This is a genomic window from Sphingomonas sp. LY29, assembly GCF_035593985.1.
Lineage (GTDB): Bacteria > Pseudomonadota > Alphaproteobacteria > Sphingomonadales > Sphingomonadaceae > Sphingomicrobium.
Window position 1 is genome coordinate 623,897 of record NZ_CP141587.1, and the last position, 110,103, is coordinate 733,999.

Here is a 110,103-nt window from a genome sequence, read left to right on the forward strand (position 1 = left end):
CCTCGGGCATCTCTTCGCGCGTCAGCACCGCTTTCCGAAAATTCCAGTTCTTCATGTCTTGCCCCCGCTTCGTTGCGCGGAGCCTAGCGCGACGTCAGCGCGGCGCAACGCTCAATAGTCTCTCGACACCCGAACGTTGGCGCTGGTCCGTCCGATCGTCGAAATGCTCGACAGCAGCGAGAGCCAGCGCGTGACCTGATATTCCACCCGGGTGGCCGAATAGCCCTGCCCGTCGGTGATCACTTCGACGAACAGGCGGCGGCCGATATATTTGCCCGCCGAAATCGCCGTCTTCTGCCCGGTCGCGACGTCGGCCGGCAGAATGCGCAGCCGGTCGAGCCCGATCGCACGCCGCACAGCGTTGATCGGATCGAGATTGCCCGATCCCGACTGCAGCGCAGCGATCGCCGACGCCAGTTGCAGCGCCTCGGGCGCGGAAAGGTTGGTGATTGAGGTGCCGAACAGGATCCGCGACAGCAATTCGTCCTCGGGCAGCTGCGGGACCGACGCGAAGCGGATTTCGGGACGAAGCCCACTTCCCGTGACGATGACGCTGGCGTCGAGCCCCTGCACCTGCGCCTCGGCACGGATGTCGAGCAGCGGATCGGGCGGGCTTTCGCCGCGGAAGCGAATGATCCCGCGCTCCAGCCTGAAACCGCGTCCGGCAAACTCATACTCACCGCGAATGAGGTCGGCGCGGCCGGTCATGCGCGGCGCATTGACCGCCCCGCCGATGGTCAGGTCGGTGCGCCAGCGGCTGTCGATGCCGAGCCCGCGAACCTCGATCGGCCCGCCCGACACCTTGAGGTCAAGGCGCCACGGCGTGAGCTCGGCAACGTCGATATCGGTCTCGACCTCGCGTCCGACATGACGAACCTGCAACTGCGGAACCGATGCCGCGGCGCTGGCCTGCCCCAGCGTGAATCGTCCGCCGACCAGTCGGAGGTCGCCGCTGATCGTCCCGCCGGTCCCGTCGGAGCGGACGCGGATCGGCCCGGTCACCGTTGCGGCAATGTCGCCCCGGTCGAGCACCCTCGCGCGGGTCGCGGCGAAGTCGAGCGACAGCGCGGTCGCGCCCCCGCCGAAGTCGACCGTCCCGCCACCCGTCAGCGTGCCGCCGCCGGGCGTCGTGCCGCTCACCCCCGAGAGCACCAGCCGCGACCCGTTGAAGCGACCGTTTGCGGTGAGCCCCTCGATCACCGTGCCCGTGACCGCGCTTTCCAGCCGCGCGCCTTGCGCGCGGATCGAACCGCGAATCTGCGGATCGACCAGTCGCCCGCTGATGTCCGCGCCGACCGCAATCGGTCCCGACAGGTCGAAGATCTCGATCCCTGACAATCGCCACAGCGTATCGGCCGGCCCCGCATAGCGAAGCTGCAACTGCATCGGCGCATTTATCAGTTCGGCGACGATCGGGCCACGGCCCAGCGGTGCGACCCGTGCCTGCGCGCGGCCGATCGTCTTGCCGTCGCTGACCGCTACCGCGCGCATCGACGCGCGCCCGTTGGCAAGCACGGCGTTGATGCCGACGTCGATCGGCTTCGACGCCAAGACCAGGCCCGCCCGAGTGAGCCCGCGGACACGAATGTTCGCGCTGCCGGCAGGCTGCCCATTCTCCCAGCGATACTCGACGCGCCCGCTGGCGATGCCGCCCAGACCGGCGCGCGGCACGAACACTTCAAGCAGGTCGAGCGGCATTGACTGGATGTCCGCACGAAGCGCCGGACTGTCGCCGGTGCGACCCGACAGGACGCCGCGTCCGCTTCCGAAGCGGACGCGCGTCGGCGCCACTTCCCATCCGCCCGCCACGCGCGTGATAATCGCTGGGCTGTCGAGCGTCAGCGGCCGCCGAGCAACCTGCCCGCGTGCGGTGACGCGGATCTGGTCCGGCGTGATGTCGGCAAATCCGGTCAGGTTGAACGGCGTCCCGCGCGACCCCTGCACCGCGCCGCGCACCTGCCCACTGCCGTTCACCAGCCGCGCGTTGGCGGTCAGCCGCGCCAGCGTGAATCCGCCCGTCGTCAGGCCTTGCGCGCTGACCACGCCGTCGAGCGTCGTCCGCCCGGGCGCAAGCAGGATCGACCCATCGATCCGCCCCTGCCGAACGCTGAGCGCCGGTGGGCCCGCCGTGCTGAAATTGGTCGCGGTCAAATGCGCTTCGATTTTCTGGCTACCCGCGACCGGCATGAAGCCGAGCGTTCCGTCGAGCCCCCCGCCGGCCAGTCTCAGCAAGCCGCTGAATCCGCCCGGATCGCTGCGCATCGTCCCACGCGCCGTCGTCCCCGCCACGTTCAGCGCGGCAATGGCGATCGACGCGCGCCCGCCGCGGGGAAGCAAGATCTGCCCGTTGGTCGTAAACGGTCCCAGCCGCGACTGGCCGTTGGCTCGGAAATCGAAGTTCGATCCCGCCGGCGCCAGGAACAGCCGAACGTCGCGCAAGCCAAGCGAGTCCATTGGTCGGTCGAGGAATAGCTCGACCTTCGGGCGATCGATCTGACCGTCGAGCCGAAGCCGAAGCGGCCCATATTCCGACTGGCGACCGCGCATCTCGACCAGGAAGGTGCCGTCACGCCGACGCATCCCCTGCCCCGACAAGCGCAGCTTCGGTGCGACGATTTGCAGGTTGGTGAAGCGGATCACCCCGTCCGCGCCGCGCTCAAGGTTAGTGGTTAAACGCGGCAATCCGCCGGCCAGGCTGGCGAAGAAGCTGTTGTCGAGGCGGCGCACCTGCGCGACCGCGTTGCCGACGATCCGCGATCCCTTTCCGCCCGGCCCGGGCACCACGCGGAATACGGTTTCGACATCGACGATCCCAAGGCCCGGCACGAGATAGCGCTTGAGCCCGCCCGACAACGCAAGGTCGAACCGGCCGGTCTTGAGGTCGAGCAGCACGCTGACGAGCCCATTGAGCTTGTCGCTGCGCAGCTTGAGCTTGTCCCCGCGAATGAGGTCGGGCGTGATTGCCAGCATGCCGTCGATGCTGAGGTTGCCGAGAATACCCCCGGCGACGTCGCCAACCCCGGTGATCGCACCGGCCTTCAGCAGCAGCGGCACGCGCATCGGCCACGGCGATAGGCGGCCGCGACCTTCCGCGCGAACGTTGCGGAAGCCGGTCGTGTCGATCGCGACCTGTGGGCTGGTCAGGCGATAGGCGAAATCGGCGCGCTCCATCGCCCCGTCGAGCGTGAGCAACAGCCGCACGTTGCGCCCGGACATGGTCGGATAAAGCGCTGACGGCTTGAGCAGGTCGACACCGAGCCGCACCTGTCGATACTCGCTCGCGGCCAGGTCGACCCCACCGCGTGCGACCGCGCGCAGCGCCGACGATGCCAGCGTCAGTTGCCCGTCCAGAACACTGTCGGCGAAGGTCGCAGCGCCATCGACCTTGACCGATGTCGCGATCAGCGGTCGCAGGCCGGGACCGACGAACGGCCGCCCGTCGAGCACACCCGACAAGCGATACCGTCCCGAATCCGCCGCCAGCGCCAGCGTCGCGGACTGCCTGCGATCGACCAGCAGCTGCGCCGCCCCGCGCCAACGCGTCCAACTCCCGTCGCCACCGATTGTGAGATCGATCGGGCGCTTGAGGCCCGTGAGCGTCGGGATCAGCCCGTCGGCAGGGGCGATCGCGCGAACGTCGAGGTCGAAGCGATTGCGATCGGGCTCGGCGTCGAGCCGCGCCGCCACCCGGTCGCCGTCGAGCATCGCCAGTTGCAGCCCGACCATCGCCCGCCCTGCGCGGATCGTCGCTTCACCGCGAACGCTGCCGGTTCGTGCAGTGCCGGTGACTCCCCTCGCCAGCTCCAACCGGTCGATCTTCAGCTGGCCGATATGGATGTCGAACGAAGGCAGCAGCGCTGCCTTCTTCCCCGACGGTTTCAGCCGCGGCAGCCGCTCCAGGCGCACCAGCCTCGATTCGAGCCTGTCGATATGCAGGCTATTGTAGAGCCAGGCGCCCGGCGCCCAGTCGAGCGTGATTTCCGGGCTGGTCAGGAACACCCCGGTCGGATCGCTGACCGTCACGCCCCGCAACCGGGCTTCGCCGTAGATCGACCCGTCGATCCGCGCGACCTTGATGTTGAGGCCTGTCGCCGTCTCGAAACGCGACAGGCGATCGACGATGAAGCGATGCCCCGGCGCGGTGTCGAGCATGATGAGCGCGCCCGCCGCGAGACCCAGCAGGACCAGCAGAAGAACGCCGAATTCCTTGGCAAGCTGCCGCCCCCACCGCCGTCGCCGCGACACGACGATGCGTTCGCCATTGTTCGCGTCCTCGACGGTGGTCGTCGTCATCAGAAGGCCTGACCCAGGCTGACCGTGACCGCGATCCGGCTGTCATTCTCCTGCCGGTTGAGCGGCGTTCCCACGTCGATGCGGATCGGGCCGAAGCTGGAGTAATAACGAAGGCCGATGCCCGCGCCGAACTGCCAATTGCCCATGTCAGGAACCGGCTTGGTCGACAGCGTGCCCCCATCGATGAACGGAACGATCCCGAAATTGCCGCCGAAGCTGCTCAGGCGGATGCGCGCTTCCAGGCTGAATTCGGCCAAGCTGCGCCCGCCGATCGGATCGCCATTGAGATCCTGCGGGCCAAGCCGCTGGTAGCCGTAACCGCGCACCGATCCGCCACCGCCCGCGTAGAACCGCCGCGACGGCGCGACGTCGTCGCGGGTCGCCCCGACGATGGTGCCCAGCCTGACGCGTCCGGCCGCGACCACCCGCTCACTGACCGAGCGGTAGGCGCTCGCGTCGAACTGCGCACGTGCATAGGGAAAGGTGCCGCCCTGGAAGCTCAGCTCGGGCGAAACCCGGCCGAGCAGGCGGAAGCCCTTGGTTGGGTCGAGCAGGTCGTCGGTGCCGTCATAGCCAAGGCTCCCCGGCAACGCGGCGATGAAGAAGGTCCGGCGCCGCTCCTCGCCCGTCGCTTCGATCGTATCTCGCTCCTTGGTGGCGATCAGCTCGGCGCCGAGGCTCCACGTCCATTTCTTCTGCCAGATGAAGTTGCTCTGGCGCTCGAAGCCACCCGACAGCGAGATCGTCCGCGCCTCATAGGCGTCGCGATCGACATGACTCGCGAGCGCCTGGGCGCTGAGCACTTGGTCGCGCCGTCGCCAGTTGGCGCGGCGAAGCGACACCGACGCCAGTTGCTCCTGCGTCCCCGCGACGCCACGAAGCGTCAGCGCGCCCTCAGGATTGAAGAAGTTGCGATGCTGCCAGCTCGCTTCGGCGCGGAAGCCTTCGCCCGTGCCGAAACCGACCTCGCCCGCGATCGTCCGCGCCGGCGCCGGGTCGAGCTTTACCGCCAGGTCGATCACCCGGCCCTCGTCGCGCGGCACCTGCGTCACCTCGACCGAGGCCACCAGTCCGGTCGCAATCAGCGCACGGCGAAGGTCGTCGACCTCGCTCTGTTCGAACCGATCGCCCGGGCGGAAACGCGCGATCAGCCCGACGTGACGCGCCGAGAATGGCGGCTCGCCAGTGACGGTGATCTGGCCGAACTTGCCGACCGGTCCGGGCGCCACCGGCAGGACGAGCCGGGCGACCTGCTGTTCATGATCGACGACGATATCCTGCTCGCCAACCTTGGCCGTGGCGAAGCCGCGCTCGCCAAGCGCGACCTGCAGCGCGATGCCGGCATCGATCACCTGTTGCGCCACGACCGGATCGCCCGCCTTGACCGCGAACGCCTCGCGCAAACGCGTCGCCTCGGCGCCGGCGGCCTGATCGAGTCCGGGGAGCTCGACCGTCTGGAACGTGTATCGAGCGCCCGGCACCGCCGCGAGCTCGACCGACACGTCGCCGCCGCTCGGCTGGATGAGCGTTTCGACCGTCGCGTCGTAATAGCCCTGGCTGCGCAGGATCTCGGCCAGCAGTTCGGCATCGGCACGCGCACGGCGGTCGATCTGCGCGGCGTTGGTGTCGTCCTTGCGCTCCGCTTCCAGCACCGACCTCTTGTCGAATTCCTCGCGGACGGTCGCCGCCAATTCCGGATCGAGCGCCTGCAATCCGCTCAGCGACCAGCGGCTGTCGAGCGACGCACTGGCATCGCTGACCTGCTCGGCGGCTTCCTCGACCGCCTCCTCGGCAGTGTCCGGCGCAACGCCTTCGACCGTCGGCGGAAGCTCCGGGTCGGGCGTGTTCAAATCGGGCCAGTCGACGCCAAGGTCAGGCATCGGGTCAAGCGGCGCCGACGGATCGAGTTCACCCGGCTCGACCGGCGGCAGCGGCGGCGCCGTCTGCGCACGCGCGGGCGCGGCCCCGATCGCGATGACGGCGCAGCCTGCCCATAAAATGTCGGCGGCTGTTCGCCCCGCGCCCCGCTTACTCATAAGCGATATGCCTAGGGCGGCCCTCGACGCTGCGCTACTGCCTTCGCGCAACAGCGTTGAAAAAAAACGACTTAGTGAACCGTCCCGGTGACCGCCCGATCGCTGAGCGTGACGATGACCCGCTCGATCTGCCGCCAGTGGCAAAAGCGGATGACATTGCCCTTGTCGCGGCTGCTTTCGGCGCGGGCTGCGGCCTCGAATCCCGCATCGTCGCCATAGGCATCGATCAGCATGGCGGCATCGGTCAGCGCGGCGCGACCGGAGATGAAAAGCGTGGGGTTTTCGACGTCCATCACCCCCATTAACCCGCGCCCTGTTTCGGATCGGGTGACGGACGCGGTCAACGAAGCGTCAACCATGTCCTTGCTTGCTCCGCAGCGGGATGGTGGGCATGGACGGGCCATGGCCAAGCGCACCCCCGCCGCAGGCGGAATCTTTCTCTTTCTGACGCCGGTCCTCGGCGCGCTGTATGGCGCCGGTCGCGGCGAGCCGATCCAGTGGATGCTGGTCGGCTTCGCGGTCGGAGTCGTGATCGCGCTGATCGTCTGGCTTATCGATCACCGTCGGGGCTGATGTCGAAATGAAGGACGCTCTCTCGCACGCCTAATTTGTCGTAGAGCGCGACCGCTGGCTCATCGGGCGGATCGGCCTGCACGAAGATCATCCAGGCGCGCATTTCGCGAGCGATCGGCTTCAGCGCCTCGATCAACGCCGTCCCGACACCGACGCGGCGGTGCTCGGCGCGGACCGCTAGATCGTAGATGTACACCTCCCGCCGCGCCTGCTCGAACTTGGGCAGTCCGTAAGCGGCAAGCGCGCCGACAATGTCGTCAGCCTGGAATGCGGCCAGCATGATGAAGTCCGGATTGGCCAGCAATTCGGTGAGATAATCATCGTCTGGCGGCGCCGACAGATAGCTTTCCGGATCTTCGAACACCTGCGCGAAGAGTATGTTGGCCGCGCGCATCGATGGCAGGTCGTCGCGTCCGAGGCGTCGGATTTCGACGCCAGCGCTCACGCGATCCGCCGCCCCGACCAGATGACGCGGCCGATGCAGTCGATCTCGTCGAGTCCACAATCGGGAAGGTCGCCATAAGCCGGATTGTCCGACTGGACCGTCACCCTCCTTCCAACCGGATGAAGCGCCAGCCGCTTGACGAGCAAGGTGCCGTCCACCCGCAAGACCCAGATTCCGTCGCGCAGATGGTCGTGGCACGCCGCCAGGTCGACCAGGATATCGTCGCCCGCATTCAATGTCGGTGCCATCGAATCGCCCTCGACCCGGATCACCGACAGGCTCGACGCCGGTGACGACGTCAGTGCGCGCAGCCACTTTGCGTCGAACGCGAAATAGGGACGGCTCCGCTCTTCCCCCGGAATCGCGCCCGGACCCGCTGACGCGCGCACGTCGCTCCGGGTCACGGCGATCAGCGTGTCGGGGGTCGCGAGTGTTTCGCCCGGCGGGCCGCCAAGCATCGATTCGGGAATGTCGAAATATCGCGCCAGCGTGCGCCGCTCCGATTCGCCCAGACGGCGCGGCGTTCCTTTCCTCAGGAACTGCTGAATATAGGCGTCGTTGCGCCCGACCAGCCGAGACAAGGCCGCAAAATTTTCGCCGCGCTCACTGCACAGCCGTTCCAAAGTGGCCCGAGCGTCCTCTGTCATGAACGCGATCCTAACTATAAGTTTTTTCCTAGACAAGTAGGAAATGGATTGGAATTTACACACACGCCGAGTCGATCCGAACGGGAAGACAAAACGTGAATATCATTCGTGACGTGGAAAACTTTTTGAAGCAACGCAACATCGCACCGACCCGATTCGGACGCGACGCCATGGGCGACCCCCGCTTCGTATCCGACCTTCGCAACAGGAGGGAGCCCAGCCCCCGGACGGTGAAGCGCCTGCAGGCCTATCTGAAGAATGCACGATGATGAAACTGGCCCTGTCCCCCGCCGCGGCCGGCCTCCTTCGCGCCTTGCTTGCCCGCGCCGGCATCGATCGCGATAGGATTTTGCTTACCGAGTTCCGATCGGTCGATTGGCAATCGCTAACCTTCGTTGGCGAGCGTCACCAGATCCATGTGCGTATCCCCTCCCCCGGCGCCGAAGAGGTCACCCATCGCCTCCTCGACGGACTGGCGGATGCAGAATTTCACGTGCCCGGGCAGATCGTCGCCGACATCGCGCTGGAACATGAGCCGACGAGCAACGCCGACGGCTCGATCTTACTTCAACTGGAAGCGCTAACCCTGTTCGAATGATCGACTAACGGAGCGAGGTCCGGATGTTGGCCAGCGCGGCATAAAGCGCTTCGCTGGCATCGACGACCGCGGCCTCGCCCACCACCGGCGCTGGCGCGGCGCGTTCGCCGAGGAAATCGGAAATCCGCACGACAAGGTCGCCCGGACTGGCCCCGTTCGCGTCGAACAGGCGAACGACCCTTGAGCTATTCTCGACCGGGACGAGCGGATCATCGAGTAGCAGCGGCTCTTCCTCCACGCACTCGTCGAAACTCTCCACCTCAAATCGCTGGAGAAGCAGGTGGTCGTCCGATGCGAACGTCTTCCACACCGCAAACGCCGCCAACAGCGACGCGAGCGCAACCGCACCCACTACCGGAATCGGCTCCGCACTAAGCCGCCACGCCGCCCATGCGGTGGCGGCGACCAGCAACAGCGCGGCTCCGATCAGTATCGGCAGTTCGGCGGGATGGGTTCGATAATCATTCTTCACCCCGCCGATCTAGCCGACAATCCTTGCCAGCCGGTTTAGACCGGACCCGTCATCGCGCCTCGATCGCCGCGATCAGCGCGTCGGTGAACGCCGGGACGTCGTCGGGATTGCGGCTGGTGACGAGATTGCCGTCGGTCACCGCTTCCTTGTCGACGACATTGGCACCGGCATTGCGCAGGTCGGTGCGGATCGACGGCCAACTGGTTGCCGTTCGCCCGCGCAGAATGTCGGCCTCGGCAAGAAGCCACGGCCCATGGCAGATCGCCGCGACCGGCTTCCCCGCCTGATCGAACGCCTTCACCAACGCGATCGCGCCGTCTTCCATCCGCAACCGATCGGGATTGCCCACTCCGCCGGGCAGCAGCAGCGCGTCATAGTCGTCCGCATTGACGTCGGCGATGGTCAGGTCGGGCTTGATCGTCTTGCCCGGTTCGTCGTGGACCGTCCCCATGATTTCCTCGGTATCGGGCGACGCGAGCGTGACCTTCGCACCCTTGTCCAATAGGCGCTCGCGCGGGCCGAACAGCTCGCTCTCCTCGAAGCGGTTGGTGGCCATGATCAGCACCTTGGCATCGGCAATTTTCGGCATCGAATTTCCTTGTCTCGTTGGGGTCGCGGAACAACAGGGCGGTTCCGCCGCTATGAGGTCAACTAACGAAGGACGGCCGATCAATGTTGCGTCATTCATCCGACAGCGAACCCGGTTTCACTCGAAAGAAGCAGGGCCGTGCCTGGGCCTATTTCGACGTCGACGGAAAGCGGATTACCGACCGCGACGAGATCGACCGCCTCAACGCGATCGCCCTTCCCCCCGCCTACACCGACGCCTGGTACTGCAAGGATGCCAACGGCCATATCCAGGCGACCGGCAAGGACGCACGCGGCCGCAAGCAATATCGCTACCACACCGACTTCCGCGCGAAAAAGGATGCGTCGAAATACGACAACTGCCGCGAGTTCGGCGAAGCGCTGCCAAAGCTTCGCAAGCAGGTCGAAAAGGACCTTAGGAAACGCAGTCTCGAGCGCGACACCGTCGTCGCCGCGGTCATCCGCCTGCTCGATCGCGAACATATCCGCGTCGGCAATGAGCAATATGCCAAGGCCAACAAGAGCTTCGGCGCCACCACGCTCCGCTCGCGCCACCTCAAGCGCAGCGGCGCCAAGCTGAAGATGCGCTTCACCGGCAAGCACGGCATCGTTCGCGAAGTCAGTGTGACCGACGCCAATTTGAAACGCATCGTCAAGAAGTGCGAGGATTTGCCGGGCCAGATGCTGTTCCAATACGTCAACGGGGACGGAGAACCGCATCCGGTGACCAGCTCCGACGTCAACGACTACATCCGCGACGCGACCGGCGGGGCGTTCACCGCCAAGCATTTCCGCACTTGGGGCGCGAGCGTCATCTTCTTCGATCAGCTGCTCAGCTCGGCCGAGGGCGAGCGGCAGACGCTGAAGACCGTTCTGGAGCCAGTCGCCGAGGCGCTTGGCAACACCCCGACGATGAGCCGCAAATCCTATGTTCATCCCTGCCTTATCGAGGCCCTGCAGGAGGATCCGCGCGATCCGCTCAACGGCATGAAACGGCCCCGGGCGCGGCGGCGGCTGACCACGGCAGAGACCGGCTTCCTCAAATTCCTGAAGAAGAAGCCCCGTCGCGCACGGCGCCGGAAGGCCGCCTGACCGCACAAAGGTTGATCGACCCGCCCGCGAACGCCAAAAGCCCGCAATGCCCAATTTCAGCCAGCTTCTAGCCGTTCTACCGGCCCGCGTTCCGCAACTCGACCGGCCGGTGACCGGCACCTTCGACTGGATCGCCGCCAACCAGTCGGGCCTTGCCGTCGGTGCGGTGGTGGCGGCCGGCATTGTCGCCGCGATGCTGGTGCTGCGGCGGTTCGGCACCTCGCTCATCGCTCGCGACCCGCCCGTGACCGGCTGGAAGCTGGTCGCCGGCCACGTCCTGTCGCGCACCAGCATCGCGTTCATGGTCGTTGCCGCGGTCGAAATCGTCGCCAACTACACCGACATCCCCGGCCCGCTCGAGCGCGGGGCGGACATCGCCTTCCTGGTCGTCGGGGCGTTTCAGGCGGCGATCTGGGCGCGTGAACTGATCCTCGGGCTTGTCCGTGCCAAGGCCGGCGACGATCCGGGAGCGACCACGCTCGGCAATGCCATGTCGCTGATCCGCGTCCTGGTTAGCGTCGCCGCCTTCGCCATCGCCGCGATCGTCGTGCTCGACAATCTGGGCGTCAACGTCACCGCGCTCGTCGCCGGCCTCGGAATCGGCGGCATCGCCATCGGCCTTGCCGCGCAGGGCATTTTCTCCGACCTGTTCGCCGCGCTGGCGATCGTGTTCGACCGACCGTTCCGCCGCGGCGACACGATCCGCTTCGACAAGGCGGTCGGCACTGTCGAGCGCATCGGCCTCAAGACCACCCGTATCCGCTCGCTCACCGGCGAGCAGATCATCATGGCCAACACCAAGCTGCTCGAGCGCGAGTTGCACAACCTCGCCGACGGCCGCGTTAGGCGAACGACCTTGCTGTTCGGCCTGACCTACCAGACCCCGCCGGAAAAGCTGGCTCAGATCGACGCGATCGCTCGCGAAGTCGTCGAAGGCTGCAAGGGTTGCCGCTTCATCCGCTGCGCAATGACGACCTTCGGCGCGTCGAGCCTCGACCATGAGCTCGTCTTCGAGAATCGCACCCTCGACGCCGACCGCCTCGCGCATGACCGCGGCGCGATCATGATCGCGCTGATCACGCGTTTCGCGTCGGAGGGAATCGAGTTCGCATATCCTACTCAGGTGTCCTACACGGCGGCACCCGACGGGTCGCTCGTGCTCCCCTACACCGAGCAGGTGATCACGGAACGCGCCCTTCCGTAGCGTCGCCGTCGCGGGGGTTGTCAGCGGCCTTTGGCGGGGCCTAGACCCGTCGCCGATGCCCATCGCTTTCCTCGACGAAATCCGCAGCCGCATCGGCTCCGCCATCGGCACGTCCGATTGGATCGAGGTCGCACAGGACCGCATCGACGCCTTCGCCGACGCGACCGAGGATCGGCAGTTCATCCACGTCGATCCTGCCGCCGCCGCGCAGACGCCGTTCGGCGGGACGATCGCGCACGGTTTCCTGTCGCTGTCCCTGCTCAGCCGCATGGCCGCCGACGTCATGCTCGTGCCCGACACGACGAAGATGGCGGTCAATTACGGACTCGATCGCGTCCGCTTCATCGCCCCCGTTCGCGCCGGAAAGCGCGTCCGTGGCCACTTCACGCTCGATGCCGTCGACGACAAGGCGCCGGGCCAGCTTCTTTGCCGCCACACCGTCACGGTCGAGATCGAGGGCGAGAAAAAGCCTGCCCTCACCGCCCAGTGGCTCGGCCTGATTTTCACCTAAGGAGAATATCCCATGTCCGCTCGCGACGCCGTCATCGTCTCCACCGCTCGCACCCCGATCGGCCGCGCCTACAAGGGCGCGTTCAACGCGACCCCCGGCGCCACGCTCGGCGCGCTCAGCCTCGCCCCAGCGATCGAACGCGCCGGCATCGAGGCGGGCGAAATCGACGACGTCGTGTGGGGCGCGGTGCTGACCCAGGGGACGCAGGCCGGCAACATCGGCCGCCAGGTCGCGCTTCGCGCCGGCTGCCCGGTCGGCGTCAGCGCGCAGACCATCGACCGCCAGTGCGCGTCGGGCCTGATGGCGATCGCCACCGCCGCCAAGCAGGTCATCATCGACCGCATGGATATCGTCGCTGCCGGCGGGCAGGACTCGATCTCGATGGTGCAGACGCCCGAAATGCGCGTGTCGGGCGATCCGTCCCTGATCGCGATGCACAAAAACGTCTACATGCCGATGCTCGGCACCGCGGAAACCGTCGCCCAGCGCTACGGCATCAGCCGCGAGGCGCAGGACGAATATGCCCTTCGCTCGCAGCAGCGCACCGCCGCCGCACAAGCCGAAGGCCGCCTTGCTGCCGAAATCGTCCCCGTCACCGCGACCATGGCCGTCAAGGACAAGGAAAGCGGCGAGATCTCGATGCACGAGGTCACGATCGACAAGGACGAGGGCAACCGCCCCGACACGAAGATCGAGGGCCTGTCCGCACTCAACCCCGTGCTTGGCCCCAACACCAGCATCACGGCGGGCAATGCCAGCCAGCTCAGCGACGGCTCGTCTGCCTGCATCCTGATGGACGCTGACCTCGCCCAGAAGCGCGGGATCGAGCCACTCGGCCGCTATGTCGGCATGGCCGTCGCGGGCACTGAGCCTGACGAGATGGGCATTGGCCCGGTCTTCGCGGTTCCCAAGCTGCTCGAGCGCTTCGGGCTCAAGATGGACGACATCGGCCTGTGGGAGCTCAACGAGGCGTTCGCCGTGCAGGTGCTCTATTGCCGCGACAAGCTCGGCATCCCCGACGAATTGCTCAACGTCGACGGCGGCGCGATCTCGATCGGCCACCCCTACGGCATGAGCGGCGCGCGCCTGACCGGCCACGCGCTCATCGAAGGCAAGCGCCGCGGTGCCCGCTATGTCGTCACGACGATGTGCATCGGCGGCGGCATGGGCGCAGCGGGTCTTTTCGAAGTCCTGTAAGAACCGGATCGACGTCACGGGATTCACCTCCCGTGACGCCCGCTTGGCCAACGAGGTTGTGAACTCAGGGCGTTTCTGACAGCTTCCGCCCATGACCCCACTCGAACTCGTCGCGCTCGCGGCCTCGACCTCGCTCCTCGCCGGCTGGCGGCTCTACCTGGTCACGCTGATAACCGGGCTCGGCATGAAGTTCGGCTGGGTCGCGCTTCCCGACCAGTTGCAGGCCCTCGACGTGCTCGCCAACAATTGGGTGCTCGCCGCCGCCGCGGTCGGGACCTTTGCCGAATTTTTCGCCGACAAAATCGCCTGGGTCGACAGTGCCTGGGACGCGATCCACTCGTTCATCCGCCCGCTCGGCGGCGCGCTGCTCAGCCTCGCCATCATCGATAGCGGTGACACCGGCTGGCAGATCGCCAGCTTCCTGCTCGGCGGCGGTGCGGCCGCGGTCGCGCATGCGGGCAAGGCCGGCGCGCGCACGTTGGTCAACGCCAGCCCCGAGCCGTTCAGCAACATGATGGTCTCGACCGCCGAGGACGTCGCCACCGGCGGCCTGCTGGCACTTGCGATCGCCAACCCGATCGCTGCCGCGCTGATTGCCTTGATCCTCGTGGTGCTGTCGCTGTGGCTGGTGGTCGCCGCCCGCCGCGCGCTCAAGGGCTTCATCAACCGGATCAATCCACCGCGAACCCCCGCCGCTTGACGAAAGCCCGACACGACCCTCGCTGGACGCTTGCCGCCTGCGTCCTCGCGTCGAGCTTGTCGTTCGTCGAGGGCAGCGTCCTCAACGTCGCGCTCCCCGCCATCCGCGCCAGCTATGCCGCAGGCGCCGCCGAGGTTCAGTGGGTCGTCAACGCCTATCTGCTACCGCTGTCGGCGTTGCTGCTGCTCGGCGGCGCTCTCGGTGACCACTACGGCCGACGTCGCCTGCTGGTCATCGGCACCGGCCTGTTCGCGCTCGCCAGCCTTGCCTGCGCTCTCGCGCCAAGCCTCGACCTGCTGCTCGCCGCGCGCGGGGTGCAGGGAATCGGCGCGGCGCTGCTCCTGCCCAACAGCCTCGCGCTGCTCAATGCCGCTTACGAAGGCGAAGGCCGTGGCCGCGCGGTTGGGATCTGGGCCGCGGCGGGCGCAGCCTCGGCCGCCGTCGCGCCGCTGATCGGCGGCTGGTTGGTCGACCATGTCGGCTGGCCCTCGATCTTCTACATCAACCTGCCCCTCGCCGGCGGTGCGATCCTGCTCGCGCTGAAGTTCGTCAGCGAAAGCCAGGACGGCGGCGCCGCGCGCACCGATTATGCCGGCGCGCTGCTCGCGACCGCCGGGCTCGGCGGCACCACCTACGGCCTGACCCGCTGGTCATCCTCCGCCGCACTCGATGCGACCGCAATCGTGGCGATCGTCGCCGGACTGGCGATGCTCATCGCCTTCCTGTGGGTCGAGAAGCGGCGCGGCGACGCGGCGATGATGCCGCTGTCGATGTTCGGCGATCCCTGTTTCGCCGGACTCAACCTGCTCACCTTCCTGCTCTACGGAGCATTCGGCGCGGCGATGCTGCTGATCCCCTATGTGTTGATCGAGGCGGGCGGATATTCCCCGGTCCAGGCAGGTCTTGCGATGCTGCCGCTGCCGATCCTGCTCACGCTAGCCTCTCCACCGATGGGCAGCCTCGCCGCACGGATCGGGCCGCGCTGGCCGCTGACGCTTGGACCGCTGGTCGTTGCTGCCGGGATGATCGTCGGCCTGCGGATCGAGGCCGGCGCAAGTTACTGGACGACGGTCTTCCCGGCGATGGCGGTGATGGCCGCCGGCATGGCGATCGCGGTCGCGCCGTTGACCGCGTCGGTGCTTGGCTCGGTCGACGAAAAGCATGTCGGCACCGCGTCGGGCTTCAACAGCGCGGTCGCGCGCACTGGCGGACTGATCGCCACCGCATTGCTTGGCGTCGTGCTGTCACGCGAAGGCGATGCGCTCGTCGGCGGCTTCCACCTGTCGCTGATCGGCGCCGCCATCGCGTCGGTTGCCGCCAGCGCAGCCGCCCTCTTCCTGGTCGGCGACGTCAGTATGCGGAACGGTTAGGCGCAGCCGATCAGTTGTGGGCAGCGATGAACTTCTCGACCGTCGGGGCGATATTCTCGCGCCACTTGCGGCCGTTGAAGATCCCATAGTGGCCGACATCCTTGGCCAGCAGATACTGCTTCTTCCCCGCCGCCAGCTTGGTCGCCAGGTCGAGCGCCGCGCGGGTCTGTCCGACGCCCGAGATATCGTCTCGCTCGCCTTCGATCGCCAGCAGCGCGGTATCCTTGATCGCCGCCGGGTCGACCCGCTTGCCCCGGTGCAGATATTCGCCCTTCGGCAGCAGGTGGCGCTGAAACACCACGTCGACCGTTTGCAGGTAGAATTCGGCGGTCATGTCGCACACCGACAGATATTCGTCGTAGAAGTCGCGGGTCGCGTCTGCGCTTTCCTCGTCGCCGACGACGAGGTGCTTGAACATTTCCCAATGGCTCATCAGGTGGTTGCCAAGGTTCATGGTCATGAATCCCGCCAGCTGCAGGAAGCCCGGATAGACCTTTCGCCCCGCACCCGCGTGGATCATCGGCACGGTCGCGATCGCGTTCTGCTGGAACCACGCATGCGGCCGCTGGGTCGCCAGCGTGTTGACCGCGGTCGGCGCCTGGCGCGTATCGACCGGACCGCCCATCATCGTCAGCGACAGGGGTCGCGCCGGATGCTTGTCGGCGTTCATGATGGCGGTCGCGGCATAGGCGGGCACCGACGGCTGGCACACTGCCAGCACGTGCGGGCGCTTGCCGGTCGTCTCCAGCACCGTCGCACAGAAATTGACGAGGTAATCGACATAGTCGTCGAGGTCGAACTTGCCGTCCTCGGTCGGCACCTGCTTGGCATCGCGCCAGTCGGTGATGAACACGTCCTGCTTGGGCAACAGCCGCTCGACCGTCCCGCGCAGCAGCGTCGCATAATGCCCCGACATCGGTGCGACGATCAGCAGCGGCGCCTGCCCCTTCGGCCCGCCGACCTTCACGAAATGCTTGAGCTGCCCGAACGGCTTGCGCGCCAGGATTCCTTCTTCGACCGCGAGAACCGACTTGCCGACCGTCACTTCTTCAATCCCGAAGTCGGGCTTGCCGCGTGGGGCGGAGGCATGGGCGAACACGCCAAGCCCGGCGGCGACCAGCGGCCCCATCGATGAATAGCCAAAAGGATTGGCGGGATTGTTGAGCCATCCGGCGCCGAGGCCTGCCATCCTGCTCGCCCCCGACAGCAGCGAGCGTTGCACCTCATAGGCGTCGTAAAGCATTCAATTTCCTCGTTCCGTTTCGCCGATCGACAACAGTCTTGGAACCGCTTTGCTCCCGCTGCAAGCGACACGTCGCCGCACCTGCAGCATTGCGCCGATTGAGGCGGTGGGGACACACTGCTAGGGCGCCAGTCATGGCAAGCAATCCGGTACGGCCCAAGGGCAAATCGCTGTCCGACCTCGGCATGGTGTGGCGGTTCGCGAAAGCATATCCGGCACAGCTCGCCGCCTCGGCGCTGGCCCTCCTTGTCGCAGCCGGCGCCACGGTCGGCGTGCCCTACGCCTTTCGCCTGATCATCGATCGCGGGTTCACCGGCAACGGCGACATCGCACGCTGGTTCGAATATCTGCTGATGTTGGTCGTCGTGATGGCGCTCGCGACCGCCGTCCGCTTTTATTTCGTCAGCTGGATCGGCGAGCGCGTGGTTGCCGACATCCGCCTCGCGGTGCACCGCAACCTGCTTCGGCTCGCACCCGGTTTCTTCGAGGAGAACCGCCCGGCCGAGATCACCAGTCGCATCACGGTGGATACGACCATCATCGAGCAGGTCGTGGGCAGCAGCATTTCGGTCGCGCTGCGCAACCTCGTGATGGGGGTCGGTTGCGCGATCATCATCGTCTTTCTCGCGCCCAAGCTGGCCGGCATGATCCTGCTCGGCCTCCCACTAATCGTGCTTCCGATCGTCCTGCTCGGCCGCCGCGTGCGCGCCGTCTCGACCAAGAGCCAGGATCGCATTGCCGACGTCGGCACGGTCACCAGCGAAGTGCTCGGCGCGATGAAGATTGTTCAGGCGTTCGGCCAGCAGGCGCGCGAGGCCGAGCGCTTTACCGCCGCGACCGAAACCGTCTTCGCCACCGCCAAGAAGCGCATCCTGCTGCGCGCCACGATGACATTTATCGTCATCGCGCTGATGTTCACCGCGATTACCTTCGTCATCTGGCAGGGGGCGATCGACGTCGCTGCGGGCCGCATCACCGGCGGCACCATTGCTGCCTTCGTGCTCTACGGCGGCCTCCTCGCCGGCGCGTTTGGCGCGCTGTCCGAAGTCTATGGCGACCTCCTGCGGGCCGCCGGTGCGTCGCAGCGGCTCAACGAACTGCTCGTCGCCGAACCGACCATCCGCGCGCCCGACAGCCCGACCAAGCTCCCCCTCCCCGCGCAGGGCCGCCTCGCGTTCGAGGACGTCGTCTTCCACTATCCGACCCGACCCGACGTCTCCGCACTCGAAGGCTTCAGCCTCGCCGTCCGTCCCAACGAGCGGCTCGCGGTCGTCGGCCCGTCGGGCGCCGGCAAGACCACGCTCTTCCAATTGGCGCAGCGTTTTTACGATCCGCAGGGCGGCCGGGTCCTGCTCGACGGCGTCGACCTTCACGACGCCGACCCCGCCGACGTTCGGCAACGCATCGCAATGGTCCCACAGGACGTCGTCATGTTCGCCGCCTCCGCGCGCGACAACCTCCGCTACGGCAATTGGACCGCAAGCGAGGACGAGATCTGGCAGGCGGCGCGCGACGCCAATGCCGAGACCTTCCTGCGCGCCCTCCCCCACGGTCTCGACACGTTCATGGGCGAAGGCGGCGCGCGCCTGTCGGGCGGTCAGCGCCAACGCATCGCCATCGCCCGCGCCCTGCTCCGCCGCGACGCGCCGCTGCTGCTGCTCGACGAGGCCACCAGCGCACTCGACGCCGAAAGCGAACGGCTGGTGCAGGATGCGCTCGACCGCCTGATGGCGGCGCGGACGACGATCGTCATCGCCCATCGTCTTGCCACCGTCCGCGCCGCCGACCGCATCATCGTCATGGACCACGGCCGCATCGTCGAGGAAGGGACGCACGCCAATCTGATCGCGAAGGACGGCCTGTACGCCCGCCTCGCCCGCCTCCAGTTCGACGGCGCCGCCTGAAACCTTTTCGCGCGCCGGATCGAAGCTGTTCAGGTTCGACCCGTTAGTGCAGCGATCAAAGGAGTTTCGTGATGACCGACCGCTTCGATCGTCGACTATTTCTCGGCCTGACCGGCGCTGGCATCGTCAGCGGCGCGCTGGCGTTCGTCGGGACGACGCCTGCCGCCGCGCAATCCTTCGCCGTCCGCCGTTCACTCGCCGACTGGCGCAAGCGGCTCGGCGAAGCGCGCTACAACATCCTGCGCGAAGGCGGCACCGAGCGCCCCTACAGCAGCCCGCTCAATAACGAGAAGCGCAAAGGCGTGTTCGCCTGCGCCGGGTGCGGCCTGCCGCTGTTCCTGTCCTCGACCAAGTTCGACAGCGGCACTGGCTGGCCCAGCTTCTGGGCCGCGCGCGACAATGCCGTCATCTACCGCAAGGACTCGACGCTCGGCATGAGCCGCACCGAGGAAGTCTGCCGTCGCTGCGGCGGGCACTTGGGCCACGTGTTTGACGACGGCCCCAAGCCGACCGGCAAGCGCCACTGCATCAACGGCTTGGCGCTCCGCTTCATCCCCGCCTAGGCAGCCAGCGACACCGCATCGTCGCGGTCGGCTTCCTCGCGCCAGCGCTGCCGCCGCTTCTGCGCCAATGCCTGCTGCAGCGCATAGAAATGCTGCGCGGGATTGGCGCGGAAGGCCGCCGGCAATGAGGGATCCACTCGCAACCGTCGTTCGGCCTGCGGCCATCCCCGCCGGAGGCGACGGGTAACCTCGCGCTCGATCGATGCGTCGGCCAGCGGGGGCCGCGCCGCACGCGCCAAACGCGTTTTGGCCATCTCGTTCCACTCGGTCACCGGCCCATCGAGTGAACCGACCGACATAGCGCAAAGCGTTTCGAACGCGCTGAGTTCAGATCCGGCCATAGAGACGCCGACGCGCCGGGCGGCATGGCAAGCATCGTGCGCCTTCAGCAAATCGGCAGCCAGGACGCCTTCGGCCTCGACGCGGAGCGCTGCCGATGCTGTCAGGCGGTAAGCCCGGTACATCTCATACGTGCGCCGGCACGACGTCTGACCGATCGCATTTCGGAGCGCCTCGAACGCCTCACGAGCATGCAATCGCTGCCCCGATGTCCACGCCCAACCCGACAGCCGTCGCTCGACCGCCGCAATCCGCTCGGCCGTCACCAACGACCGAACCGCTTCGGCCAATGCCCAACGGTGTCCGCCAAGCGAATGGTCATAGAGGTGGTGCAGCACCATCGCCCGTTGCGCATAATCACCCGGCCGCCCCGCAAGCGCGACCGCGTCGGCGTCTAGCGCCGCGACCAGTCCGTCACGGTGGGAGGCAATGATGTCCATTGCCCCCTCGTACGGAACAGCGGTTGCCAAGCGGTTACCCGCCAATCAGAAACTCGTGCGATACGCCTCGTTGCCGACGAAGCCGAGTTTCGCCACGCCACGTTGCTTCGCCATCGCCAGTACTTCGTCGACGCGTTCGTAGCGAGCCTGCGCAGCGGGCTTGAAGTGCACCTCGGGCTGAGTCGGCGCTTTGGCCACCGCGCCAAGCAGGGCGCCAAGCGCTTGGTCGTCGACGACCTGCCCGTTCCAGCGCGTGACCCCGGCGGGATCGATATCGAGGCGGTTGCGAAGCGGATTGACCTCGACCGGCGTCGGCCTTCCGGTGGGCAGGTCTAGTTGTACCGAATGGTTTTGCGGTGGAATGGTGATGATCAGCATCACCAGCAGGACGAGCATCACGTCGATCAACGGTGTGGTGTTCAGATCCATCATCACCCGCGGCTCATCCGGTATAAACTGCCGAAGCCGTGAGCCTCGGGATGCCGCGACGAGAGAGGAAGCCATCATCAACTCCTGCGTGAGGGACGTCGATGGTATAACGTATCACTCGCGATGCAAGTTCAACTTGTTCTTCACTGCTATCCCATGTCCGCGCGCCTTCAGCGACCGAGGGCGATCACCGTGCGTTTCTTCTCCAGCAACGAAAAAGGGCGGCCCCCGTAGGAACCGCCCTCAATCACGTAAGATCGAAAGAACGCCGATCAGAAGGCCGTCATATAGGCTTCGTTACCGACGAACCCCATCTTCGAAACCTTTGCCTGCTTCGTCACGGCCAACACTTCGTCGACCAGTTCGTAGCGAGCTTCCGGTTCCGGCTGCATGTGCAGTTCGGGGACCGGGTTCATCTGCTGCGTCACGTCGAGGAACTGGCGGAGCTGAACCAGGTTCACCGGCGCCCCATTCCACAGCACCACGCCCGGCTGCGTCACGACGATCTTGTTCTTGACCGGGTCGATCGGCGGCGGCGTGTCGTTCGGGTTGTTCTGCGGCAGGTCCAGCTTCACGGCATGGGTCTGCGGCGGGATCGTGATGATCAGCATGATGAGAAGGACCAGCATGACGTCGATGAGCGGCGTCGTGTTGATCTCCATCATCGGCTCACCTTCGGCATTGGAGCCAGTGGTTTGCATCGCCATGGGGCTAGTTCCTCAATTACTCTGCCGCAGCGCCGACAGGCGGCTGCGAGATGAAGCCGACGCGGGCGAAACCGGCGCGCTGCATCGTGAACACCGTACCACCAATGCACTTGTACGGCGTGTTAATGTCGCCGCGGATATGCACTTCGGGCATATTCTCTTCGTTGACGTTCTCGACACCGCCAACGGCGGCAATTTGCGTCTCGAGCGCCTTGACCCCGCGGTCGAGCAGCGTCTGGCTGTCGATCGGAGTCAGGTTCCAGTAAACCTCGCAACCGCCACCCGGCGCGCCACGAACGGTCAGCGAGACGTTTTCTTTCTTCGTCTCGGTGATTTCGTTGCGAACCCGCGGAAGCTCGATCGGAATGCTCTGGATCGCCACCGGAATGGCGATGAGGAAGATGATGAGAAGCACCAGCATCACGTCGACCAGCGGCGTGGTGTTGATGTCCGACATCGGGACGTCTTCGTCGCCGTCCGAATTGCCTACGCTCATGGCCATAAAAGGCTGTTCCTTTTTCCGACTTCACTTTGTCCGGGCCGGCGACGCTGCCGCCGGCCCGAACGATACTCGTTTAGCGAACCGTCGGGTCGGCCTGCGCACCGGTGCCGGTCATGCCCGGACGAACCGGCTCGGCGCCACGCTGCGTCGGGGCTGCCGACGTCTTGGTCTGCGCGGTCGCCTTGACCGGGCCACCCAGGTTCGGCTTCACCGCGCCGCCCGACATCAGGTAGCCGTGCACGTCGTTGGTGAACGCAGCGAGGTCTTCCATGATCGACTTGTTGCGACGGATCAGCCAGTTGTAGGCGAGAACGGCGGGAACCGCGACGACCAGACCGAGGGCGGTCATGATCAGCGCTTCACCGACCGGGCCGGCGACGGTGGCGATCGACGCGTCACCTGCCGCACCGATCTTGATCAGCGCGCGGTAGATGCCGACGACGGTGCCGAACAGGCCGATGAACGGCGAGGTCGAACCGACGGTCGCGAGGAAGGCAAGGCCTTCACCGAGACGGGCGCCGATGCTGCCCTGCGAGCGCGCCAGGCTGTTCGCCATCCAGTCGTGCTGGTCGACCGGATCGGTCAGCTTGCCGTGCTGGTCCTGTGCGAGGAGAGCGTCGTCGACGATCGCGCGGTAGGCGCTCTTGCCTTCCAGCTTGGTCGACGCGTCGCGGAGGTTCGGAGAGTTCCAGAAACTCGCTCGGACCTTGTTGCTCTGGTTGATGATCTTCTGCTGCTGGAGCAGCTTCGTGAACAGGATGTAGAACGAACCGATCGACATGATGATCAGGATGATGAACACTGACCAGCTGATGACGCCGCCTTCGTTCAGTGCATTCCAGATGCCGAAATCGCCGGCTGCGGAGTGTCCGGGAGCTGCCATAATCTTGACTTTCCTCTTGAAATCTCAGGTTTATTCGAAAGTGAGTTAAAGCTTATTCGTCTGGGAGCACCCAACGGATGCGGCCCGTGTCGGTACCCTCGATCGGGGCGCCGTTCTGGTCCTTTGCAGGCGTATAGCGAGCCCGGCTGCGAATGACGCTGCAGGTTGCAGAATCAAGCGAGCGCGAACCCGAAGAACCCGTGACGTCACAGCCACTGACGCGTCCGTTGGTACCGATGGTCAGCCGGACGGTCGTCGTCCCCTGCTCTTCGGCGCGGATCGCGGCCTGCGGATAGTCGTCGGTCGAGAACAGCGACGTCAGGCTGCCTCGTGCCGTTGCCGCTTGCGAAATGCGCGGCGGCGGCGGCGGAGCTGGAGGTGCCGGGGGCGCCGGCGGTGCCGGGCGCACGATCGGCACGATCGGCGGATTGGGGTTGATGACCGGCGTCGTCTGAATCGGCGGCGGCGGCGTATCAATGCGAACCAGCGGCGGCGGAGCGGACACCTGCGGGGGTGGCGGCTCGACCGTTTCTTCTGGCGGGGGCGGCGGTTCTTCCGGCGGGGGCGGCGGTTCGTCTTCGACGTCGAAAGTCTTCAGATCTTCCGCCGCCTTCTTGACGACATTGTAGGCAAGGCCCGTCACCAAGGCATAACCGAGCACGACGTGGATGAGCGCGACGATGATGATTGCCACCGTCCTGTTGGAGCCCATCTGCTTCTTATTGGCGTAGGACATTAAGCCACAAATCTCCCAGACATGGCCACTCTCCATATCCCCTTCGGATCACGAACATTCGCGGGCCGTAGCGGACAGGGAAGCCGTCGATGTATCAACATATCATCGGCGAATACGCGCCACCCTTAATCAAGCGATAATGGCCGCGCAACGAATTTTGTTCCGATTGTGGCGGCCATGCGGACGATTCAGGGCAAACTCGGCGTCATTCACCGCAAATCAGCCATTCTTCGCCTCTTGCGACGAGATCTCCACGCCGACCCCCTTCGCGTCGCCATAGATGTCCGGCTTGACGCTTTTCACGCGCAGCGCAGCGACCCCTCGCTGAGAGGCAATCCGCTGGAAAATAGCGTGAACCAGCGTCTCTTGCAGGTTGTAGCGGCCGCTCGTCGCGAGCGCCCTCACCTCGTTGCGAAGCAGGTCGTAATTCCATGCGCGCGCCGGATCGTCGCCTTCGGGCGGCAAATGATCGTCGAGCCACAATTCCACGCTGATCATCAGGCGTTGCGGCACGCCGACCTCGAAGTCGTGGAAGCCGATGTCGGTTTCCACCTCGAGCGAATCGAGCAGGATTCGCGTTTGCCGGACCTTGAGGTGCGCAGGCACCATTCCGTCCAGCCTGATGGCCTCGTCCATCGGTCAATCCTCCAGAAATTGCACGTCACGCGGAAGCGCCCAATATCGCTGCCCGCCATCAATCGCGATCGTCTGTCCGGTAATGCCGGGCGAGGCAATCAGGAAGCGGAGCGCGGCGACGAGTTCGGACACCTCCACGCCATGTTTGAGCGGATTATGCGCGTGGACCTTGGCGAAGTTCGCCTCGTCCTGCTCCCCCGACGGCAGCATCAGCGCCGGCGCGATCGCGTTGACGCGGATCCCTTGCGGCGCAAGCGCCCTCGCCGCGACCTCGCCCAGGCCCGCAAGAGCATATTTCGACACGGTGTAGCTCAGGAAGTCAGGATTGGGCGCCGCGAGCTTCGCGTCCAGAATATTGACCACGAGCGCACTGCCGTCGCGATGCTGCCTCGCCAGTTCGTCGATCAACAACATCGGCGCGCGCGCATTGACCGCCATGTGCGCGTCGAACTCCCCGGCGCTCGCCCTGCCGAGCTTATCCTCGGCGAACCGCGCCGCGCAATTGACCAGCAGCCGCACCGGCCCGCCCGCCGCGTCAAACAGACGTTCCGCACAATCCGCTTCCGCAAGATCGGCGACTGCCCTGATCGCGCCGTCGGGCACCGGATCGTCAGGATGATGAACGTGCGCGACCACGCGCCAGCCGTCGTCGAGCAGCGCCCGGACGATCGTCGCCCCGACGCGCTTGCCACCGCCGGTCACAATCGCGGTTCCTTTTGTCGTCTCCATGGCCTTCGCCCCTATCATCGCCGCAAGCGCGCGACTACATCGACCCCGATGCCCGAGAGCCGCCCACCGATCGACGACAGCGCCACCTCGCTAACCGAGCTCGCCGCCGCGATCGATGCGCGCGGCGGTTCGCCCCCGGTGGACCAGTGGAACCCCGACCAATGCGGCGATTCCGGAATGAAGATCGCACGCGACGGCACTTGGTTTCACGACGGCACGCCGATCGCCCGCCCGGCGATGGTCCGCCTCTTCTCGACCGTCCTCCGCCGCGAGGCGGACGGAAGCCACGTGCTCGTCACGCCGGTCGAAAAGCTGGCGATCGAGGTCGAATCGACCGCGTTCCGCGCGATCCGCATGACCCACGAGGGATCGGGCGAACAACGGCGCATCGGCCTCACGCTCGACAGCGGCGACGCGCTGATCGTCGGCCGCGACCATCCGCTGACCGTTGTCGAGACGCCCGACGGCCCCAGCCCCCGCGTCGCGGTCCGCTTCGGGCTGGAGGCCGAGCTTGCCCGCCCGCTCTATTACGAACTGGCCGACCTCGCGATCGCCGAGGCGCACGACCCGCCCGGGATCTGGTCCGACGGCATCTTCTTCCCACTGGTGGCATGAGCGAGAATCCTTCGTCGCTCGTCGCGCGGATCGAGCGAGCGCTTGCCACACCCCACACCGCCGATCTGCTTTCCGGCGACCTCATCGAAGACGAATCCGCCCTTCTCCGTGACGCCGCGGTCCTCGTGGCGATCACCGACCGCCCTCGCCCCGGCCTGATCCTCACCGTCCGGCGCGCGGACATGCGCACCCACGCCGGGCAGGTCGCCTTCCCCGGCGGCCGCGTCGACGCGGGCGAAACCTTTGCCCAAGCTGCGCTGCGCGAGGCGCAGGAGGAACTGGCGATCGACCCCGCGCAAGTGCGCCTGCTCGGCCAGGCAAGCGCCTACCGGACCGTCACCAACTATTCGGTCACCCCCGTCGTCGGCCTCGTCCCGCCCGATCTCGACCTGTCGCCAGAGCCTGCCGAAGTCGCCGACTGGTTCGAAGCGCCGCTTGATTTTGTGCTCGATCCCGCCAACCAGCGTCGAATGACCGCGCAATTCCGGGGCGCCGAGCGCTCCTTTTATCAAATCGACTGGAACGACCGCCCGATCTGGGGCGCGACCGCGGCGATGCTCGTCAACCTGTCGCGGCAGCTGGCATGACCGTCGACCCCGCCGATTGGCTCGACCGTCCCGGCGTTCGCCGCCTGCTGCTCGCGCTCGACGCCGAGCATGGCCATGCGCGCTTCGTCGGCGGGGCGGTCCGCGATCTGCTGTCGGGCGAGCATCCGGTCGACCTCGACCTCGCCACCACGCACCAGCCGGACGAGGTCGTGGCGCGGCTCCAGGCGGCCGGGATCAAGGCCATCCCGACCGGGATTGCGCACGGCACCGTCACCGCGGTCTCGTCGGGCACGATGGTCGAGGTGACGACGCTTCGCGCCGACCTCACCACGGACGGGCGCCGCGCGACGGTCGCCTTCACCGACGATTGGAAGGCCGACGCCGCGCGGCGCGACTTCACCATCAACGCGCTCTACGCCGATCCGCTGACCGGCGAGCTGTTCGACTATTGGGGCGGGCTCGACGATCTGTCGGCACGCCGCGTCCGCTTCATCGGCGAGCCGCTGCAGCGCATCGCCGAGGATCATTTGCGCATCCTCCGCTACTTCCGCTTCCACGCGCGCTACGGCAGCGGATCGCCCGATCCCGCCGCACTCGCCGCCTGCGTCGCGCGCGCCAACGACCTCATGGCCCTGTCGCGCGAGCGGATCGCCGACGAACTGCTGAAACTGCTGTCGCTCCCCGATCCCGAGCCCACGGTCCGTCTGATGCACCAGTCGGGACTGTTCGAGCCCGTCCTTCCCGAGATTTCCACCGTCGAACGGCTCGCGCATCTGATCGCCGCCGAGAATGAAGCCGGAATCGCGCGCGACCCGCTCCGCCGCCTTGCGGCGCTGCTTCCCGCCGATCCCGATCTGGCCGACCGCGTCGCGGCGCGGCTCAAGCTGTCGAACAAGGCGCGCAAGCGCTTGTCGCTTGCCGCCGATCGTTTGGAAAAGTTGGCGCCACGTCCGATGGCGTATCGCCTTGGGACCGAAGCCGCGGTCGATCGCCTGTTGCTGACCGACCAGCCTTCAGAGGCTGCGCAGATCGTCGGATGGACCCTGCCCCGCTTGCCGATCAGCGGCGGTCAGCTGATCGCGCGTGGGGTGGCGCAGGGTCCCGACGTTGCCCGGACGCTCCGCCAAATCGAAGACGCATGGGAAGACTCCGGCTTCCCCGACGGCGCCGCCTTCGAGGCGATCGTGCTCGCCGCGCTGTCGAACGACTGACGAAAAACGGCCCCGCGCCACAGGAAAAACGCGGGGCCGCTCCATTCGTCCCGGCCGCAAGGAAGGAAAGGCCGGGCGAAAGTCGGTCGATTATGCGGGCATCAGCACCGTATCGACGACGTGGACCACGCCGTTCGACTGCATGACATCGCCCTGCGTGACCGTGGACTTGCCGCCCTTGGCGTCGGTCAGCGTGATCGTGCCGCCGGCTTCGGTCGCGGTCAGTTCGCCGCCCGCAACGGTCTTCAGCTTGGCGCTACCGCCACCCGCCTGGATCGCCGAAGTCAGGTCGGCCGCCGTCATGCGGCCCGGGACGACGTGATAGGTCAGGATCCCGGTCAGCGTTTCCTTGCTTTCCGGCTTCACCAGCGTGTCGACGGTACCGGCAGGAAGCTTTCCGAAGGCCGCGTTTGTCGGCGCGAACACCGTGAACGGACCCGGGCCCGACAACGTCTCGGCGAGACCCGCCGCCTTGACCGCGGTAACCAGCGTCGTGTGATCCGCCGATGCCGAGGCATTCTCGACGATCGTCTTGGTCGGCAGCATTTCGGCGCCGCCCACCATTACCGGCGTCGTCGCAGCCATGCCGGCGTCGGCCATCCCGGCGTTGCCCATCATGTCATTGGCCATCATCGCCTCGTCGACATTGTCGACCGAATTAGCTGGCTCGGCCTGCTGGCAGCCGGCAAGCCCGATCAGGGCGATCGAACCGGCGAGCGAAAATTCCAGGGTTTTCGTCATGACTATCTCTCCTCACGCACATCGCGTCAGCAGAGCTACGTCGTGAAAAACCGGTTGGATGCCTCCAAGACACATTAAGTCGGATAACCGACAAAAGCGTCGCTCGAACGAAACTAATCCGTCATGGCATCGGTTGAGCGACTATCACAGGCAACCTCGGGCTCGCCGGTGCTGAGAGCCTTTGTGCTCCCGCTCCAGGGAGAAACCATGCTCGAAAAGAAACAGATACTGGTGGTGGAGGACAACAGCTTCGTCGCCTACGACATCGCGCAGGCGATCGAGCATTGCGCCGCGCACGTCATCGGCCCGGTCGCAACGGTCGCCGAAGCCATCCTTTTGCTCGATTCCGAAACCGTCGAGGGTGCCGTGCTCGATTGTCAGCTTGCCGACCGCGACATTTCGCCGGTCGCGCTGACGCTGCTCGATCGCAACATTCCGTTCGTCGTGCATAGCGGCACCGGGCTGCCCGAAGGCCTGCTCCACCGCGCCGATGAGATTATCTTGGTTCCCAAGCCGCTCGCGCCCGAGGTGGTGATTTCGGCGCTAGACCTGCTGTGCCCGGGTCCCGACAACGACGCTTCTCCGGCCCCTGAGTCGATCATGCCCGACGCCGACGCTGTTAAGCTTAGTTGAACCGTCGCTCGGCGCTGCGTGGCCGGTCGCGGCGGCTGGCCCAATAATCCAGCGCCGCACTCGCCTCCAACGGCTTGGCGAAATAATATCCCTGCCCCGACGAGCAGCCGAGCGTCGCCAGCGTCGTCGCCAGTTCGACCGTCTCGATGCCTTCCGCCGTCGTTTTCATCCCCAGCGCATCGGCCAGGCTCAGCACCGCGCGCACAATCGCGACCGCATCGGGATCGCGCATCATTCCGGTCACGAAGCTGCGGTCGATTTTCAGAACGTCGATCGGCAGCCGCTGCAGGTAGGCAAGGCTTGAATAGCCCGTCCCGAAATCGTCCATGGCGACCGTGGCATCGAGGCCCTTGAGGGCTTCGAACACCCGCGTCGCGCGCGACGGATCCTGGACGATCGAGCTTTCGGTCAGCTCCAGCGTCAGCCGCTCGCCGCGCAGCCCGCTCGACCGAAGCGCCGAAGCAACCACGTCGGCAATGTCGTCACGCGCCACCTGGATCGCGCTCAAATTGACCCCGACGTAGAGCGGCAACTCGCAGCCCATTTCTTTGTCCCACGACGCCATCGTCGTCGCGGCCTTGTCCATCGCCCAGCGACCGAGTTGCAGGATCAGCCCGCTTTCCTCGGCGACCGGGATGAATTCGCTTGGGCTGATCTCGCCGCGATCGTCATGGGTCCAGCGCGCCAGCGCCTCGAACCCCGACACCTCGCCCGATTTCAGATCGATCAGCGGCTGGTAGAACAGCTTGAGCTGGTCTTTTTCCAGCGCGCGGCGAAGCTCGGTCTCGATCGAGAAGCGCCGCCGAGCCGCGCTCGCTTCCTTTGGTTCGTAGACCTGCGGCTTGCCCGCGCCCTTGGCCTGCTTCACCGCGAATTGCGCGTTGCGGAACAGCTCCTCGGCGTCATTACCCTCGTGCATCAGCGCGATGCCGATCGCGCACTCGACCCGAATTTCCAGGTCGTTGAGCCGGAATGGCGCCGACAAAACTTGCTGGATCCGGTCCGCGGCCGCGAGCGCGTCGGCCACGCCGCGCTTCAGCCCGACCAGGACACCGAACTCATTGCCCCCCGTACGCGCCAGCACGTCGCCGCTGCGCAACGCCGAGATCAGCCGCCGCGCAAAGGTGATCAGCAATTCGTCGCCGGCCAGGCTGCCCATCGATTCGTTGATGCGGCTGAAGCGCAGCATGTCGACCACCAGCACCGCGTGCCCCGCACCCGTCTGCAGCGTCCCGCCGCGCGCCTCGATCGTCTCCGCGAACGACAGGCGATTGGGCAGTCCGGTCAGGCTGTCGCGCAGCATCTCGGCGCGCATCGTCCGTTCGGCCTGCACCTCGACCGTCCGCTCCAGCAGCGTCACCAGGCAGCGTGGTCGCCCGATCTCGCGCTGCATCGGCAACGGCGCCAGCTTGATCCGCCAGTGCCGCGCCGCGAATCCCTCCCCGTCGGTGAAGTCCAGCTCGTCGCGTGCATTGAAGTCGGCGAGATAGCCCGCCATCAGCTCGGCCACCGCGATGTGCGTGCACGAGCGGAAGTCGAGCCCCGACACCCCGACATCCGCCGAGGTCGCCATTACTTCGTCGAACAAGCGGTTATGCTCGAGCAGCTTGAGCACGCCCTTGCTGGTCACCGACACCACCGCCGCCGCGATCGGCAGCGCGTTGAGCAAGGCGAGTTCGTCCGTGCCCGAGGGGACGTCGTTCCTCACCCTGTCGCGGTCGGCGCGCACGCCCAAAGGCGCCGCCGAGCGCGTTGCTCCAGCCTGCATGGACGCAAGCGTTAAACGCGACAGGTTAACGGAACGTCATTACGGGTTCGGTTTCGCCACCGGTTCGAAGCGGTTCGACCGCGGGAAACCGTTCGGCGCGATCCGCCCGCTTGCTCCGCGGATCGCGCGCCACGGCGTCAGATCCTCCTCGGTCCGCACCCGCCCGGTCTCCCCGCCCAGCGGCCAGCTGATCCCCTCCGCCATCGCGAACGCGATCAGGTCGCTCAGCCCGCCGTCGCGATACCGCTGCAGCTGAACCCCCGACCCGCGCGCCAGCTCGGGCAGCTCGTCCAGCCGGAACACCAGCATCTTGCGGTTCTCGCCGATCACCGCGACCGCGTCGGCGCTTGCCGGCACCTTCTTCACCAGCGCGACGTTTGCCCCGCTGCGCAGGTTCATCAGCTGCTTGCCCTTGCGCGTCTCTGCCAGTACCGCTTCCCCGCTCGTCACGAAGCCGCGCCCGTCGCTCGACGCCGCCACCAGCCGCGTGTCGGGCTTGACCACCATCATCGCCACGATCTCGCGCTCGGCCTCCAGGTCGATCGTCAGCCGCACCGGCTCGCCGAAGCCGCGCCCCCCGGGCAGCTTGTCCCCGCCCAGCGTGAACACCCGCCCATTGTCCGCCGCGATCAGGATGCGGTCGGTGGTCTGCGCATGGATCGGCTTGCCCCACAGCTCGTCGCCCTCGCGGAACTTGAGCGTCTCATACTCGGCCGCGGCGAGATGCCCCTTCATCGCCCGGATCCAACCGCGCTGCGACAGGATCACCGTGATCGGCTCCTTCTCGATCATCTGGCTCCAGTCGAGCTCGCGCGCCGGCCCGCTTTCTTTCAGCGCCGTCCGCCGCTCGTCGTCGGCATAGGCCGCGCTCAGTCCCTCCAGGTCCTTCTTTAACCGGTTGCGCTGCTTGCGCGGGCTCTCCAGCAACGCCGCCAGCCCCTCGCGCTCCTTCGCGAGGCTCGCGCGCTCCTTGCCGATCTCAAACTCTTCCAGCCGCCGCAGCGAGCGCAGCCGCATGTTCAGGATCGCCTCCGCCTGCCGGTCGGTCAGCTTGAACTCGGCGATCATCACCGCTTTCGGCTCATCCTCGGTGCGGATGATCTCGATCACCCGGTCCAGGTTGAGGAACGCGACCAGAAACCCGTCGAGCAGCTCCAGCCGGTCGTCGATCTTCTCGATCCGCCGCGCGGAGCGCCGCACCAGCACCTCGATCTGGAACTCCAGCCACGCCAGCAGCACCTGCCGCAGGCTCATCACCCCCGGCGTCCGGTTCTTGTCGAGCACGTTCAGGTTGAGCGGGAAGCGCACCTCCAGCTCGGACAGTTTGAACAGGCTCTCCATCAGCAATTCGGGATCGACCGTCCGCGACCGCGGCTCCAGCACGATGCGCACCGTGGCGTCGCTCTCGTCGCGCACGTCGGCCAGGATCGGCAGCTTCTTCGTCGCGATCAAATCCGCGATCGCCTCGATCAGCTTGCCCTTCTGCACCCCATAGGGAATCTCGTGGACCAGCAGGTGCCAGCCCCCGCCCTTCTCGCGCTCGACCTCGATCCGCGCGCGCAGGCGGAAGCTTCCCCGCCCGGTCGCATAGGCCTGCGCGATCGCCGCCGGGCTGTCGACCAGCACCCCGCCGGTCGGAAAGTCCGGCCCCCGCACGAAGTCCATCAGGTCGAGGTCGCTCGCCCCCGGATTGTCGATCAAATGCGTCGCCGCCTCGACCAGCTCGCCGACATGGTGCGGCGGGATCGACGTCGCCATCCCCACCGCGATCCCGCTCGCGCCGTTGGCGAGCAAATTGGGGAACAGCCCGGGGAACACCTCGGGCTCTTCTTCCTCGCCGTTATAGGTCGCGCGGTAATCGACCGTGCCTTCGTCCAGCCCGGCCATCAGCCGCGCCGCGGTCGCGGTCAGCCGCGCCTCGGTATAGCGATAGGCGGCGGCATTATCCCCGTCGATGTTGCCGAAGTTCCCCTGCCCGTCGACCAGCGGATAACGAAGCGCGAAATCCTGCGCCAGGCGCACCATCGCGTCATAGACCGACTGGTCGCCGTGCGGGTGATACTTGCCGATGACGTCGCCGACCACGCGCGCGCATTTCTTATAGGCTTGGCTCGGATCCAGCTTCAGCAAGCGCATCGCCCACAGCAGACGCCTGTGAACAGGCTTCAAGCCATCGCGAACATCCGGCAGCGACCGCGCGGTGATCGTCGAGAGGGCATAGACGAGGTAGCGTTCGCTCAAGGCAGCGTCGAACGGCGAATCGATGATCGAGGTGTCGTCAGGTTGCATGGACGTTGGCTAGCAGGCGGTCGGACAACGCGTCGAGGGTCAGCCGCTCGTCAATTGAAGCGCCATCGAAGGGCGGAGCCAGCCTAGAAGGTTCCGGCGACGCTTTAGCGTCGTTGGAAGGCTGGCGGAGGGGTGTCGATGACCGAAAGGTCGGGAGATTCAGAGCTCATGGGGTGGTGGTAGCGCGGGCGGCGAAAGGGTCAAAGGGTCGTCATTCGACGACGCGAGATGACCACGCTTGCGACCGAACATCGCTCCTAGTTCATCAAGCGAATGTGATTTGTGTTTTCGGTGTCAACTTTGAAGGCTGGCATCGACGAATCCCGTTCTCTCTAGATTGCTCGAGGAGATGCTCGAACGGGCGCGCAACCTGCCCCGTCCCGAACCGCGGATCCGCTTCCTGTAGGACTAGCTTAAGTTCGCAAATCGGGCCTGAAAAAGCGCCTCACTCCACGAACTTTGTGAACTTAAGCGAAGGCCCTTTCAGGCCAGCGCCGGCGCCGCGACCGCCAGGCTAAGCATCGACAGGCTGGCCAGCACGGACAGGCCAAGGATCTTGAGGGACATGATCGGGCTCCTTTCACGAACGGCGTTGGGGGTGCGCGACGCCCGTCGGGGTCGGGATGTCAGGGGTCTTCCCCGCCGGACGCCGCCCCTTGTCCATGCACGGCTTTGCCGATCGCCACACGCGCCCCTCGACGGACCGCGCGTCGTCATCGCCCAATGAGTCGCTTTTCCGACAAACGGCGCGCCCGCCCCGACCAGCGGCCGAAGCGATGACGCGTCAGATTCCCGCCCCGGCCTCCGCGTCCGCGTCGGGTCTCCGCTCGCCCCGCGATACGCCCCCCGTCACCGCCACGTCCATCGTCACATTGCCCACCGTGCGGAAGATGTCGGGGATCGTCTCGACCGCGACCAGGATCGCCAGCGGCTCGATCGGCAGCCCCATCGCGATCGAGATCGGCGCGATCGAGGTGATGAAACTCAACTGCCCCGGCAGGCTCACCGCGCCATAGGTCGTCGTCGCCGCGACCACGATCCCCGCGATGATCGCGGTCACGCTCAACTCGATGCCCAGCCAGTGCGCGACATAGATCGCCACCGCGATGTTCATCGCCGGCCCGGTCGGGCGGAACAGCGCCACCGCCATCGGCAGCGTGATGTCGGTCGACCGTTCCTTCACGCCCAGCGTCTTCGCCGCGACGATCATCGCCGGCAGGCTGGCCAGGCTCGACTGGGTCGAGATCGCGACCGCCTGTGGCGGCAGCATTGCCCGCGCGAACTGGCTCAGTCGGAAGCGCCCGATCCCGATCGCGATCAGGTACGCCATCGCGATCACCGCGATCCCGACCAGCGATACGATAATTACATAATGCAGCACCGCCCCGAACGCCGCCGCGCCCGCGCCCGCGCCGACCGCGAACGCCAGCGCGAACACGCCGATCGGCGCGATCCACAATACCCAGCCGATCACCACCAGCAGCGCATCGGCCACCGCCGCGAAGAACTCGCCCAGCAACCGCCGCCGCGCCGGCGCCAGCTTGGTAATCGCAAAGGCGAACAGCAGCGAAAATGTCACCAGCCCAAGGATCGCCCCGTCCGCCGCCGCAGTGACGACGTTGCTGGGAATGAAGCTGCGCAGCAGGTCGGTCGCCTTGGGCACCGCGCCCTGCGCCGCGCTGCTGTCGACGCTCGCCAGCCCCGCGCGCAATGCCTCAGCCGCGTCCGCCGGCAATGGCGCGACGTCGAGCAGCAGCGGCGTCAGCAGCGCGCCGAAGATCGCCGACGCGGTCAGGATGACGACGAACCAGATCAGCGACCGCCGCGCGATCCCGCCCGCCTCGGCATGCTCCGCCCCCGCGACGATCCCGGTCACCAGCAGCGCCACGATCAGCGGGACCACCGTCATCTTCAGCGCGTCGAGCCACATCCCGCCGATGGTCGACGCCGCCTGCACCGCCGGCTCGCGCCAGCCGTCGCCGCTGCCCGCGGTCAGCGCACCCAGCGCCAGCCCGACGATCAGCGCGACAAGGATCCGCCACGTCGCGGCGCCGCTCAGCACGGGGGCGGCGGACTTTGTTGCCGTGGGGTGGTCGGTCATGCAGGTCGTTCCTTGGAAGCCGGGCCGACCATCATGGTGCGCCCGCGAAGGAACGACAAGCGGCCTGCGCGCATTGCATACGTATGGCCTTCACCCAACTCGACCCGCCCGTCCCCATGCACGTCGTCGATCGCGGCCCCGGCTATGCGATCGCGGTGATCGATTATGGACAGGAATTCGACCTGCTGTGGGTCGTCGGAATGGACGACGGCGGCGAAGTCTGGTGCGTCCCGAACCCGCAGGTCAGGCTTCAGGCCAATTTCTCCATGGGGCGGTCGAAAAAGGTCCCGCCCTCCCCGCGCATCGCCGCGGTCGGCGCGTGAAGGCTAGCGAAGCTTCCAGCTGACGGCCTGGCTCACCACGCTTCGGATCGGCTTCCCGTCGCTTCCCTTGGCGGGCGTGAACTTCGCGCGCTCCTTCAGGATCCAACAGGTCTGCGCGTCGAGCGTCGGGATGCCGCTGGTCACCTCCACCATGCAATCCTGGACTGCACCCTTCTCGTCCACCATCATGACGACCGCCGTCCGGCCTTCCTCGCGGCCCCGTAGCGCCTGCGCAGGATAGTCGAACGAACTGAAGAAATTGCCGAGGTTGGTGAGTGCCTGCGGCCGGGTTGATCCGGCGGGCATGTCGACGTTCCAATGTTGCCGGAGGTTGGTGCGACACGCAGCGAGCGCTTTCTTCACCGCATCGAGGGTACCGGTCGACAAGGACAGGTCGCCCTTTCCGGCCCACGTGATGCGATCGCCCGCGGTCAAGGCGTTTGCCTGCGCCCCACTGAGGATGATCGAACGCATGAAGCGGCCCTCGACGCCGTAGCGAAGCTCGCTCGCTTCAATCGGGGCGCCGGTGCCGAAGGAAAGGCTTGCCGGCATCTGGACGGCGCGCGCGCTCGGGCCCTTTCGCGCGACAAGCAACTGCATGACGTCGCTGGTCGGCGATGGTTTGAGAACCAGCAACAGTGGAGATTTCTTGTCGCCAAATTCGCGGCCCGCGACGCATTGCGCATCGTCATAGTCGACCTGCCACTTGCCGATCGGCGCGAGCGGGGCGGGTGCGGCCAAGGCCGGGACGGAACTGAGCGCCGCGACGGCGCCGACGAGAAAGCGAACCATGGCCGGATGATGCCGACGACAATTCGGTTGGGCAACCCCCACTCGATCCGTCGCATCCGGGGGGCGCTCGCCGCGATTTTCATTCGCCGTGGCATCGACCTGCGACCCCATGCGTTGAGCGAGCAGACGAACAAACATTCCCAGCAAGAAAGAATTCACATGACCGAGACCAGTCACGACATTCGCACGCTCAATAGCCTGATCGCCACCACGATCGACAGCGTCGACGGATATCGCACGTCAGCCGAAGCGGTCGAGAACACCCGCTTCGCCGACCTGTTCACCGCCCGCGCGGGCGAGCGCTCGTCGGTTGCCGAGCAGCTTCGCAACGAAGTGCGCAAGCTTGGCGGCAACCCCGAAGACGATGGCACCGTCCTCGCCAGCGCGCATCGCGGCTTTCTCAATCTGAAGGCGGCGGTGGTCGATCGCGACGACAAGGCGATCGTCAACGAGGTCGAGCGCGGCGAAGACCATATCAAGGCGAAGTATGAGGAAGCGCTGCAGGACAACGACCTGTCGCCGTCGACTCGCAGCCTGATCGAGGCCTCGTTCGCATCGGTGAAGAGCGGCCATGACGAGATGAGTCAGCTCAAGCACAGCCTCGAAGCGCAGGGGAACTAAGCCATGAGCATCTTCGGCAAAATCAAGGACGCCATCTTTGGCAAGAAGGCCGCGCCCGCCCCGCAAGAACGTCCGCAGATCCCCGCGGGCATGGACGGCGGACCGCCGATCGGCGGCACCACCGGGACCGCGACGGCTCAGCCTGCGCCGGCTCCGGCCCCCGCCGGCCAGCAGGTCGACGTCGTCCAGACGCTCGACCAGATCGCGGCGTCGAAGGGCAATCCGGACCTCAACTACACCACGTCGATCGTCGACCTGATGAAGTTGCTCGACATGGATTCCAGCCTCGACAACCGAAAGGAGCTGGCGACCGAGCTGGGCTATACCGGCGACAAGGACGGCAGCGCGGAAATGAACATCTGGCTGCAGAAGGAAGTGATGCGTCAGCTGGCAGCGAACGGCGGCAAGGTCCCGTCGAACCTGACCGACTGATCATCGACCGATGACAGAAAGGGGCGGTGGCCGAGGTGGCCGCCGCCCCTTTTGCGTCAGGCGCCCGAGCAGTTGCGCGGCGCGGGCCGGCCGGCGAAGCGGTCACCGATCCACGCCAGCGTCTGCGCCGCACTGTCCTTCGCACTTGTCGCATGACCGCCGGCACCGTTGATCGACGCGAACGTGAGCCGGGCGCCGGACTGACACAGCGCGCGCGCATGCGACCGGGTGACCGCAGGTGCGACGAGGTCGTCGGCAGGATTCTGGCCGATCCACAGCGGCACACCGAAATTGGCCCGGGTCGGACTGTTGGCGCGGGCGAGCTGCGACCACGGCTGGCGCGTGCCGAGATCGACGTTGCGAAGGTTGCGCTGCAGGACGAGGATGCCCGCGATCGTCGACAGTCGGGGCTTCGTCTCAAGCGAGATGCAATTATTCTCCGCGAGCCGCGTGATCAGGCCACGCGTCTGCGGCCCGCCGAGGGTAGCTAGGCTAGCGCCATAATGGTTCGCCCAGCTGTGCCCGATGAAAGCGGTGAACAACGTCCGTACGTTGCGGTTGAGGCTCTGGCGTAAATTCTGGATCAAGTCCGTCGGTGGTGCCGCCGCCGCCGCGCCGACCAGCGTGACGTCGTTGGCATAGTTGCGCGCTACCTGAGCGGTCCATAGCGCCGCATGGCCGCCCTGGCTTTCGCCCCATACCGCATAGCGCCGCCCCGCCGCCGCGCCCTGGATCGAGCGCGACGCGCGCACCGCGTCGATCGTCGAACGAGCGCTGTCGACCCCGACGAGGAAGGGATGGACGCCGTTGCTACCCAGACCGGGGTAGTCCGGCGCGACCACGACGTAACCCTGACGCACCGCGTCGAGTGCCGGAGTGACGTTCCAGAAATTGGCGCTAAGCGACGGCGCGCACCGGCTGGCCACACCCCACGTGCCGTGCGTCCAGGCCAGGACGTTGCGGGGATTGCGCGGAATGGCCTCACGCGGCGCGACGACCATGCCCGTCACCTGCCGCGGCTGCCCCTTCCCCGTGCTCGTCGAGTAACTGATCCTCCACGCCTGCATGCCGGCGGGGGTCGATTGGACGGGCGTGGCAGAGATCAACTGCCCAGCACGCTGGGCGTGGGCGGCGGAGGGGACGGCCAGCGTTGCGGCCATGATCAAGGAAGTCACCACGCGCATTCGACTTGCTCCTCGCGACGGACGGTGGCGACAGCGTATCAGCAAAAGCGGGGAAACATAGCGGGAGGCGATCGCCTCAACCGAAACCGGGGGGCGGAGCCTGCGGGGCCACAACGAGAAATGGGGGCCGGCATTGCTGCCAGCCCCCATCTGCGCCGAGCGAAGGATATGCCGGTGTTCGTCAGCTTGACCGACCCGAAGGTCTTTCCGCTCCTCGATCCTGGCTCACCAGCTCAGGCGTCGCGTCCGAACATGGATCCCAATCCGAAGACGGGTTCCTTGCCTTTCGCGGCCCTTCTTGGACCAATCCCCTTTCGCGTGCCTGCGTCCCGAGGGACACCGCTTTCGCGCTAGAAAGACTGGCTCTTCCGGCGCCTCTTCCGGTTGGTCCGACTTGGAACCGAAGTTCCTCCTCATCGCCATCCGGTGGAGATCGGACCTTCAGCCCATCCTCAACTTCTGGTCGTTGCCGACTTTCCGAAGAGGCTGGGACATCCGTCCCGATCACCCATTCCTTATGAACCTCGATCCGAGTCGCTCAAAGCGGAAAAAGCATCGCTTTGCCTGTGGATAACGGGGATAGTGCGCATAAGTCCGCGATATCGACGGTTGCCCTTCTGTTCCGCGGTGCCTACCTCGCTTCGGTGCCCGAATCCCCTGCCCTCTCGCCCGAGCCTGCCTATCTGTCCGGCCTGAATCCGCCGCAGCGCGAGGCGGTGCTGACCACCGACGGGCCGGTGCTGATGCTGGCGGGCGCGGGCACGGGCAAGACTGCCGCGCTAACCGCGAGACTGGCGCACATCATCGCGACTCGCCGCGCGTGGCCGAGCCAGATCCTGGCGGTGACCTTCACCAACAAGGCCGCGCGCGAAATGCGCGAGCGCGTGTCGAAGATTTCGGGCGGCGCGATCGAATCGATGCCGTGGCTCGGTACCTTTCACAGCGTCGCGGCGCGGATGCTACGCACGCATGCCGAGCTGGTCGGGCTGCAGTCGAACTTCACCATCCTCGACACCGATGACCAGCTGCGCCTGCTGAAGCAGCTGATCACCGCCGCCGACCTTGACGAGAAACGGTGGCCCGCGCGGCAGCTGGCGGGGCTGATCGATCGGTGGAAGAACCGTGGCTGGACCCCGGCGGAAATCGACGCGGCCGAGAGCGAGGGCTATGCCAACGGGCGTGGCCAGGAATTCTATGCGGCCTATCAGGAGCGGCTGAAGACGCTCAACGCCTGCGACTTCGGCGACCTGCTGTTGCACATGCTGGTGATCTTCAAGCGCCATGCCGACGTGCTCGAAAGCTATCGCGATCGCTTCCGCTACATCCTTGTCGACGAATATCAGGATACCAATGCCAGCCAGTACGACTGGCTGCGCCTGCTGGCCGAGCCGCGGCGCAACATCTGCGTGGTCGGCGACGACGACCAGTCGATTTACTCATGGCGCGGCGCGGAAGTCGCCAACATCCTTCGCTTCGAAAAGGATTTTCCGGGCGCGACGGTGATCCGGCTCGAGCAGAATTACCGATCGACGCCGCACATTCTGGGCGCCGCGACGGGCCTGATCTCCAACAATAGCGGGCGATTGGGCAAGACCTTGTGGACCGAGGTCGACGCCGGCGATCCGGTCAAGGTGATCGGCGTGTGGGACGGGCCCGAGGAAGCGCGGCGCGTCGGCGAGGAGATCGAAAACCACCAACGCAGCGGCGGATCGCTCGACGATTGCGCGATCCTGGTCCGCGCGCAGTTCCAGACGCGCGAATTCGAAGAGCGCTTCATCGCGATCGGGCTGGCGTACCAGATCGTTGGCGGCTTCCGCTTCTATGAACGCGCCGAGATCCGCGATGCGCTCGCTTATCTGCGGCTGGTGGCGCAGCCGGCGGACGACCTTGCCTTCGATCGGGTAGTCAACGTCCCCAAGCGCGGGCTTGGCGACAAGGCGGTGGCGACGATCCACGGTTTCGCCCGGCGCAGCGGACAGCCGCTGTTGATGGCGGCGGCGCAACTGCTCGACAGCGACGAGCTTCCGGCGCGGGCGCGGAGCAGCCTAGGCCGCTTCGTCGGCGACATCGCGCGCTGGCGCCAGATGGCGAACGAATTGCCGCATCCCGAACTGGCGCGGTTGCTGCTCGACGAATCGGGATACACTGCCGCGCTTCAGGCTGAGCGAAGCGCGGAAGCGGCGGGGCGGTTGGAGAATTTGACCGAGCTGACGCGCGCGATGGAGGAGTATGAGACGCTCGGCGCCTTCCTCGAGCATGTCAGCCTGGTGATGGACAACGACGCGGCGCGCGGCGAGCCGAAGGTCACGATCATGACGATCCACGCCGCGAAAGGTCTCGAATTTCCGGTCGTCTTTCTTGCCGGCTGGGAAGAAGGCGTCTTCCCGTCGCAGCGCGCGCTCGACGAGGGTGGGCTGGCGAGCCTCGAGGAAGAACGCCGCCTCGCTTATGTTGCGATCACCCGGGCTCGGGCCAAAGCGACGATCCTGCACGCCGCCAATCGCCGCATTTACGGCCAGTGGACGTCGAGCATTCCGAGCCGCTTCGTCGGCGAATTGCCCAAGGAGCATATTGACGAGGAAACGACGATGTCGGGCGGCGAGAGCCTGTGGCGTGCGCAGTGGAGCGAGCATGGCGATCCCTTCGCGCATCTCGCCGCCGCGCAATCGACCCGCGCGGCAACGCGAGGTCCCGGATGGCAGCGCGCATCGGGCGGCAATTTCTCGACCCAGCCGCAGCGCGTGATCGAAGCGCGGGCGAGCGCGGTCAGCCTGGGCAACAAGGGCCGTGACGACGTCGAGGTCGGGATGCGCGTCTTCCACGGCAAGTTCGGATATGGCCTGATCGCGGCGATCGAAGGCAACAAATTGGAGATCGACTTCGAAAAGGCGGGGCGCAAGCGCGTGCTCGACAGTTTCGTCAGCCTGGGGTGAGCGTCAGCCCGCGGTCCGCCGCATCGTTTCACGCACCCAAGGCATGATCGAGGACCAGCTGAGTTCTTCCATCAACTCGATCCCCGCGAGATCCCCCTTTCGCCAGACGATCTCTGCGGCCGGCACGTTAAGGCCGTCGACGAAGAGTGACACGAAGGTGTCGCGCGGGGGCAGTCCGTCGCCCTGCACCTGGAGACCACCAGAGGATATGTTGCGCAGAGTAGCCGCGGCCACGCTGGCGCCCCACTTCACGCCGACCGCGCAGCGCAGTTCGACGCGGGGCATGGTGCGGCGTTCGCCCGGCTGGCTGACCAGTTTGCGATTGAGCAGGGCGATCATGTCGATCGGCTGGCGAAAGCGAATGCCCGCCTCGCCGCCAGCGGCCCAATCGACGATCCCCGCCGCGCGCTGACCGGTGGCGAGTTCGATCGTGACCGGGTCGCCGGCCTCGCGGGCGGAAAAACCGCGGATGGTCGTTCCGAGCGACGAAATTCGGCGGATTCCACAACTCTGCCGCGCTCCATCGACGAGCATGGCGACCGGATCGAGCGCACCGATGGCGTCGGCCGCGGGCACGTCGTCAGGCCATGGCACCTGTCGCCGCCATAACGAATGTGGTGAGGGAACGGTCGTCGGACATCGATGCTCCAGAACTGCCGGACGCGATGCTGCATGCCCAAGCCTAAGGAGTCGTTAGCGCCCGCGCGATGGAACGGTCGCGTTCGCGAAGCGCTGGAGAAAGGAACGCGGCAGGCTGCCGCTCCAAAATCAAAGGATAAGATGATGGCCGACAAGCAAGCGACGCTCTATCGGATGGTCCTGCCCGACCACACCTGCCCGTTCGGCGTGAAAGCCAAGCAGATGCTCGAAGCTGCAGGGTATGAGGTGGAGGACAAGATCCTGTCGACCCGCGACGAAGTCGAGCGGACGAAGGAAGAATTTGGCGCCTCCACGACCCCGCAGATCGTGATCGACGGCGAGCGGATCGGTGGAAGCAGCGATCTGGAAGACTATCTCGCCGCTCAGGAAGTCTAGTAAGCGGGGACGGAGTCGCCGGCGAGCTTGACCTCGGCTTTACGGCGCTCTTCCTCTTCGCGCATCCGGTCGGCCTTGACCGAGCGCGAGGCGAGAGCATCCCAGGCGGCGGCGGCGCGAAGATGGCCGTCGCGAACATTGGCAAGCGCACTGGCATCGGCCTTCGTCCGCTCTTCGAGAGCGCGGGCGAGGTAGAAATCCGATTGGTTAGACATAGGCGCGCTCCCGCGTGAATGGATGGGAAAAGGCGGCCCGCTCTCCGATCGGAAAGCGGGCCAGCCGGCGTTAGATCGCCTTCAGGTTCGTCGCGCTCTCGCGGCCGCGACGGTCCGGTGCCAGTTCGTACGAAACGCGCTGGTCCGAAGCGAGGCTGCGCATGCCGGCGGCTTCCACCGCGCTGATGTGCACGAATGCGTCATTGCCGCCCTCGTCGGGGGTGATGAAGCCGAAACCCTTGGTTTCGTTGAAGAACTTTACGGTGCCTTGAATCATGGATTTATCCTTTCCACGGCGGCCCGAACGCCGAGCCGCTTAAAAAGCTAGAAGCGGCTGATTGGAAGGAAAGGCGGACGCACCGCCTGGTAACCCACGTCATGCGACTGGTAGCCCCGCTACCCTAGGCGCAATGCGCCCAAATAGCAATTTTGGGGCTAAAGTGCCGCTGCGATGCGTTCGCCGCCGACCTTGCGACTGGCTAGACTATCGATCGCTTCGGGGGCGACCGGTGCACGTCGATGGGCGGAATCGAGTTCCATCCAATCACGAAATTCCAGGCCGTAAAGCATGTCCATGACTTCGAATTCGAGGCCGCCGGGCTGCGAAGTATTGCTGTTCCACAATGCGACGACGCCACTTTTCATCGACGGATCGAACAGGATTAGCGAACGATAGCCGTTCACCCCGCCGCGATGGCCGATGATCCGGTGGCCGGCATAATTATAGGTGCGCCAGCCATAGCCATATTGCGGATCGGCAAGCCGTTCGAGGAACTTGCGGAGCCGGCCCCGTTCGTTGGGGGTCGCAACGCGCGGTTCGTGTATGGTGTTGAGAAGCTGCGGGCTGAGCACGCCGGGCATCGATCCCATCTGCGCCAGCATCCACAAGGTCATGTCCTTGATGTTGCTGTTCACCCCGCCCGCGGCGGGAACGCGGTAGTAATTCTCGTTCACCTCGAGCTCGCGCCGCCCGACGCTGTGCGGCCGCGCCCAACTCTTCGAGCTGACGAGGCCATCGCGAGTGATGCTGGCCGACGTCATTCCGAGCGGAAAGAACAATTCGCGCTCGACCGCGTCCTGGTATCGAACCCCGGTCGACTTGGTGACGATCTCGCTCGCCGCGTCATAGGCGATATTCTGGTAGCTCCAGCAGGTGCCTGGATTGCAGACGCTGTTGAGACTGGAAAGCGTCCGGCGGAGGAAGGTGACGTCCTGCCCCTCCTCCAGCTTGTTATCGAATGCGTTGCGATAGAGGCCGAGCCGGTGGGACAGTACGTCTCCGACAGTCGCGCGAACTTCGTTGCCGGCGGGAAGGTGAAGCGAGGGTGCCAGAGCGGCGACCGGCTGGTCGAGGCTAAGCTTGCCCTGTTCGGCCAGCTTGGCGACCATCGTCGAGGCGACGCCCTTCGACACCGACGCCCAGCGGAATACGGTTTCCGGCGTGACCTTTTCGCCCGACTTGGCGACGGTCTCGCCATAGCCGTTGAGGAAGGTGATGCGCCCGTCCTCGACGATGCCGACCGCCATTCCGACCATGGTCGGCTTGGCCGCCATCCGCTGCAGTCGCTCGTCCAGGCGTGCATAGTCGATGCGTCGACGGTTCGACGGCGCGACCAGCGACAGCTGCGCACTGATCCGCGCGTTGGTAGCAAGCTTCGCCGCCTCGGCCGTCATCGGCTTTGGCTCTTCCTTGAATGGCTTGGCCCATGCCAGCGCGCCAACGGCCAGCGCCGCGGCGCCAAGCCCCACGATCAATTGCTGTTTCAATGAATGACGCAGCCTCCCCGTCCCCTCTGTGGCGTCACCGCGAACGATGCTCAACAGGGCGCGAATCCCGCTGCGGTGAGACGATGCGATGGAGCGCCGAACGCCACGCATCTGGCGTTTGTCGGTCGGCTCCCCTAGAGCGGCCGCAACGCCAAGAGGGGCATCGATGAACTTTCTGAAGACGATATTCTGGGTGGTCGTCGCAGTATCGCTCGCGATCTTCGCCAACCGCAATTGGAACGACGTGACCGTGAACCTGTGGGGCAACCTTCAGGCGGACATTAAACTGCCGATCCTGATGGCCGTGCTGTTCCTGATCGGCTTCCTGCCGACATGGTTCGTCCTTCGCGGACGCGTGTGGGCCCTCAAACGCAAGCTCGCGCTGGCCGAGCGGCCGTTGGTGGCGCCGGTACCGGCAGTGCCGACCCCCGATGCAGCGGTGAACCCCCAATGAGCCGCAGCCCAATCTTCGTCGCGATCGACACGCCCGACCTCGATCGAGCCCGTGCGCTGGCGGAAGTGCTGAAGGACCAAGCCGGCGGCCTGAAACTCGGTCTCGAATTCTTCTGCCGCAATGGCCCCTCGGGCGTGCTCGACCTTGCGAAACTCGGTGTGCCGCTGTTCCTTGACCTGAAGCTGCACGACATTCCCAACACCGTCGCCAAGGCAATCCAGGCCTTGTCGCCGATCACACCGGCGGTGCTCACCGTCCACGCGTCGGGCGGCCGGGCGATGCTGGAGGACGCGAAGGCCGCGGCTCCCGCCGGGACGAAGGTCATCGCGGTGACGATGTTGACGAGCCTGGACGAGGACGATCTCCGGGCGACGGGCGTGACCGGATCCGCCCACCAACATGTCGAGCGATTGGCGGCCTTGGCCCGAGAGGCCGGGCTGGACGGGATCGTCTGTAGCGGCAACGAAGTCGCGGCTGCGCGTGCGGCGTGGAGCGACGGTTACTTCGTCGTGCCCGGCATTCGCCCCGCCGATGCGACCGTCGGCGACCAGAAGCGCGTGATGACTCCGCGACAGGCGATCGACGAGGGCGCGTCGATGCTTGTCATCGGTCGGCCGATCACCGGCGCCGACGATCCTGCCGCGGCGTTGCGGGCGATTGCCGCCACACTGTAAGTGGACAGGCCCGACCGCCGAGCCTAGGGCGCGAGCAAGCAAGAGAGGGTGTTTCGATGAGTTGGCTGTCCCGTGTCCGCAATGGCATCCAGTCGCTGACCAAGCGGCAGAGCGAGGACAATCTGTGGCACAAGTGCCGCAAGTGCAGCTCGATGGTCTTCACCAAGGAGTGGGCCGACAACGTTTACGTCTGCCCGCGCTGCGACCATCACGATCGCGTCGGCCCGACGATCCGTTTCGATGCGCTGTTCGACCGGCAGAAATATGAAGTGCTGCCCAGCCCCGAGGTCCGCGAAGACCCGCTGAAGTTTCGCGACACCAAGCGCTATTCGGATCGCATCAAGTCCGCCCGTGCCGCCACCAACGAGCGCGACGCGCTGATCAATGCGGTCGGGAAGATCGAAGGTCATCTGGCAGTGGTCGGCGTGCAGGATTTCGCCTTTATGGGCGGGTCGATGGGCGTCGCGGTCGGCGCCGCCATCCTCGCCGGGATCGACAAGGCGATCGCGCGCAAGTGCCCTTACGTGTTGTTCACTGCCGCCGGCGGCGCGCGTATGCAGGAAGGGATCCTGTCGTTGATGCAGATGCCGCGCACGACCGTCGCGCTGGCCAAGCTGCGCGAGGCGGGTCTTCCCTATATCGTCGTGCTCACCGACCCGACGACCGGCGGCGTGACGGCAAGCTACGCCATGCTCGGCGACGTGCAGATTGCCGAGCCTGGCGCACTGATCGGATTCGCCGGACAGCGCGTGATCGAACAGACGATCCGCGAGAAATTGCCCGATGGCTTCCAGCGCGCGGAATATCTGCTGGAGCATGGCATGATTGACATGGTCGTCCATCGCCACGCGCTGAAGGATCGTCTTGGCCGCCTGATTAGCTACCTCGCGCCGCGCCAGGAGAAGGGTCGGCGGGCGGCGTGATCCGAGAGGTCGTGCGGGTTACCGATCCGCGACTAGTCGCTTTGCTGGCTAGGCAGGCGACGCAGGCCGCCGACGGCGATCAGCTTGGCCTGCAACGCATCACCGCACTGCTTCAGAAACTGGGCCGGCCTCAGGATCTGTTGCCCCCCGTTTTCCACGTCGCCGGAACCAACGGCAAGGGATCGACCAGCGCCTTTCTGCGCGCGGCGCTGGAGGCGGCCGGGCATCAGGTCCACGCCTTCACCAGCCCGCACCTCGTCCGCTATAATGAGCGCATCCGGCTCGCCGGCCGGCTGATCGACGATGATTTGCTGGCGGCAACGATGAGCCGTGTGCTCGACGCCAATGACGATATCGGCGCCAGCCTGTTCGAAGTGAATACGGCAGCGGCGTTCCTGGCTTTCTCCGAAACGCCAGCCGACGCGTGCATCGTCGAGGTGGGACTCGGAGGGCGCCTCGACGCAACCAACGTCATCGAACGCCCCCTTATGACCGCGATCACCAGCCTTGGGCTCGATCACCAAAGCTTTCTTGGAAATCGGCTGACCGACATTGCCGCGGAAAAGGCCGGCATTGCGAAGCCTGGCGTTCCGCTCGTGACGATGCGTTATCCGACAGCCGTCGGCGCGGTGATCGCGCGCGTCGCGGCGGAAGCCGGTGCGCTAGTGATTCCGCGCGGCACGGGCTGGGATGTCGATTCCTCGAACGACGACATCCGTTACCGCGACAAAATGGGCACGCTGACCCTTCCCCTGCCCCGCCTGCCCGGTCGCCACCAACTGCTCAATGCCGCGCTAGCGGTCGCGATACTGCGGCATCAGGAGCGGCTGGCGGTCCCCGAGTCGGCACTGGTGGCCGCGATGGGCTGGGCACAGTGGCCCGCCCGGCTTCAGCAGCTGAATGACGGCCCGCTCCTCGAGATGTTGCCGCCCGGAAGCGAATTGTGGATCGACGGAGGGCACAATCCGTCGGCATCGCGGATCATCGCGGATCATGCAGCCAGGCAATGGGACGACGGTCTGCCGCTGGTCCTGCTGTTCGCCAGCCTCAAGGCGAAGGATGCCAAAGGCGTGCTTGCGCCGTTCCGCGGCATCGCCAAGGCGGTGCGAACCTTGCCGATCAAAGGCCATGATTGCCGATCGCCCGACGAACTGGTCGCGATTGCGACGGCGTCGGGCCTGCCGGCGACCGCGCACCAGGGACTGGCCGACGCGTTAACCGCGCAGCGCAGCCCGGCCCGTGTCCTCGTATTCGGCTCGCTCTACCTCGCGGGCGAGGCGCTCACCCTCAACGGATCGGCGCCGGATTAGGCTCGGACAACTCGTAGTCCGGATCGGCGGCGCGGGCATCGCCTTCGCCGACCGTACCCGCCGAGCCGATCGAAGAATCGACCAGTCCGGAGCGCATCATCAGCCAGAACAGAATGATGCCGGGGAAGGCGACGACGGTCGTCAGCAGGTAGAAATTCACATAGCCCATCGATTCAACGAGCGAGCCTGCGGTCGTGCCCGTAAGGAACCGCCCGACGATGCTCGCCGCCGCCGAGATCAATGCATATTGCGAGGCGGTGAAGCGCAGGTCGCACAGCGCCGAGAAGTAGGCGATGACGGTGACGCCGCCGATGCCGCTGGCGATATTCTCGAACGCGATCGCGCCCGCCAGACCGGCATTGCTGTGGCCCGCGCCCGCGAGAAGCGCGAAGCTGAAGTTCGACACTGCCATCAGGATCAGGCTGATCAGCACCGACTTCTTCATGCCGAGCCGCGAATACATCACGCCGCCAATGAAGATGCCGATCAGGTACGCCCAGAAACCGAAGCCGACGTCGTAGATCGCGATTTCGTCATTGGTGTAGCCCATGTCGTCGAGCAGGAGGCGAAGCGTAAGCTGGCCAAGCGTGTCGCCGATCTTGTGGAGCAGGATGAACAGCAGGACGAGGAAGGCGCCCTGCCGCTGAAAGAATTCGACGAAGGGGCCGTAGACCGCCTTGACCGCCTCCCCCATGCCGCGCCGTTCCTTCGGCTCACGATGCCGGTTGGGCTCGCCGTAGAGCAAGCCGGTTAGCATCGCCGGGAGCGCGAAGGCCGCGCAGGCGAGATAGGCCAGTTCCCATCCGACACGCGCGGCAAGGACGAGCGCCAGTGCGCCCGCCGCGACTGATCCGATCCGCCAACCGTATTGAATCATGCCTGATCCGACGCCGAGCTGACGCGGTTCCAGGATTTCGATGCGGTAGGCATCGATCACGACGTCGAAGGTGGCACCGGCCACACCTACCAGAACCGCCGCATAAGCGGTGTAAAGCAAGCTGGCCGAAGGATCGACGAACGCAAGATTGGCGACGGCAGCCATGACCGCCACGCCCGTGAGCAGCAACCAGGACACGCGTTGGCCCAGCCGGTGAAGGATCGGAATGCGGACGCCGTCGACGACCCATGCCCAGAGAAATTTCAGATTATAAACGAGGAAGGCGAGGCTGAAGGCGGTGATGCTCTTCTTGTCGAGACCGTCCTGCGACAGACGCGTGGTCAGCGTCGCGCCGATCATCGCGTACGGGAAGCCCGAGGAAACACCCAGGAACAGCGCGGCGAGCGGGGCCTTTTCGAAGTAGGGACGAATGCCGTCCCACCACTTGCCGCGACCCTCGATCTCCGCCGCTACCGTTTCCGCCATCGTGCACTCCCCCACGCTTCTTTCACCCAGCCTAGCAGCGTCCATCGCCGGCGAAAGGGGGATGGTCGCAATTCGGCGACGAAGCCGTTCAGTTCGTCCTTGCAACGAAGACGGTGAAGACGCACCATCTTGATATGGATCAACTGGCCAACATCCTTCGCCCCACCCCCGGCCAACTCGCCCTGGCGGAGGCGCTGGCACGGGGAGAATCGGCGCTGGGATCGGGCATCCAGACGATCCCTGCGACGAGCTACACGGATCCGGCTCGCTTCGAGATGGAGCAACGCGCGATCTTCGAGCGGATGCCGCATTTGCTGGCGCCGTCCGCTCTTCTCCCCCTTGCGAGCACGGCGGTCGCGCACGACGATTACGGCACGCCCCTGATCGTCAGCCGCGATGCCGATGGGCGTGCGCACGTCATGGCCAACGTCTGCCGCCATCGCGGGACCCGGCTGATCGACAGCACCGAGGCGCACGCCGCCAAGCGCATCGTCTGTCCTTATCACGCCTGGGCCTACAAGCCCGACGGCACGCTGACCGGCATGCCGCGGGCGGAATGCTTCCCGGGTTTCGACAAGGGCGAGCATGGCCTGCGCGAATTCGCCAGCATCGAGTCCGGCGGGCTGATCTGGTGGTCTCGCAACGACAATGCCGACTTCCGCGATGTCGAGCGACTGGCACCCGATCTCGACGCGTTCGGGATGAAGGACCTGCACCTCTATCGCCGCAAGACGCATGACGTCACGGCGAACTGGAAGCTGGTCATCGATGCCTTCCTCGAAAGCTATCATGTCCAGCGGCTGCACGCCTCGACCATCGCCAGCTTCTTCGCTGACGGCATCACCGTCGCCGACACGATCGGCCCGCACCAGCGCGCGGCGGTGGGGCGCGAGGCCTATCTGGCCGACATTGACCGCGACGACTGGCGGTCGCTGCGCAAGGCAGTGACCTTCACCTACCAGATCTTTCCGGCATCGGTGGTGATCGTCAGCCCGGATTATATCAACCTGCTGATCGCGATGCCGCAGTCGGTCGGGCGGACGCTGGTGGAGGACGTGATGCTGATCCCCGAAGCGCCGATGACCAACGACGCCGAGGCGCATTGGCAGAAAAGCTGGGACCTGCTCGACGGCGGCACCTTCGGCGGCGAAGACTTCCATGCGGCCGAGCTTTGTCAGCGCGGCCTGATGTCGGGCGAGCTGAAAGAGGTGAAGCTAGGCACGCTGGAAGACGGCATCGCCCGCTTCCACGAGCGCGTCGACGAGGCGCTTCAGCTCGCCTCGAACGCGTAGAGGATCAGCCCCTTGGGCGGGCGGACCTTTTCCCCGGCCAAATGCTGGTCGACGGCCTTCAGCGCCTGACGCAGGGTCCGCTCGTTATACGGCTTGAGCAGGCAGCCGATCGCAAGGTCGGCCGCGTCGTCGGGCGCCATTCCGGTTGCGAACAACACGGGGATGCCGCGCTGCTTGGCCAGCCTGGCAACATCGATCCCACTACGCTCGCCGCTCAGGCGCACGTCCGACAGGATCAAATCGACCTGTTCGCGATCCAGCGTTGCCTCGGCATCGGCATATCTGTCATGGGTCGCGACGACCTCATAACCCGCGTCGCCGATCATATTTTCATTGTCGAACGCGGTCAGCGGTTCGTCTTCGACGATGAGGATGCGCTTGACGACGCGAGTGCGCTTCCCGAACAGCATGTGACCCCCGTAGGAAAAACCAGATGACCTCGCAACGAACGAAGCGCCCGCCGGTGCCGCGCCAGGGACGACGCGATGCACGCGGCGCGCAGCCGCCCCGCGGCCCGAAGCCCGGCCCGGCCCGCGACGACGGGCCTCAGCGCATCGCCAAGCTGCTCGCACGCGCCGGGATCGCCTCGCGCCGCGACATCGAACGGATGATCGAGGAAGGCCGTGTCGCGATCAATGGCGACGTGCTGACGACGCCGGCGACTGTGCTGACCAGCCTCCAAGGCGTGACCGTCGACGGCAAGCCGGTAAGGCCGCCCGCCGCGGCGCGCCTGTTCCGCTTCAACAAGCCCGAGGCGACGCTAACTGCCGCGCGCGACCCCAAGGGACGCCCGACGATCTACGATCGACTTCCCGAGGGCTTGCCGCGCGTCATGCCGGTCGGCCGCCTCGACTTCATGACGGAAGGTCTGCTGCTGCTGACCAACGACGGCGAGCTGAAGCGTCAGCTGGAATTGCCGAGCAGCGGCGTGGTGCGAACCTATCGCGCGCGGGCGTTCGGCGACGTGACGCAGGACCAGCTCGAAGAACTGGCCGAGGGGGTCACGATCGAGGGCGTGCGCTACGGATCGATCAACGCGAACCTCGAGCGGCGGACCGGTCGCAACTGCTGGATCGAGATGGCGCTGACCGAAGGCAAGAACCGCGAAGTCCGCCGCGTGCTCGCGCACCTTGGCCTTCAGGTTTCGCGCCTGATCCGCACCAGTTACGGCCCCTTTACCCTCGAACCGCTGCAGACGGGCGACGTCGACGAGGTGCCGCGCGACCTCCTCAATCGTTTCCGGCAGACGCTAAAATGAGGATCATCGCCGGCGCGTGGCGCGGGCGGCCGCTCGTCGCACCCAAGGGGCAGGATACCCGCCCCACCGCCGATCGCACGCGCGAGACGCTGTTCTCGATGCTCATCAGCCGGGTCGGCGATTTCGAGGGTCTGCGCGTTGCCGACCTGTTTGCCGGAAGCGGCGCGCTTGGCCTTGAGGCGCTATCGCGCGGTGCGGCCGAGGCGACCTTTGTCGAGCAGGACCGCGCGGCGATCAAGGCGATCGAGACAAATCTGGAAAAGCTGGGCGCTTTGACGCGCGGCACGATCCGCGGAGGTTCCGCGCTCGCCTTGCCGAAGTCGGCACCGTTCGATCTCATCCTTGCCGATCCGCCCTATGCGGACGGCTCGGGCACCGCTGCGGCCACGGCGATCGCCAAGGCGCAATGGGTCGCGCCCGGCGGTTGGGTCGCGATCGAGACGGAGCGCAAGCAGGTCGTCGAAGCGCCCGAAGGCTGGCGGCTGGATGCCGAGCGCGATGTGGGTCGCGCCCGGATCACCCTGTTCCAGGCCAGTTAGACCTTCCGCTTCGCATTTGCGTCGGCGGCGCTGTCCTTGACCGCCTTGAATTCGGTCATCAGCCGCTTGCCGATCGCATTGGCGGCAGCCGTGCCTGCGGCCTTCAGCGCGGTCGACGACGACCGCGCCGATGCCGCGGCCTTGGTCGCGCCGCCACGTTCGGCGAGTGCTGCCACGGCAGCAGTCGCGCCGATCGCGATCAGGTCGACGACCAGCGGATGATCGGCAAGCTTGGCAACCGCATCGAGGCCCTTGTGGCCCTTGTCCTTGATCTTGGCCGAAGCCTTCTTGGCCTTGCCTTTGGTGTCGGCCTTCTTCGCCTTCGTCTTCGGCTTTTCCGCCTTGGTCTTGTCCTTCGCCATGTGCGACTCTCCTTTGGGGCCGCTCAGGCGGCGGGTTCGATGATCCTCATGTCGGCGTCCGCATAAGGCTGTGCAAGAGCACAGGCGTCGGCGCGATTGCCGTCAAGCCACTGCATCGCGTCCGCCGGCTTCAGCATCACCGGCATCGCCTTGGGATGGATGTCGCCGACGACACGATTCGCGTCGCAGGTCAGGAAGGCCATGAACGGCCCACCCTCACCCGGCCGCCACAGCCCCGCAAAGGCAAACAGCGGGTCCACCTCTTCATGAAGCCCGAACCACACCTTGCGCTTTCGCCCGGTGTCGGGGTCGGCAACCTGCGTCCACTCGCAAAAGCGCGTAACTGGAACCAGGCAACGACGGTCGGGTCGATCGAGCGCCGACCGCCAGAAGGGACTGTCGAGATTGCGGACGTTGGTGATCGGCCGTCCCTTGGCCGCCGCCGGGCCCGGAAATCCCCACGTCATGCTGTCGAGCTTCAGGTCGCCCGCCTCTCCACGGCGAAGCACCGGCGCAGGGCGCCCGGGATAGATTTCGTCGAAGGGAGGAAGATTTCCCCGATCGCCCTCGAACGGACCGAATAGTCGCCGCATTTCGTCGACGGTCGCAGTCATCGTGTAAAGATTGCACATACCAAAAGGTCTTCTGCCACCCGACGACGAACCGTTCGTCGTTAATAATGTCGATCCTAGTTAATGCCGCTTGGCATGTTGTCCAAGGTTCATGAAACAAGCGGCAAGGTCGTCGCGTTGAAGTGACGAACAGAATGAAGAATTAGGAGTTTTATCATGCAGAGGTTCATGCTGGCACTTGCCGCCACTACCCTCACCATTCCCGCCCTGCCGGCAGTCGCGCTGGCTCAGAGCGACGGCTATTATCACGGCAAGACGTGGCGCGACGGCCAGGGTCGTCTTCGCTGCAAGCGCAGCAACGGCACGACCGGCCTGATCGTCGGCGCCGCCGGCGGCGCCCTGATCGGCCGCGCGATCGATACGCGCGGTGAGCGCGCGACGGGTACCATCGTCGGCGCTGCGGCCGGCGCCCTCCTAGGCCGTCAGGTCGAACGCAGCCGCTCGCGTAGCCGCTGCCGCTAATACAAAGTTGGCCGGCGCCACCTCCCACCCCCTGATCGGGCGCCGGCCATTCACACCCTGGGTGTATTGACACAATAATACAGCTGTGACAGCCTTAGGGCCTCACAGGGGGTTATTGTCCATGTATACCCAGAATGATCTCGACGAGGCGGTGGCCGCCGGTGCGTTCAGCCCGGAAGCCGCCGCCTCTCTTCGTTCCTATGTCGATGGGCGGCGTTCGCTGCCCGCGGTCGACGAGGAGCATTTCCGGCTGATCACCGGGTTCAATGATATTTTCGTGTCCATCGCCGCGGCGATCCTGCTGTTCGCGGTCGGATGGATTGGCCAGGCTATCGGTCAGGCCATGGGGCTAATCGCGACCGACGGAGGTCGCGAAGGTCCGAGCTTCCTCGCACCACTAGCGGTCGCTGCCACGTCCTGGGGCCTGGCCTTGTTCTTCACCGCAAGGCGCCGGATGGCGCTCCCCTCGATCCTGCTCGTCTTTTCGTTCGTGTTCGCAGTCTTCTCCACGGTGGCCCTGATCGAAGCCCAGGCCATGTTGTCGGTCGTCGGTCCTGAGCGCCTCGAAACAACATTTGGCAACAACGAAGCTGCAGGAAAGGCACTCGTCGGCGGACTGGCCGCCTTGGCCTTCGCGATTGCCGGGGCCGCAGCGTGGGTCCACTGGAATCGCTTCCGCGTTCCCGTGACCGTCGCCGCAGGAGCGCTTGCGGTGGTCGGCATCTTCCTCGCCATCGTGGCAGCGGTGCTGGCGGAGCAGGTCGGCAACCTTCGCAACGTCATGCTCGGCTTCACCTTGCTGCTCGGCGTCGGCATGTTCCTGTTCGCAATGCGTTGGGACTCGTCGGATCCGGCGCGCGTGACGCGGCGCAGCGATGTCGCTTTCTGGCTCCACCTTTTGGCGGCGCCGATGATCGTGCACCCCGTCTTCACGCTGCTCGGCCTGAACGACGGCAATGCCACGATCGGGGAAGGCCTCATCGTGGTCGCGCTCTACGTCGTGCTCGGGATTGCCGCGCTCGCGGTCGATCGTCGCGCCCTCCTCGTGTCGGCGCTGGCCTACGTGCTCTACGCGCTCAGCGCATTGTTCGAGCAGGTGGGCGCGGTCGAACTCAACATCGCGCTGACCGCGCTGGTGATCGGCTCAGCACTGCTGCTGCTGTCGGCCTTCTGGCACCAGGGACGGCGGATGGTGGTCGATCGGCTTCCGGCCGGTTTGCAGTCGCGGCTGCCGTTGCTCGACCGCGTCGCGCCTAGTCCTCAACCAGCCGCATGAGCCGGCGCTCGAGCGGGGCAAGCACGCCGTAGAGGTCGTGGCCCCGCTTGAGCACCGCGCCATGTTCACTGATCAAGGCAAACGCCCCCTGCTTCGACCGAAGTCGGGGGCGTTTTTCGATGCGGACCTCGGGCCGCTCGGTCGCTCGGCGAAACGCGGCGAAGATCGCGACGTCGGGATGGAACGACAGTCCGTAATCGCGCCAATGCCCGGCAGCGACCATCCGTCCGTAAAGGTCGAGGATGCGCTGCAATTCCTGCCGGTCGAAGGCGGCGACCTGATTACGGTCTTTCGGCCCCGGAAACGGGGTGACGACGCTCAAGCGCTCTTGGCCTTGGGCGCCGGCTGGTTCCGCGCTTCGAGGTCGGACATCTGCTTCGCAATGGTCTGAAGTTGCGCTTCCAGCTCCGCAATCCGCGCATAGGCCGGATCGCAATTCTCGCCGCAGGGCGTTCCGTAAGGGACGAAGCCGGGACTGTAGTGGACCGTGTCCACCGGCACGGGTCGAGCCGGGATGCCGACGACGGTCCCATTAGGCACGACGTCCTTGGTCACCACGGCGTTCGCGCCGACACGAGCACCCTCACCGACGATGATCGGTCCAAGGACCTGGGCGCCCGAGCCGATGACGACACCCGACTTCAACGTCGGATGGCGCTTGCCGCCAACGCCGGTCGATGGATTGGTCCCGCCGAGCGTGACATTCTGATAGATGGTGACATAGTCGCCGATGTCCGCGGTTTCGCCGATGACGGTGAAACCATGATCGATGAAGAACCGCGCGCCGATGGTCGCGCCGGGATGGATGTCGATCGCCGTCAACAGTCGTGACAGGTGGTTCACGAAGCGGGCGAGGAAGAACAGCTTCCCGCCGTAGAGCCAGTGCGCGACACGGTGAAATCCGAGTGCGAGCACGCCCGGATAAAGAAGCACTTCCCATCGCGATCGCGCCGCCGGATCGCGGGACTTCACGGAATCGAGATAGGCGATAAACGACGATGCCACGCAGCTGGGCTCCCAAAGCGGCCCCATCGGCCTGTCATCAATTTAGGTCGTGGCAAGCCGAATGAAAAGGCAAAGCGAAACGCCGGTGCGTCGTCCCGCCTTGCCGCGGCGCAGCAATTGCGGCAGGGAAATCGAGAGAGAACGGGCGGAGCGAGCCTCATCACGGTAGATTTCCTTCTCGATCCTGCGGTGCTCGTCCCGTTCATCCTGATCGGGTTTGCGGCGCAAATGATCGACGGCGCGCTGGGAATGGCGTTCGGCCAGATCAGCAGCACGCTCCTGATTACCCTCGGCGTTCCGCCAGCCGCCGCGTCCGCAGGCGTTCACACCGCCGAGACCTTTACCACCGCCGTTTCGGGCATCAGCCATGTCGCCCATCGCAACGTCGATTGGCGGCTGTTCGCGCGGATCGTCATCCCCGGCGTGATCGGCGGGGTCGTCGGCGCCTACCTGCTGACTCAGATCAAGGCCGATGTCGCGCGGCCGTTTGTGCTCTCCTACCTCACTGCGCTGGGCCTCTACCTGCTCTACCGGGGCGCGATGCATCGCCACACCGAAAAGCAGCCCAAGGTGGTCTCCCCGCTGGGGTTGGCGGGTGGTTTCCTCGATGCGGCTGGCGGCGGTGGCTGGGGTGCGATCGTGACGTCGAACCTGCTCGTTCAGGGCGGCAATCCGCGGAAGGTCATCGGCACGGTCAACACCGCCGAATTCTTCCTGACGATCACCATTTCCGCGACCTTCATCGCGACGCTCGGCTGGGCTGCGTTTACGACTGCGACCGTCGGGCTGCTGATCGGCGGCGTCATTGCCGCACCGTTCGGCGCGCTGGTCGCCAAGAAGGTCGACCCCGACAAGCTCCTTACGTTTGTCGGCATCGTACTCAGCCTGACGAGCGGTTACGCGCTGTACCGTTCGATTTTCTGACCGTTTCCATCATCGCCAGTTTCTTTTAAAAGCGGGCGATTGATTGGAAATGTGATTTGTCGACGCACCTCCCCACGATCCGCCAGCTTCAATATCTGGTCGCGCTGCAAGACCACGGTCATTTCACTCGCGCCGCGGCAAGCTGCTTCATCACCCAATCCACCCTGTCCGCCAGCCTTCGCGAGCTTGAGACGCTGATCGGGACCCCGCTCGTCGAACGAACCCGCCGCGTGGTGCGCTTCACCCCGCTCGGTCTGCGGATTGCGGACAAGGCCAGAAAGGTGCTTCGCCAGGCGGAGGAACTGGCCGACATGGCCCGCGCCGAGGGACAGCCGCTCACCGGCGAATTGCGCATGGGTGTGATCCCGACGATCGCTCCCTTCCTGCTGCCGGCATTGCTGCCAAAAGTCAGGATCGAATGGCCGCGACTGCGTCTGTTTCTTCGCGAGGAGGCAAGTCAGGCGGCCTGCGATGCGCTTCATCGGGGGCAACTCGACTGCGTTCTGCTGGCGATGCCCTACGCGTGCGGCGACGTGGATCATTCGGCACTGTTCGACGACCGCCTGTTCGTCGCCTTTCCGCGCGGGGAAGCGCCGGACGGGGCGATGGTCCCCGCCGCGTCGATCGACGAGCAGCGACTGCTGCTATTGGAAGACGGGCATTGCCTGAAGGATCAGGCGCTGTCGGCGTGCAACCGGCCGGAGCTTCGTGCCGAGGCGGCGATGCTAGGCACGTCTTTGCACACGCTGGTGCAGATGGTCGACAATGGCTTGGGGCTGACGTTCGTGCCCGAAATAGCGATCCGTGCCGGGATTCTGGAGGGGACGGCAGTCGATGCTCGGCCGCTCAAGTCCGACAGCGGCTTCCGCCGGATTTCGCTGGTGTGGCGGAAATCGAGCCCACGGGAGGAAGAGTTTCGCCTGTTGGCCGACACGCTCCGCGAGATGGCGGTGGCCGGGTGAAGAGCGGGTGGCATCGCGCCACCCGCCCCCACTCAATCAATATTGCAGATCGAAGCGATCGGCGTTCATGACCTTGGTCCACGCCTTGACGAAGTCGCGAACGAATTTTTCTTCGTTGCCCTTCTCGGCATAGACTTCGGCGGTTGCGCGAAGCTGGCTGTTCGACCCGAAAATCAGGTCGGTGCGCGTCGCGCGCCACTTTTCCTGGCGACCGCCACGATCGTAGCCGATGAATTCCTCGTCGGCGCTGGTGTCGACGACTTCCCAGAAGGTGTCGTTGTCGAGAAGGTTGACGAAGAAATCGTTGGTCAGCTGTGCCTTGCGCGTGGTGAACGCGCCTTCCGGCGCATCCTTATAATTGGCGCCGAGGACGCGCAGGCCTCCGAGCAGCACCGTCAGTTCCGGGGTGGACAGGCCGAGGAGCGATGCCCGGTCGAGCAACAGCTCTTCGGTCTTCACCGAATGTTTGGTCTTCAGATAGTTGCGGAAGCCATCGGCCGCCGGTTCCATCACGTCAAAGCTGTCGGCGTCGGTCAGGTCCTGCGTCGTGTCCCCGCGACCGCCGGTGAACGGAACGTCGACCGAATAACCGGCGTCGCGCGCCGCCTTTTCGACCGCCGCGGTACCGGCAAGCACGATCGCGTCAGCGAGCGAGAGCGAACCGCGGAGATCGTTGATCTTCGACAGGATCGACGCAAGTTCCTGCGGCTCGTTGACCGCCCAATCCTTCTGCGGGGCCAGCGCGATGCGCGCACCGTTGGCGCCGCCGCGATGGTCCGACTTGCGATAGGTCGACGCCGAGGCCCACGCCGTCTTCACCAGCTGGCCGATGCTGAAGCCGGCGTCGAGGATCTTCGACTTGAACGCCGACACGTCGGCATCCGACGGCATGGTGCCGGCCGGGATCGGGTCCTGCCAGATCAGGTCTTCGGCGGGAACTTCCGGGCCCTGGTAGCGGATCTTCGGTCCCATATCGCGGTGGGTCAGCTTGAACCATGCGCGGGCGAAGGCATCCTTGAACGCTTCATGGTCGTTCCGGAACTTCTCCGAGATGACCCGGAATTCCGGATCGACCTTGAGCGCCATGTCGGCGGTCGTCATCATCGTCGGCACGCGCTTCGAAGGGTCATGCGCCGCGGGGGCCATGTCCTCTTCCTTCTGGTTGATCGGCTGCCACTGCTGCGCACCTGCGGGGCTGCGGACCAGTTCGTACTCATAGTCGAGGAGGAGGCGGAAGTAATTTTCCGACCATTCCGTCGGCGTGTTGACCCACGCGCCCTCGATCCCGCTGGTGATCGTGTGCTCGCCGAGGCCGCTTTCAAAGCCGCTCGTCCAGCCAAGACCCTGCAGCGCGATGTCCGCGGCTTCGGGGGCATCGCCGACCAAACTGGCGTCGCCAGCGCCGTGCGCCTTGCCGAAGGTGTGGCCGCCAGCCGTCAGCGCGACGGTTTCCTCATGGTTCATCGCCATGCGCTCGAACGTGATCTTGATGTCGCGCGCCGACTGGAGCGGATCGGGAACGCCGCCCGGACCCTCCGGATTGACGTAGATCAGGCCCATCTGGATCGCGGCGAGCGGATGCTCGAGTTCCATCTCGCGGTCGGGCTGGATTCGCGTTTCTTCGGCGGCGACCCACTGTTCCTCGGCGCCCCAATAGACGTCACGCTCAGGCTCGAACACGTCCTTGCGGCCGCCGCCGAAGCCGAACACCGGCCCGCCCATCGATTCGATCGCGACGTTGCCGGTCAGGATGAACAGGTCGGCCCAGCTGATGTGCTTTCCGTACTTCTGCTTGATCGGCCAAAGCAGGCGACGCGCCTTGTCGAGGTTGCCGTTGTCCGGCCAGCTGTTGAGCGGGGCGAAGCGCTGCTGACCGCTGCTCGACCCACCGCGACCGTCGGCGGTGCGATAGGTGCCCGCGGCGTGCCACGCCATGCGGATGAAGAAGGGGCCGTAATGTCCGTAATCGGCCGGCCACCACGGCTTGCTGTCGGTCATCAGCGCAACGAGATCGTTCTTCAGCGCCTGATAGTCGAGCTTGTTGAAGGCTTCGACGTAATCATAATCGTCGCCCATCGGATCGGGCGAGGCACCGTTCTGAGACAGAATGTCGAGCGGAAGCGAATCCGGGAACCAGTCGCGGTTGGTGCGACCGAGCAACGACCGGATTTTCGATCCCTTCATCGGGCAGCCTTCGGGGGCTCCGCTGGTCTTGGCGTCCATGGTCATTGCTCCTGTCTCTAGTTGAATTTGATCGCCGACCTACGCCATCGGCAGGAACGGCGGAAACGATTAATATGCGTCAGTCGCACCGGAAAAATCGATAAGCGCGGAAGCGCCTCAATCCATGTGCTTCAGGCCGATGCGCAAGTAGTCGTAACCGGTGACGAGCGTCAGCGCAGCCGCAGCCCACAGAGTGCCGAGGCCGACCTGATGCACCCAAAGCTGATGCGGAAAAGCACCGCCAAGGATCAGCGCGCCGAGCGACACCAACTGCAGCGTCGTCTTCCACTTGGCGAGCTTGCTGACCGGCATCGAGACGTTGAGCGGGGCAAGATATTCGCGGAGTCCGGACACGATGATCTCTCGCAGCAGGATCACCAGCGCGGGGATGATGTGCAGCCCCTCGATCACCGGCTCGCCCGACATCTTGCGACTGGCGATCAGCATGACGATGACCGCGGCGACCATGATCTTGTCGGCGATCGGATCGAGGAATTGGCCGAGGCGGCTGATCTGCCCATTGGCGCGCGCCAGATAGCCGTCAAAATAGTCGGTGATCCCGACCAGGCAATAGAGAATGAAGGTGATGCCGTAGTCGATCGGCGTCGGTCGCCATAGCAGGAAGACGAGGATCGGCACCGCCAGGATCCGCGAAAGCGTAAGAAGATTTGGGACCGTCAGCATCGCCCTATCGCTAGGGCATTGCAGCGGGGCTGCACAATCCCCGACCGACGATGCTTTGCGCGTCGGAAGCGCTGGGCTATCACGCCGTCCAATCCGTGTTCAGCAAGGCCAGACGACTTCATGGAAGCATCACCCAAGCTCTTGCTGCGACGGCGGTTCCTACCGATTTTCGTCACCCAATTCCTAGGCGCCTTCAACGACAATCTGTTCCGCACCGCGATGGTGATGCTCGTGATCTACGGCATCTACCGCGACGCGACGCAGGAGGCGACATTCAGCGCGGTTGCGGGAGGGCTGTTCATCCTGCCCTTCTTCCTGCTGTCGGCACTTGCCGGTCAGCTTGCAGATTCGATGGACAAGGCGCGGATCGTCCGGATCGTGAAGACCGCCGAGATCGTCATCATGGTCGCGGGTGCGGCAGGGCTGCTGCTCCACAACATTCCGCTCCTGCTCCTCGCCCTGTGCGCCATGGGCGTGCATTCGACCTTCTTCGGGCCAATCAAATACGCCATTCTTCCGCAGCATCTGCATCCCGGCGAAGTGCTCGGCGGGACGGGCCTGGTGGAAGCCGGGACCTACATCGGCATCTTGGGTGGGACCTTGCTTGGCGGCGTGCTGGTGCTCCAGCGGCCCGACGGAAGTTTCCATGCCGAGTGGGCCGCAGTCGGCGTTCTGGTTGTCGCCCTTATTGGCCGAATTGCCGGCCAATTCGTTCCTCCTGCCCATCCCGATCCCGACGTCCCGCCGTTCAAGATGGATTGGCACATCGTGCGCGCGTCAAACACGCTGGTTCGGGCGACGCTTCATATTCCAAGGCTGTTCCTCGCCATCCTCGCCATCAGTTTCTTCTGGGCGATGGGGGCGGTCCTGGCGGCGCAGTTTCCGCCGCTCGTCAAGAATGCGCTCGGCGCAGACCAGACCGTCGCGACGCTGTTTCTGGCGATTTTCTCGGTCGGGGTCGCGCTAGGCTCGGTCGCGGTGAACCGGTTGCTCGGCGGCCAGGTTTCCGCTCGCTACTCGCCCGCGTCGGCGCTGCTGATGGGTTTGTTCGTTCTCGATCTCTATCGCCGCGTCAAAGGCTGGCCAGCGCCGGTCGAGCAGCTTCGCGACCTCACGACCTTTCTCGCCATGCCGGGGGGATGGATGATCGTGCTCGACCTGCTCGGCGTCGCGATCGCCGGCGGCATGTTCGTCGTCCCGCTTTACGCCTTCCTGACGACGACCGTGCCGCCATCGGAAACGGCGCGCACGGTCGCGGCCAACAACATCGTCAACTCGGGCTTTATGGTGGCGGCAACGCTGGTGCTGACAGGCGCGGTGATCTTGGGCGTAACCGTCGCGGACAGTTTGCTGATCGTCGCCGTGTCGAGCGTGATCGCGGCGTGGCTGGGATGGAAGCTCCACCTCGCCTGCGATTGATCGCGGTCACGCCAAGTAGACGGCCATGAACAGGAAGCCGCCAACGAACGTCAGAGAGAAAAGGCGGAGATCGGCTGTGGCGGTCGAGGTGGTCACGTTCGACTTTAGAGCCGACCGAGAGCGCCCGAACATCGGGCGATCCATCGTGACAAGCTTTGCTTTTCCGCCCTGCATAACAACCTGCTTAACGCCGCTTTTACCATCTGATCAACGATGATCGTGGGTGGGCGATCCTTCCGTCCCACGGAGGGACAGTCGGCCTTCGCAGCGGTCAGGTCAGGCGGTGCGGGTCTTGGGAAGCTTTGCGGACTGCGCCTCTTCGCGACTGCGCAGGAGGGCGCGCGCCTGCTCGCCGCTCATCGGCTTTCCGAAATACCAGCCTTGACCCACGGCGCAGCCGAAGCCGGCGACCGCGGCATGCGTTTCGGCATTCTCGATGCCCTCGACCGTCACCGGCACGCCAATCGCTTCGGCGAGAGTGGTGACGGCGCGAACGATCGCCGCGCTCTCCCGGTCCTGCTCGATCGTCGACACGAAGCAGCGGTCGATCTTGATGACGTCGAAGGGAAGCGAGCGCAGGTGCGAGAGTGACGAAAATCCCGTCCCGAAATCGTCGAGCGCGAGCTTGATGCCCTGGTTCTTCAGGCTGGTAACAATCGAACGCGCGAGGTCGAGATCGGCGAACAGCGAACTTTCGGTAATCTCGACGACCAGTCGCTCGGCAGGGAAGCCGGCTTCGGTCAGCAATCGAACGATCCGCTGCGCCAGCCAGCTGTCGGCCAGTTGCGTCGGAGAGATATTGATCGACAGCTTGATTGCCGGATCCCAGTCGGCTGCCTGGATCATTGCCGAGAGGAAGATCTGTTCGCTCAGGCGACCGATCAGGCCATGCTCCTCGGCGATCGGGATGAACTGATCGGGCGCGATCATGCCGCTGAGCGGATGATCCCAGCGCGCCAGCACTTCGAACCCGACGATCTTGCCGGTCAGCAGATCAACCTGCGGCTCGAAGTACGGCAGGAACTGGCCGTGCTCCAGGCCGTAACGGATGCCCTGTTCCATCTCACTATGCTGGATCAGCGCCCGCTCCATTCCCTCGTCGAACCATGCTGGCTTGGCGGATCGAATCGACCGGGCATGTTCCAACGCAATGTCGGCGCGGCGCAGGATGTCGGGGATCTGGCCTTCGCGCGGATCTGCCGAAACAATGCCGACGAACGCGCCGATCTGGATAAGGCGGCCGTCGATCTCGAACGGGCGCGTGACCTGGCGGAGCAGCGACAGCGCGAGCGCTTCGACCTGCTGCTTCGCGGCCGGTGCGGCGTCGAGGGCGATTGCAAATTCGTCGCCCGACAGCCGGGCCACAAGCCGCCCCTCGCCCGCGCCCTCTTCCAGCGAAGCCGCGATCAGCCGCAAAACCTTGTCGCCGATGTCATAGCCGTGGCGGTCGTTGACGCTCTTGAAGCGATTGAGCTGAAGCGAGAGGATATAAATGCGATGACCGGTCACCGTTGCCCGCCGGCGGAGCGCTTCGCCCTTATCGGCGAATCCCCGGCGATTGAGCAGGGCCGTCATGCCGTCGGTCGACGCGACGATCGCGGCGCGCTCTTCGCCTTCGCGGCGGCGCTCGGTCTCGTGCTGAAGGTCGACGTAGCGCCGCCAGCCGAACAGGATCAGCGCAACGTTAAGGGTCAGGGCGGTCGACGCGATTTTCAAACCTGGACCGAATCGGTCGCCGTCGATCGCCAGTCGCTGGAAGAACGCGCTGCCGTTCCAGATCAGCATGCACACCGCGCCGATCAAAACGGCAAGGACGATGATGTCCCGCCGGGCTTTCGCCAGCGCGAACTCGGGCTCCCTCGCGGGGAAAAGACGATGCAACAAAGGACGCACAGCCAGCCGTTTACCGACGACTGTTTAACAAATTCTCCATACCGGGATTAAGAAATCCGGTGGTGCGGATGGCGGGACTTGAACCCGCACTCCTTATGGGAAGCCGATTTTAAGTCGGCTGCGTCTACCATTCCGCCACATCCGCGTGACCGATGCGCCGAACTGGCGCGATCGGACTATTCGGCGGTGACTTCGCCTAAATTCAGGCGCTCGCGCATTTCCTTGCCCGGCTTGAAATAGGGCACGCGCTTGGCATCGACGTCGACCGCCTCGCCGGTACGCGGGTTGCGGCCCGTGCGCGCATCGCGCTGACGGGTCGAAAAGGCGCCGAAGCCGCGAAGCTCGACACGCCCGCCCTTGGCAAGCTGATCGGTGATCGAATCGAACAAGGCCGACACCACGTTCTCGACCTCACGCTGCGTGAGATCGGGAAAATCATTGCACAATTTCTGCACCAGTTCCGAACGGATCATCGATGTCCCCGTGAATTGCTTCGCCACACGCCCCCCTGGCGCTTGGCAGTTGCGTATCACCCTGTTCCCCATAGGAAAAGGGCGCGGATGCGTTCCCGCACCAGCGCCCTTCCCTTTTTGCAGCGATCAGTAACTGACCGGCCATGCCTCAGGCATGGCCTGCCCCTTTACTTCTTCGCCTTTTCCTTCAGCGCGGCGCCAAGGATGTCGCCCAGCGAAGCGCCGGCATCCGAAGAACCGTACTGCGCAACGGCCTGCTTTTCCTCGGCGATCTGAAGCGCCTTGATCGAGAAGTTCGGCTTCTTCGACCGGTCGAAACCGGTGACGAGCGCGTCGAACTTCTGGCCGACCTGGAAACGCTCCGGACGCTGCTCGTCGCGGTCGCGGCCAAGGTCGGTACGCTTGATGAAGCCCGTCGCGCCGTCGTCGCCGACCTGCACTTCAAGGCCACCGTCGCGCACTTCGAGCACGGTCACGGTCAAGGTTTCGCCCTTGTTGACGCCACCCGACGAAGCACCGCCGCCGACCGCGACGCCGCCGCGCTCGAGCTGCTTGATGCCAAGGCTGATGCGCTCCTTTTCGACGTCGACGTCAAGGACCTGCGCCGTGACGGTCTCACCCTTGTGATGAAGCGCAAGGGCTTCCTCGCCCGACACGCCCCAGGCGATGTCCGACATATGGACCATGCCGTCGACGTCGCCGTCGAGACCAACGAACAGACCGAATTCGGTCGCGTTCTTGACTTCGCCCTCGACGGTCGAACCGACCGGATGCTTGTCGGCGAAGTCGGCCCACGGGTTCGACTGAGCCTGCTTGAGGCCGAGGCTGATGCGACGCTTTTCCTGGTCGACTTCGAGGATCTTGACCTCGACTTCCTGGCTGGTGCTGACGATCTTGCCCGGGTGGACGTTCTTCTTGGTCCAGCTCATCTCCGACACGTGGACGAGGCCTTCGATGCCCGGCTCGAGCTCGACGAACGCGCCATATTCGGTGATGTTGGTGACGCGGCCGGTGAAGTTACCCTCGATCGGATACTTGGCGGCGGCGCCTTCCCACGGATCGCTCTCAAGCTGCTTCATGCCCAGGCTGATGCGCTGGGTTTCGCGGTTGATGCGGATGATCTGCACCTTGACGGTGTCGCCGATGGCGATGACTTCCGACGGATGGCCGACGCGCTTGTAGCTGATGTCGGTGACATGCAGCAGGCCGTCGATGCCGCCGAGGTCGACGAACGCGCCGTAGTCGGTGATGTTCTTGACGACGCCTTCGATCACCTGACCTTCGGCCAGGCTCTGGATCAGGCCCGAACGCTGTTCAGCGCGGGTTTCTTCCAGGATCGCACGACGCGACACGACGATGTTGCCGCGGCGACGGTCCATCTTCAAGATGACGAACGGCTGCGCGATGTCCATCAGCGGACCGACGTCGCGGACCGGGCGGATGTCGACCTGGCTGCCCGGCAGGAAGGCCACGGCACCGCCGAGGTCGACGGTGAAGCCGCCCTTGACGCGACCGAAGATCACGCCGTCGACGCGCTCGGCCTTTTCGAATTCCTTTTCCAGCTTGTCCCAGGCGGCTTCGCGGCGGGCGCGGTCGCGGCTGAGCATCGCTTCGCCATTGGCGTTCTCGACGCGGTCGACATAGACTTCGACGGTATCGCCGACCTTAAGCTCGGCCTTCTGGCCCGGCGCTGCGAATTCGCGCAGCGGCACGCGGCCTTCGCTCTTCAAACCGACGTCGATGACCGCAAGGTCGTTCTCGATGCCGGTGACGGTGCCCTTGACGACGCGGCCTTCGAAGGCCTCGTTCTCGCCGCCCAGGCTTTCGTTGAGGAGGGCCGCGAAATCGTCGCGGCTGGGAAATGCCGTTGTGGCCATAAAATCAAACGTCTTTCGAACTTCGGACTTTCATGCCGCCGCCGACCGAGATGGTCGAACTTCATCGGGCGGACCTGGAAACCCAGTGCACAATCCCGCCGGCCCCATGCCGGTCGGAATGTCCGTGCGGCGACTTTGCGAAGCGCAGCGCGTTTCAGGAAGCTTGCGCCTGCCTGACACCCCCTACGCGACCTGAAGCCAAACCGCCGCAGGCGCAGGGCCTGCCGGACGGAGGCGCGCATAGCCTACGGAGGGGGAAACGGCAAGGTTGACGCCGACCGATTGGATTTGGCGCGGCGTTATGCGATTTAATGTCGGGTAAACGATCGGGGGGTCGAGTCTCAGGTGGGCGACAAGCTTTCTCACACGATTGCCGAGTGGGGCGACGACCCTGACATTCGCGCGGCGCTGGCCGAGGTGTGCGAACTCACCGGCATGGGATTCAGCGCGGTCGCCTTCGTCTCAGAGGATCGGTGGATCGCCTGCCAAGTCGACGACCGCATCGAGTTCGGAATGGATCCGGGCGGCGAGCTGGAAATCAAGAAGACGATCTGCACTGATGTGCGGCAGTGCGGCGAGGCGATCGTCATCGACGACACCAGCGAGGACCCGGACTGGTGGAATCACCCCGTCCCCATTCTCTACGGATTCAAGAGCTACCTTTCGATTCCGCTCAATCTCGATGACGGCACGTTCTTCGGAACGCTGTGCGCAATCGATCCGCGCCCACGCGACGTCCCATTGAAGAAACGGCTGCCGGATTTGGAAAGCGTCGCCCAGAAAGTGGCGCGCCTTCTGTCGGAAAAGGCGGGCAAGCGCGGCGCGGCTTAACGCCGGGCGTCCACCAGCGCGATGGCGGCGACGATCGCATCGTCGAGAGAAAGGCTGCTCGTGTCGAGCAAGTCCGCGTCAGCGGCTTGGACCAATGGCGCCGACGCTCGACCCGCATCGCGCTCGTCGCGAGCCTTGAGGTCGATCAGCACGTCTTCCAGATGCGCATGCTTGCCGGCCGCGATCAGCTCCGCCAGTCGGCGCTCCGCGCGAACTTCAACGACCGCGGTCACGAAAAGCTTTGCCGTCGCATCGGGGGCAATCACCGTCCCGATGTCGCGCCCGTCGAGAACGGCGCCGGTCGAGTTCGACGCGAAGCTGCGCTGCCGCTTGATCAAGGCGGCGCGAACGCCGGGATAAGCAGAAATGCGGCTGGCGATCGAGCCGACAATCTCGCTGCGCAGTTCGGGGTCGTCGGGGCTGACCTGGGGCACGCCGTCGCAGGCACGGACCGCTTCGAACTCGATGCCTGGATCGCCGCCAAATCGCACCATGCTGAGCGCAACTGCACGATAGAGCATTCCGGTATCCATGTGCGGAAGCCCGTAATGGCGGGCCAGCGCGCGGGCGATGCTGCCCTTGCCGCTGGCGGCGGGGCCATCGACTGCGATGACCAGCGGGGCGGAGGGCTGTTCGGGATGCGTCATGCGTGGCCGCGCTTTGACAGGGAGGCAGGGCTATGGCAAGGCGCCCGCCAATCGACGGCGGAGCGCCAAACCCGCGCCCGCGTCACCCAAGGAGATCAGGCCAGATGGTCAAACCCGAATGGGGCGCCAAGCGCACTTGCCCCAAATGCTCGACCCGCTTCTACGACCTCGGCAATGACGAGCCGGTGACCTGCATCGCGTGCGACAACACGTGGGTTCCCGAGCCGGTGCTGAAGTCGAAGCAGCCCCTTCCCTACGAAGTCGCCGCGACCCCCGACAAGGTCAAGGAAGCCGACGAGGATCTGGGTGCCGAGGATCTGGTGCCCGACGAGGACGAGGAGCCCAGCGCTGACGACGAAGTCGATCTGGCGACCGGCGAGGACGATCTTGGCGTCGCGACCAAGGACGAGGACGACGATAATTGATCGCGGACGGCGCGGTAATTTGCCGCGCCGTTAATTCCCTGCGATTTTGCATTTGCAAGCCGGCGGAAGTGCCCTAAAGGGCCGGGCCGGATGGGGCCGTAGCTCAGCTGGGAGAGCGCTGCAATGGCATTGCAGAGGTCAGGGGTTCGATCCCCCTCGGCTCCACCATTCCAATAGAAAAGCCCGCTTCGGCGGGCTTTTTTGTGCCTTCAGAAGACGGCCACAAGCCCCTGGAAGATGATCCCGATCGCGGCCGTCAGGCTCGAGACCTGAACCACCGATTCACCGGGCGCGCGCCGAAAGGCTAGGGCGACGACGATCAGGCACAGCGCTGCCAGGCCAATCGTCGCCACGCGCGAAATCATGCTGTCGGGAGCGACCAGCATTACCCCATAGGCCGCGAAGAAGTGGAATGCCCAGGCCAGCATCGCCACCAAGGCGGGGCGCCAACCGGTCACGGCGCAACAACCCTCGTCAGAACAGCGACCAGCGCGCCCTGAATAACCGCGAACCATAGCACCCGAACGATCGCGTCGACGGTAGCATCGCGCGGCGCGAGGATGAGCCCACGGGTCCCACGCGCCACCAGGTAAAGCGCCATGATGACCACCAGGCCGACCACGGTCCCCTGCTGCGCAATCATTGCAAAGACGGTCGCCCCCTGCCCGCTGAGATCAGGACGAAGTCCAGCGGCAAGCCAGCCGGTGGCGTCAAGCCATGTCGCTGCGGTTAGCAGGCTGGCGGCGATAACCATCAGCACCCATGTCCGGCGCCCCGCGGCCTCGCGGCGGACCAGGCTTTGCCGCGACCACCAACCGAACGCGGCTGCGCCGCCGTACAGCAGCAGGATCGGTCCGAGCGTTCCCAATCGCGGCGGCGCGATCCAGAATTGCGGCTGGACCCCGTAAAGATAGAGGAAGCTGAAGCCGGCCATGAACATGATCATGCCAAAGACGACGAACAGGATCGTGACCGCCCACCAGCCGTGGCTCGACGGACCGGTGCGATAGGTCGGCACCTGGATGTTCGCGCCGATGTCGGCCGACGTCTGACGGATCGGCCGGTCGGTTTCCCACACCCAGCGAAGCGTCGTAAACACCATCACGATCGCACTGAACGCGGCGAAGCCATAGGCTTGCACCGTCAGCGCCAGGAAGAAGAAGGCGGTGAAGATTGCCGACGCGAACGGCCATGGCGACGGCCCCGGCATGATTTCCACATATTGCGGTTCGGCTATGACCGGACTGGTGACGATCGTCTCGCGAAGGCCGGTCGCGCTTCGGGGCAGAAAGTAGCGTCCGTCCTCGACTTCCTTGGCGAGTTGCGGCTGTTCCCACAGCGGCTCACGCCCCTTCACCAGAGGGATCGACCGCGTCGAATAAAGGCCGGATGGAAGCCACTCGAGCGTGCCTGCATTGAACACGTTGCCGGCATTGCCGTCTTCCGGCGCCCAGCGGAAATTGCGTGCCACGTCGAACAAGAACAACAACACCCCCAGCGCCAGGATCGCGCTGCCGACGGTAGAGATCATGTTGAGCCAGTCGAGCGCACTTCCGGGCAAGTAGGTGAAGACGCGCCGAGGCATGCCCATCATCCCCGACAGATGCATCGGCAGGAAAGCGATGTGCATGCCGCCGAACATCAGCGCGAAGACCCACTTGCCCAATCGCTCCGACAGCGCTCGGCGGCTGATCATCGGGATCCAGTAGTAGAAGGCCGCGAACAGCGGGAAGACCATGCCGCCGATCAGTACATAGTGGAGATGCGCGACGATGAAGTAGCTGTCGTGCGCCTGCCAATCGAACGGCACCATCGCCACCATGACGCCGGTCAGGCCGCCCATCGTGAAGATGACGATGCTGCCAACGACGAATAGCGCCGGCGTCGACCAGCGGATCTTGCCCGATGCCAGCGTCGCGATCCACGCGAAGACCTGGATGCCAGCCGGCACGCTGACCGCCATGCTGGCGGCGGAAAAGAAGCCGGTCGTCATTTGCGGCATTCCGACCGCGAACATGTGATGCGCCCACACGCCGAAACTGATGAACCCGGTCGCCACCATCGCGGCCACAACGAGTCGATATCCAACCAGCGGAGTCTGAGCGACCGTGGCAACCATCATCGACATCAGCCCCGCCGCCGGCAGGAAGATGATGTAGACCTCCGGATGACCGAAGAACCAGAACAGGTGTTGCCACAGCAGGACGTCGCCGCCGCGCGTCGGATCGAAGAAGGGCCAGTTGAATGCCCGCTCCATCTCCAGCAGCAGCGTTCCAAGGATCACCGATGGAAAGGCGATCACGATCATCACTGCGAAGATCAGCATTGCCCAGGCGAACACCGGCATTTTCGCAAGGCTCATTCCCGGTGCTCGGGTTCGCAGCACACCGACGATGATTTCGATCGCGCCGGCAATCGCGCTAATCTCGATGAAGCCGATCCCGAGCAGCCAGAAGTCGGTGTTGATGCCTGGCGAATAGGCCTTGCTGGTCAGCGGCGGGTACATAAACCAACCGCCGTCGGGGGCAAGTCCGACGAACAGCGAGCAGAAGAAGGTAACCCCGCCGACGAGATACGCCCAGAAGGCATAGGCCGACAGGCGCGGGAACGGCATGTCGCGCGCGGCGAGCATCTGCGGCAGGAGCAAGATGCCCATCGCCTCGACCGCCGGCACCGCGAACAGGAACATCATCACCGTGCCGTGCATGGTGAAGAACTGGTTGTAAGTGCCGGGGTCCATGAACTCCATCAGCGGCGCGGCGAGCTGGACCCTCATCGCGAGCGCAAGGATCCCCGCCGCGAGGAAGAAGGCGAAGGCCGCGACGATGTAGTAGAAGCCGATGTAGTTGTTGTTGACCGCGGTCAGATACTGCCAGCCCTTGGGGGCGCACCAGATGCGCTTGAGCTCTTCCAATTCCTCCTTGGGTCGCGGGCCTGGGGTTGGAAAGCGGTCGTAGAGACTAGCGTCGAACCCGGTCTCCGAGCTCATTTCAACGTCTCGAGCCAGGTCGCGATCGCGGCGGTGTCCTCGGCCGGGAGCATGTCGTAGTTGGGCATGCGATTGCCCGGCTTGATCGATTGGCTGTCGCCGATCCAGCCGATCATCGTGCCACGATTGTTCGGTAGAATGCCCGCGCCCAAGGTCCGCCGCGATCCGACATTTGTGAGGTCGGGGCCGGCAAGGCCGTTAGCGGCGGTGCCCCGGACATTGTGACAGGCGGCACACCCGCTATCCATGAAAAGCTGCTGCGCGCGCGATGCGGCGACGGGTCGCGGCGCTTGACGGCTGGCCATCCATTGCTGCCACCGATCGGGCTGCTCCGCGACGACGACGAGACCCATCAGGGCATGCGCGCGGCCACAGAATTCGGCGCAGACCCCGCCATATTGCCCTGCCTCGCGAGCCTCGACCTTCAACAGGTTCGTCCGGCCGGGAAGCATGTCCTTCTTGCCCGACAGGTTGGGAACCCAGAAGCTGTGGATCACGTCGGCCGACTTGAGTTCGAATACCACCGGGCGGCCGACGGGAATGTGAATCTCGTTGGCATCGCTGAACAGGATGCGACCTTGCGGATCGAGGTAGTCGACGCGAAACCAGAAGAGTTCGCCGGTCACCCGGACGCGAAGCTCGTTTCCGGCGATAGGCGAGTTGAGCTTCGACGTCAGCGAGAGACCCCACACCAGCAGAATGGTGAGCACGACCGCGGGAAAGGCGACGCCCGCGATCCACACCGCTTTCTCGCCGCCCAATTTGGCCTTGAACGAAGGCTTGCCCTTGATGGCAACGAGCAGCGCGAGCACGACGATACCGGTTACGACGACGCCGATCGCGAACAATACCCACGCCAGGATCGTCACCGAAGACGCATAGGGACCGGCGGGGTCGAGCACCGGCGGCGGCCAGCCGAACAGCGCCTCCCTCATCGGCCGTTCTCGTACAAGAACGCCGCGACATCTTCCGCTTCGCGCTGACTGATGGGCATTGGCGGCATGGGGGAGCCGGGCTTCACGCCGGGCGCGTTGCGGACGAACGCGGCGAGAACGTCGGGGCGATTGGGGAGGCTGCCGGCGATCATCCCGCGATCATCGAACGTGGCCAGGCTCGGACCGGTCATGCCCTTCGGCCATTCAATTCCCTCAATCTCATGACAGGCGGCGCATTGGACTTTTTCTACGACCGCACGGCCGCGTTTCGCGGCTTCGGCATCGACCGTCCAGCGCGTGTCGGGCGGGGGCTTGCAAGCGGCGCCCGAGGCGATCGCGACCGCCGTCACCAGACGTAAAATCCTGCCCGATCCGCCAACGCTTGTCCCCCCTGCTGCCATGGCAGCGGAACCATCGGTATGGCGAACCGGTTCCGACGCCAATGAACCACATCCATCCGGCCCTGCTCCTCGCGCTTTTGTTGGTCGCCGGATGCTCGAAGCCCGACGCCGTGGCCGACCCCTTCGCGGCGACTGGCGAATTGATCGCGCTGAGCGGCGGCGAAGCGGGCGCGGCTTATGCTTGCGCGTCATGTCATGGCCTCAAGGGCGAAGGCGACGGCAATCTTTCCCCTCGCCTCGCCGGCATCGACGAAGGCTATCTATCGCGGCAGTTGGGTTTCTATGCGGAGGGGCAGCGCAGCCACGCGGAAATGGCGGCGATCGCGAAGCGGCTGTCGATGGAACAGCGGCAGAAGGTGTCTGCCTATTATGCCGCCATGGATAGGCCGAGGGCATGCGCTGATCCTTTTCCGCCAATCGCACTTTATCATGCTGGCGATCCACGTCGGGGCATCGCCTCCTGCGCCTCCTGTCACGGTGCGACGGGCGAGGGAAATACCGGAAATCCGCCGCTAGCGGGGCAGTCTTCGGACTATCTGGCCAAGCAGCTGCGCGACTGGCGCGAGGGAAATCGGTATGGCGACGCCAATGGCACGATGACCCGCATTTCGAAGGCAATCACCCCCGCTGAGGCGCGGGCGCTGTCGGCTTATGCATCGCGCCTGCCGGGTGGTCTTCGGAATCCTCAATCTCGGGAAGCATGCCCTCCAGCACGTCGTGCCGATCCCAAAAATGGTGCTTGAGCGCGGCGCCCACGTGCATCGGAACCAATAACGCCAGGCCGACCACGCCAAGACCGTGGGCCTGACGAGCGACATCGAGGATCCACCGCTGCCATTCGGGCGACAGGTCGTAAAAAGGCATCGCCGGCACAGGGATCACGCCGGCAATCGACAGCGGCGCAGCGGGTTGCAGAGCGGACCACATCGCCCAGCCGCTGAGTGGCAACAGCGCAAACAGGCCGTAAAACAGGATGTGCGTGGCATGCGCCGCGACGGCCTGCCACCCGGGAATGTCCGCATCGTTGATCGGGCCTGGCACGATTGCGCGCCACACGAAACGCAACGACGCGAGCAGCAGAAGGGTCAGGCCGATCTCACTATGATGCGCATAGGCCGCGATCTTGTCGCCGCCGACCGCGATCCGCTCCATCATCCAGCCCGAGCCCAGTTGATAGAGCACCAGTGCCGCCATCACCCAATGGAAGGTAATGCCGACCGGCGTATAGCGCCCCTTGCGGCTGTGGCGCTTCGCCCAACGACGGATTGCCCGGATCATGCCGCCGCGGGCAGTTTCATCGACCGGTACAGGATCGCGATCGCGATCAGCAGGTAGGGCAAGCTTCCCGGCGCCCACATCAACAGGCCCGCGAGTTGTTGATCCTCGATCGGCGCCAGGCCCCACTGGGCGGTGCTCGACCAATGCGGCGCGTAAAGCGCGCGAGTGGAAAAGGTCAGCAGCGCGCCAAGCGCGCCCATCAATACGGTGGTTGCCAACAGGCCGCCAACGGCCTTGATCGGCTCCGACCGGAGCAGCGCCGCCCAGAAGAGATAGGCGCTTCCGGTAATCGATATTTGCATCAGCCAGAACAGCGCATCGTTCGACAATGCCGCCGAATAGAACGCGGGCCAGTGCCAAAGCCAGAAGATCAGCGCCTGAAGAGCCGTCGCGCGGCCGAGCCCGATGTCCCACTGCCGCGCTCGGAAGGCAAGCGCCAGCAGCGGTGCCACGCCGAGGATCAGGATCAGGTGATGCACCGAGCGACCGGCGAACAGCGCCACGCCCAAGGCGCAGAAAGGACTGACGAACAGAAAGAGCGAGAGGCCGATCGAGCCGGCGAAATATTGGCGATCACGCTTCCGGTCGATCGCGCGGAAGCCTGCAGCAGCGGCAACCGCCAGCACCACCAACAGGAGCGGATCGAAATTCCAACGGGAAGGTAGTTCGGAAGGCGACGGCGGAGGACCGCAGTAAGACATGATCGTCTGCGCAATCTCGACAGCGGGCTGCACTATTTCGCCCTGCCCTGCTTGTTCGACTTGCCCATCGTCTCCCTCTCAAGGGAGGCAACACATTGATGCGGATCGGGTTGCAGCGCCATCTTCGGCAGACAAAAAGAAAGCGGCGGCGCCTTTCGACGCCGCCGCTCCTTTTCTTCGACTTGGCGAGAAGCTTAGAGCTTCGTCGCGACGTCGTTGAAGGTGCTCGACAGGTTCGAGCCGATGTTGCCCATGGCGGCAATCGCGGCAACGGCGATGAGGGCGGCGATCAGGCCGTATTCAATCGCGGTCGCACCCTTGTTGTTCTTGATCAGCTTGAGAAACTTCGACATTTCCGGTCTCCTAAAGGCTCCACAAAAGGGGATCCACTTTCCCCCACCTTCGCGGCCTTTCGGCGCGTCGGTCGATCCTCAAATACGGGCCCAAGGGTTGAGAAAGGTTTAAGACCGCCGGTTTTCGATCGTTAACCATCAATTTTTTCGCAGTGAGCCTCACAGCTTTTGGAAAAGCTGGTCGACCATATCCAGGATTTCCCGGACCGCGTCGCCCTTCTCGCTCCATTCGGGCGGGAGCGGGCTGCGACGCGCGGCGGGCCGCTCGGTCGGTTGCTGAGGCACGCGGAAGCCCGAGGGCAAGACGGGACCGCGGCTGCCGTCGATGGACAAGGCCGGTGCCATGAAGGCGCGCCAGATGCTGGCGGGCGCAGTTCCCCCGGTAATCTTGCCGAGCGACCCATTGTCGTCGCGTCCGACCCACACGCCGACGACAAGGTCTCCGGCGAAGCCGACGAACAGCGCGTCACGATTGTTCTGACTGGTGCCCGTCTTGCCAAAGGTGGGAGTCGCCAATGCCGCTCGCCGTCCAGTGCCGTCATTGGCAGCCGCCCAAAGAAGATCGAGCATAGGCGCGCGGACGCTGCGGTCATCGAGGCGTCCACCGCGGGCGAACATGGCGCCAATGCCGCCCGCCTCTTCGCTTGGTTTGGGCAGTCCCCGCGGCTGGATGGGGTATCGCCCCCCGGCAAGCGCAGCATAGGCGGCGGTAAGTTCGACCAGGCTGACGCCCGACGTACCCAAGGCAAGACTCGGCCGGTCAGTCAGCGGCGTGTCGATGCCGAGGTCGCGCGCCGCCCGGACGACGTTGCCGCGCCCGACCTGTTCGGCAAGCCGAACGGTCGCAGCGTTGCTCGAGCGCGCAAAAGCTTCGCGAAGCGTGATCGTCCCGCGATAGACTCCGTCGCTATTGCCCGGCGACCAGCCGTCGATCGTGATCGGTCGGTCCTCGATCTTCGAATCGGGCGTGTAGCCGGCGCGCAGGGCGGCGAGATAGACGAACAGCTTGAACGCACTTCCTGGTTGGCGACGTGCCTGCGTTGCGCGGTTGAACGGGCTCTTCGCATAGTTGCGGCCGCCGACCATCGCGACCACGCGCCCGTCGGGACGCATCGCGACCAACGCGGCCTGCGCTCCGCCGATCTCGGCGCGAGTAACGGCGCGGACGGCCAGCCGCTGAAGATCGGCATCGAGCGTGGTCGACACCTTCATCTGGCCATAGTCGGCCTCGAAGGCGCGGGCGGCCTGCGGCGCTACCCAGTCGGCGAAGAAGGTGCCGGTGGGGACCGTGTCCGACACACCGGTCGGCCGGGCCGAACGCGTCGCCCTGGCGCGGGCCTGCGTGATGACGCCGGTGTCCGCCATCGTCTGTAAAACGAGGCGGCTGCGTTTTTGCGCGAGGGCGAGGTTGCGCGTCGGGGCCAACCGCGACGGCGCCTGCACCATCCCCGCGAGCATCGCCGACTGGGCCAGGGTCAGCCGTTCCGGCTCACGATCGAAATAATGGCGCGACGCGGCGCGAAGGCCATAGACGCCGTCACCGAAATAAACCGACGACAGATAGCGCGAGAGAATGTCGTCCTTGGTCAGCCAAGCCTCCAGCCAGAAGGCGATGATGACTTCCTGCGCCTTGCGCTTCATCGAGCGATCGGAGGAGAGGAAGCTGGTCTTCGCGAGCTGCTGGGTGATCGTGCTGCCGCCCTGTCGCACGCCTCCAGCCTGGAAATTGGTCATCATCGCGCGACCAATCGCGCGCGGGTCGATACCCCAATGGCCCCTGAAACGGCGGTCCTCGATCGCGATGAACGCGGCGGGAGTCAGCGGATCGAGCCGCGCAATCTCGACCGGCTTGTCCTTGATCGCGCCGCGCCGGGCGATCGGCCGTCCTTCCTCGCTGAGCAACAGCATCGCCGGGTCCTTGAGCGGCTCGAGCGCCCGCCCCAGCGGAGCGGTCACGACCAGCCACACCAACGTGACGACGATCAGCAGGGCAAAGATATTGAGGCCCCACCGCAACCAGCGGCGACGCGACTTGCGCGGAGGTGAGGGCGGCTCGATCGGCGGTGCGCTCCCGACCGAATCGGGACGGCCGAAGGGGTCGGGCAACTGTTCGATATCGATTCCGCCGCGCTGCCAAATGCCGTGACCGTCCGACATCTTACCCTTTCAAAGCCGGCGGTACGCCGAATTACTGCCTTAGTGATGTAAAACAGTCCGATGGCAATATCCAGTGGTTGCTGAACCCCTGTTTAAGGCTAAACCGTTCCGCGATGCCGTTCATCCGACCGACTTGCCAATGCCTGATGGCAATTGCCGTGGCGACGTCACTCTTGACGGCATGCGGAAGCGAGCGCGAAAGCGCGACCCGCGTCGGGATCATCGGCGACAAGCCGCCGGAGTTGATTGAAACGATCGAAGCACCGCTGAGTGCGGGTGACGCGCAATTTCGAATGGACCTTGCCCAAGGGCTGGTCCGCTTCGATCCGCGCGGACAGGTTGTCCCCGGCCTCGCCGAGCGGTGGAACGTCAGCGACGACGGCCTCAGCTACATCTTCCGGCTGAAGAGCGCGGAATGGCCGTCGGGCCGCCGAGTGAAAGCGGACGAGGTGGCGCGCGTCCTATCGCGCCAGTTACGCGCTGCGTCGAAGAACACGCTCAAGGACACGCTTGGCGCAGTGGTCGACGTCGTTGCGATGACCGACCGCGTGATCGAGTTGAGGCTGACCGCCCCCCGTCCCTATTTACTGCAACTGCTCGCGCAGCCTGAGTTCGGGATCGTTCGTAACGGCGTTGGCACCGGCCCCTTCGAATTGGCGGATACGGAAGAACTGACGTCGGAGGTCAGCGACGGCGGCCAAATGCCCGCCAACGCCCGCTTGATTTCGCATCGCATCGTCGTTCCCGACGCGAAGGACCCGGTCGAACTGGTGCGGGTCGAAAACGGCACCGCCGCCAAGCTGGTCGCGGCGTTCGTGAGCAGGGACGTCGACCTTGTCCTGGGCGGCACGATTGCCGACCTGCCGATCGCAAAGGCTGCCAAGGTCCCGCGCGGCGCGCTCCGCTTCGACCCCGTGGCCGGACTGTTCGGCCTGATGCCGACCGCTCGCAGCGAAATCGTGGCGGACGCCGAAGTCAGGAATCTCCTGTCGCAAGCGATCGATCGGCAGGCGCTTGTCGCCACTCTCGCGGTCGACGGACTGGCTCCGCGCGCGACCCTGTTGCAGGCCGGACTGGAAGGCGTTGGACAGCCTCCGCAGCCCGTGTGGCTGACGGTGCCCGCGATTGACCGGCGCCCTGCACTCATCGCGGAGGCCGACCGCCTCTTCGGCGACACCGAACGACCGCGACTGCGCCTGCTTCTCCCCGCTGGGCCGGGCGGCGACCTTCTCCTTCGCCGCTTCAATGCCGATTGGGCGCCGCTTGGCATCAGCGTCGAACGCGCGACTACGGCGGCGTCAGCCGACATGATCTGGATCGACGAAGTTTCGCCATCGGCGTCGCCCGCCTGGCTGCTTCGCAAGTTCCGCTGCGGGGTCGCGCCAATCTGCGTCGAAGAGGCCGGTCCCTTGCTCGATTCGGCGCGCACTGCACCGGTCCCCGCGCAGCGCGCGGCGCTATTGATCGAGGCGGCCCGCCTGATGGACGAGGCACATCTTTTTCTTCCCGTCGCGGCACCCGTGCGCTGGTCATTGGTGTCGGGATCGGTTCCAGGCTTTGCCGAGAACGGTTTTGCGCGTCACACGTTAGTGGGGCTGGCCGATAGCCGGTTCACCGAGGAGTATTGATGGTCGATCCAACCGTTCCGCCGACGGAGCGTCTGCGCCGCCCCCTTCCCAACCTGTCGAGCGATCCGCATTCAGTTCGCCAGCGGATCGAGGGAATGGAGCATGTGCTCGAACGGCTGTTCGTGATCCCCGGCATCAACAAGCCGATCGGGCTCGACGTCCTGCTCGACTTCATCCCCGGCGTCGGCACGCTCTCCGCCGCCGCGCTTGGCAGCTGGATCGTTTGGGAAGCGCGAAACCTGAAGTTGTCGAAGTGGCAAATGCTGCGGATGGGCGGCAACGTCGGGTTCGACATGCTGCTTGGCGCCATCCCGTTCGTCGGCGCGATCCCCGACTACTTTTTCCGGTCGAACACCCGGAACCTCAGGATCATCAAGCGACATCTCGACCGCCACCACCCGCAAACGCGGGTGGTGGACGTTCCGCCGCCACCTGCGGGCGTGCGCTAGAACTTTACGCGGATCGAGGCGACCGCACGCCGCTTATATGCGTAGCCAAGGTTGCTGCGATCGGTGTCGTAGACGCGGCCGTCGATCGTCACGTTCTTGATCGGATCGTACGAGATGCCCGCGTTGTAAGCGTAATAGTCTGGCCCATTTCCGCGGTCGCGTCGACCGATCTTGCCGCCAAGTTTCACGCCCTTGGCGATGCCGATGCTCACGCCCGCTTCGGAGAAAAGCGACTGCTCGGTCGATCCGGTGTCGTCGGGCGAATAGGTGAAGCCGAGCGTGGCTTTCGCCGGGCCGACATCACCGGCGAAGTCGGCTTTCAATTCCAACGCGGTCGAATCGAACCCCGGAGTATCGATCCCCGGCTGATGCTTGACGAGCGCACGCGCCGCCATCTCGATACCTGCGACCTCGCGGGTGTAGCCGACGGCAGCCGATACCTCTGCACCCTTGTCGCCGCTCGACTCGAGGTTCTTCGCCAATCCTTCGAGCGAAAAGCTTCCGAGCTCGACCGCGCCCCGGCCGACGATCTGAATACCGTCGGTCTGGGCCAAGCCCTTCGAATAGCCGGTCGTGAAGATTTCCACTTGAGCGGAGGGCACCGGCGGCGGGACGTCGATCATTGCAAAACCTGTCGTGACGGGAAGGAAGGCCGTCACGACTACGTCACATCCGTGTCAGTTTCGTGTCAGTCCCCGCTGACCGGTGGCTTTCCCACGTCGCCCTGCCCGACCGTTCGTCCCGCCATGTCGAGCATCCGCTCCAGCGGCTTGCGCGCCCCTTCCATGACGTCGTCCGAAAGCTCGATTCGCGGTTCGAGATCGCGGAGCGCGACGTAGAGCTTTTCCAACGTGTTCAGCGCCATGTACGGGCACATATTGCAGTTGCAATTGCCGTCACCGCCCGGCGTTCCGATGAAGGTCTTGTGCGGTGCCGCCTTTTCCATCTGGTGGATGATATGCGGCTCGGTCGCGACCAGGATCGTGTCGCTCGGCGAATTGATCGCGAAATCAAGGATCGACTTGGTCGAACCGACATGGTCGGCATGGTCGATGATATGCGGCGGACATTCGGGATGCGCAGCCACCGGCGCGCCGGGATACTGCGCCTTCAGCTTGAGCAGTTCCGTTTCCGAGAACGCCTGGTGCACGATGCAGATGCCCGGCCACAGCAGCATCTCTCGACCGAAGCGGCGATTGAGATAGCCGCCGAGGTGGCGATCGGGACCGAAGATGATCTTCTGGTCCATCGGGATCTGCTCGATGATAGCTTCCGCCGCCGAGGAAGTGACGATGATGTCGCTGAGCGCTTTCACCGCTGCCGAGCAGTTGATGTAGGTCAGCGCGATATGATCGGGGTGCGCTGCGCGGAACGCCGCGAACTGATCGGGCGGGCAGCTGTCTTCCAGGCTGCAGCCGGCATCCATGTCGGGAAGGATCACCGTTTTCTGCGGGCTAAGGATCTTGGCGGTCTCGGCCATAAAGCGGACGCCGCAAAAGGCGATGACGTCGGCATCGGTCGCAGCGGCCTTACGCGACAGGTCGAGGCTGTCGCCGACGAAATCGGCCAGATCCTGAATTTCGGGCTTCTGGTAATAATGCGCGAGGATGACAGCGTTCCGCTCCTTTTTCAGGCGCTGGATCTCGGACAGCAGGTCGATTCCCTTGAGGCTTGCGGGCTGGTCGGTCACGTCACGTCTCTCTTCACTTCTGGCGCTGCTCAAGCACGTCGGCGATCGACGGGCTGACATCCCAGCGCTCATTATTGCGAACGCCGTCCTGCGGGAAGCGGACGACGATATTCACCGGCCCAAGCCCGGCCACTTCCATCGGGGTCCGAAGCATTCCGGCAATGACTTCGCGCGCGTTTTCACGGGCCCGATTGAAATGCTCGGGTTTGTTCGCCTCCACCGTTGCGGCCCGGTTGGCTTGGACCGCGGCCCGACGGCTGAGATTGTCGGCCGCGCGACGTGACACGAAAATGCCCTGCGTCGCGATCGTCCGCCTGCGCGCCTCGTCGATGTTGGGCGTGCCGACCTGAACGTTCGGCGCTTCGACCACCAGCGTCCGGCTCTCCTTGTCCCAGCGATATTGATCGGGGGTCATATCGGACAGGTCGACCGTGTAATCGATCGAATAGGGCAGCGTGACCTTCTGCGCCGACCGCAGGAAATCGAAGGTGCCGGGATCGATTGAAGTCACATCGAGCGCGCCGTCGACTTCACCAACCTTGAGCGCGCTCTGCTTTTCGAACGTGGCGGAGAGAACCCGAACCAGGCTTTGCGCCTGCGCCAGCTCTTCCTCCTGCTGACGCTGCTGCTCGCGCGACCAGAGAAAGCCGCCGATCAGCACGGCGGCGATCAGCAGGGTGACGACAAGCGCGATCGGGAAGCGGCGCGAAGGGATCAGTTGGTCAGCCATTGGTCTCCATCGCGACTAACCATTCCGCGCCGGTTGAGGTCCATCAGGTGGGCAAGCACCGATCCGCCCGCCGCCGGGATCAGGCGCGGATCGAGCCCCGGATAGCAATTGGCGACGACCTCATCGATCTCGCGGTCCCCTGCTGCGAGGCGCTTGAGGATCTGCTTCTCGCGCTGCATCCGGTGCCCGATCATGCCGCGCACCAGTTGCTGCGGCTTGGTCACCGGCGGCCCGTGCGTCGGGAAATAGATCCGATCGTCGCGCGAGCGAAGCTTGTCGAGGCTGGCGAGATAATCGCCCATGTCGCCGTCAGGCGGGACGACGACGCTGGTCGACCAGCCCATCACATGATCGCCCGTAAACAGCGCATCGCCATACGCGAAGCAAAGATGGTTGGAGGTGTGGCCCGGCGTCGCGACCGCCGTCAGGGCGCGGCCGCCGTCAAAACGCAGTTCATCCCCGTCGGCCATCACCAGGTCCGGCACATAGTCGAGGTCGAAGCTTGCATCGGCGCGCGGGCCGATCGCGGTCAGCGCCAGCGGAGCGCAGCCCATGATCGGAGCGCCGGTCGCCTCCTTCAGCGCGCGGCTGGCCGGGCTATGATCGCGGTGCGTATGCGTGCAGGCAATTGCCGCGACCGGGCGACCGGCGATGACGGCGATCATCGCATCGATATGCGCCGGCTCATCGGGACCGGGGTCGATCACGACCAATTCGCCCTCGCCGACAAGATAGGTCTGCGTGCCCGTAAAGGTGAACGGCGATGGGTTGGGTGCGAGCAACCGGGCGATCCCGGGCTCGACGATTTCCAATTGATCGTAAGGAGCGTTCACCGGCGCGCGTTACGACAGCGCACCGGGAACGGCAAAGGACTTAGTGCCCCATCGTCTTGTGCAGGCGGGCGATCTCGGCTGCCAGTTCGCCATCGATCTTCGACCGACTGTCAGCCGACAGATCGGGGATCGAACCCAAGCGCGTGCGCGCCGATTCCAACGTCTTGACCCACGCCATGTCGTCGGCGCCGGCCTTTCCGCACAACTTGATCTTGGTCACCTTGGTCTGTCCGTCCTTGACCAGCTCGGCGCTCGTTTCGAACTTGCGCGCGTTGCAGGCGGCAACCTGCGCCGCTTCGGCCGATGCGTCGCCGGGAAGGGCGCGGCCCGTCTGACCATCGATCTTTTTCACGACCGTCTTCGTGACGACCTGCTGTTCCTGCGCCATGGCCGGGACAGCGATCGCAGCGGCCAGAAAGGCTGCGGTAATGGTCTTGATCATGAATTTGCCCTCATTCCGAATTGCCAGTCCGATCTATCGGACCGCGATGAACCTTGACTGAAAGACCGCCTAGCCTTCCGCGAACGCCGAGACTGCGGAATTAGAGGCGCCAGCTCGAAGCGACGCGCGACGGATCGCGGCCTGATAGACATCGCCGAACAGCCTGCCCATGCTTTCGTCCCAGCTGAACTGGAGGGCGTGGCTCCGCGCGGCGGCCGAAATATCGGCCATGTCGCTGCCCAGCATCGCAACGATGTTCCTCGCCATCGCCCCCGGGTCGCCGACGGGACCAACCAATCCCAGCCCTTCCGGCACGCGGTCTACCATGGCGCCCGCAGCGACGCCCACGACGGGTAGCCCCGATGCCTGCGCCTCGATGATGGAAATGCCGAACGTCTCGTCGGCCATGGCGGAGACGTATAAATCCGCGCTTGCCAACCATGCCGCCAGGTCGCTCCGGTCGGCGCAATAGCCGGGCGCGAAGATGCGTTCGTTTTCCCGACCGGCGAATGTCTCGCGAAACGGTCCATCGCCCAACAGGAGAAGCGCGGCACCGAGCGCCTCGGGAAGGCGCTTGAACGCATCCACCACGATGTCCGGACGCTTTTCGCCATCAAGGCGGCCAGCGTAGATCAGCAATGGCTGGGCATCGGTCAGCCCCAATCGCCGCCGAAGGGCTGCGTTGCGCTTCTCCGGAGAGAATTCACCAAGCTCGACGCCGAGCGGCACCACGTCGACCTGCGGCACACCGAGCGAGCGAAGTTTGGCGGCCCCGCCATTCTCGCTCATCGCGAACACGGCGTCGAAGCGTGAGTAGAGCGAGCCGCAATATCGGTAACAGAGCCGCCCGAGCGCTCCGCCGACGGCATTGCCCAACAGTTGAGAAACGGGCCGGTCGACATAGACGGTCGGAAAATCGGTGCAGTAGGCCGCGACCAGCGCAGTGCCCGGGTTTCGCTTGGCATGGCCGATGGCAGCCCATGGCAAATTATAGGCATCCTGGCACTCGATCAGGTCGGGGCGAAAGCGCTCCAGCGCCCGTCGCACTGCGCCGTTACGCAGCATCAGCCGGTAATTCGGACTTCCGGGAACCGTGGGCGACGCGATCGTGACGGTGATGGCGCGCCCATTCTCCTCGATGACTTCGCTATCCTGTGGACCGGGCACGATCATCAGATGTCGGTTCGACGTCCGCTCGAGGATGTGGAGTCGCTTATGACGCAGGTAGGTCCCGACCCCGCCCCCAGCGGCCGACCAACTTTGCGTCACGTCGGCAAATAACTGCCCGTCTTGGGAAGACGTATCTGACGTCATGGCTCAATCAGCCGCGAACGGAGTGTCGGCAAATTTTACGCTTCGCATTGCCGCCTCTCCCATTCGAGTGGAATTAATCCCGGATTTCTGACGTTTTCTATAACTGGCACGGACATTGCATTATTGATTGCGTCCACTTGGTTCCACAAACCAAATTGAAGGGGCGGCGAAGCGGTTTTCTGGTCCCGCGCGCCGCCCCTTTTATTTTTTCACAATGTCATGCGCACCAATGCGCCGGCTCGGCCGCCGCCGAAAGCGTCAGGCGGCCTTTTCACCGACCAGTTGCTGCAATTCGCCGCTTTCGAACATCTCCATCATGATGTCGGAGCCGCCGACGAACTCACCCTTGACGTACAGCTGGGGGATCGTCGGCCAATCGCTATATTCTTTAATGCCGGTGCGGATTTCCGGATCCTGCAGCACGTCCACGGTTTCGTAGCTCGTGCCCAGATGATCGAGGATCGCGATCGCGCGGCTCGAAAAGCCACACTGTGGGAACAGTGGCGTTCCCTTCATGAACAGGACCACGTCGTTGGCCTGGACGATACCGTCGAGGCGTTGCTTCACGTCGCTCACTGATGATCTCCTGAAGGCACTGCGGTCTCAAGTTGCAGTGCATGCAATTCCCCGCCCATGCGTCCACCCAGCGCTCGGTAAACGAGTTGGTGCTGCCGCACCCGGCTCATCCCGACAAACTCGGCGCTGACGACACGCGCGGCATAATGGTCGCCGTCACCGGCAAGGTCGCGGATTTCCACGGCGGCGTCGGGCAAGGCTGCCTTGATCAGCGCTTCGATGTCGGCCGCGGCCATCGCCATCGGCTCAGTCCAACGATTCGATAAGCTGGCGACGCGCTTCGACCGCCTTGTGGCCAAGCGCCTCGCGGATGCGGGCCTCGTCGATATCCACTCCAGCGGCGGTGAGATCGCCGAGCAACTTGCGAATGACGTCCTCGTCGCCCGCTTCCTCGAAATCGGCGCGGATGACGTCCTTGGCATAGGCGTCAGCCTCCGCCTCGGTCAGGCCCATCAGGTCTGCCGCCCAAGCGCCGAGCAGACGGTTACGGCGGGCGAGGACGCGGAACTGCATTTCCTCGTCACGGGCAAATTTGGTCTCGAACGCGCGCTCGCGGTCGTTGAAATCGGTCATGCGGACTCCTCGAAAAAGGCTTATCCGCCAGATAGGGTTTCGACCCTCGTCAGTCCAGCGTCACCACGACCTTGCCGATGACCTTCCGCGCCGCCAGCGCCGCGATCGCTTCCCCGCCCCGTTCGAGTGGATAGGTCGCGCTGACGCGCGGACCGATCTTTCCCTCGTCCCACAGCCGGAACAGCGTCGCGACATGCGCGGCATTCGCCTTGGGATCGCGCGCAGCGAAGGCGCCCCAGAACACGCCGCACACGTCACAGCTCTTCAGCAATGTCAGGTTGAGCGGAAGCTTGGGGATGCCGGCGGGAAAGCCGACGACGAGGTAGCGGCCCTCCCACGCGATCGATCGGAGCGCGGGCTCGGCATAGTCGCCACCGACCGGATCGTAGATCACGTCGGCGCCGTTCGGGCCAACGGCGGCCTTGAATTGTTCGGCCAGCGCCTTCGACGCGTCCTTGTCGAATGGGCCATACGGATAGACGATCGCGTCGTCTGCGCCGGCGTCGCGAGCGGCTTGCGCCTTGTCGTCCGACGATACTGCCGCGATCACCCGGACACCGCGCGCCTTGCCTAATTCGATCGCCGCAAGCCCCACGCCTCCGGCAGCGCCAAGGACGAGCAAGGTTTCGCCCGCCTGCAGCTTCCCGCGATCGTAAAGCGCATGGATGGAGGTGGCGTAGGTCAGCAGCAACGCGGCGCCGTCGACGAACGAGCGCTCCGGCGGCAGCGGGATTGCCGTCTTCGCGTTGATGACGATCTTTTCCGACAGTCCGCCCCAGCCAGGAACGGCGATCAGGCGGTCGCCGGGCGACCAGCCGTTGACTCCGTCACCGACCGCCTCAACCTCGCCGGCAATTTCACCGCCGGGCGCGAAGGGGCGTGGCGGTTTGAACTGATATTTGTCTTCGATGATCAGCACGTCGGGAAAGTTGATCGCCGCCGCCCGAACGCGGACGAGCAGTTCGCCCGGTCCCGCGACAGGATCGGCAACTTCATCGACCGTCAGCGTTTCCGGGCCGCCGGGCGTGTTCGAACGCAGCGCTTTCACTGGGCAGCCTTGGGGAAAGCCGGAAGCTTGGCGATGTCGCCCGGTTCGTGCTGGATGATGACCTTCGCCCCGGTTTCCTTGGCCTTGGCCTCGAACTTATCCATCGATGCCAGCGTCTGTTCGCGGCTGGTGTTGAACGGAGGGACTCCTCGCTTCCCGCGCGCTTCGGTGGCGTGATACATGTCCCCACTCAGCAGCACCGGTCCGGAAGCCAGATTGACCAGCAAGGCTAGATGGTCAGGGGTGTGACCGGGCAAGTGTAGAGCCTTCACCTTCCCGTCACCGAAGACATCGGTTTCGCCACCGACAACGAACGTAATCGATCCGGCCTTCGCGTTTCGCCAAGGCCCGAACGGATCATCTTTGCCCGCGCTCTGATCCCAATCCGCCTTTCCGATGAGAAGGTTGGCCGTAGGGAATTTCGATGCTTGGCCGGTGTGGTCGCTGTGCCCGTGGCTGATGCCGACAATATCGACGTCTTCGGGCTTCACGCCGAGTTGCGCGAGTTGTTCGACGATAGTGGTCGTCTGGCCGGCGATCATATCGCCCATGTCCATCTTCTGCCCTTTGAGTTCTGCCGGGAGGCCGGTGTCCCACAACATCATCTGGTCGCCGTGCCGAATGAGATAGCAACTGTCGGTCACGTCGCGGGCCTCGGCGGCATAGAGCCCAGGCTTGTCCGAGAAGAATTTGTCGAAATTCTTGATGGTGATCGTTCCACAGTCGAGCCGGGTCAGGCTGAGCGGTGCAGCAGCGGGCGTTGCAGCGGGAGCGGCGGCATTGGTGGCATCGGCCGCAGCCTCTCCGCCGACTTCGGTGCGCTGGCAGGCGGCAAGCGCGCAGCCGGCCATCAACACGATCATCGCCTTGGTCATCATGATCTCCTCATTCGATCCCGCGAGCATGCGCGTCGGCCACCACGTCCGCGGCGGTCATGCCATCGAACGTCTGCCGCGCCATCGCGTCGGGATCATTGTTGGCATGGCGCCGACCGCCCACGGTCCGAATCGCCGTGTCGAAGGTCAGCATGTCACGGTTGGACAACTCGCGACGGGCGGCCGCCGTTGTGGCGGCAAACGCCTCAGCCGATGTTCCGTCGATCCGGGTCGGCGGCGGCGACGAGCAGGCGGCGAGGATCGCGGCAACGCCGACGATCCCCGCCCAGCCCTTCATTCGGTGTAAGCCGCGGTGGTCTTTGCCCGGACTTCCTCGGCGGTGACGCCCGGCGCCACCTCGATCAGCTTGAATGGCGTCGAATGATCCGGCCGCTGGAACACCGCAAGGTCGGTGACGATCATGTCGACGACATTCTTGCCGGTCAGCGGAAGCGTGCAGTCAGGGATGAATTTCGGATCGCCGTTCTTGGACACATGCTCCATCACGACGATGATCCGCTTGACCCCGGCGACCAGGTCCATCGCCCCGCCCATCCCCTTGATCATCTTTCCCGGAATCATCCAGTTGGCGATGTCGCCGCCCTCACTGACCTCCATCGCGCCGAGCACGGTCAGGTCGATGTGCCCGCCGCGGATCATCGCGAAGCTGTCCGAGGAAGAGAAATAGGACGAGCTGTCGAGCTCGCTGATCGTCTGCTTGCCCGCGTTGATGAGGTCGGCGTCGACCTCATCTGGATACGGGAACGGCCCGATCCCGAGCATCCCGTTCTCGCTCTGCAGCGTGACGGTCATCCCCTCGGGGATGTTGTTCGCGACCAGCGTCGGAATTCCGATGCCAAGATTGACATAATAGCCGTCCTGCAGTTCGCGCGCCGCGCGCGCCGCCATCTGGTTGCGGTCCCACGCCATTACGCCTCACTCCTTTCGCGCGTGGTCACGAACTCGATCTTTTTGTCATAAGGCGCGCCGAGGATCAGCCGCTTCACGTAGATCGACGGGACATGGATGCAGTCCGGATCGAGGCTGCCGACCGGCACGATCTCTTCGACCTCCGCGACGCAGATCCGGCCGCAGGTCGCCGCAGGCTGGTTGAAATTGCGTGCGGTCTTGCGGAACACGAGGTTCCCCGCCTCGTCGGCTTTCCAGCCCTTGATGATCGACAGGTCGGCGCGGATTCCGCGTTCGAGGATGTAATCCTCGCCATCGAAATTTTTCACTTCCTTGCCCTCGGCAACCAAGGTGCCGACCCCGGTTTTGGTGTAAAAACCGGGAATCCCGGCGCCACCCGCCCGCATTCGCTCGGCGAGCGTCCCCTGCGGACAGAATTCGACCTCAAGCTCCTTGGCGAGATACTGCCGCTCGAACTCCTTGTTCTCGCCGACGTAGGACGAAATCATTTTCGCGACCTGCCGGGTTCGCAGCAGCTTGCCGAGACCTTCATTGTCGATCCCGGCATTGTTGCTGGCGATCGTCAGGCCCGACACGCCGCTGGCGACGATCGCGTCGATCAGACGTTCGGGGATTCCGCACAGGCCGAAGCCGCCCGCCGCGATGGTCATGCCGTCGTGCAGCAGCCCCTCAAGCGCGGCAGCGGCATCCGCGTAAACCTTGTTCGCCATCTCAGCTGCGCAGCTTGGACAGCACGCCCTGCAACTGCATCGCGTTCGACATGTCGCCTTCGACCTTAAGCTTGCCGGTCATGAACGCGGTCATTCCGTCGAGCTGACCGTCGGCCATCGCCTGCCAGTCGTCCCAGCTGACCTTGATCGTGGTGTCGGCGTCGCCAGCATCCTCCGTCACCGTTTCGGCCTTGCCATCGAGCATGACGGCGCCGTCGCCGCCAAAATCGATCTTGACGGTCTTGCCCGGAAGCCATGCGCCGGCCTCCTGCATCTTGGCGGCGAGTTCGGTCTTGGTCATGGCATCTCTCCTTGTTGGCGCGGTGCTACAAGCGTGCATGGCGGCAAGACAAGAGGCGGTCGTCAATTTTGGACCGTTGATCGAAATAGAATTGCGACTCGTGGATGGCTTCAGCAGCCAGCGACCGATGACGTCTCTCCACCCCGAAGCGCGCAAGGCGATCGATCTGGCGCGCGCTGGCCAGACCGACGCGGCCATCGAAGCCGCGCTTGCCGCCCTCGACCACACGCCGGGCGATGCCGGTCTGACGCTGTTTCTCGGCCTGCTTTACACGCGAGCATCGCGATTGGACGAGGCGGCGGACCAATTCCGGTCGGCGCTCGCGCTCAACCCCGGCGACGTCGTGGCCCGCACCGAATTGACGCGTTTGCTGATCGCCTTCGACCGGCTGGACGAGGCCCAGCGCGAACTGGCCGCGATCCCGCACGGTATCGGTCGCAAGCGTATTGAGGCACTCCTGCTGCGCCGGCGCGGACAACATCAGAAAGCGGCCGATCTGTACCGACAGGCCGTTGCCGCCGACGATCGGGATTTTGAAAGCTGGGGCAATCTGGGCGTCTGCCTGTTGGCGATGGGACGGCCGAACGAGGCCGACGAGGCCCTGACGAAATCGCTGACCTTGCGCCGTGACCAGCAGGTCTTTCGGCAGAAATGGGCCGAGGCCCAGGTTGCGGCGGGAACTGGCGAAAACGCGCTCGAACGGGCTTGGACATTCGCCCGCGAGAATCCGACCGACACGCTGGTTTTCGGAGTCATCGCTCGACTCCACATCCTGCTCGACCGGCCGGAACAGGCCCGTGAAGCGGTGCTCAAGGGCCTCTCCCGGCACGCCGACGACCAGCCGTTGCTGATCATGCTCGCGGACTTGGCCGAAAAGGAAAACCGGATCGACGAGCTGGTCGATACCCTTCGCAAATTGGACAGGCTCGGCGTTCCGAACGACCAACTCCAGTTGCTGAAAGCTCGACTGTCGTTTCGGCAAGGCGACTTCGAAACCGCCCTCACCGCCGCGCGCGACGCACCCGGCGGCGCCGACCCCGGCGGAAAGGCGCATCTGCTCGGCTTGATCCAGGACCGGATCGACGATCCAGGGGGCGCGTTCGCGTCGTTCGTCGCGATGAATTGGGAGACGGCACGCGAAGTGCCCGAACCGGCGGCCGAGGCCGTTCGCTATCGAAAGTCGATCGCCGAGAGAGCAAAGCTTTCCACTCGCGACCTCGTTCGGCGCTGGCGTCATGCCCCATTCGTCGAGGATCGTCCGGCGCCGGTCTTCATGATCGGCTTCCCGCGGTCGGGCACGACCTTGCTCGACACGTTGCTGATGGGTCATCCCGACCTGGCGATCGCCGAGGAATTGCCGATCCTTGGCGATGTCGCCGAGGCGATGGGCGGATACGAACGGCTCGCCGATCTGGAGACCAACGAAATCGAGACGTTGCGCGCGCTCTACTTCGCACGCGCCGACCAATATGTCCGACCGAAGCGCGGGCAGATGATCGTCGACAAGTTGCCGCTGGGCGCCATCGAGACGCCGCTGATCCATCGGCTTTTCCCCGAAGCGCGTTTCATCTTCGTGCAGCGTCATCCATGCGACCTCGTCCTCAGCGGGTTTATGACCCGCTTCCAGCCAGTCGGGGGCATGAGCAACTTCCTGACGATTGAGGACACTGCGAAGCTCTATGATCGCGTGATGGATTTCTGGCGCCAATGCCGCGCCGTCTTGCCTCTACTGGTTCATATCGTCCGCTACGAGCGACTGGTCGAAGATATCGAGGCCGAGATGCGCCCGCTCGCCAGCTTCCTCAACCTGAAGTGGACGCCGCGTCTGCTCGACCACCGCCGCGCGGCCAAGGCGCGCGGGTTCATCGCGACACCGAGCTACGCGCAGATCCAGGAGCCGATCAACGACCGGGCGATCAACCGCTGGCACCGCTACCGTGACCAGATGGAACCGGTCTTCCCCATCCTGAAGCCATGGGCCGACGCGATGGGGTATGAAATCTAGCAATGCTTGGCGCGGCCGCGCGGACGGCCTATCGCATGCGCCATGAGCTATGACGCAGACCTGAAACTCTTCATCGATGGCGTGTGGAAAAGCGGCGAAGGCCGCGACACCCATGACGTCATCAATCCTGTCAGCGGAAGCGGCATTGCCGCACTGCCGATGGCGACCTCAGCCGACCTTCAGGAAGCGCTTGCCGCGGCCGACCGAGCTTGGCCGTCATGGCGCGCGACCGAGGTCGATAAGCGCGGCGCGATCCTGCACAAAACCGCCGACCTGCTGCGCGAGCGCGCGGACGCCATCGCCCGCATCCTGACGCAGGAGCAGGGCAAGCCGTTAGGCGAAGCGAAGCTGGAAGTGATCGGTTCGGCGTCGATGTTCGATTGGTATGCCGAGGAGATTAAGCGCGACTATGGCCGCACGCTGGTCCGCCCGACCGGCCAGCGCTCGATCGTGATTCGCCAGCCGGTCGGTCCGACCGCGACCTTCACGCCATGGAATTTCCCGATCTACCTGCTCGCCAAGAAGGTCGCCGCCGCGCTCGCCGCCGGTTGCCCGGTGATTAGCCGCCCCCCGCAGGAAACCCCGGGCTGCACCGGCGAACTGTTCCGCGCGCTCGCCGACGCCGGCATCCCCAAGGGCGTCGCGCAATTGGTGCATGGCGATGCCGACCTCGTCTCCACGACGCTGATCGGGTCGAAGATCATCCGAAAGATTAGCTTCACCGGCTCGGTTCCGGTCGGCAAGCATTTGATGAAGCTTGCTGCCGACGACATGAAGCGGATCACGCTCGAACTCGGCGGTCACGCGCCCGTGCTGATCTTCGACGATTGCGATCTTGAGAAGACGCTCGACATGGTCGTTCCGCAGAAATTCCGGAATGCTGGGCAAGTGTGTGTCTCCCCGACCCGCTTCTACGTGCAGGAATCGATTTACGACGCCTTTTTGAAAGGTTTCGCGGAGCGCACCGCGAAGGTAAAGATCGGCGACGGCCTCGACGCCGAGACGAAGATGGGGCCGCTTGCGAACGCTCGTCGTCCCGACGCCATCGAGAAGCTGGTGAATGACGCCGAAGCAAAGGGCGCGCGCGTCCTTGCTGGCGGTCATCGCGGCGACGGCGGCTTCTTCTTCCAGCCGACGCTCCTTGGCGACGTTCCGACGTCGGCCGACATCATGAACGACGAACCGTTCGGTCCGGTCGCGGTCACGGCGAAGTTTGCGACTTTCGACGAGGCGATCGAGCAGGCCAATCGCCTGCCTTTCGGTCTTGCCGCTTTCGCCTTCACCGAAAACGGTCGCCGCGCCAATCTGCTGGGCGACGCGATCGAAGCCGGAATGGTCGGGATCAACAGCTTCGGCATTTCGACTGCCGATGCGCCGTTTGGCGGGGTCAAGGACTCTGGCTTCGGAAGCGAAGGCGGCAAGGAAGGGCTTGAGACCTACCAAGTCGTCAAAGCGATCCACCAGGCCTAGCCACCCAAATGACGATCGCCATTCGATCGCGCATGCCGATCTTCTGGTTCGGGTGCGCGGCGATTGCCGCCGGGGTGGCGCTTCACCTGCCGATGCTGGCGATGGCGCACAGCATGGGCAATCACCTGGCAGGCATGCCGATGGACTTGGAGATGCTGGTCGGCATGGGGCTGATCGTCATCGGCGTGCCGCTTGCCATCTTCGGTGCCCTGCCGGCGCGTCATGTCGCGCACGACAGCCATTCCGGTACATTGTTCGAAGCAGCGGACTCGACCCCGCTCGGGCGATGGCATGCCGCCGTCCTGATCGTCCTGATCGTAGGTCTCATCATCGATGTCATGAAGCCTGCGACGCTCGGCTTCGTCCTGCCCGGCCTGGCTTCGGAATATGGGATTGCGCGGTCGCAGGCCGCATGGCTGCCATTCGTGGCGCTGGCGGGAACGACGGTCGGATCGTTCGTGTGGGGCTGGCTTGCCGACATTTACGGTCGACGCGCGTCGATCCTGCTGTCGACGATACTGTTTGTCGCAACCTCGGTCTGCGGGGCCATGCCCGCGTTCGAGTGGAATCTGCTGATGTGCTTCCTGATGGGTTGTTCGGCGGGGGGGATGCTCCCCGTTGTCTATACCCTGCTGGCCGAGATCATGCCGCCGAAGCACCGCAGTCGGGTGTTGGTCCTGGTTGGCGGCGTCGGATTGGTAGGAGGCTATCTTGCCGCGAGTGCAGCCGCGAACATGTTCGAACCAACCTACGGCTGGCGGTCGCTCTGGCTGCAGGGCTTTCCGACAGGGCTACTCCTGTTGGCGCTCGCTCGCTGGATTCCGGAAAGCCCGCGTTTCCTGATGGAGCAGGGACGCACCATAGAACTGGAGGCGATGGCGAGCCGCTTCGGGATCGTGCGACGCGAGCAGGTATTGGTTCCTGACGACGCGCCCGTTGCGGCGGCGCGGCACAACCGCCTGACTGCGGCACTCGTCATTACTGCGCTTGCATGGAGCTTCGTCAACTTCGGCTTGCTGTTGTGGCTACCGTCCGACCTCGCGTCGCGCGGCTATAGTGTCGAGGCGGGAAGCGGCATCATCGCCCGATCGGCGCTGCTTGCGTTGCCGACCATCGCGATCGGCGCGCTGCTCTACAGTGGGTGGAGCAGCAAGTGGACGCTGGTGCTGACCATCGTCTTGACGCTCGCGGGGCTGGTAGGAGCGATCCTTCCCGCGCCGATCCTGGCGCAGGAACCGGTGCTGATCGCGGTCATCGCGCTGCTCGTCGTCGGAACGAATGGCCTGATCGCGGTGCTTCTTCCCTATGCCGCCGAGAATTATCCCCTCGGCGTGCGCGGGCGCGCCACCGGTCTCATTGCCGGATCGAGCAAGGTTGGGGGCGTGGCAGTGCAAGGGTTCGCACTAGCGGGCCTGATCCCTACACTTGGCGGCGCCGCGCTCGCGCTGCTCGTGCCGATGATCGTGTCGGTCGGATTGGTCGCTTATGCCGGCCGCGAGACCCGCGGCCGGTCGCTTCGGGAACTGGAAGCGGGAAGCTGACCGTCTACCAGATCGAGGAGACGGGGCGGAACTTGGTGCGGGTGACGTCGCCTTTGATCATCTTCGACTTGAAGACCTTGCGGGCCTGCTCGGCGCCATCGACGCTCATGCACACCATGCGCACGCCGCCGCTCGCGAGAGGCTCGATCGCCGAAACGCCGATCTTCTTGGTTGCACACTGATCGATCACCGCAGTCTGGCTGAGGTCGAGGAAGAGAACGCGGCTCACTGGCTCACCGCCGTTGCTTTGCTGGGGTGTCGGACCATGTGGAATCTCCTGGTTTGAAGCGAGAGCGCTACCGTCTCTCAGTCACCAGAAGCTCGTGGGGTCGATCGAGTGATGGCCCTGCCTAGCATATAATCGGCGCGCCGTCGCCTGCTGCACTCCACAAGGCGATTGCGGAGCGCTAGAGCGGCATCATGAAGATACGCACCGGCGGCCAGATCCTTGTCGACCAGCTCCGAATCCAGGGCTGCGACCGCATTTTCACCGTTCCCGGCGAAAGCTTCCTCGCCGTTCTCGACGCGCTTCACGACGCGCCGGAGATCGACACGGTCGTCTGCCGGCAGGAAGGCGGGGTCGCCTACATGGCCGACGCCGATGGCAAGATGACCGGGCGGCCGGGCGTCGCCTTCGTCACGCGCGGACCCGGCGCGACCAACGCCAGCGCTGGCGTGCACGTCGCCTTCCAGGACTCGACCCCGATGATCCTGTTCGTCGGCGACCTCGACCGCGCCGACCGCGACCGCGAAGGCTTTCAAGAAATCGATCTGCCCGCCTTCTTCGGCCCGATCGCCAAATGGGCGGCGCGGATCGACGATGCCCGCCGCATCCCCGAATATGTCGCCCGCGCCTTCCGAGTCGCCACGGCCGGTCGTCCCGGCCCGGTAGTGCTCGCGTTGCCTGAAGACATGCTTCGCGATGAAGCCGAAGCAGCCGACCGTCCGGTCACGCCGCCGATCAACCAGCCGCCCTGCGCGGGCGCGATGGAGGCGATGTTTGGGCTATTGAAGGACGCCACCAATCCGGTCGCGATCATCGGCGGCGCCGGCTGGAATCCGGCGGCAGCGCATCATTTCGAAACCTTCGCGGCGCGCTACGGCATTCCGACCGCGGCCGCCTTCCGACGTCAGGATGCGATCGACAACGAGTGCCGCGTCTATGCAGGCCAGCTAGGGTACGGTCCCAATCCACTGCTCCAGCAGCGGATTCGCGACGCCGACCTCCTGCTGGTGGTCGGCGCCCGCCTCGGCGAGTCGACGACCGACGGGTACAAGCTGATCACCCCCGACCATCCCGATCAGATTCTGGTCCACGTTCATCCCGATCCCAACGAGCTCGGCCGCATTTATCAGGCCGACCTGCCGATCTGTGCGGAGATGGATGAGTTCGCCGAGATCGCCGCCGACTGGCACGACCCCGAACTCGTGCCCTTCAAGGACGGCGAGGAAGCGCACCGTGAGTGGCTGCGCTGGTCGGAGCCTGCGCCGCGTGAAGGGGTAAAGCTGGACCTTGGCCCGTGTGTGAAGGCGATGCGCGACGCGCTTCCCGCAAACACGATCATCTGCAACGGCGCGGGCAATTTTTCCGGCTGGTGGCATCGCTACTGGCACTACGGCGTCGCGCCGACTCAACTTGCGCCGACCAGCGGGACGATGGGCTATGGCCTTCCCGCAGCCGTCGCAGCCGCCCTGCGCTTCAAGGACCGCACCGTCGTGTGCGTCGCGGGCGATGGCGATTTCCTGATGAACGGTCAGGAATTGGCGACTGCGGCACAATATGGTGCCGACCTACTCGTCATCCTTGTCGACAACGGTGCATACGGCACCATCCGCATGCACCAGGAACGCGACTATCCGGAGCGGATCAGCGCGACGAGCCTAGCCAATCCCGATTTCGCCAAATTGGCGGAGGCATTCGGGGGATGGGCGGTGCGCGTCGAGCGCACCGACGACTTCGCACCTGCTCTCGACGAGGCGATGAAGCGTCGCGGCATTCGCCTGCTCCACTGCATCACCGACGTCGAGATCATCACCAACCAGACGACGATCGAAAAGCTTCGCGCGCGCTAGATTAGTCCGGCGAGCGGGCTCGACGGATCGGCGTAGCGACGCTTCGCCATCCGTCCCGCGCGGTAACCGAGCCGGCCGGCTTCGACCGCCAACTTCATCGCCCGGGCCATGACGACCGGGTCCTTTGCCTCGGCAATCGCGGTGTTCATTAGAACGCCGTCGCAGCCAAGCTCCATCGCCGCGGCGGCGTCGCTTGGCGTTCCGACGCCGGCGTCAACGAGGACAGGCACGCTTGCACCTTCGACGATCAGGCGGATGGTCACCTGGTTCTGGATGCCGAGTCCCGATCCGATCGGCGCGCCCAGCGGCATGATCGCGACCGCGCCCGCTTCTTCCAATTGCTTCGCGGCAATGGGATCATCGACACAGTAAACCATCGGCAGGAAGCCTTCGTTCGCCAGCACCTCGGTCGCGCGCAAGGTCTCGCGCATGTTCGGGTAGAGCGTCCGCGCCTCGCCGAGCACTTCGAGCTTCACCAAGTCCCATCCACCCGCTTCCCGCGCCAGGCGCAGCGTGCGGATCGCATCCTCGGCGTTGAAGCAGCCCGCGGTGTTGGGGAGGTAGGTGACCTTTTTCGGATCGATATAATCCATCAGCACCGGCTGCGAAGGATCGGAAATGTTGACCCGGCGAACCGCGACCGTGACGATCTCCGCGCCCGACGCTTCGACTGCCGCGGCGTTCTGTTCGTAGTCCTTATATTTGCCGGTCCCCACGATCAGGCGCGAGGTGAACGTTCGTCCGGCGACGCTCCAGCTGTCAGTCAAAACTCAACCGCCTCCCACAAAATGCACGATTTCATAGTCGTCGCCGTCCTCGACGATGACGCTTTCAAAGGTCGATCGCGGTACGATTTCTAAGTTGCGCTCGACCGCCACCCGCACCGGGTCTAGCCCAATCTCGGCGATCAGTTGCGCCAGGGTCGTCCCTGCTTGAACGCGCCGATGATCGCCGTTGATAATGACGCCCGCGGTGCCGTCGAGACTCATGGAAGCTCCGGGTGGTTGAATGTCCGTTCCGCCCATATAGGGTCTGCCGATGCCGACGCCACCGCTGATCTTCGTGCTGCAGGGTCCCAACCTCAACCTGCTCGGGACTCGCGAGCCCGAGATTTACGGAACCGACACGCTCGACGACATCGCCGCGCGGCTCGAGGATCGGGCAAGCGAACTGGGCGTCACCCTCGACCAGCGCCAGACGAATCACGAAGGCCTGCTCATCGACTGGCTGCACGAAGCGCAGGCCGCCGGCGCCAAGGCCGTCATCTTCAATCCCGGCGGATACAGTCACACGTCGGTCGCGCTGCATGACGCGGTCAAAGCGATCGCGACTCCGGTGATCGAGGTGCATTTGAGCGACCCTTCGAGCCGCGAGGATTTCCGCCAAGTCGACCTGGTCGAGCTTGCCGCGACGCGTTCGATCAAGGGCAAGGGACCCTACGGATACCTGCTGGCACTGGACGAGGCGGCGCGGCTCTGACAGGACGCGCGGCGACTAACAGTTCAAGAGGACATGCAATGGCGGACGACAAGGACGGTCAGGCGATGCGGGTCGATGGCGCACTGCTGCGCGAACTCGCCGCCCTGCTTTCCGACAACGACCTGACCGAGATCGAGGTCGAGGACGGCAATCGCAAGATCAAAGTACGTCGCGAAGCGGCTCCGGTGATGGCCTATGCGCCGGCGCCTGCCGCGCATGCCCCCGCCCCGCTCGCCGCGGCGCCTGCCGTCGCCGATGCGCCCGCTCCGGCTGCGGCCGCGATCGATGCGGTCAAGTCGCCGATGGTCGGCACCGCCTTCCTGTCCCCCGAACCCGGCGCCAAGCCGTTCGTCACCGCCGGTGGCAGCGTCAAGCAAGGCGACACGCTGATGATCATCGAGGCGATGAAGGTCATGAACCCGATCCTCGCGCCGAAGTCGGGCACCGTCGCCCGAATCCTGGTCGGAGACGCCCAGCCGGTCGAATTCGATCAGCCGCTCGTCGTGATCGAGTAATCATCATGCCGATCACTAAGCTGCTGATCGCCAACCGGGGCGAGATCGCGCTGCGCATTCATCGCGCGTGTCACGAAATGGGCATCAAGACCGTTGCGGTCCATTCCACCGCCGACGCTGATGCGATGCACGTCCGCCTCGCCGACGAAGCCGTCTGCATCGGCCCGCCCGCGGCCAAGGACAGCTACCTCAACATTGCCAACATCATTTCCGCGGCCGAGATTACGCACGCCGACGCGGTCCACCCGGGTTACGGCTTCCTGTCAGAAAATGCGCAGTTCGCGGAGATCGTCGAGAGCCATGGTCTCGTCTGGGTCGGGCCGAAGCCCGAGCATATCCGCATCATGGGCGACAAGATCGAAGCCAAGCGCACCGCCGCCGAGCTCGGCCTGCCGCTGGTCCCCGGATCGCCCGGGCCGCTCGACAATGTCGAGGATGCACGGCGTATTGCCGACGAGATCGGATATCCGGTCCTGATCAAGGCCGCCTCGGGCGGCGGCGGGCGCGGCATGAAGGTCGTGCCGGAGGAAAGCCAGCTCGAGAGCCTGATGAGTCAGGCTTCGTCCGAAGCGAATGCGGCGTTCGGCGATCCGACCGTCTACATGGAAAAATATCTCGGCGATCCGCGCCACATCGAGTTCCAGGTGTTCGGCGACGGCAACGGCGAAGCGATTCACCTCGGCGAACGCGACTGTTCGATCCAGCGGCGCCACCAGAAGGTGATCGAAGAAGCCCCCTCGCCCGTCATCTCGGCCGAACAGCGTGAGCGCATGGGCGGGATTGTCGCCAAGGCGATGGCCGACATGGGCTATCGCGGCGCGGGCACGATCGAGTTCCTGTACGAGAACGGCGAGTTCTACTTCATCGAGATGAACACGCGTCTGCAGGTCGAGCATCCGGTGACCGAGATGATCAGCGGGATCGACCTCGTCCGCGAACAGATCAAGGTCGCGCAGGGCGACGGTCTGTCGTGCCGCCAGGACCAGATCCGTCTTCACGGCCACGCCATCGAATGCCGCATCAATGCCGAGGACCCGCGCACCTTCGCGCCGTCACCGGGGTTGGTGAAGAATTATGTCGCGCCTGGGGGAATGCACGTTCGCGTCGATAGCGGCCTTTACGCCGGCTATCGCGTGCCGCCCTACTACGACAGCATGATCGGCAAGCTGATCGTTTATGGCACGACGCGGGAGCGCTGCATCATGCGGCTGAAGCGCGCGCTCGAGGAGTTCGTGGTCGAGGGGATGCACACTACGATCCCGCTGCACCGCGACATCATCCGCGACCCGGCCTTCGAGAGCGGCGACTATACGATCAAGTGGCTCGAACAATGGCTTGAGGATCAACCCGCAAGCTAAGCCGACTGGCGCGCATCCTTCGCCCGCATCGGGCGTTTTCGATGCGCGTCCATGAGTATCTACAGAGCCCAGCCTTCGCGGTCCGACCGGGCCAAGGCGATTGCCGCAGTGGTGGCAGTTCACGCCGCGCTCGGCGCCCTGCTTGCGATCCGAGGCACGACGCCAGCGGCGCCGGTCCGCCCCCCGCCGACGGTCCTGATCGACATCGCGGTGCCGCCTCCGCCGCCCCCCGTGCAATCCGATCCCGGTCGAGCGCGTGAAGAGGAAGGTGCGGCGGGCAAGAAGGCCGAACCGTCTCCAATCGTCGCGCCAGATCCGCCGATCCGCCTGCCGACACCACCGCCAGTTCCGGCGGCACCGATCGCCGGGACGGGATTGGCCGCGACCGCCGGTGCGGCAAGCGCCGGAACCGGTCCGGGCGCGGGCGGGAGCGGCACCGGCCGAGGTGCCGGCGGAAACGGTTCGGGAGGCGGGATCGGCAGCGAGGCGCGACTGCTGTCCGGCGGATTGACCCGGGCCGACTATCGCTCGCTGCGCGGGCAAGCTTTCTCTCCGGGTCGCGCCCGGCTTGCGCTGCAGATCGGTGAAGACGGGCGCGTCGTGCGTTGCAGTATCGCCAACAGCAGTGGCAATCCCGACGTTGATTCAGCCCTGTGTGACATCCTCGAACCGAGAATGCGCTGGGCGCCGGCCCGCGACATGGCCGGCAATCCAATCAGCGTCGGACTATACTATGTCGCAACCTGGCAGCGGTTTTGACCGCGACTAGCGGGCGGCGACGCGGGGCGATTCCATCGCGGCGAGGCGCGCACTGTCCTTACCGTAGATGTCCTCATAATAGACCACTTCGCTGCCACTCGGCACCGCGGTCAGATAGGCGAGATAAACGGGAACGGGCCGTTCAAGATCGACCTTCTGCTCGGGCTTCCCACCAGTCGGAATCTTCAACGGCTTGCCGTACAGCCATTTCGCCAGACGAGGAGCATCCTCGAGCCGCACGCAGCCGCCGCTAAACAGGCGCGATGCCTCGCTCAGCAATTCCTTGTTCGGCGTGTCGTGCAAATATACGCCGTCGCTGTTCGGGAACATGAACTTCATCCGACCCATCGAATTGTGCGGTCCCGGATTTTGGCGGACGCGGAGCTGGATCTTGCCGGCGGCAACGGCTTCCCAATTAATCGTCGAGGGATCGACCTGCGTCGCCTCGTCGCCATAGTCGGACAGCACGACGTACCCGCGGTCCTTAAGATATCCGAGCCCCTCCTTGACCACGTTGGGAGCGATTCGCTCGGCGGTCAGGTCAGCGGGGACGTTCCAGTAAGGGTTGGTGGCGGTATAGCGGATCAACGCGGCCATCATCGGCGTCGGCTGCTGCGGCTTGCCAACGACGACCCGCATCGAGTCAACGACCTTGCCGTTCTCGTACATATACAGGCGCTGCGCGGCCGCATTCATGAGGACGTAGCGGCCGCCGCTGCCCGGCAACATGCGCGCGCGGTCGAGATTGATACGCAAAAGCTGGACGGCGCGATCGTCGCCTTGCTGCTGCGCATCAAGGAGCGCCCGCCGCATCTCACCATAGCTGTGATGCATATACGGCATCGCTTCGATCCATGCGGTCAGCGAGGGCGCCGCAGCCGCCTGCGACAGCAGGGCTGATGCGCTTGGCACCGAAGGGACCGCTGCCTTGTCGATAATCTTCCACTCGCTGCTGGAACGGCTTCGAAGCGAAGCGGCGTAAACAACCAACGCGCGGTTGAGCATGGTTTCCGCAGCGACCATTGCACGCGGATCACCGCGTTCGGCATCGCGCACGGCGCGTATCAGACTGCGCGTGTTGAAGCGGCGAGGATCGAGTCCGTCGAGCCGCGAAGAATCCAATTGGTCGATCAGTGCATAAGCCGCGCGATCGTCTCCGGGTACGAACCACATCGGCCGGACGGGCCGGGCCGTCTCCAGATCTTGCGCTGCCGTCGAAGCCGCCAAGGCGGGTTGCGCCGCGAAAATCGACAGGCACAGCGCCAATGCAAAACCCGCCGGGCGCACGGGGCACCCGGCGGGAATGCTGGACCATCGTTTGACGATCCTGTTCGGCATTTAGCCGCGTTCGCCCGACGACATCGGTGCCGGAGCCGGCGCCATGTTCGGGTCGTAGCCCTGCGGGGCACCCTGGTAGTACTGGCCGTTCTGGACGTAACCGTCGACGCGACCGTCGCGATCGTTGTCGGCCCAGACCGCGCCAGCGACACCGCCGAGGGCGGCGCCGACGACAGCGCCTTCAAGGATGCCAAGGCCCGGGATCAGCGCGCCGGCAGCCGCACCGAGAGCGGCGCCGCCAAGGGCACCGGTCGCGACGCGACGCAGCGTGGGATCGTAGCCCGACGGGGTGCCGGCATAATATTGGCCGTTCTGCACGTAGCCGTCGGCATAGCCGTCGTTATTGTTGTCGGCCCAAACCGCGCCGGCGAGACCGCCGATGCCGGCGCCAATGGCCGCACCTTCGATCACGTTGACGCCCGGAACGACCGCGCCGATCGCCGCGCCGCCGGCTGCGCCGACTGCCGCGCCCTGCGCGATATCGCCGGCCATCGGATCACTGGTTGCGCACGCGCTGAGCGACACTGCGCTGGCGAGCATGATCGCCATCATCGACTTCTGCATATTCTGACTCCCTATATCGTTCTACGGACCGTGTGCGCCTGGAACGAGAGCCCCCGGCATGCGGCACATGTCACGTCCGCCCAACGACACTGCCCCCAACAGGTTCCGAATCGCTTCCGTAAGGACATTGGCTCGGCAGAACTGGTCCCCTATTTTACGCTCCGCTATGATGTGCAGACATTCACCTGAACGGATCTCGAATGAAGGCGACCATCTATCATAATCCGCGCTGCGGAACGTCACGCATGACGCTCGGAATCCTCAACGAAAATGGGGCTGACGTCACAATCATCGACTATTTGGCTCATCCGCCGACAGCGGAGGAACTCGCCCGTCTGTACCAGCGCGCCGGGATGAGCGCCCGCGATGGTCTGCGTGCAAAGGAAGATTTGGCCGAGGAACTGGACCTGAGGGATCGCGAAATCCCTGACCATGAACTGCTTGAGCTGATGGTGGCGAACCCGATCCTGATCAATCGGCCGCTGGTCGAGACGGACAAGGGCGTTCGACTCTGCCGTCCGCAGGAAAAGGTGCTCGAAATCCTGTGAGCGACCTGCTCGATCCCCGTACGCTTCTGCAAGGATATGCCGCGGGGATCTTCCCCATGGCCGACAGCCGCGATGCCGAAGATGTATTCTGGGTCGAGCCGCGCACCCGCGCGATCCTGCCGATTGATCGCTTCATCCTGTCGGGGTCGCTCAGGAAACGGATCAGGTCGGGTCGCTTCACGGTGACGCGCGACCGCGCTTTCCACGATGTCGTGCTCGCGTGCGCCAAACGCGACGAGACATGGATCAATCCAACAATCGAACGCGCGACGCTAGGCCTTCATGCGGCGGGGCATGCTCATTCGATCGAATGCTGGCGAGACGATCGACTGGTTGGCGGGCTCTATGGCGTAAGGCTGGGCGGCGCCTTCTTCGGCGAATCGATGTTCAGCCGCGAAGCCGATGCGTCGAAAGTCGCGCTCGCCTGGCTTATCGCAAGACTGCGGGTTGGCGGCTTCGGCCTACTCGATTGCCAATTTATGACGGATCACCTTGCCTCGCTCGGCGCAGTGACGGTCAGCCGCGACGATTACGTCGGGTTGCTGGGTGTCGTGCTGGGCACTGGAACCAGAGGCCCGGGCGCGGGCGTCGCCGGAGCGGGCGCCGGTGCGGCTTCTTCCGGGCCGGTTTCGCGCGTGGTTGACGCCCTGGGGGCGGCACGGCGCGACGGCGCCGAGTTCGAGGCGCTTGACCGGTTGCTCGAGGCGGAGGGCGTTGCGGGCGCTTCGGGACCTGCGGGCCAGTTCATCGCGCAGCTCTTGGGCCAGACGTCGTAGACGGTATCCTCGACCACGTTCAGCGACGGGCTTTCCTTGTACAGCCACCCGGAGAAGCGACGCACCCACTGACCATCGGACCGCTGCACGTCGACATGGACGAAGGCGCCGGTCAGCTTTTCCGCTTCCCATGGCGCGGTGGTTTCACAGGCGCGCAGGCGAACCGTGACGTCCTTGATCCGTGCCGACTGGCCCGGCTTCAGGACGAGATCGCGGACGATCCCGTTGCGCTTGTTGAGCACGCCGAGAACCGCGACCCGCTCCGCCATCGGCGTAACCTGCGTGGCGTCGACCGGGGCGCGGGGCAGTTCAGCGGTGGCGCTTGAATTGGCTTGTGCGTCATAGCCCGGTGCGGCGCGGTCGCATCCGGCCAGCGCGCTGATCGCGACTGCCGCCGCGACGATGCTGAAACGAGCAGCCACCTTATTCGGGCTTCCAGGCCTCATAGTCTCCGGTCGCGATCGGGCGAACGCCGCCACGCGCCAGCGATCCGCCGGGCCGATATGCGTTCGGCGTTCCAGTCAGATTGACGCTTGGCGCCTGTTCGAACGGGCGACGGGGCGGCAGCGACTTTTCAGGAATGTCGTCGATGGTGCCCCGCAGCCACGCATTCCAGCCCGGGGGGACACGGCTGCTGTCGTTGGGTCCATCGTACATCACCCAACGACGGTGGGGGTCCTTGCGGTGCCGGAAATAAATATTCCCAGCATCGTCGCGACCGACCTCCTCGCCGTGACGGCGCGAGAACAGGCTGGTGCCCCAAGAGGCGCCATTCCACCAGGTGAAGGCGTTTGCGAAAAGTCCCATGGGCGAGAGCCTTTGCCCCGAAGCGAATGGATAGGCAAGCGCGGCGCCTGAACTGCAGCGCCGTGCCGATCAATCGGTCCAGGCGACCTTGTCCCCCGCCCTGATCCCAAGTTCTTCGGCCCGGCCGCCGGCGAGTTCGAGCACGGAGCCGACCGTGCCTTCCGACAGGACCGGCTCCAGCGACAGTGGAACGGTATTCGCCGCAACGTTGGCAATCGTGCCGTCCGAACGAACAAAAATGATGTCGAGCGGGATCAGCGTGTTCTTCATCCAGAAGCTGGCCGGCCGCGGCTGGGCGAACGGGAAAATCATCCCGCGGTCGGGCGCGAGCGAGGACCGGTTCATCAAGCCCATGGCCTGCTGCTCTTCAGTCCGCGCGACTTCAACGACGAACCGGTGGGTCCGATTGCCCGAGGTCACCGTCAGGGGAACTTGGTCGAGCCCGGCGGCGGACGGACCCAATTCGGCAGGACTGGTCGTCGGTTGGCAGGCGGCGAGCGCTCCGCCAAACGCCATCGCAAAGGCTGCGGCGATCAACCGGCCAGGCGCAGCTCGACCGCGGTCAGGCCCTTCTTCCCGGACGCGACCCGCGCTTCCAGCAATTGTCCCGGCTCCAGGTCGATGATGTGCGACAGTCGGACCGTCTCCATGTGCACGAAGATGTCCTCGCCCGACTCGGACTCGCCCGGCTTGCACAGGAAGCCGTAACCCTTGACGCGATTGAACCATTTGACCTCCACCGGCTCATACTCGCCCGCGGTATCGGCCAAAGCCTTTCGATCCGCGCGCTCGACCGTAGCATGGACCGGTGCGACGGCCATCGGCAAGGCCGTCGACAGATCGATCGACAATATCTTGAGCGCCTGGAAGCCCCTGTCCTGGTGCGCGGCAATGCATTCGATCGTCGCCCCCTCGGGGACCGAACGGCGACCATGCTCCTTGAGCAGGCTGAAGTGGATGAGGATGTCGCCTTCGCAATCCTCGGAGATGAGGAAGCCAAAGCCGCGCGTGGCGTCGAACCATTTGACGCGACCCGAACAATGCTGGCCTTCCGGCAACGGAAGTTCGCTCGCGAGTTGCGGTTCGCTCATGTTCATCGAGGAATTCGTTTCGGAACTACAACGCCCATACGCGCGGTATATCACGAGCTTCTGTGTCGTGAAACCGACATTAATGTTAATTAGCGTTAATTTTCGTGAAACTCTCGGAGTGCGCTTTCCCGCCCTGGCGGACAGTCCATGATCCTGCGGGCCAGCGTCATCGAATGACCCGCTCGAAGCATCGCCGCCAGTCCCCGCTCGCGTGATTTCGGATCGGGCGTGGCGGTGGCATAGGGTCCAAGGCGACGACGTTGCGCGAAGCGGATCGCAGCGTCCAGCGCCGCCCCCTGTGCCAGTTCGCGCGCTTCTTCACCGTCATTTTCGCCGATCCCTGCGCCGTGCAGCGCCTGGCGGACCCGGCCGATGCCGTAACCCCGCGCGGTCAGTGTTCTCGCCTTCGAAACCGCGAACGCACGATCGTCTACATAGCCGTTCCGCACCATCTTGTCGGCTAGCGCGTCTAGGTCGGGCGGCGTCGCCGCAGCCCACCCGCGTTCGCGGAGCTTTCGCTTCAGGTACGTCAGCAATTTCGCCCTGCTCGTCGCGAAGCGGCCGACGTAGGATAGCGCCATCTCGTCCAGCTTCGCTTGGTCGATCGGGGGGCGTACCCTGGGCTGCCGTCGGTCGGTCATGGCCTTGTTTGTGCCACACTCCCCCAGCATCACGCAAAGTGCGGATGCCACGATTGGGCGCCGTTGTGGCTGACGCAATTTGTTCGGCCTTGCGACAATGGACAGGACAATAAGAGTGCCCGACGGCCAGACGATCGACGCCAACTCCGCCCATGGCGCTCTCGCGCCCGACGGCTACACTCCGACGATCGACGCCTTGCCGCGTCGAATGGCTGATTTCGCCACACTCGGCGAAGCGCTCGATTATGCCGCCACCGGCGCTCGCGGGATGAATTTCCACGATGCGCGCGGCACCCTGCTCCGCAGCTATCCCTATTCCGATCTTCGCGACGACGCGGTCGATCTTGCCCGGCGCTTCGTGTCGATGGGCTTCAAGCCGGGCGATCGCCTTGCCCTCGTCGCGGAAACCGGTCCCGAGTTCGCTGCCTGCTTCTTCGGCGCCATCTACGCCGGCCTCTGGCCCGTGCCCTTGCCGCTCCCGACCAGCTTCGGTGGCCGAGATGCCTATGTCGATCAATTGGTGGTCATGCTCACCAGCAGCGATCCCAGCCTCTTTCTATTCCCGCCCGAACTCGCGGACTTCGCGACGGCAGCGGCCGAGCGCAAGGGGATCAAGGCGCTCGATTGGACCGACCTTTCGGGCGTCGAGCCCTCATCGGTCGACCTGCCGCAGGCGTCGGGACAGGACATCGGCTATCTACAGTATAGCAGCGGCTCGACCCGCTTCCCGCACGGCGTCGCCGTCAGCCATCGCGCGCTGCTCGACAACCTTCGCGCCCACAGCATCGGCGTCGAGGTTCAGGACACCGACCGCGTCGTCTCGTGGCTACCCTGGTACCATGACATGGGGCTGGTCGGCTGCATGCTGTCGCCGATCGCCAACCAGATCAGCGTCGACTATCTGAAAACCGAGGATTTCGCGCGTCGGCCGCTCGCCTGGCTCGACCTCGTCAGCCGCAATCCGGGCACAACCCTGTCCTACTCGCCGACCTTCGGTTACGACATCTGCTCGCGCCGCATGTCGTCGCAGACCCGCGCCGCGGATCGCTTCGACCTGTCGCGCTGGCGCATTGCCGGCAACGGCGCCGACATGATCCGCCCCGACGTCATGCAGGCGTTCGTCGACAGTTTCGCCGACGCAGGCTTCAAGGCGCAGGCCTTCTGTCCGAGCTACGGCCTCGCCGAGGCGACGCTGGCGGTGTCGATCATGCCGCCCGGTGAAGGCATTCGGCTCGAGCTCGTCGAAGAGAGCGAATTATCGGGCGTCGGCACGCCCGCGCAGGAACGCCCGCGTCGCTATCGCGCCATCGTCAATTGCGGGAAGCCCGTCGAAGGCATGGAGATCGAAGTGCGCGGCGCCGACGGCGACATTCTCGCCGACCGGTCGATCGGCAAGGTCTGGGTGCGTGGTACCTCGATTATGGAAGGCTATTTCCGCGATCCCGAATCCACCGCGGCCTGCATGGTGGGCGGCTGGCTCGACACCGGCGATATGGGTTACCTGTCCAACGGCTACATCTTCATCGTCGGCCGCGCCAAGGACATGATCATCATCAACGGCCGCAACCATTGGCCGCAGGACATCGAATGGGCGGTCGAGCAGCTTCCCGGGTTCAAGTCGGGCGACATTGCGGCATTCGCAATCACGGGCCCGTCGGGCGAGGAAACGCCCGCCGTGCTGGTTCATTGCCGCGTCAGCGACGCCGGCGAGCGCAGCCGGCTTCGCGACGATATTCGCGAGCGGGTCCGCGCGATCACCGGTATATCACCCGTTGTCGAATTGATCCCGCCGCGCAGCCTGCCGCGCACCTCGTCGGGCAAACTGTCCCGCACGAAGGCGCGCAATCTCTATCTTAGCGGAGAGATCCAGCCGTTCGACGTCGCCGCCTGACGGTCTGGCGGCGGTTTTCCGGTGCGACGCTCTTGCGCATGCATCGCCGCCGCATTAGGTCGCGGATCGGCTTAGGGGTATAGCTCAGTTGGTAGAGCATCGGTCTCCAAAACCGAGGGTCGTGGGTTCGAGTCCCCCTGCCCCTGCCAGCCGCCGCTTGCGTCATCGGACCGCTTCGCGCTATGAGGCAATCAAGAGGTCTAGCGGCGCGCCGCGGGCCTCCTTTTTTTAAGCTTCGAGATGGGACGACAAGTGGCAAAGGTTTCCCCGGGCGAATTCGTCAATCAGGTCCGCGCCGAAGGCCGCAAGGTCGTCTGGCCGTCGATGAAGGAAACCCGCACCACCGCGATCATGGTCCTGATCATGACCACGCTGCTGGCAATCTTCTTCTTCGGGGTCGATTCCGCATTCAGCGCGATCGTCCAGTGGCTGATCAGCCTGCTCGGCTAATATACAAGGAACGACATGTCCCGCTGGTACATCATCCACGCTTATTCCGGCTTTGAGAATAAGGTCCGCGACTCGATCATGAGCGAGGCCAAGCGCCTCGGCCTCGAAACCTTGGTCGAGGCGGTCGAGGTTCCGACCGAAACGATCACCGAGGTCAAGCGCGGCAAGAAGGTCCAGTCGGAACGCAAGTTCATGCCGGGCTACGTGCTGGCGAAGCTGGGCATGAACGACGACGTGTATCACCTCGTCAAGAACACGCCGAAGGTAACCGGCTTCCTCGGTCCGAACGGCAAGCCGCAGGCGATCCCCGACGCGCAGGCTGCGCGCATGCTCGATACCAAGGACGAGACGGCCGCGGCGAGCCCCAAGCAGAAGATCAAGGTCGACTACGAGATCGGCGATGCGGTCAAGGTGCTCGACGGTCCGTTCGCAAGCTTCAACGGCGTCGTCGAGGAACTCGATTTCGACCGTGGCCGGGTCAAGGTCAGCGTGTCGATCTTCGGTCGTGCGACCCCGGTCGAACTCGAGTTCGAGCAGGTCGAGCGCGTCAAGTAATCGCGTCTGCAATGCAAGTTTCGAGGGCGGCTTTCGGGCCGCCCTTTTTTTGCTTTGGCGTCCTGGTTTTCCCTCTTTGTTCGCTTTTTGGACCAATATAATCTAGGTGATATTCGCGCGGGATGGCCGCCGGTATCTCCGTGTTCCGGGCTCGTAGCGTTCCAGCCCGACGAGGGGACTTATCGACCATGCGCGAGCGCCAGCCGATCGACGATACTACTTTGGCCTATTACCGGCTGCGTTCTGCGCAAGAGCATGAGCGGGCCCGCGAAGCCGCCGATCCGATGATACGTCGCATCCATTCGACGCTTGCCGAGCGATATGACGCCCTGATCGACAATATGGTGAAGCATAGCCTGGAGATCGTGCGCGAGAGTCCCAGCTATGGTGCCGCGTCCCTCGGCCAGTCGAACTGAAGTCGATGGCGACCGATCCCATGACGGGCAAGCACAACCATGGTGCGAGCTGGACCGACGAAGCGACTCGCGAATTGGCGGACTTGTTCGCTTCGGGCCGCACCGTCCCTGAAATCGCAAAGCAGCTTGGCCGCACTCAGGAAGCCATCCGCTCGATCGGCCTTCGTCGGGGGCTGATCAAGCCGCGACCGCGGCGTTCCGACCCTGCTTCCTGATCGGCCCAAGCTGTCCTAGGCTCGCCGAGAGTTTCCGACCGGAGGTCGCCCATCAAGATGCAACGGCCGCTTGAGCTTTTCCTTCGCCGCCTCCTTCTTCGCAACACGCTGTCGCAAGCAGACATCGACGCATTGCTGAGCATCGATGCGCCCTTGTCCACCATTCCGGCACGACAGGATCTGGTGGTGCCCGATCAGCACGTCGATTTCGCCTGCCTTGTACAGGCGGGCTTGGTCGGGCGAAGCGACTGGCTTGCAAACGGCGAGCGGCGTGCGACCGCGATCTATTTGCCGGGTGACATGTGCGACCTTCATTCGGTGGCTTTTCCGGTCGCTGGATGGGGCATCACTGCCTTGTCGGAATGCGCGATCTTCCGCGTGCCGCACGCTCAGCTGGAGGAACTCTTCCACCGCCGACCCGCGATCGGCATGGCGATCTGGCGCGACACCGTCGTCGATGCGTCGATCCTGTCGAAGTGGGTCAGCATGCTGGGCGGAAGCTCGGCGCGGCAGCGGTTCGCGCACCTGCTCTGCGAAGTCGGGCTGAGATTGGAGACGATGCACCGAGGCAGTCGGGATCGGTTCGACCTGGCAATGACGCAGGACCAACTGGCTGAACTGCTCGGCATCACGACGGTGCATCTCAATCGCACCTTCCAGCAGATGCGGGAGGAAGGATTGATCAGCGGTGGTCGCGGTCGTTCCAACCGTTTCGACGCCCAGATCGAAGTGCGCGACTGGAAGC

At 64.9% G+C, this 110,103-nt stretch carries 121 protein-coding genes, 3 tRNA genes and 3 pseudogenes (2 of these 127 only partly in view); 54 read left to right on the plus strand and 73 right to left on the minus strand.

Going from position 1 to position 110,103, the window contains the following annotated elements:
* From SH584_RS03075 to SH584_RS03090, 4 genes are all read right to left on the minus strand, one after another.
* Nucleotides 1-55, minus strand: partial view of an amino acid permease gene (locus SH584_RS03075; protein WP_324808468.1) — the 5' end (the start) only. It extends 1,346 nt beyond the left edge of the window; 55 of the gene's 1,401 nt are visible here — the first part of the coding sequence; the start codon lies at nt 53-55; the stop codon falls past the left edge of the window.
* Between the two features lie 56 nt (nt 56-111).
* Nucleotides 112-4,293: a translocation/assembly module TamB domain-containing protein gene (locus SH584_RS03080; RefSeq protein ID WP_324808470.1), complete on the minus strand. Its 4,182-nt coding sequence runs from the start codon at nt 4,291-4,293 to the stop codon at nt 112-114.
* Nucleotides 4,293-6,329: an autotransporter assembly complex protein TamA gene (locus tag SH584_RS03085; protein ID WP_324808472.1), complete on the minus strand. Its 2,037-nt coding sequence runs from the start codon at nt 6,327-6,329 to the stop codon at nt 4,293-4,295. Before SH584_RS03085 ends, SH584_RS03080 begins: the two co-directional genes overlap by 1 nt.
* A gap of 71 nt (nt 6,330-6,400) precedes the next feature.
* Nucleotides 6,401-6,673: a hypothetical protein gene (locus SH584_RS03090; protein WP_324808474.1), complete on the minus strand. Its 273-nt coding sequence runs from the start codon at nt 6,671-6,673 to the stop codon at nt 6,401-6,403.
* Nucleotides 6,674-6,731: 58 nt separating this feature from the next.
* Here SH584_RS03090 and SH584_RS03095 point away from each other — a divergent pair, with 58 nt between their 5' ends.
* Nucleotides 6,732-6,902 carry a hypothetical protein gene (locus SH584_RS03095; RefSeq protein WP_324808476.1) on the plus strand — a complete coding sequence of 57 codons (171 nt, stop codon included), beginning with the start codon at nt 6,732-6,734 and terminating at the stop codon, nt 6,900-6,902.
* On the opposite strand, the gene SH584_RS03100 is transcribed toward SH584_RS03095, so the two are convergent.
* Nucleotides 6,880-7,296 carry a GNAT family N-acetyltransferase gene (locus SH584_RS03100; RefSeq protein ID WP_324809451.1) on the minus strand — a complete coding sequence of 139 codons (417 nt, stop codon included), beginning with the start codon at nt 7,294-7,296 and terminating at the stop codon, nt 6,880-6,882. The genes SH584_RS03095 and SH584_RS03100 overlap by 23 nt on opposite strands.
* A 47-nt stretch (nt 7,297-7,343) precedes the next feature.
* Nucleotides 7,344-7,994, minus strand: coding sequence for a S24 family peptidase (locus SH584_RS03105; protein WP_324808478.1), 651 nt, complete (start codon nt 7,992-7,994; stop codon nt 7,344-7,346).
* Nucleotides 7,995-8,259: 265 nt separating this feature from the next.
* Here SH584_RS03105 and SH584_RS03110 point away from each other — a divergent pair, with 265 nt between their 5' ends.
* Entirely contained in the window at nt 8,260-8,592 is a 333-nt protein-coding gene (locus tag SH584_RS03110; RefSeq protein WP_324808480.1) for a hypothetical protein, read from the plus strand.
* Nucleotides 8,593-8,596: 4 nt separating this feature from the next.
* Here the strand turns inward: SH584_RS03110 and SH584_RS03115 are convergent, their stop codons facing one another.
* Both SH584_RS03115 and SH584_RS03120 read right to left on the minus strand, forming a co-directional pair.
* Complete coding sequence (locus SH584_RS03115; protein WP_324808482.1) at nt 8,597-9,064, minus strand: hypothetical protein; 468 nt, start codon at nt 9,062-9,064, stop codon at nt 8,597-8,599.
* A 49-nt stretch (nt 9,065-9,113) separates the two neighbouring features.
* On the minus strand, nt 9,114-9,653 hold the full coding sequence (locus SH584_RS03120) for a type 1 glutamine amidotransferase domain-containing protein (RefSeq protein WP_324808484.1): 540 nt from the start codon (nt 9,651-9,653) through the stop codon (nt 9,114-9,116).
* 83 nt (nt 9,654-9,736) lie between these two features.
* On the opposite strand from SH584_RS03120, the gene SH584_RS03125 reads away from it, so the two are divergent.
* The 6 genes from SH584_RS03125 to SH584_RS03150 all read left to right on the plus strand — a co-directional run bounded on the left by SH584_RS03125 (nt 9,737) and on the right by SH584_RS03150 (nt 15,726).
* A complete protein-coding gene (locus SH584_RS03125) occupies nt 9,737-10,744 on the plus strand; it encodes a DNA topoisomerase IB (RefSeq protein WP_324808486.1) in 1,008 nt (335 codons plus the stop codon).
* A gap of 46 nt (nt 10,745-10,790) precedes the next feature.
* Nucleotides 10,791-11,948, plus strand: a complete 1,158-nt coding sequence (locus tag SH584_RS03130; RefSeq protein WP_322842408.1) for a mechanosensitive ion channel family protein — start codon at nt 10,791-10,793, stop codon at nt 11,946-11,948.
* Nucleotides 11,949-12,003: 55 nt separating this feature from the next.
* Nucleotides 12,004-12,459, plus strand: a complete 456-nt coding sequence (locus SH584_RS03135) for a MaoC family dehydratase (RefSeq protein ID WP_324808488.1) — start codon at nt 12,004-12,006, stop codon at nt 12,457-12,459.
* A 12-nt stretch (nt 12,460-12,471) separates the two neighbouring features.
* Entirely contained in the window at nt 12,472-13,656 is a 1,185-nt protein-coding gene (locus tag SH584_RS03140) for an acetyl-CoA C-acyltransferase (protein ID WP_322842410.1), read from the plus strand.
* A 91-nt stretch (nt 13,657-13,747) separates the two neighbouring features.
* On the plus strand, nt 13,748-14,356 hold the full coding sequence (locus tag SH584_RS03145; protein WP_324808491.1) for a DUF4126 domain-containing protein: 609 nt from the start codon (nt 13,748-13,750) through the stop codon (nt 14,354-14,356).
* Complete coding sequence (locus tag SH584_RS03150; RefSeq protein ID WP_324808493.1) at nt 14,353-15,726, plus strand: MFS transporter; 1,374 nt, start codon at nt 14,353-14,355, stop codon at nt 15,724-15,726. The genes SH584_RS03145 and SH584_RS03150 overlap by 4 nt, the downstream gene beginning before the upstream one ends.
* Nucleotides 15,727-15,736: 10 nt before the next feature.
* Here SH584_RS03150 and SH584_RS03155 read toward each other — a convergent pair whose 3' ends face one another.
* Nucleotides 15,737-16,969: a polyhydroxyalkanoate depolymerase gene (locus SH584_RS03155; protein WP_324808495.1), complete on the minus strand. Its 1,233-nt coding sequence runs from the start codon at nt 16,967-16,969 to the stop codon at nt 15,737-15,739.
* A gap of 134 nt (nt 16,970-17,103) precedes the next feature.
* Here SH584_RS03155 and SH584_RS03160 point away from each other — a divergent pair, with 134 nt between their 5' ends.
* Both SH584_RS03160 and msrB read left to right on the plus strand, forming a co-directional pair.
* Nucleotides 17,104-18,873 carry an ABC transporter transmembrane domain-containing protein gene (locus SH584_RS03160; protein WP_324808497.1) on the plus strand — a complete coding sequence of 590 codons (1,770 nt, stop codon included), beginning with the start codon at nt 17,104-17,106 and terminating at the stop codon, nt 18,871-18,873.
* 71 nt (nt 18,874-18,944) lie between these two features.
* Nucleotides 18,945-19,436, plus strand: a complete 492-nt coding sequence (msrB, locus tag SH584_RS03165) for a peptide-methionine (R)-S-oxide reductase MsrB (RefSeq protein ID WP_324808499.1) — start codon at nt 18,945-18,947, stop codon at nt 19,434-19,436.
* Here the strand turns inward: msrB and SH584_RS03170 are convergent.
* The 8 genes from SH584_RS03170 to SH584_RS03205 all read right to left on the minus strand — a co-directional run bounded on the left by SH584_RS03170 (nt 19,433) and on the right by SH584_RS03205 (nt 24,837).
* Nucleotides 19,433-20,215 (minus strand): hypothetical protein, encoded by a 783-nt coding sequence (locus tag SH584_RS03170; RefSeq protein ID WP_324808501.1) that lies wholly within the window; start codon nt 20,213-20,215, stop codon nt 19,433-19,435. The genes msrB and SH584_RS03170 overlap by 4 nt on opposite strands.
* Before the next feature lie 45 nt (nt 20,216-20,260).
* Nucleotides 20,261-20,647 (minus strand): ExbD/TolR family protein, encoded by a 387-nt coding sequence (locus SH584_RS03175; RefSeq protein WP_324809453.1) that lies wholly within the window; start codon nt 20,645-20,647, stop codon nt 20,261-20,263.
* Nucleotides 20,648-20,916: 269 nt separating this feature from the next.
* Nucleotides 20,917-21,351: an ExbD/TolR family protein gene (locus SH584_RS03180; RefSeq protein WP_416222283.1), complete on the minus strand. Its 435-nt coding sequence runs from the start codon at nt 21,349-21,351 to the stop codon at nt 20,917-20,919.
* A gap of 16 nt (nt 21,352-21,367) precedes the next feature.
* On the minus strand, nt 21,368-21,853 hold the full coding sequence (locus SH584_RS03185) for an ExbD/TolR family protein (RefSeq protein WP_322842417.1): 486 nt from the start codon (nt 21,851-21,853) through the stop codon (nt 21,368-21,370).
* 73 nt (nt 21,854-21,926) lie between these two features.
* On the minus strand, nt 21,927-22,736 hold the full coding sequence (locus tag SH584_RS03190) for a MotA/TolQ/ExbB proton channel family protein (protein WP_322842418.1): 810 nt from the start codon (nt 22,734-22,736) through the stop codon (nt 21,927-21,929).
* A 52-nt stretch (nt 22,737-22,788) separates the two neighbouring features.
* Nucleotides 22,789-23,472 (minus strand): energy transducer TonB, encoded by a 684-nt coding sequence (locus SH584_RS03195; RefSeq protein ID WP_322842419.1) that lies wholly within the window; start codon nt 23,470-23,472, stop codon nt 22,789-22,791.
* A 219-nt stretch (nt 23,473-23,691) separates the two neighbouring features.
* Entirely contained in the window at nt 23,692-24,108 is a 417-nt protein-coding gene (locus SH584_RS03200; protein ID WP_324808505.1) for a dihydroneopterin aldolase, read from the minus strand.
* 3 nt (nt 24,109-24,111) lie between these two features.
* Nucleotides 24,112-24,837: an SDR family oxidoreductase gene (locus tag SH584_RS03205; protein ID WP_324808507.1), complete on the minus strand. Its 726-nt coding sequence runs from the start codon at nt 24,835-24,837 to the stop codon at nt 24,112-24,114.
* A 48-nt stretch (nt 24,838-24,885) separates the two neighbouring features.
* On the opposite strand from SH584_RS03205, the gene SH584_RS03210 reads away from it, so the two are divergent.
* From SH584_RS03210 to SH584_RS03220, 3 genes are read left to right on the plus strand one after another with little or no spacing between them, the layout of a single operon-like run.
* On the plus strand, nt 24,886-25,452 hold the full coding sequence (locus SH584_RS03210) for a DUF1285 domain-containing protein (protein WP_324808509.1): 567 nt from the start codon (nt 24,886-24,888) through the stop codon (nt 25,450-25,452).
* Nucleotides 25,449-26,039 carry a CoA pyrophosphatase gene (locus SH584_RS03215; RefSeq protein ID WP_324808511.1) on the plus strand — a complete coding sequence of 197 codons (591 nt, stop codon included), beginning with the start codon at nt 25,449-25,451 and terminating at the stop codon, nt 26,037-26,039. The genes SH584_RS03210 and SH584_RS03215 overlap by 4 nt, the downstream gene beginning before the upstream one ends.
* Nucleotides 26,036-27,211 (plus strand): CCA tRNA nucleotidyltransferase, encoded by a 1,176-nt coding sequence (locus SH584_RS03220; protein ID WP_324808513.1) that lies wholly within the window; start codon nt 26,036-26,038, stop codon nt 27,209-27,211. Before SH584_RS03215 ends, SH584_RS03220 begins: the two co-directional genes overlap by 4 nt.
* A 90-nt stretch (nt 27,212-27,301) precedes the next feature.
* Here SH584_RS03220 and SH584_RS03225 read toward each other — a convergent pair whose 3' ends face one another.
* Nucleotides 27,302-27,829 carry a fasciclin domain-containing protein gene (locus SH584_RS03225; RefSeq protein WP_324809455.1) on the minus strand — a complete coding sequence of 176 codons (528 nt, stop codon included), beginning with the start codon at nt 27,827-27,829 and terminating at the stop codon, nt 27,302-27,304.
* Nucleotides 27,830-28,159: 330 nt separating this feature from the next.
* Between SH584_RS03225 and SH584_RS03230 the strand changes: the two genes are divergently transcribed.
* Nucleotides 28,160-28,585, plus strand: coding sequence for a response regulator (locus SH584_RS03230; protein WP_324808515.1), 426 nt, complete (start codon nt 28,160-28,162; stop codon nt 28,583-28,585).
* Here the strand turns inward: SH584_RS03230 and SH584_RS03235 are convergent.
* The 3 genes from SH584_RS03235 to SH584_RS03245 form a co-directional block, all read right to left on the minus strand.
* Complete coding sequence (locus SH584_RS03235; RefSeq protein ID WP_324808516.1) at nt 28,578-30,353, minus strand: putative bifunctional diguanylate cyclase/phosphodiesterase; 1,776 nt, start codon at nt 30,351-30,353, stop codon at nt 28,578-28,580. The genes SH584_RS03230 and SH584_RS03235 overlap by 8 nt on opposite strands.
* 39 nt (nt 30,354-30,392) lie before the next feature.
* Entirely contained in the window at nt 30,393-32,642 is a 2,250-nt protein-coding gene (gene parC / locus SH584_RS03240) for a DNA topoisomerase IV subunit A (RefSeq protein WP_324808518.1), read from the minus strand.
* A 784-nt stretch (nt 32,643-33,426) separates the two neighbouring features.
* The gene (locus SH584_RS03245) at nt 33,427-34,743 is read right to left on the minus strand and encodes a dicarboxylate/amino acid:cation symporter (RefSeq protein WP_324808520.1); all 1,317 of its coding nucleotides are present in this window, start codon (nt 34,741-34,743) and stop codon (nt 33,427-33,429) included.
* 83 nt (nt 34,744-34,826) lie between these two features.
* On the opposite strand from SH584_RS03245, the gene SH584_RS03250 reads away from it, so the two are divergent.
* Entirely contained in the window at nt 34,827-35,066 is a 240-nt protein-coding gene (locus SH584_RS03250; RefSeq protein WP_324808522.1) for a hypothetical protein, read from the plus strand.
* Between the two features lie 3 nt (nt 35,067-35,069).
* On the opposite strand, the gene SH584_RS03255 is transcribed toward SH584_RS03250, so the two are convergent.
* A complete protein-coding gene (locus SH584_RS03255; protein WP_324808524.1) occupies nt 35,070-35,858 on the minus strand; it encodes an energy transducer TonB in 789 nt (262 codons plus the stop codon).
* Nucleotides 35,859-36,017: 159 nt separating this feature from the next.
* On the opposite strand from SH584_RS03255, the gene SH584_RS03260 reads away from it, so the two are divergent.
* Nucleotides 36,018-36,479: a PA2169 family four-helix-bundle protein gene (locus tag SH584_RS03260; RefSeq protein ID WP_322842433.1), complete on the plus strand. Its 462-nt coding sequence runs from the start codon at nt 36,018-36,020 to the stop codon at nt 36,477-36,479.
* Nucleotides 36,480-36,482: 3 nt separating this feature from the next.
* Nucleotides 36,483-36,911: a DUF3597 domain-containing protein gene (locus SH584_RS03265; protein WP_324808527.1), complete on the plus strand. Its 429-nt coding sequence runs from the start codon at nt 36,483-36,485 to the stop codon at nt 36,909-36,911.
* Nucleotides 36,912-36,967: 56 nt separating this feature from the next.
* On the opposite strand, the gene SH584_RS03270 is transcribed toward SH584_RS03265, so the two are convergent.
* Nucleotides 36,968-38,095: an alpha/beta fold hydrolase gene (locus SH584_RS03270; RefSeq protein ID WP_324808529.1), complete on the minus strand. Its 1,128-nt coding sequence runs from the start codon at nt 38,093-38,095 to the stop codon at nt 36,968-36,970.
* 644 nt (nt 38,096-38,739) lie between these two features.
* Between SH584_RS03270 and SH584_RS03275 the strand changes: the two genes are divergently transcribed.
* Entirely contained in the window at nt 38,740-41,028 is a 2,289-nt protein-coding gene (locus SH584_RS03275) for an ATP-dependent helicase (protein WP_324808530.1), read from the plus strand.
* A gap of 3 nt (nt 41,029-41,031) precedes the next feature.
* On the opposite strand, the gene SH584_RS03280 is transcribed toward SH584_RS03275, so the two are convergent.
* A complete protein-coding gene (locus SH584_RS03280; RefSeq protein WP_324808532.1) occupies nt 41,032-41,604 on the minus strand; it encodes a PilZ domain-containing protein in 573 nt (190 codons plus the stop codon).
* A gap of 207 nt (nt 41,605-41,811) precedes the next feature.
* Here SH584_RS03280 and SH584_RS03285 point away from each other — a divergent pair, with 207 nt between their 5' ends.
* Nucleotides 41,812-42,063, plus strand: a complete 252-nt coding sequence (locus SH584_RS03285; RefSeq protein ID WP_324808534.1) for a glutaredoxin domain-containing protein — start codon at nt 41,812-41,814, stop codon at nt 42,061-42,063.
* On the opposite strand, the gene SH584_RS03290 is transcribed toward SH584_RS03285, so the two are convergent.
* The 3 genes from SH584_RS03290 to SH584_RS03300 all read right to left on the minus strand — a co-directional run bounded on the left by SH584_RS03290 (nt 42,060) and on the right by SH584_RS03300 (nt 44,045).
* Nucleotides 42,060-42,278, minus strand: coding sequence for a hypothetical protein (locus SH584_RS03290; RefSeq protein ID WP_322842439.1), 219 nt, complete (start codon nt 42,276-42,278; stop codon nt 42,060-42,062). The genes SH584_RS03285 and SH584_RS03290 overlap by 4 nt on opposite strands.
* 70 nt (nt 42,279-42,348) lie before the next feature.
* The gene (locus SH584_RS03295; RefSeq protein ID WP_322842440.1) at nt 42,349-42,555 is read right to left on the minus strand and encodes a cold-shock protein; all 207 of its coding nucleotides are present in this window, start codon (nt 42,553-42,555) and stop codon (nt 42,349-42,351) included.
* 158 nt (nt 42,556-42,713) lie between these two features.
* A complete protein-coding gene (locus tag SH584_RS03300; RefSeq protein WP_324808537.1) occupies nt 42,714-44,045 on the minus strand; it encodes a serine hydrolase domain-containing protein in 1,332 nt (443 codons plus the stop codon).
* Between the two features lie 166 nt (nt 44,046-44,211).
* Between SH584_RS03300 and SH584_RS03305 the strand changes: the two genes are divergently transcribed.
* The 4 genes from SH584_RS03305 to SH584_RS03320 are packed head-to-tail and all read left to right on the plus strand — an operon-like array spanning nt 44,212 to nt 47,406.
* Complete coding sequence (locus tag SH584_RS03305; RefSeq protein WP_324808539.1) at nt 44,212-44,499, plus strand: LapA family protein; 288 nt, start codon at nt 44,212-44,214, stop codon at nt 44,497-44,499.
* On the plus strand, nt 44,496-45,173 hold the full coding sequence (pyrF, locus tag SH584_RS03310) for an orotidine-5'-phosphate decarboxylase (RefSeq protein WP_324808541.1): 678 nt from the start codon (nt 44,496-44,498) through the stop codon (nt 45,171-45,173). Before SH584_RS03305 ends, pyrF begins: the two co-directional genes overlap by 4 nt.
* 56 nt (nt 45,174-45,229) lie before the next feature.
* Nucleotides 45,230-46,096: an acetyl-CoA carboxylase, carboxyltransferase subunit beta gene (gene accD, locus SH584_RS03315; RefSeq protein WP_322842444.1), complete on the plus strand. Its 867-nt coding sequence runs from the start codon at nt 45,230-45,232 to the stop codon at nt 46,094-46,096.
* The gene (locus tag SH584_RS03320; protein ID WP_416385165.1) at nt 46,096-47,406 is read left to right on the plus strand and encodes a bifunctional folylpolyglutamate synthase/dihydrofolate synthase; all 1,311 of its coding nucleotides are present in this window, start codon (nt 46,096-46,098) and stop codon (nt 47,404-47,406) included. The genes accD and SH584_RS03320 overlap by 1 nt, the downstream gene beginning before the upstream one ends.
* Here SH584_RS03320 and SH584_RS03325 read toward each other — a convergent pair.
* Complete coding sequence (locus SH584_RS03325) at nt 47,384-48,769, minus strand: AmpG family muropeptide MFS transporter (RefSeq protein WP_324808546.1); 1,386 nt, start codon at nt 48,767-48,769, stop codon at nt 47,384-47,386. The two genes, SH584_RS03320 and SH584_RS03325, sit on opposite strands and share 23 nt — an antisense overlap.
* Nucleotides 48,770-48,903: 134 nt before the next feature.
* Between SH584_RS03325 and SH584_RS03330 the strand changes: the two genes are divergently transcribed.
* Nucleotides 48,904-50,061 carry an aromatic ring-hydroxylating oxygenase subunit alpha gene (locus SH584_RS03330; protein WP_324808548.1) on the plus strand — a complete coding sequence of 386 codons (1,158 nt, stop codon included), beginning with the start codon at nt 48,904-48,906 and terminating at the stop codon, nt 50,059-50,061.
* Here SH584_RS03330 and SH584_RS03335 read toward each other — a convergent pair.
* Entirely contained in the window at nt 50,040-50,471 is a 432-nt protein-coding gene (locus SH584_RS03335) for a response regulator (RefSeq protein WP_322842448.1), read from the minus strand. The genes SH584_RS03330 and SH584_RS03335 overlap by 22 nt on opposite strands.
* A gap of 23 nt (nt 50,472-50,494) precedes the next feature.
* Here SH584_RS03335 and SH584_RS03340 point away from each other — a divergent pair, with 23 nt between their 5' ends.
* Both SH584_RS03340 and rsmD read left to right on the plus strand, forming a co-directional pair.
* Nucleotides 50,495-51,319, plus strand: a complete 825-nt coding sequence (locus tag SH584_RS03340; protein ID WP_322842449.1) for a pseudouridine synthase — start codon at nt 50,495-50,497, stop codon at nt 51,317-51,319.
* A complete protein-coding gene (rsmD, locus tag SH584_RS03345; RefSeq protein ID WP_324808551.1) occupies nt 51,316-51,858 on the plus strand; it encodes a 16S rRNA (guanine(966)-N(2))-methyltransferase RsmD in 543 nt (180 codons plus the stop codon). The genes SH584_RS03340 and rsmD overlap by 4 nt, the downstream gene beginning before the upstream one ends.
* On the opposite strand, the gene SH584_RS03350 is transcribed toward rsmD, so the two are convergent.
* Together SH584_RS03350 and SH584_RS03355 are read right to left on the minus strand one after the other, a co-directional pair.
* Nucleotides 51,855-52,220: a hypothetical protein gene (locus SH584_RS03350; protein ID WP_324808553.1), complete on the minus strand. Its 366-nt coding sequence runs from the start codon at nt 52,218-52,220 to the stop codon at nt 51,855-51,857. The two genes, rsmD and SH584_RS03350, sit on opposite strands and share 4 nt — an antisense overlap.
* A gap of 23 nt (nt 52,221-52,243) precedes the next feature.
* Entirely contained in the window at nt 52,244-52,852 is a 609-nt protein-coding gene (locus SH584_RS03355) for an SOS response-associated peptidase (RefSeq protein WP_324808555.1), read from the minus strand.
* A gap of 156 nt (nt 52,853-53,008) precedes the next feature.
* On the opposite strand from SH584_RS03355, the gene SH584_RS03360 reads away from it, so the two are divergent.
* Both SH584_RS03360 and SH584_RS03365 read left to right on the plus strand, forming a co-directional pair.
* A complete protein-coding gene (locus SH584_RS03360) occupies nt 53,009-53,314 on the plus strand; it encodes a glycine zipper 2TM domain-containing protein (protein WP_322842453.1) in 306 nt (101 codons plus the stop codon).
* 121 nt (nt 53,315-53,435) lie between these two features.
* On the plus strand, nt 53,436-54,590 hold the full coding sequence (locus SH584_RS03365) for a hypothetical protein (protein WP_324808557.1): 1,155 nt from the start codon (nt 53,436-53,438) through the stop codon (nt 54,588-54,590).
* On the opposite strand, the gene SH584_RS03370 is transcribed toward SH584_RS03365, so the two are convergent.
* Genes SH584_RS03370 through SH584_RS03380 form a run of 3 tightly spaced genes read right to left on the minus strand, consistent with a single transcriptional unit; the run spans nt 54,568 to nt 55,823 of the window.
* The gene (locus SH584_RS03370; RefSeq protein WP_322842455.1) at nt 54,568-54,912 is read right to left on the minus strand and encodes a DUF2794 domain-containing protein; all 345 of its coding nucleotides are present in this window, start codon (nt 54,910-54,912) and stop codon (nt 54,568-54,570) included. The two genes, SH584_RS03365 and SH584_RS03370, sit on opposite strands and share 23 nt — an antisense overlap.
* Complete coding sequence (gene epsC / locus SH584_RS03375) at nt 54,909-55,595, minus strand: serine O-acetyltransferase EpsC (protein ID WP_324808559.1); 687 nt, start codon at nt 55,593-55,595, stop codon at nt 54,909-54,911. The genes SH584_RS03370 and epsC overlap by 4 nt, the downstream gene beginning before the upstream one ends.
* Nucleotides 55,596-55,637: 42 nt before the next feature.
* Complete coding sequence (locus SH584_RS03380; protein WP_322842457.1) at nt 55,638-55,823, minus strand: hypothetical protein; 186 nt, start codon at nt 55,821-55,823, stop codon at nt 55,638-55,640.
* Here SH584_RS03380 and SH584_RS03385 point away from each other — a divergent pair, their 5' ends adjacent.
* Together SH584_RS03385 and SH584_RS03390 are read left to right on the plus strand one after the other, a co-directional pair.
* On the plus strand, nt 55,824-56,519 hold the full coding sequence (locus SH584_RS03385; protein ID WP_324808561.1) for a sulfite exporter TauE/SafE family protein: 696 nt from the start codon (nt 55,824-55,826) through the stop codon (nt 56,517-56,519). It abuts the gene before it with no gap.
* Between the two features lie 56 nt (nt 56,520-56,575).
* Complete coding sequence (locus SH584_RS03390) at nt 56,576-57,481, plus strand: hydrogen peroxide-inducible genes activator (protein WP_324808563.1); 906 nt, start codon at nt 56,576-56,578, stop codon at nt 57,479-57,481.
* Nucleotides 57,482-57,517: 36 nt separating this feature from the next.
* Here the strand turns inward: SH584_RS03390 and katG are convergent, their stop codons facing one another.
* Nucleotides 57,518-59,704: a catalase/peroxidase HPI gene (gene katG, locus SH584_RS03395; protein ID WP_324808565.1), complete on the minus strand. Its 2,187-nt coding sequence runs from the start codon at nt 59,702-59,704 to the stop codon at nt 57,518-57,520.
* Nucleotides 59,705-59,821: 117 nt separating this feature from the next.
* Complete coding sequence (gene pgsA, locus SH584_RS03400) at nt 59,822-60,388, minus strand: CDP-diacylglycerol--glycerol-3-phosphate 3-phosphatidyltransferase (protein ID WP_324808567.1); 567 nt, start codon at nt 60,386-60,388, stop codon at nt 59,822-59,824.
* Nucleotides 60,389-60,508: 120 nt separating this feature from the next.
* Between pgsA and SH584_RS03405 the strand changes: the two genes are divergently transcribed.
* Nucleotides 60,509-61,807, plus strand: a complete 1,299-nt coding sequence (locus SH584_RS03405) for an MFS transporter (protein WP_322842461.1) — start codon at nt 60,509-60,511, stop codon at nt 61,805-61,807.
* A 276-nt stretch (nt 61,808-62,083) separates the two neighbouring features.
* On the opposite strand, the gene SH584_RS03410 is transcribed toward SH584_RS03405, so the two are convergent.
* From SH584_RS03410 to rpsA, 4 genes are all read right to left on the minus strand, one after another.
* Entirely contained in the window at nt 62,084-63,688 is a 1,605-nt protein-coding gene (locus SH584_RS03410; RefSeq protein ID WP_324808570.1) for a putative bifunctional diguanylate cyclase/phosphodiesterase, read from the minus strand.
* 72 nt (nt 63,689-63,760) lie between these two features.
* Nucleotides 63,761-63,845, minus strand: a tRNA-Leu gene (locus SH584_RS03415).
* 31 nt (nt 63,846-63,876) lie between these two features.
* The gene (locus SH584_RS03420) at nt 63,877-64,173 is read right to left on the minus strand and encodes an integration host factor subunit beta (RefSeq protein ID WP_322842464.1); all 297 of its coding nucleotides are present in this window, start codon (nt 64,171-64,173) and stop codon (nt 63,877-63,879) included.
* Between the two features lie 167 nt (nt 64,174-64,340).
* Nucleotides 64,341-66,050 (minus strand): 30S ribosomal protein S1, encoded by a 1,710-nt coding sequence (rpsA, locus tag SH584_RS03425; protein WP_322842465.1) that lies wholly within the window; start codon nt 66,048-66,050, stop codon nt 64,341-64,343.
* A 345-nt stretch (nt 66,051-66,395) separates the two neighbouring features.
* On the opposite strand from rpsA, the gene SH584_RS03430 reads away from it, so the two are divergent.
* Nucleotides 66,396-66,881 carry a GAF domain-containing protein gene (locus tag SH584_RS03430; protein ID WP_324808572.1) on the plus strand — a complete coding sequence of 162 codons (486 nt, stop codon included), beginning with the start codon at nt 66,396-66,398 and terminating at the stop codon, nt 66,879-66,881.
* On the opposite strand, the gene SH584_RS03435 is transcribed toward SH584_RS03430, so the two are convergent.
* Nucleotides 66,878-67,498 (minus strand): (d)CMP kinase, encoded by a 621-nt coding sequence (locus SH584_RS03435; protein WP_324809457.1) that lies wholly within the window; start codon nt 67,496-67,498, stop codon nt 66,878-66,880. The two genes, SH584_RS03430 and SH584_RS03435, sit on opposite strands and share 4 nt — an antisense overlap.
* 134 nt (nt 67,499-67,632) lie before the next feature.
* On the opposite strand from SH584_RS03435, the gene SH584_RS03440 reads away from it, so the two are divergent.
* Together SH584_RS03440 and SH584_RS03445 are read left to right on the plus strand one after the other, a co-directional pair.
* Nucleotides 67,633-67,953, plus strand: a complete 321-nt coding sequence (locus SH584_RS03440) for an FYDLN acid domain-containing protein (protein WP_322842467.1) — start codon at nt 67,633-67,635, stop codon at nt 67,951-67,953.
* Nucleotides 67,954-68,045: 92 nt separating this feature from the next.
* Nucleotides 68,046-68,121 (plus strand) — tRNA-Ala (locus SH584_RS03445).
* Nucleotides 68,122-68,162: 41 nt separating this feature from the next.
* Here SH584_RS03445 and SH584_RS03450 read toward each other — a convergent pair.
* The 4 genes from SH584_RS03450 to SH584_RS03465 are packed head-to-tail and all read right to left on the minus strand — an operon-like array spanning nt 68,163 to nt 72,227.
* Nucleotides 68,163-68,411, minus strand: coding sequence for a hypothetical protein (locus SH584_RS03450; RefSeq protein WP_324808574.1), 249 nt, complete (start codon nt 68,409-68,411; stop codon nt 68,163-68,165).
* A complete protein-coding gene (locus SH584_RS03455; protein ID WP_324808576.1) occupies nt 68,408-70,942 on the minus strand; it encodes a cbb3-type cytochrome c oxidase subunit I in 2,535 nt (844 codons plus the stop codon). Before SH584_RS03455 ends, SH584_RS03450 begins: the two co-directional genes overlap by 4 nt.
* On the minus strand, nt 70,939-71,877 hold the full coding sequence (locus tag SH584_RS03460) for a cytochrome c oxidase subunit II (protein WP_324808578.1): 939 nt from the start codon (nt 71,875-71,877) through the stop codon (nt 70,939-70,941). Before SH584_RS03460 ends, SH584_RS03455 begins: the two co-directional genes overlap by 4 nt.
* Nucleotides 71,874-72,227 (minus strand): c-type cytochrome, encoded by a 354-nt coding sequence (locus tag SH584_RS03465; RefSeq protein ID WP_324808580.1) that lies wholly within the window; start codon nt 72,225-72,227, stop codon nt 71,874-71,876. Before SH584_RS03465 ends, SH584_RS03460 begins: the two co-directional genes overlap by 4 nt.
* A gap of 92 nt (nt 72,228-72,319) precedes the next feature.
* Between SH584_RS03465 and SH584_RS03470 the strand changes: the two are divergent.
* Nucleotides 72,320-72,871, plus strand: a pseudogene (locus SH584_RS03470) (c-type cytochrome); the annotation flags it as partial.
* Between the two features lie 25 nt (nt 72,872-72,896).
* Here the strand turns inward: SH584_RS03470 and SH584_RS03475 are convergent.
* The 4 genes from SH584_RS03475 to SH584_RS03490 form a co-directional block, all read right to left on the minus strand.
* A complete protein-coding gene (locus SH584_RS03475; RefSeq protein WP_324808582.1) occupies nt 72,897-73,556 on the minus strand; it encodes a cytochrome b in 660 nt (219 codons plus the stop codon).
* Complete coding sequence (locus SH584_RS03480; RefSeq protein ID WP_324808584.1) at nt 73,553-74,290, minus strand: cytochrome c oxidase assembly protein; 738 nt, start codon at nt 74,288-74,290, stop codon at nt 73,553-73,555. Before SH584_RS03480 ends, SH584_RS03475 begins: the two co-directional genes overlap by 4 nt.
* Nucleotides 74,291-74,451: 161 nt before the next feature.
* Nucleotides 74,452-74,610, minus strand: a complete 159-nt coding sequence (locus SH584_RS03485; RefSeq protein WP_324808586.1) for a Flp family type IVb pilin — start codon at nt 74,608-74,610, stop codon at nt 74,452-74,454.
* Between the two features lie 159 nt (nt 74,611-74,769).
* Nucleotides 74,770-76,767 carry a transglycosylase domain-containing protein gene (locus SH584_RS03490; protein ID WP_324808588.1) on the minus strand — a complete coding sequence of 666 codons (1,998 nt, stop codon included), beginning with the start codon at nt 76,765-76,767 and terminating at the stop codon, nt 74,770-74,772.
* Between the two features lie 158 nt (nt 76,768-76,925).
* Here SH584_RS03490 and SH584_RS03495 point away from each other — a divergent pair, with 158 nt between their 5' ends.
* Together SH584_RS03495 and SH584_RS03500 are read left to right on the plus strand one after the other, a co-directional pair.
* Complete coding sequence (locus tag SH584_RS03495) at nt 76,926-78,395, plus strand: ABC transporter substrate-binding protein (protein ID WP_324808590.1); 1,470 nt, start codon at nt 76,926-76,928, stop codon at nt 78,393-78,395.
* Nucleotides 78,395-78,844 (plus strand): DUF4112 domain-containing protein, encoded by a 450-nt coding sequence (locus tag SH584_RS03500; protein WP_324808592.1) that lies wholly within the window; start codon nt 78,395-78,397, stop codon nt 78,842-78,844. Before SH584_RS03495 ends, SH584_RS03500 begins: the two co-directional genes overlap by 1 nt.
* On the opposite strand, the gene SH584_RS03505 is transcribed toward SH584_RS03500, so the two are convergent.
* The 15 genes from SH584_RS03505 to SH584_RS03575 form a co-directional block, all read right to left on the minus strand.
* The gene (locus tag SH584_RS03505) at nt 78,841-79,467 is read right to left on the minus strand and encodes a TorF family putative porin (RefSeq protein ID WP_324808594.1); all 627 of its coding nucleotides are present in this window, start codon (nt 79,465-79,467) and stop codon (nt 78,841-78,843) included. The genes SH584_RS03500 and SH584_RS03505 overlap by 4 nt on opposite strands.
* Before the next feature lie 65 nt (nt 79,468-79,532).
* Complete coding sequence (gene nadA / locus SH584_RS03510) at nt 79,533-80,534, minus strand: quinolinate synthase NadA (protein WP_324808596.1); 1,002 nt, start codon at nt 80,532-80,534, stop codon at nt 79,533-79,535.
* Between the two features lie 13 nt (nt 80,535-80,547).
* On the minus strand, nt 80,548-81,264 hold the full coding sequence (locus tag SH584_RS03515; protein ID WP_324808598.1) for a DUF4230 domain-containing protein: 717 nt from the start codon (nt 81,262-81,264) through the stop codon (nt 80,548-80,550).
* A complete protein-coding gene (locus SH584_RS03520) occupies nt 81,249-82,097 on the minus strand; it encodes an MBL fold metallo-hydrolase (RefSeq protein WP_324808600.1) in 849 nt (282 codons plus the stop codon). Before SH584_RS03520 ends, SH584_RS03515 begins: the two co-directional genes overlap by 16 nt.
* Nucleotides 82,098-82,137: 40 nt before the next feature.
* Nucleotides 82,138-82,539 (minus strand): hypothetical protein, encoded by a 402-nt coding sequence (locus tag SH584_RS03525; RefSeq protein ID WP_324808602.1) that lies wholly within the window; start codon nt 82,537-82,539, stop codon nt 82,138-82,140.
* Between the two features lie 69 nt (nt 82,540-82,608).
* Nucleotides 82,609-83,853, minus strand: coding sequence for a glycosyltransferase (locus tag SH584_RS03530; protein ID WP_324808604.1), 1,245 nt, complete (start codon nt 83,851-83,853; stop codon nt 82,609-82,611).
* Nucleotides 83,854-84,111: 258 nt separating this feature from the next.
* Nucleotides 84,112-84,429, minus strand: coding sequence for a Grx4 family monothiol glutaredoxin (gene grxD / locus SH584_RS03535; RefSeq protein WP_324808606.1), 318 nt, complete (start codon nt 84,427-84,429; stop codon nt 84,112-84,114).
* Nucleotides 84,426-84,671, minus strand: a complete 246-nt coding sequence (locus SH584_RS03540) for a BolA family protein (protein WP_324808608.1) — start codon at nt 84,669-84,671, stop codon at nt 84,426-84,428. The genes grxD and SH584_RS03540 overlap by 4 nt, the downstream gene beginning before the upstream one ends.
* Before the next feature lie 4 nt (nt 84,672-84,675).
* Nucleotides 84,676-85,002 carry a DUF1476 domain-containing protein gene (locus SH584_RS03545; protein WP_322842486.1) on the minus strand — a complete coding sequence of 109 codons (327 nt, stop codon included), beginning with the start codon at nt 85,000-85,002 and terminating at the stop codon, nt 84,676-84,678.
* A gap of 49 nt (nt 85,003-85,051) precedes the next feature.
* Nucleotides 85,052-86,050, minus strand: coding sequence for an NADPH:quinone oxidoreductase family protein (locus tag SH584_RS03550; protein ID WP_324808611.1), 999 nt, complete (start codon nt 86,048-86,050; stop codon nt 85,052-85,054).
* Nucleotides 86,047-86,925, minus strand: coding sequence for an N-acyl homoserine lactonase family protein (locus SH584_RS03555; protein WP_324808613.1), 879 nt, complete (start codon nt 86,923-86,925; stop codon nt 86,047-86,049). Before SH584_RS03555 ends, SH584_RS03550 begins: the two co-directional genes overlap by 4 nt.
* Nucleotides 86,926-86,935: 10 nt before the next feature.
* Nucleotides 86,936-87,223 carry a hypothetical protein gene (locus tag SH584_RS03560; RefSeq protein ID WP_322842489.1) on the minus strand — a complete coding sequence of 96 codons (288 nt, stop codon included), beginning with the start codon at nt 87,221-87,223 and terminating at the stop codon, nt 86,936-86,938.
* Nucleotides 87,220-87,855, minus strand: coding sequence for a 3-oxoacid CoA-transferase subunit B (locus SH584_RS03565; protein WP_324808615.1), 636 nt, complete (start codon nt 87,853-87,855; stop codon nt 87,220-87,222). The genes SH584_RS03560 and SH584_RS03565 overlap by 4 nt, the downstream gene beginning before the upstream one ends.
* Nucleotides 87,855-88,565, minus strand: a complete 711-nt coding sequence (locus SH584_RS03570; protein WP_324808617.1) for a CoA transferase subunit A — start codon at nt 88,563-88,565, stop codon at nt 87,855-87,857. Before SH584_RS03570 ends, SH584_RS03565 begins: the two co-directional genes overlap by 1 nt.
* A gap of 1 nt (nt 88,566) precedes the next feature.
* Nucleotides 88,567-88,866: an SCP2 sterol-binding domain-containing protein gene (locus SH584_RS03575; RefSeq protein WP_324808619.1), complete on the minus strand. Its 300-nt coding sequence runs from the start codon at nt 88,864-88,866 to the stop codon at nt 88,567-88,569.
* Nucleotides 88,867-88,993: 127 nt separating this feature from the next.
* On the opposite strand from SH584_RS03575, the gene SH584_RS03580 reads away from it, so the two are divergent.
* The 3 genes from SH584_RS03580 to SH584_RS03590 are packed head-to-tail and all read left to right on the plus strand — an operon-like array spanning nt 88,994 to nt 93,882.
* Nucleotides 88,994-90,871 carry a tetratricopeptide repeat-containing sulfotransferase family protein gene (locus SH584_RS03580; RefSeq protein ID WP_324808621.1) on the plus strand — a complete coding sequence of 626 codons (1,878 nt, stop codon included), beginning with the start codon at nt 88,994-88,996 and terminating at the stop codon, nt 90,869-90,871.
* Nucleotides 90,872-90,913: 42 nt separating this feature from the next.
* On the plus strand, nt 90,914-92,341 hold the full coding sequence (locus SH584_RS03585) for an NAD-dependent succinate-semialdehyde dehydrogenase (protein WP_324808623.1): 1,428 nt from the start codon (nt 90,914-90,916) through the stop codon (nt 92,339-92,341).
* A gap of 8 nt (nt 92,342-92,349) precedes the next feature.
* A complete protein-coding gene (locus SH584_RS03590) occupies nt 92,350-93,882 on the plus strand; it encodes an MFS transporter (protein ID WP_324808624.1) in 1,533 nt (510 codons plus the stop codon).
* A 4-nt stretch (nt 93,883-93,886) separates the two neighbouring features.
* Here the strand turns inward: SH584_RS03590 and SH584_RS03595 are convergent, their stop codons facing one another.
* A complete protein-coding gene (locus SH584_RS03595; protein WP_322842496.1) occupies nt 93,887-94,111 on the minus strand; it encodes a hypothetical protein in 225 nt (74 codons plus the stop codon).
* Between the two features lie 191 nt (nt 94,112-94,302).
* On the opposite strand from SH584_RS03595, the gene SH584_RS03600 reads away from it, so the two are divergent.
* The gene (locus SH584_RS03600; protein WP_324808626.1) at nt 94,303-95,955 is read left to right on the plus strand and encodes a thiamine pyrophosphate-binding protein; all 1,653 of its coding nucleotides are present in this window, start codon (nt 94,303-94,305) and stop codon (nt 95,953-95,955) included.
* Here the strand turns inward: SH584_RS03600 and thiS are convergent.
* Nucleotides 95,952-96,944: pseudogene (gene thiS, locus SH584_RS03605) on the minus strand (sulfur carrier protein ThiS). The gene SH584_RS03600 and the pseudogene thiS overlap by 4 nt on opposite strands.
* 49 nt (nt 96,945-96,993) lie before the next feature.
* On the opposite strand from thiS, the gene SH584_RS03610 reads away from it, so the two are divergent.
* From SH584_RS03610 to SH584_RS03625, 4 genes are read left to right on the plus strand one after another with little or no spacing between them, the layout of a single operon-like run.
* Nucleotides 96,994-97,434: a type II 3-dehydroquinate dehydratase gene (locus SH584_RS03610; protein WP_324808628.1), complete on the plus strand. Its 441-nt coding sequence runs from the start codon at nt 96,994-96,996 to the stop codon at nt 97,432-97,434.
* A 38-nt stretch (nt 97,435-97,472) separates the two neighbouring features.
* A complete protein-coding gene (gene accB, locus SH584_RS03615) occupies nt 97,473-97,949 on the plus strand; it encodes an acetyl-CoA carboxylase biotin carboxyl carrier protein (RefSeq protein WP_324808630.1) in 477 nt (158 codons plus the stop codon).
* A gap of 5 nt (nt 97,950-97,954) precedes the next feature.
* A complete protein-coding gene (gene accC / locus SH584_RS03620) occupies nt 97,955-99,307 on the plus strand; it encodes an acetyl-CoA carboxylase biotin carboxylase subunit (RefSeq protein WP_322842500.1) in 1,353 nt (450 codons plus the stop codon).
* A 51-nt stretch (nt 99,308-99,358) separates the two neighbouring features.
* Nucleotides 99,359-100,066, plus strand: a complete 708-nt coding sequence (locus tag SH584_RS03625; protein WP_324808633.1) for an energy transducer TonB — start codon at nt 99,359-99,361, stop codon at nt 100,064-100,066.
* A gap of 6 nt (nt 100,067-100,072) precedes the next feature.
* On the opposite strand, the gene SH584_RS03630 is transcribed toward SH584_RS03625, so the two are convergent.
* Complete coding sequence (locus SH584_RS03630; RefSeq protein WP_324808635.1) at nt 100,073-101,293, minus strand: L,D-transpeptidase family protein; 1,221 nt, start codon at nt 101,291-101,293, stop codon at nt 100,073-100,075.
* A 111-nt stretch (nt 101,294-101,404) separates the two neighbouring features.
* Nucleotides 101,405-101,968 (minus strand): glycine zipper domain-containing protein, encoded by a 564-nt coding sequence (locus SH584_RS03635; RefSeq protein ID WP_322842503.1) that lies wholly within the window; start codon nt 101,966-101,968, stop codon nt 101,405-101,407.
* A 200-nt stretch (nt 101,969-102,168) separates the two neighbouring features.
* Here SH584_RS03635 and arsC point away from each other — a divergent pair, with 200 nt between their 5' ends.
* Together arsC and aat are read left to right on the plus strand one after the other, a co-directional pair.
* Nucleotides 102,169-102,516 carry an arsenate reductase (glutaredoxin) gene (gene arsC / locus SH584_RS03640; protein WP_324808637.1) on the plus strand — a complete coding sequence of 116 codons (348 nt, stop codon included), beginning with the start codon at nt 102,169-102,171 and terminating at the stop codon, nt 102,514-102,516.
* Nucleotides 102,513-103,292, plus strand: coding sequence for a leucyl/phenylalanyl-tRNA--protein transferase (gene aat / locus SH584_RS03645; protein ID WP_324808639.1), 780 nt, complete (start codon nt 102,513-102,515; stop codon nt 103,290-103,292). The genes arsC and aat overlap by 4 nt, the downstream gene beginning before the upstream one ends.
* 35 nt (nt 103,293-103,327) lie before the next feature.
* Here the strand turns inward: aat and SH584_RS03650 are convergent.
* The 5 genes and pseudogenes from SH584_RS03650 to SH584_RS03670 form a co-directional block, all read right to left on the minus strand.
* Nucleotides 103,328-103,738, minus strand: a pseudogene (locus SH584_RS03650) (DUF2155 domain-containing protein); the annotation flags it as partial.
* Nucleotides 103,716-104,099, minus strand: a complete 384-nt coding sequence (locus SH584_RS03655; protein WP_324808641.1) for an NADH:ubiquinone oxidoreductase subunit NDUFA12 — start codon at nt 104,097-104,099, stop codon at nt 103,716-103,718. The gene SH584_RS03655 and the pseudogene SH584_RS03650, both read right to left, overlap by 23 nt.
* Before the next feature lie 69 nt (nt 104,100-104,168).
* A complete protein-coding gene (locus SH584_RS03660; RefSeq protein ID WP_324808643.1) occupies nt 104,169-104,615 on the minus strand; it encodes a DUF192 domain-containing protein in 447 nt (148 codons plus the stop codon).
* A gap of 17 nt (nt 104,616-104,632) precedes the next feature.
* Nucleotides 104,633-105,196 carry a cold-shock protein gene (locus tag SH584_RS03665; protein WP_324808645.1) on the minus strand — a complete coding sequence of 188 codons (564 nt, stop codon included), beginning with the start codon at nt 105,194-105,196 and terminating at the stop codon, nt 104,633-104,635.
* Between the two features lie 89 nt (nt 105,197-105,285).
* Nucleotides 105,286-105,831, minus strand: coding sequence for a regulatory protein RecX (locus SH584_RS03670; protein ID WP_322842509.1), 546 nt, complete (start codon nt 105,829-105,831; stop codon nt 105,286-105,288).
* 208 nt (nt 105,832-106,039) lie between these two features.
* On the opposite strand from SH584_RS03670, the gene SH584_RS03675 reads away from it, so the two are divergent.
* The 7 genes from SH584_RS03675 to SH584_RS03705 all read left to right on the plus strand — a co-directional run.
* A complete protein-coding gene (locus SH584_RS03675; protein ID WP_416222294.1) occupies nt 106,040-107,722 on the plus strand; it encodes a fatty acyl-AMP ligase in 1,683 nt (560 codons plus the stop codon).
* Nucleotides 107,723-107,795: 73 nt separating this feature from the next.
* Nucleotides 107,796-107,871, plus strand: a tRNA-Trp gene (locus SH584_RS03680).
* 103 nt (nt 107,872-107,974) lie between these two features.
* A complete protein-coding gene (secE, locus tag SH584_RS03685) occupies nt 107,975-108,172 on the plus strand; it encodes a preprotein translocase subunit SecE (protein WP_322842510.1) in 198 nt (65 codons plus the stop codon).
* Nucleotides 108,173-108,187: 15 nt separating this feature from the next.
* Nucleotides 108,188-108,727 (plus strand): transcription termination/antitermination protein NusG, encoded by a 540-nt coding sequence (gene nusG / locus SH584_RS03690; protein ID WP_322842511.1) that lies wholly within the window; start codon nt 108,188-108,190, stop codon nt 108,725-108,727.
* Between the two features lie 188 nt (nt 108,728-108,915).
* Nucleotides 108,916-109,143, plus strand: a complete 228-nt coding sequence (locus SH584_RS03695) for a hypothetical protein (RefSeq protein ID WP_324808649.1) — start codon at nt 108,916-108,918, stop codon at nt 109,141-109,143.
* A gap of 5 nt (nt 109,144-109,148) precedes the next feature.
* Nucleotides 109,149-109,358, plus strand: a complete 210-nt coding sequence (locus SH584_RS03700) for a hypothetical protein (protein ID WP_324808651.1) — start codon at nt 109,149-109,151, stop codon at nt 109,356-109,358.
* Nucleotides 109,359-109,415: 57 nt separating this feature from the next.
* On the plus strand, nt 109,416-110,103 hold the 5' portion of the coding sequence (locus SH584_RS03705) for a Crp/Fnr family transcriptional regulator (RefSeq protein WP_322842514.1). The gene runs 62 nt beyond the window's last position; 688 of the gene's 750 nt are visible here — the first part of the coding sequence; it begins with the start codon at nt 109,416-109,418; the stop codon falls past the right edge of the window.

Coding starts and splice junctions, on each gene's coding strand:
- SH584_RS03080 (WP_324808470.1), bottom strand. CDS start 4,293: ATGACGACGACCACCGTCGAGGACGCGAACAATGGCGAACGCATCGTC.
- SH584_RS03085 (WP_324808472.1), bottom strand. CDS start 6,329: ATGAGTAAGCGGGGCGCGGGGCGAACAGCCGCCGACATTTTATGGGCA.
- SH584_RS03095 (WP_324808476.1), top strand. CDS start 6,732: ATGGCCAAGCGCACCCCCGCCGCAGGCGGAATCTTTCTCTTTCTGACG.
- SH584_RS03100 (WP_324809451.1), bottom strand. CDS start 7,296: ATGCGCGCGGCCAACATACTCTTCGCGCAGGTGTTCGAAGATCCGGAA.
- SH584_RS03105 (WP_324808478.1), bottom strand. CDS start 7,994: ATGACAGAGGACGCTCGGGCCACTTTGGAACGGCTGTGCAGTGAGCGC.
- SH584_RS03110 (WP_324808480.1), top strand. CDS start 8,260: ATGATGAAACTGGCCCTGTCCCCCGCCGCGGCCGGCCTCCTTCGCGCC.
- SH584_RS03120 (WP_324808484.1), bottom strand. CDS start 9,653: ATGCCGAAAATTGCCGATGCCAAGGTGCTGATCATGGCCACCAACCGC.
- SH584_RS03125 (WP_324808486.1), top strand. CDS start 9,737: ATGTTGCGTCATTCATCCGACAGCGAACCCGGTTTCACTCGAAAGAAG.
- SH584_RS03130 (WP_322842408.1), top strand. CDS start 10,791: ATGCCCAATTTCAGCCAGCTTCTAGCCGTTCTACCGGCCCGCGTTCCG.
- SH584_RS03135 (WP_324808488.1), top strand. CDS start 12,004: ATGCCCATCGCTTTCCTCGACGAAATCCGCAGCCGCATCGGCTCCGCC.
- SH584_RS03140 (WP_322842410.1), top strand. CDS start 12,472: ATGTCCGCTCGCGACGCCGTCATCGTCTCCACCGCTCGCACCCCGATC.
- SH584_RS03145 (WP_324808491.1), top strand. CDS start 13,748: ATGACCCCACTCGAACTCGTCGCGCTCGCGGCCTCGACCTCGCTCCTC.
- SH584_RS03155 (WP_324808495.1), bottom strand. CDS start 16,969: ATGCTTTACGACGCCTATGAGGTGCAACGCTCGCTGCTGTCGGGGGCG.
- SH584_RS03160 (WP_324808497.1), top strand. CDS start 17,104: ATGGCAAGCAATCCGGTACGGCCCAAGGGCAAATCGCTGTCCGACCTC.
- msrB (WP_324808499.1), top strand. CDS start 18,945: ATGACCGACCGCTTCGATCGTCGACTATTTCTCGGCCTGACCGGCGCT.
- SH584_RS03170 (WP_324808501.1), bottom strand. CDS start 20,215: ATGGACATCATTGCCTCCCACCGTGACGGACTGGTCGCGGCGCTAGAC.
- SH584_RS03175 (WP_324809453.1), bottom strand. CDS start 20,647: ATGATGGATCTGAACACCACACCGTTGATCGACGTGATGCTCGTCCTG.
- SH584_RS03180 (WP_416222283.1), bottom strand. CDS start 21,351: ATGGCGATGCAAACCACTGGCTCCAATGCCGAAGGTGAGCCGATGATG.
- SH584_RS03185 (WP_322842417.1), bottom strand. CDS start 21,853: ATGGCCATGAGCGTAGGCAATTCGGACGGCGACGAAGACGTCCCGATG.
- SH584_RS03190 (WP_322842418.1), bottom strand. CDS start 22,736: ATGGCAGCTCCCGGACACTCCGCAGCCGGCGATTTCGGCATCTGGAAT.
- SH584_RS03195 (WP_322842419.1), bottom strand. CDS start 23,472: ATGTCCTACGCCAATAAGAAGCAGATGGGCTCCAACAGGACGGTGGCA.
- SH584_RS03200 (WP_324808505.1), bottom strand. CDS start 24,108: ATGGACGAGGCCATCAGGCTGGACGGAATGGTGCCTGCGCACCTCAAG.
- SH584_RS03205 (WP_324808507.1), bottom strand. CDS start 24,837: ATGGAGACGACAAAAGGAACCGCGATTGTGACCGGCGGTGGCAAGCGC.
- SH584_RS03210 (WP_324808509.1), top strand. CDS start 24,886: ATGCCCGAGAGCCGCCCACCGATCGACGACAGCGCCACCTCGCTAACC.
- SH584_RS03215 (WP_324808511.1), top strand. CDS start 25,449: ATGAGCGAGAATCCTTCGTCGCTCGTCGCGCGGATCGAGCGAGCGCTT.
- SH584_RS03220 (WP_324808513.1), top strand. CDS start 26,036: ATGACCGTCGACCCCGCCGATTGGCTCGACCGTCCCGGCGTTCGCCGC.
- SH584_RS03225 (WP_324809455.1), bottom strand. CDS start 27,829: ATGATGGGCAACGCCGGGATGGCCGACGCCGGCATGGCTGCGACGACG.
- SH584_RS03230 (WP_324808515.1), top strand. CDS start 28,160: ATGCTCGAAAAGAAACAGATACTGGTGGTGGAGGACAACAGCTTCGTC.
- SH584_RS03235 (WP_324808516.1), bottom strand. CDS start 30,353: ATGCAGGCTGGAGCAACGCGCTCGGCGGCGCCTTTGGGCGTGCGCGCC.
- parC (WP_324808518.1), bottom strand. CDS start 32,642: ATGCAACCTGACGACACCTCGATCATCGATTCGCCGTTCGACGCTGCC.
- SH584_RS03245 (WP_324808520.1), bottom strand. CDS start 34,743: ATGACCGACCACCCCACGGCAACAAAGTCCGCCGCCCCCGTGCTGAGC.
- SH584_RS03250 (WP_324808522.1), top strand. CDS start 34,827: ATGGCCTTCACCCAACTCGACCCGCCCGTCCCCATGCACGTCGTCGAT.
- SH584_RS03255 (WP_324808524.1), bottom strand. CDS start 35,858: ATGGTTCGCTTTCTCGTCGGCGCCGTCGCGGCGCTCAGTTCCGTCCCG.
- SH584_RS03260 (WP_322842433.1), top strand. CDS start 36,018: ATGACCGAGACCAGTCACGACATTCGCACGCTCAATAGCCTGATCGCC.
- SH584_RS03265 (WP_324808527.1), top strand. CDS start 36,483: ATGAGCATCTTCGGCAAAATCAAGGACGCCATCTTTGGCAAGAAGGCC.
- SH584_RS03270 (WP_324808529.1), bottom strand. CDS start 38,095: ATGCGCGTGGTGACTTCCTTGATCATGGCCGCAACGCTGGCCGTCCCC.
- SH584_RS03285 (WP_324808534.1), top strand. CDS start 41,812: ATGGCCGACAAGCAAGCGACGCTCTATCGGATGGTCCTGCCCGACCAC.
- SH584_RS03290 (WP_322842439.1), bottom strand. CDS start 42,278: ATGTCTAACCAATCGGATTTCTACCTCGCCCGCGCTCTCGAAGAGCGG.
- SH584_RS03295 (WP_322842440.1), bottom strand. CDS start 42,555: ATGATTCAAGGCACCGTAAAGTTCTTCAACGAAACCAAGGGTTTCGGC.
- SH584_RS03305 (WP_324808539.1), top strand. CDS start 44,212: ATGAACTTTCTGAAGACGATATTCTGGGTGGTCGTCGCAGTATCGCTC.
- pyrF (WP_324808541.1), top strand. CDS start 44,496: ATGAGCCGCAGCCCAATCTTCGTCGCGATCGACACGCCCGACCTCGAT.
- accD (WP_322842444.1), top strand. CDS start 45,230: ATGAGTTGGCTGTCCCGTGTCCGCAATGGCATCCAGTCGCTGACCAAG.
- SH584_RS03325 (WP_324808546.1), bottom strand. CDS start 48,769: ATGGCGGAAACGGTAGCGGCGGAGATCGAGGGTCGCGGCAAGTGGTGG.
- SH584_RS03330 (WP_324808548.1), top strand. CDS start 48,904: ATGGATCAACTGGCCAACATCCTTCGCCCCACCCCCGGCCAACTCGCC.
- SH584_RS03335 (WP_322842448.1), bottom strand. CDS start 50,471: ATGCTGTTCGGGAAGCGCACTCGCGTCGTCAAGCGCATCCTCATCGTC.
- SH584_RS03340 (WP_322842449.1), top strand. CDS start 50,495: ATGACCTCGCAACGAACGAAGCGCCCGCCGGTGCCGCGCCAGGGACGA.
- rsmD (WP_324808551.1), top strand. CDS start 51,316: ATGAGGATCATCGCCGGCGCGTGGCGCGGGCGGCCGCTCGTCGCACCC.
- SH584_RS03350 (WP_324808553.1), bottom strand. CDS start 52,220: ATGGCGAAGGACAAGACCAAGGCGGAAAAGCCGAAGACGAAGGCGAAG.
- SH584_RS03355 (WP_324808555.1), bottom strand. CDS start 52,852: ATGTGCAATCTTTACACGATGACTGCGACCGTCGACGAAATGCGGCGA.
- SH584_RS03360 (WP_322842453.1), top strand. CDS start 53,009: ATGCAGAGGTTCATGCTGGCACTTGCCGCCACTACCCTCACCATTCCC.
- SH584_RS03365 (WP_324808557.1), top strand. CDS start 53,436: ATGTATACCCAGAATGATCTCGACGAGGCGGTGGCCGCCGGTGCGTTC.
- SH584_RS03385 (WP_324808561.1), top strand. CDS start 55,824: ATGATCGACGGCGCGCTGGGAATGGCGTTCGGCCAGATCAGCAGCACG.
- katG (WP_324808565.1), bottom strand. CDS start 59,704: ATGGACGCCAAGACCAGCGGAGCCCCCGAAGGCTGCCCGATGAAGGGA.
- pgsA (WP_324808567.1), bottom strand. CDS start 60,388: ATGCTGACGGTCCCAAATCTTCTTACGCTTTCGCGGATCCTGGCGGTG.
- SH584_RS03405 (WP_322842461.1), top strand. CDS start 60,509: ATGGAAGCATCACCCAAGCTCTTGCTGCGACGGCGGTTCCTACCGATT.
- SH584_RS03420 (WP_322842464.1), bottom strand. CDS start 64,173: ATGATCCGTTCGGAACTGGTGCAGAAATTGTGCAATGATTTTCCCGAT.
- rpsA (WP_322842465.1), bottom strand. CDS start 66,050: ATGGCCACAACGGCATTTCCCAGCCGCGACGATTTCGCGGCCCTCCTC.
- SH584_RS03440 (WP_322842467.1), top strand. CDS start 67,633: ATGGTCAAACCCGAATGGGGCGCCAAGCGCACTTGCCCCAAATGCTCG.
- SH584_RS03455 (WP_324808576.1), bottom strand. CDS start 70,942: ATGAGCTCGGAGACCGGGTTCGACGCTAGTCTCTACGACCGCTTTCCA.
- SH584_RS03460 (WP_324808578.1), bottom strand. CDS start 71,877: ATGAGGGAGGCGCTGTTCGGCTGGCCGCCGCCGGTGCTCGACCCCGCC.
- SH584_RS03475 (WP_324808582.1), bottom strand. CDS start 73,556: ATGATCCGGGCAATCCGTCGTTGGGCGAAGCGCCACAGCCGCAAGGGG.
- SH584_RS03485 (WP_324808586.1), bottom strand. CDS start 74,610: ATGTCGAAGTTTCTCAAGCTGATCAAGAACAACAAGGGTGCGACCGCG.
- SH584_RS03490 (WP_324808588.1), bottom strand. CDS start 76,767: ATGTCGGACGGTCACGGCATTTGGCAGCGCGGCGGAATCGATATCGAA.
- SH584_RS03500 (WP_324808592.1), top strand. CDS start 78,395: ATGGTCGATCCAACCGTTCCGCCGACGGAGCGTCTGCGCCGCCCCCTT.
- SH584_RS03505 (WP_324808594.1), bottom strand. CDS start 79,467: ATGATCGACGTCCCGCCGCCGGTGCCCTCCGCTCAAGTGGAAATCTTC.
- SH584_RS03515 (WP_324808598.1), bottom strand. CDS start 81,264: ATGGCTGACCAACTGATCCCTTCGCGCCGCTTCCCGATCGCGCTTGTC.
- SH584_RS03525 (WP_324808602.1), bottom strand. CDS start 82,539: ATGATCAAGACCATTACCGCAGCCTTTCTGGCCGCTGCGATCGCTGTC.
- SH584_RS03530 (WP_324808604.1), bottom strand. CDS start 83,853: ATGACGTCAGATACGTCTTCCCAAGACGGGCAGTTATTTGCCGACGTG.
- SH584_RS03540 (WP_324808608.1), bottom strand. CDS start 84,671: ATGGCGATGGCCGCGGCCGACATCGAAGCGCTGATCAAGGCAGCCTTG.
- SH584_RS03545 (WP_322842486.1), bottom strand. CDS start 85,002: ATGACCGATTTCAACGACCGCGAGCGCGCGTTCGAGACCAAATTTGCC.
- SH584_RS03555 (WP_324808613.1), bottom strand. CDS start 86,925: ATGACCAAGGCGATGATCGTGTTGATGGCCGGCTGCGCGCTTGCCGCC.
- SH584_RS03560 (WP_322842489.1), bottom strand. CDS start 87,223: ATGAAGGGCTGGGCGGGGATCGTCGGCGTTGCCGCGATCCTCGCCGCC.
- SH584_RS03565 (WP_324808615.1), bottom strand. CDS start 87,855: ATGGCGTGGGACCGCAACCAGATGGCGGCGCGCGCGGCGCGCGAACTG.
- SH584_RS03570 (WP_324808617.1), bottom strand. CDS start 88,565: ATGGCGAACAAGGTTTACGCGGATGCCGCTGCCGCGCTTGAGGGGCTG.
- SH584_RS03575 (WP_324808619.1), bottom strand. CDS start 88,866: ATGACCAAGACCGAACTCGCCGCCAAGATGCAGGAGGCCGGCGCATGG.
- SH584_RS03580 (WP_324808621.1), top strand. CDS start 88,994: ATGACGTCTCTCCACCCCGAAGCGCGCAAGGCGATCGATCTGGCGCGC.
- SH584_RS03585 (WP_324808623.1), top strand. CDS start 90,914: ATGAGCTATGACGCAGACCTGAAACTCTTCATCGATGGCGTGTGGAAA.
- SH584_RS03590 (WP_324808624.1), top strand. CDS start 92,350: ATGACGATCGCCATTCGATCGCGCATGCCGATCTTCTGGTTCGGGTGC.
- SH584_RS03600 (WP_324808626.1), top strand. CDS start 94,303: ATGAAGATACGCACCGGCGGCCAGATCCTTGTCGACCAGCTCCGAATC.
- SH584_RS03610 (WP_324808628.1), top strand. CDS start 96,994: ATGCCGACGCCACCGCTGATCTTCGTGCTGCAGGGTCCCAACCTCAAC.
- accB (WP_324808630.1), top strand. CDS start 97,473: ATGGCGGACGACAAGGACGGTCAGGCGATGCGGGTCGATGGCGCACTG.
- accC (WP_322842500.1), top strand. CDS start 97,955: ATGCCGATCACTAAGCTGCTGATCGCCAACCGGGGCGAGATCGCGCTG.
- SH584_RS03625 (WP_324808633.1), top strand. CDS start 99,359: ATGAGTATCTACAGAGCCCAGCCTTCGCGGTCCGACCGGGCCAAGGCG.
- SH584_RS03635 (WP_322842503.1), bottom strand. CDS start 101,968: ATGCAGAAGTCGATGATGGCGATCATGCTCGCCAGCGCAGTGTCGCTC.
- arsC (WP_324808637.1), top strand. CDS start 102,169: ATGAAGGCGACCATCTATCATAATCCGCGCTGCGGAACGTCACGCATG.
- SH584_RS03655 (WP_324808641.1), bottom strand. CDS start 104,099: ATGGGACTTTTCGCAAACGCCTTCACCTGGTGGAATGGCGCCTCTTGG.
- SH584_RS03660 (WP_324808643.1), bottom strand. CDS start 104,615: ATGGCGTTTGGCGGAGCGCTCGCCGCCTGCCAACCGACGACCAGTCCT.
- SH584_RS03665 (WP_324808645.1), bottom strand. CDS start 105,196: ATGAACATGAGCGAACCGCAACTCGCGAGCGAACTTCCGTTGCCGGAA.
- SH584_RS03670 (WP_322842509.1), bottom strand. CDS start 105,831: ATGACCGACCGACGGCAGCCCAGGGTACGCCCCCCGATCGACCAAGCG.
- SH584_RS03675 (WP_416222294.1), top strand. CDS start 106,040: ATGGCTGATTTCGCCACACTCGGCGAAGCGCTCGATTATGCCGCCACC.
- nusG (WP_322842511.1), top strand. CDS start 108,188: ATGTCCCGCTGGTACATCATCCACGCTTATTCCGGCTTTGAGAATAAG.
- SH584_RS03695 (WP_324808649.1), top strand. CDS start 108,916: ATGCGCGAGCGCCAGCCGATCGACGATACTACTTTGGCCTATTACCGG.
- SH584_RS03700 (WP_324808651.1), top strand. CDS start 109,149: ATGGCGACCGATCCCATGACGGGCAAGCACAACCATGGTGCGAGCTGG.